This window comes from Aporhodopirellula rubra (genome assembly GCF_014192335.1).
GTDB classification, from domain to species: domain Bacteria; phylum Planctomycetota; class Planctomycetia; order Pirellulales; family Pirellulaceae; genus Rhodopirellula; species Rhodopirellula rubra.
Genome location: NZ_JACHXU010000008.1, coordinates 115,343 through 230,685, shown reverse-complemented (window position 1 = coordinate 230,685; position 115,343 = coordinate 115,343). Strand labels below are relative to the sequence as shown.

Here is a 115,343-nt window from a genome sequence, read left to right as displayed (position 1 = left end):
CTGCGGTCTCCGGGAGTGTTCCGTCGGCACGAGTCAAAATCGGTGTGACGGTTGTTCCATCGTCCACTGATACCGTCACGAAATCGCGGGTCAATTCCGGGCGAGCGTCGAGCAAATAACTAAAACTGAGAATCGACGTCCCTTCTGCGGGAAGTGCGACCTCCGGCGACGAAATCACCCCACGGTGATAACGATCCAGAATCGTGCTTCCTCCGCCGTCCGGTCCCTCGAACAAACCATAGTAGAACGATCCGCTAAGCGAATGATTGAGCAGTCCGTCTTCTCGCCGACCAAAGGAACGGTGCCAAAGCCCGCCAATCTCTCCGCCAGAATTGTCGATCGTGAATCCATCCGATCCCTGATTGAAACCCGCGTACAACAATTGACGAACGTCGCCGGAATCACGACGAGTGGTGAAAGCAACGTCACCCGAGACACCACGCAACGGCGACTGCGTCGACAGGAACGCTCGCGAATGAGTTACCGGATCGATCGTAAAGAATCGTCCCAAATGCGATTCGCTGCCATAGAGCAACCCCGAATCCGGATGGACGGCCAATCCTGTAGTGAATCCATACGGTGTGTGATCGCTGATCGAGTTTGACTCGATCACACTCGCGTCGGTTACGTCGAGTCGATGTAGCGTCAGAGGTGAGAAACCACCATCCTGCGATGTTGCATAAAGCGTCCCGTCAGGATGCATCGCAATTGAAACTTGCCCAGGCAAACCGGTGTCACCGATCAAGATCGCGTCACCCGTCAAGGGATCGATCTCGATCAGCTTCGCCGATTCAGTTGGCCCACTCAGCGATGCCGTCACACCGAACACTCGCCCAGTTGAATCGTTAGTCAGGTCGGCGACGGAAACGGGACTCCCGTCCAATTCAACGGCAACTCGTCGCATGACGACGCCGCCGAGCGAATTGCGGACAACCAATTCACTCGCCAATACCCCATCGCGTCCAGACTCGGTGCTTGCGGCAGCGATGACCGTTCCATCAGGCAAGATAGCCAAACCGGAAACGCCTTCATCGGAATCATCAACACTGGACTGCAACTGACTCGCCGGAACGACCGGGGAGACTTCACCGTCACGCAAGTCAATCAATGACATCGTGGAGTGATTCGCGTCACCGTTGGAAGGTGCATCGATCGCCGAAACAAGAACGTCGGACGCGAGCAACTTGCGAGACTCAAGCGACTCAACCCGCAGTCGACGCGGGTATCCTAAGTGTCGTTTGGTGTGCGTCGATTTTCTCGGCATCGCAGGAATGGTCTCGCTGGAAACTCAAAACTACCAACCATCCCTGCGTCCACTGAAGAAAACGATTCATTCAGAATCCACGTGCCATCATAAGCAAAACCATTGCAAAGATAGCAGTCTTCTAGACAAGTCAACACAGATTCTTAAGAACCGCGGGATCCGCAAATCAGGTCAGCCAAGATACGGTGAGTTGAGCGGCTCACGGCAATCAAGCCTCAATGTTTCGTTTCAATTGCGCATTAAGAATTACATGGTTTTCTTTTAAGCATTCGAGACACTCCTCTCGGAAAACTGCACGTAATTCGAGTCCGGCCAGCAATCTAGGGGGATTAGTGAGGCCGGGTCAAACAAACCAAATACACGGTCCGTTTACAGCTAATTTACCGATTATCCGGCCATTTCAAAAACTCTTGACTTGCTTCTCGAGTGGCCCGGAAATAGAAAAGAGGGTATCCCAATCGTGGGGTTGCGCGTCGAGGGCTTGGCGTTGCGGTTTGTGTTATGGACGGTCACGCTCATCTTGAACCGAAGGTCAACACTTCCATGAAACTTTTCAAAAGACAACGTCGCGAGCCCACACCAAAACGTTTGAAGGCGAGTCGTCGACGACGCATGAGGGTCGAATCACTTGAAAACCGTCGCGTCCTCGCTGCCAACTTTGTCACCGTCGAAATTGTCGGCGATACGATTGAACTCACCGGCGATAGCAACGCCAACGAAATTGAAATCTGGCAAGATTCTCGTCGAGCGTTTTCGCCATCCGAGAGCTTCACTATCAAAGCCAAAGAAGGATCCGAGACTCTCTTTAGTTTCTCAGGTGGGATCGTCGGAGACACCTACCAAACTCCCATCAGCGGTGCGATCCACAATATTAGGGTCAACTTTGGTGACAGCGTCACGCTCTCCCTAATGGGGAATCCTGCAATTCCTCAAGGCGGCGCCGACATTGTCGAGTTCGTCGGCCTTGATCAATCCGAGACCGAAGAATCGTTCTTGGATGGTCAACTTCAAATCCTGACTAATGGCGAAGCCGTTGTCTCACTGACGGATCTTGAAGTCGATTCCTTAATTGTCAGCCACCAAGACGATGATGACATCGGCACCACTGCTCTTGATAATGTCGTCGTTCAAGACGATACGGTCACCGTTGACGGAATGCGTAGTTTCTTCTCGGCACACATCGAGTCTGGTGGCGGCGGCAGCGACATTACGATTGTCGACAGCAACCTGAAAGGCGGCCTGTCGATTAGCAATGACGGTCTATTTGATTTCGGCGCGATGGTTCACACCCCAAACCCAACCGGGGCTGCAGATATCATTAAGATTAGCAACACCGATATCGGCGAACATCTAGTCACTACGCCACAAAGCGTGCTGGAAATCTACAACGGCGCCGGCGGCAGTCGCACGACACTCGAACGCGACAATGCAACCGATCCTAGCCGTATTCGTGGTAACGTTGCGATCAACAACGGCGACGGATTCGACGAAGTCAACTTCTCGGCCATTAACATTTATGGCGGATCGTCGATCGAAAATGGTGCGGGCGACTTCCTGCACGGTTCATCGATCATGATTCACAACGACAGCATCATCGGTTCGGACATCCTCGGCGGCGGCCGCTTGGATGTCACCAACGCCGCGGGTGATGACCGTTTGACAATCGAAGAATCCCGACTGCCTAGCGGTATCGTGGTCAACAACGGCATGGATCATGACACCAACACGATCGTGATCGGGAAAGCCGGAGTCGGCGGCGAAACGGCCGCACGAACCGTGATCGGCGGCAACACACTCACCGGCAGCGCGATCCAGTTTAGCAACGGAGCGGGCAACGAACGAATGAGCTTCATCAACGCGGACTTAAAAGGCCTCGTGGATATTGGGCTCGGTGACGGTGACGATATCGTCAACATGACCGACGTGCTGGTCGACGGGGTCCTCAATATCGGCAATACCGTTGGAATCCGACCCGCGATGGTTGATGCCCTCTTCGGTGGCCTCGGCTTGGCAAGCCTGGCCGACGACGCAAATGCGGGCGGTGGTGACGACCGCGTCACCCTCGAAGACGTGATGGTGACCGCGGGCACATTCATTGGGCTCGGCGACGACCAAGATCGCGTAGACCTGATCGATGACATTGACTTCGGCCCTCGTGCCTCGATCGACGGCGGTAACGATGCCGGCGACACGCTCGACCGCAGCCAGTTGTCCTCGGTAATGACCAACGTCGACTTCAACGGCTTCCTCAACCACATCAACTGATGTTGGGGGAAACCATTCAATGTCTCAGTAACTTCGAGCGGAAATCTGGCCTCTCGAGGAATTGGGACTAAAATCGTGAGAGCACAGACGGCGGCGGATTTCTCCGCCGCCGTTTCTTTTCTGCCCCTCATGAGTTGCAATCCTGATGGACCTTCCACGTCGGCAATCACGACGACGGCACGGCCTACGTCGCTCGGCAACTTCCAACCGGTCGTCAGAACGCACGCGAAAAAAGCGAGCCGCGCTTCAATTTCAATCGCTCGAGCCACGGCATCTGCTCGATGGTTTCGGCGTCCGCTTCGCTTTCTTTCCCGCCGGCGGAACCGGTGCGGAGGTGTCTTCGCTCAACGCGGGCGAATCGTATGTGATGCGAACTTACGTGCAAGATCAGCGGCCCGCCTCCTCCTCAACCATCCCGTCGGGAATCCTGCAAGCAGCATTCGACGTCCCCTACGATCCTTCCCTGCTGCAATTCTCTGGACCGATCACGCTGGGCAGCGAATTCCAAACGGTCCCTGGTCGCGCCAACAACGGCGAGATCCTCACTAGCCGTTTGGACAATCTCAACGGACGCGACAGCACCGAACCGGTCGGCGACGCCAAAGACGACGAGTTGCTGTTCTTTGAAATTAATGTTACCGCACTCGCGGTCGGCAACATCGACCTCGACGCCGTGCAAGCAAACGAACCGAATCTGCGTGCCGAGTTCTATCGCCCGTTTGCCGAAGTCACCACCTTCGACGTAACGGGTGACCAGATATCGATCGTTGGCGGGGGCGTCGTGTTTACCAATGCGACGAACCTACAAGTAACCGAGGGTGGAGCAACGGCAAGCTTCCAAGTCGCACTCAACCGTGCGCCGACGTCCAACGTCAGCTTCACCATCACGCCGCAAACGCCCAACCAAGTCTCACTCTCATCGAACACACTGACGTTCACACCATCAAATTGGAACTCGCCACAAACGGTACAGATTACCGCGACAAACGACTCGATTGCGGAATCGAGCCTGAACGTTTCGCTGCAGACGAGCGTTTTACAGAGCAACGATTCGTCGTTCAGCGGCGTGTCCGTTGATGACCTCACCGTGAGCGTAGCGGACAACGACACCGCCGGCGTGACGATCGCAACGACATCAGGACTCGTCACCAGTGAGAACGGACAAACGGCCACAACTCAGGTCCGGCTGAATTCGCAACCTACCGCGCCGGTGACTATTAATTTCACGTCGTCCGACACCGGCGAGGGGACTGTTTCTCCAGGGCAACTGACCTTCACGCAATCGAACTGGAACCAGACGCAGACGCTCACGTTGACGGGCGTTGACGACGAAATCGTCGACCCGACGCAGAACTACCAAATCACTGGCGTCATTTCGAGCAGTGATTCGCTCTACCAAAATATCACCGTGCCTACGGTCTCGGCGAGCAATCTGAACACGACCGTTGCCGGATTGCTAATTCAACCGAGTTCGGGGCTCGTCACTGACGAAGACGGCCAAAGCGATGTCTTCAACGTGCGATTGTCTTCAAGACCTAATACAAACGTCATCCTGAACTTAACGTCCTCCGATCCCACCGAGGGAACTACTAACCTTTCTCAGTTAACGTTCACGCCTGCCAATTGGGATGCAACTCAGATCGTGATGGTCACCGGTGTGGATGATGATCTGATCGACGGTTCGGTCAATTACCAAATCAATCTTGCCGTTGATCCGACCAGCGATGCGGATTACCGAGGCCTGCCCACTCGATCGGTCAGTGTTACCAATCAAGACGATGACGTTGCCAATTTCAGCGTGTCGCCAACCTCAACCACATTCACGACCGAAGGCGGCACAACGGCTTCCCTCACAGTTGCCTTGCAAACCCAGCCCGTCGGCACCGTAACAATCAATGTTGCCTCAAACGACACGTCCGAAGGCACCGTTTCGCCGACATCAACCACCTTCAACTCGGGAAACTGGGATCAGCCTCAAACGATCACGATCACCGGTGTGGATGATGCAATCACCGATGGTGATGTCGGGTACACGATCACGGTAACGAGCAGCTCCACAACGGACCCGGATTACAATTCGCTGCCTGCCGTCACGCGTACGTTGACCAACCAGGACGACGATCCACCTGGTTTAATTCTGGCAGATACAGAAAGCCTGCAAGTCGACGAAGACGGCGGCACGGACACGTTCTCACTCCGACTGCAAACGCAGCCGTTAGGTAACGTGACGATCGGTTTGGCCAGCAGCAACACCGACGAAGTCACCGTCGCTCCCACATCAGTGACCTTCACTCCGCAGAATTGGAATCAATCACAAACCGTTACCCTTACTGGCGTTAACGACAGCGTGATTGATGGCGAAAAAACCGCCAACATCTCGTTTGACTTTTCCAACAGCGCCGACACCGCCTACCGCAGTCTAAATGTCGCGCCGATTACGGTCACCAATGTTGGCGACAGTGCCCGATTGATCGTCTCCCCTCTTTCCGGACTCGTCACGAAAGAATCGGGCGGCATCGGCGGTTCCGATATGTTCGGCGTCCGATTGTCGCAACAGCCCTCCACCGAGGTGACGTTGCAAATCGTTTCATCGGACACCAGCGAAGGAGTTCCAACGCAAACGCAGATCACATTCACACCTAGCAATTTCGACCAGATTCAACAGGTCACGATCGAAAGTGTCGATGACGATGTCACCGATGGCGACCAAACCTATACCGTCTCGGTTCAACCGACATCAACCAGCGATGAAGCCTACCGCAACCTCTCCGCAACGGTTGTGACGCTCACCAACGAAGACGATGACATCCCGCGATTGATCGTTTCACAGCCTTCCCTCGCGTTCACAACCGAAGGTGGAGATTCCAGCACGATAACGACTCGGCTGCAAACGCAACCGGCGGGTACCGTACGTGTCAACATTGCAGTGAGTGACGCGTCGGAAGCCTCCTTATCCACCACCTTTCTGACGTTTAACGCGACCGATTGGGATCAACCGCAATCCGTCACCATCAGCGGCGTTGACGACCCAACGACCGATGGCGATGTCGGATATAACGTGACCTTCACCAGCACATCGACAACCGATCCTGGATACAACTCCCTCAGTTCGACGTCACGAACATTAACCAACCGCGACGACGATCCGGCCGGTATCCTACTCGTCGGCACAGAGGGACTGCAGGTTACCGAAAATGGAGGCACCGACAACTTTACGGTTCGATTGCAATCACAACCGGTATCGAATGTCACGATCAATCTCACGAGCAACGATACCGGCGAAGTCACCGTCTCGCCAACCTCGCTCACATTCACACCCGCGAATTGGAACACGCCCCAAACCGTCACCACCTCAGGCGTGGATGACATCGCCGTTGATGGCCTCCAATCCGCGAATATCTCGTTTGACTTATCAACGAGCACCGACACCGCATACCGCAGTGTCAACGTATCACCGATTTCAGTCGACAACGCGGACGACGACGTGCCGGGCGTCAGCGTGATCACTGCGGGCGATCTAGAAATTAGCGAAACAGGGACAACCGCAACATTCACGGTCGCTCTCAATACGCCGCCGACACAGAACGTTACCATTTCCGCGGTTTCAAGCGACACCTCCGAAGGCACCGTTTCCCCGGCGTCGCACACATTCAATTCGACCAACTACAACCAACCTCAGACGTTCACGATCACGGGTGTCGATGATCTCTTGGTCGACGGAGATGTTTCGTTCAACATTGCAATTACGGCGTCGAGCAGTGACACGGCATACAACGCCATCGACATCGCACCGATCGGCGTAACCAATATCAACGATGACGAGGGCGGCGTCGAAGTGATTGCCAGCAACGACTTAACCGTCAGCGAATCGGGAACCTCTACTTCCTTCAGCGTCACCCTCAAACGACAGCCGATTCAAAACGTCACCATTCCGCTCTCGCCCGTCGATTCATCAGAACTTTCGATCGACAAGAACGAACTGCTTTTCACAAACGCAAACTGGGACACTCCTCAGATCGTTACGATCACCGGTCTGGCTGATAACGTGGTCGACGGGGATATCGTTTCGGGCGTGCAGATCGGTCCAACTGTCAGCGGCGATTCCGAGTTCAACGGTTTGGTACTCACACCGGTATCGGTGACCAACACTAATATTGACACGGCCTCGATTGACGTGACGACCAACGACGTGGTCGAGACCGATCCTGGTACAAACGCCTCCATCGTCTACACCATCCGATTAAGTGGCGCCGTGCAGTCAGGGTTCTCTCTTAACTACGCCACGTTTGAGCCGAACGGTGGCATTGCCGCTGAATCCGGAACCGACTTCACCGCGAGATCAGGGACGCTCTCGATGTCAGGCACGGACGGTGAAACGATGCAAATCAGCGTGCCGATTCTAGGTGACGAGATCGTCGAAGCGAATGAGCGAGTTGGCCTGCGATTGAGCGGTTTACGACTCGGGACCACGGGAGCGGATAGTGCAGACGTTACGATGCTGACGCCCGACACCATCGCGAGGATCCTGAATGACGACACTGCCACTTTGACGTTGGGATCGACAACGACTCAGACATTTGAAGGTGGCCCCGGGGAATCCACCACATTGGCCGCCCAAGCCACTCTCTCTGCAGCGGTCCAAGGTGGTATTTCCGTTCAATACGCCACCGTAGACGGTACCGCCACGGTAGCCAATAACGATTACGCCGCCGCATCGGGGACGCTCTCGTTCGCTGGCAACGCATCGGAGATGCAATCCATATCCGTTAACGTTATCGGTGACGACACGCCCGAAACCGATGAAACGTTCTCTCTCGTTCTGAGTGAACTTTCGGCCGCTGATCTGGTGATTCAAAATGCGATCACCATCGTTAATTCGCCGGCCAGTCTTACGATTCAGAATGACGATGCCCCACGACTGGTCATCCGCAACATCACCTCCGATTCGACCGAGGGCGACACGGGTGACAACCGCGTGTTCCGTTTTGAAATCGAACTGACCGACGACGTCAGTGATCCTGACGGATTCACCGTTCCGATCTCGACCTCCGATGGATCAGCCACCGTTGCCAACGGCGACTACACCGCAGTTGACTCGATCTTGTCATTCGCGGGGAATGCAGGCGAAACAAAAACAATCGATGTCACCATTGCCGGCGACACGATCGTCGAAACCAATGAAACATTTATCGTGCAATTGGGCAACGTGATCGGCCTGGCCGATGGCGCGGAATTGGTGATCCCAAATCCGCAATTCACCGCGACCATTGAAAACGATGATTCCGCCTCACTCGCACTGACCACCACGAGCACGACCGTTACCGAAGGTGCCAGCGGTCAGGTCGCATCACTCACGTTCACGGCAACCCTGACGGGGAACGTTCAAGACGATTTCAGCGTTGACTATCAAACCATGGACGGGACCGCTACATCCGCCGACGGCGACTACGACTCCGCGACCGGCACGCTCACGTTCACCGCCTCGGCGAGCCAATCTCAATCATTTACCGTTGACATTCGAGGTGACAACCGCGTCGAACTTGCCGAAACATTTTCAGTCGCACTTAGTTCGCTGGCCGGTTTGCCCGATGGGATCGCGTCATCCATTTCTCTGCCAAACGCAGCAACTGAAATAGCCATCACCGCCGATGATCGTGCTTCGCTCACGCTTTCTGACGCGACGTCCGCGAACGAAGGCGACAACGATGCCGAGCGGGGCGAACTGTCATTCGCGGTCACATTGTCAAATCCGATCAGCGGTGGTTTACAACTCGCCTACGCCACCGTCGATGAAAGTACGACCGCGGACGAAGACTACACCGCTTCGTCGGGCACATTGAGCTTCACCGGGACCGCGGGAGAAACGCAAATGGTCACCGTGAATGCGATCGCCGATTCAATGGTCGAATCAAATGAAACATTTCGATTCGAATTGGGTCAAATTTCAGGATTGCCGAGCGGGTTCGTCGACCTAATCGACATCGTCACACCGAGCGTGCAGGGAACAATCACCAACGATGACTCAGCCATTGTGATGATCAGTGGTCCGGACGCCATTAGTGAACCCGGCGGCCCAGGCGGATCGGCCTCGGCGACCTACACCGTTACGTTGTCCGCGCCCGTTCAAGATGGCCTGAGTATCGGGTACGCAACGGCGGACGGCACCGCCACGGCGGGTTCCGACTACGACTCGAAAAGTGGGGTTGTTTCGTTCGCAAACGCGTCCAACCAATCCCAGACCATCACGGTGAACGTGCGTGGCGATTCGAATCTCGAAGGTGACGAAGCGTTCCAACTCGTCTTGTCAGAATTGATGAATGTCGACGCGGCAATCGCATCTTCGATCACGATTGGCAATCAATCGGTCACCACCAAGATCATTGATGATGATAGCGTCACGGTTCGTTTTGCCGAAAATAACAGCAGCGTTGCCGAAACTAACGGATCCCATTCGGTCACACTTGTGCTGACGACCACCGGTGGTGCCGTGTTAACCGAACCATTGGAAGTCGACGTGATCGTTCAGCAATCGAGCACCGCGAACTTATCCGACTTCACACTCACCACAACACGTATCGCCTTTCCGATCGGCAGCGGCAATGGATCGACGCAAACGGTCAACCTGTCACTCGTCGATGACGGACAACTCGAGCCAACCGAGTCGATCGTGCTCGGGCTCCAATCCGTCGGGTCCGGTCCCGGCGAAGTGGTCACCGACGCATCGCACATGATCTCGATCACCGACGACCCATCGGACGCGATTCTCTCGGGATACGTTTGGGCCGACACAAACGGGAACACTCAACGCGAGTCTCACGAAATGGGAATCGGCGGAGTCACCATGCGTTTGACCGGAGTTGACAACCAAGGTCAAAACGTCCAGCGGACAACCGTCACTGATTCGCTCGGACATTATGCATTCCGCGACCTTGCCGGTGGCACGTATCAAATCACCCAAGACCAGCCTGGCCAGTTCATCGACGCGGTCACAACACGAGGAACGATCGCATCGCCGTCGGGTGCGAACACAACGAGTGGAACCACCAGCAGTAACACAATCTCACAAATCGTCTTACCCGCCTCTGGACAAGGCACCGACTTTGGATTCACCGAACGAGGCTACCATGCTTCGGCGATCCCATCGTCTTCATTCCAAGCTCGACGCTCGACCGTCACCACGACAACGGCTCATCGCCCCGCAGCGATTGAGATTCCGAACACCGGCGGTGGGCCATCAAGCAGTGTTCTCGATGAATTGTTCGCCAACTGGTAGACCAGAATCGAAACACCGCCTTTCCCATCGTGAATGCGGTGAAAGTGTCGACGGCGGAACTACTCGCCCGGTTGCTCGTTGCCCTGTTTTTGAGTCTCAGCGAGAGCCTCTTGGAACTCCCGCAATTGTCGCTCCAACGGCGGCGAGTGTGGCATTTCCTCACACGCATTCGCCTGCATTTCGATCGCTGACTTGATATCACCAACCGCGAAATAGCAGCGAGCACACGTGTCCATCAACGCCGGCTGCTGCGGCGTCAATCGTAAGGACTCTTTGCTGTACCGGAGCGCACGCTCGGTGTCTCCTTCGGTGTTGCTCACCAACCAAGCGTACGCGTTGAGCCGTTTGGCTAACTCAACGTCGTTTGGTCGAAACGGCCCCGGTCTCTGCATCGAATTTCGCGTGTCTTCGACTTCGCTGTATGCTTCCCGGATTTGTTCATCGAGTGTCACGGCGACCTCTTTTCTCCATTGCTCGCCGCCATCGAGTCGGTACATCGCGATCAAGATATCGATGTTCTCTTGGTTCATTTCGAACGCTTTGCGTAGTACCGGTTTTGCACCTTCGAGGTTCCCCTGTTCGATCATCAGCAGACCACGGTGATAGTCCATGTTGCTCTGAACGACGGTGTAGGTGAAGCGTCGAGCGATCAAACGATCTCGGAATTCGTCGTCTTGATCAATCCGCTGAGTCAGCGGTTCGAGAGTTTTGATGACGTCGGCGTGACGCAGTAACTCGCCTAACATGTCCGCGAGTTGCAAACGGGCAAATGAGGAGACCGCCGTATCGACCGGCAAGCGATCAATGACGATTTCGTATTCCTTCTGTGCCCATTGAAACAGGCCTCGATCGACGAGTTGCGTGGCGATCTCGATATGGGCTTGAGCGTGACTCTCGATCATTTGCGGATGCATGGGAGCCGGCTGGTTGGGCTGAAATGGGGCACCGTCATCAGGCGGAACTTCGCTCTCATCATCGGACGACCGTTCGGGCAACGGGTTGATGGCGAGTGCGATTTTTGCGAGGGACGCGGCACCTTCCTCAATGCCCGCACGGCTGTACGCTTCGGCTGCCGAATAGAGCAAAATCGGACTCTTGCGATACAACTCGGTGTGTGCCGCATGCATTGCAATGACGGCACGGTAGAGCGAATTTTCTAGCGCCCAGCTCGCGGTCTCAATGAGGTCGCGGGTGCGTGATGGAATCAAATCAACATTGGCCTCGACGATCTCTAACGCTTCCGTCGGCAATCCGTGAGCGATTGCACGTTCCGCGGTCGTCCAAACCAACTTCAACAACTCACTGGTCGAGACTTGGGTTTCACTTGTCGAACTGGCCTCGTCCGGACTAAGTTGATCACGATTGCTTCGAATCAATTCGGACCACGCGCCCACCTCCAATTGCCCGTTGCGAAGATCGGCGGCGTAATGAAGCAACCATTGACTGCTGATTCGTTCTTGCTGCCGCAGTGCCGATTCGATCTGTGACGCTTCAAATTCGTTTCGGTTGTCTTCGATCACTCGAAGCGCGGTCTTGGAAGCACGACCGACCAAATCGGCGACGCCGGCGTCCTTGCGAGTATCGAGTCCGATCAGCGCCAGCGCAGCCGCCCGGGCCAGTACTGGTTCAGTCTCGAACCGCGCCAAACGCAACAGCGGCAAAAATGCGTCACCTCGCGGCAACCTAGCGAGTGCCTCGATCCGATTGCGCCGCTGCGAGACGCTGTGCGATCCGTACTCAGATAACAACTCACGCGCATCTGCGGAATCCGATTGCGTCGACCACTGCACCCGCAGTCCGCTGGTCAGCCGCCGGGCAACAATTGCCACTTCGTTATCGGGGTGGTTGCGGGCCTCGCGCAGTTGATCGAACGCCGCCAAACCGATTCGCATCAACCGGTCGCGGCAACGCATTCGGGTCGCGTAGCTGCTCGACGCCAACCCTTCGATCAGTTGAGCAATCTCTTCTTCACCGGGCTCCTCTTCACGGGGCTCCTCCTCATCCGGCATCGACGATTCCGCCGAACTGCTTTTCGCTGGGTCATCCTTCGCCGATGCGTCTGGTGTGCCTGAATTTGCCGCTCCCGACACCGGGCGTCCAGACGATTGGGTGCCTTGGTCCACTGCGAAACAGCGAGCGTCGCCATACGCGAATGTCAGACACATTGCCAACAACACGCACGACACGGTCCGCGTTACATTGGGAATCGTCAAATCGGTAGGAAGAGCGGGGAACATTGGCAGGATCGTCCGCGAGGAATAGTTTGGATCCACTCAGCGAGCTGGCTGGTGCGACGTCTTTACTTTACCAAATGGGCACCACATCGAGCGCCCATGCTGTGGGCAATACGTTCGAATCCCCCAGAAAGTCGGGATTTTCAGGCTAAAAACGCTCACCTTGATCCTCAAACTGTTTGCTATAATCCGGATTCACAATTAAGCTGCGATTACAAGAGCTGGCATCGGTTTACGAATCCTCTCAGCCGCCTTTTCTATTCGCGATGCTCTCGCTCGATACGACCCAATCCTCGATTGTCGACTCGTGTTTCTGCCCCTCCAAGGATCTTGTCTGCGATGAAACTTCGCTTCAACCTCATTTTGAATCTCGTCTTCGCCCTGGTCGCTGTCGCAGCGACAACTTCCGCGAAGACTTGTCAGGCCCAATCCGCAGTCTTGTCGGAGATCTACGGCCGGGGAGTTCACGCCTACCACGCAGGTCAATACAACAAAGCGTCCGAATGGTTGAGCATGGCGATCAACAACGGATTCCAAGACCCTCGGGCGTACTACTTCCGTGGGCTCGCCGCCGCCGCGAGCGGTCGTGGATTTGAATCAAAATCAGACTTCCAACAAGGTGCTGACATCGAGGCCCGGGGGGCGTTCGGCGACATCGTTGGCCGTTCACTCGCCCGCGTGCAAGGCTCGACGCGGATGGAACTCGAACTCATCCGTGAAAATGCCCGCTTGAACGCTCTGGCCTTGGGCGTCGCCCGCTCGCAAACCCGCTACGGCGAACTCGGGGTGCCCGCAGGTGGAGCCCCCGCCACACCAGCACCTGCAGTAGGCCGCCGCACCGTGACCCCACCGGCCGCACCACCTGTCGACGATCCGTTCGCCGATGACATGGGGCAGGATCCGGTCATCGAATCCAACGACGTCCTTGAAGGTGCGATGGATAATTCCATCACCGGAGAAGACACCGGATCGGCCGCTCCGGAGCCAACCGAAGGCTCGAACCCGTTCGACGCGCCTGCCGACGACCCATTCGGTGGTGCTGGCGACATGGGAGACGATCCTTTCAGCGGCTTCTAATGAATCGCGTTTGCCATAGTGCATTGACACTGAAGGCGTCGCAAATTTTTACGGCGATGCCGATTCGTCTCACGAACGGGCAAAACTGACCCAACCACATCACTCGCTGGCGTTTTTCGCTGGCGAGTTTTTTTTATGCGTGTTCGGACCGTACGCCGCAGGTGCGCCGTACAATGCAAAAGCCCGGTACAATGCAAAAGCCCGGTACGATGCAGAAGCCCCGTACGCTGTAGAAGCTTGGAACACCACCAAGGCACCGATCCGTCGAAGCCTTGAACGCTAACCCAGTGCGACTCGGTAGGTAGGCTCGGGACGCCCCGGTCGGAACGCTTCGATTTGCTCGATCTGCAATTCCGCCGATACTCCCTCGGCGATCTTTTCGAGCACTGCGGCAACGATCGGCTGGAGCGACTCCGGCGCCATACACACACGAGCGTTCACAATCATCTTCGTCTGCGTCACCGATACGCCGCTGGCCACCGACAACATGGTGTCCGTATCGCTGCTGACGAGGTTTGCGACAGACACACCGTTGGTTGATGAACACAAAATCTTCAAGTGAGCCGGCTCAGCGTCGACGTCCGCCAACTGCTGGCGAATCGCGTTAACCGTCTGAACGGTCAAATCGTCGAGCGAAAACTCTTGACCGGCGGCAAATTCGACCGTCGCATTGAGCCACCCCAACTCGGCTTCGCCTTCGGCGTAAACGTCGTAATCGACTTCCATCATGCTCTCTCGCGGCGAGGCAGTGGTCAGCAACGCTTCGTGAAGCTCCTCAACATTCTCACCCGTCCGAGCAGATACGCAGATCACGCGACGTCCCGGATACTGCTCGTCGAGGTACGTTTTAAGCGATGCGATTTGTTCCTCGGTGAGTTCGTCGATCCGGTTGACCACGATCATTTCCGACTCTTCGAGCTGTTTGCGAAAGATGTATTCGGCCTGCGGAGAAAACCCCGCCTTGCCGCCCGAGAGAATCCGCAACGTGTGGCTCGGTTTTAAAACAACCGCATAGGGACTGTGCACGAACCGCTCGCCCATCCGCTCCATCATCGGCATCGCGATCGTCGCGATCAGGTCGGTGCAACTGCCGACCGGTTCGGCGAGAATCACGTCGGGACGCTGCCGGGTGTCGAATTCCGCCATCGCATCCGCCAATCCCGTGAAATTGCAGCAAAAGCACGACCCCGCGACCTCGTTGACGTCCAAACCTTCGCTCTTGAGCAACTCCGTATCGACTAATCCCGCGGCCTGATCGTTGGTGACGACACAGACGTGTTTGCCATCCGTTTGAAACCGGCGAGCCAATTTCGAGATCAGAGTCGTCTTTCCCGCACCGAGAAACCCGCCGAGCATGATAAACCGAGTCATAGACAAACACCTGAAATGGGAGTGGGGATTCGCGGAGGCAGAAACGGAAAGTCCATCGAGGTAATTTATCGGCCTGGCATCCCCTCGGGGAGGCGAACGCGTTGCCGAACATGGGATTCCCCGGTTCTTCAACTCGAGTAGACGGTTCGGATCTCGGTGAAAACGCTCTTTTTGATGAAAAAGATGCCAAACTCTGGCATTTCGGCTTTTCCGACCGGATCGAACAGGCGAAATTTCATCGTGACAGACCCGTTTGCCGATCTATCCTATTAGGGCGACTGCAATCATAACTTGAAGTGGTGGCCACTCCACCCACTCCTCACTGCCTGACGACGAATCACCTCGATGCTTCAGACCGCCGAAAAACACAACGCCGCTCAAACCGACCTCGCGTTTCAACGCTGCATTAACCCGCAATGCGGGGCAACGTACGAGACGATGAGCATTCGCACGGCATGCGACCGTTGCGGCGATTTGCTCGATATCGCGTACGACTGGGACCGCGCCGGCGTGCCGAGCAAACTCAGCGATTTCGAGGCTATGTGGAGCCAACGCAATAATCCGATTCGTTTTTCGGGCGTGTGGCGTTTCCACGAACTGCTCCCCTTCGCACCGCACGAAAAGATCGTGACAGTCGGCGAAGGTCAAACGCTTTTGCAAAAGGCCGATGAGGTCGCCAAATACGTTGGCATGAACCCCGGCCAATTACACCTGCAATACGAAGGGATGAACCCGTCGGGCAGCTTCAAAGACAACGGCATGTGCGCCGCCGTCACTCACGCTGGCATGATGGAAGCCAAACGAGCGGCCTGCGCCAGTACCGGCAACACGAGTGCCTCGCTGGCTCTCTACTGCAGTGCCACCCGCGCGATGAAGGCCGTGATTTTTATCGGCAGTGGAAAGATCAGCTATGGGAAACTCAGCCAAGCACTCGATTATGGTGCTCTGACGATTCAAATCGCGGGCGATTTCGATGATGCGATGATTCGCGTTAAAGAAGTTTCGAAGAAACTCGGTATCTATCTCGTTAACAGCGTTAACCCGTTCCGACTCGAAGGACAGAAGACGGTCATGTACCGCGTCCTCGAGGCCCTTCGATGGGAAGTTCCCGATTGGATCGTCGTACCCGGTGGCAACCTCGGGAACAGCAGCGCGTTCGGAAAGGCCTTCAGTGAACTGCATCAGCACGGCCTCATCGACCGCATCCCACGCCTCGCCGTAATCAACGCGAAGGGTGCAGACACCCTCTACGAACTCGTCCACGACCATGGAGTCTCGTGGAACGGCGGCAACGTCAAAATGGATCCGATCACGTCGTACAACGAGGCGATGGATCGCGACGGCAAACGAGCCGACACCATCGCCAGTGCGATCGAAATCAACCGCCCCGTCAATCTAAAGAAATGCCTGCGGGCCCTGGAGGTCATGGACGGCGTCGTTCGCGAAGTCGATGACCAACAAATCCTCGACGCCAAATCTCAAGTCGGTGCCGGCGGATTCGGTTGCGAACCCGCATCAGCGGCTAGTGTCGCGGGCGCGAAATTGCTGCGAAGCGAAGGCGTCATCGCTCCGAGCGATCGCGTGGTTTGCATTCTCACCGGACACGAACTGAAAGACCCAACGGCGACAGTTGCCTATCACACGGCGGACAAAGAGCTGTTTGAAAAAACGCTCGGCAGCCGCGGTGTGACCGAAGCACACTTCGCCAACCGTGCCGTCCCTGTTGCCAATGATCTCGACGCGATCGTCGCCGCAATTGAGAACGCTCACCGGTAGACGTCTACGACTTCTTTACCGGCTTCACTTCCGCGTGCTGGGTTGATTTAATGAGGCGTTCGGCCGTCTCGTCTCGGTACAACTGCGTGCTTACAGGGTGAGGCTCTCCTGAGTCCTCACCATAGAGACTGTTGGAACTGTCAGTAACGACGGGATAAGAAACGCCGTGCACGGTTTCGATTTGATTGGTCATCGATCTACTTCTTTTAATTAATGGAGTGAGTTGATTTACTCAGCAACTTCGTCCGCGGGTACGGCCAGTTGCCATTGCCAACATCCGTCATTGGCTTCGATGCAGCATGTCGCAAAGTTCATACCACTTTGCAATTCTAAAAATTTGCACAAACCATCTCTGACATTCGCTGGTCGATAACTCCGCTTTCGATTAATCAAAATCGAGTGCAAACCGATCACGGTGGGCCTTCATCGCTCAATTCTGCCGTGGTTCTCCCACCGCGTGATCGGTAAAACGCTTCGAGTGCAATCATTTCCACCGCGATAATGTTCCAAGCGATCGCCATGAATCGAGCGATTAAACCTCTGGCACGCCATTCGCGTCCGTTGTCGCAGACACGTTTCTTTTACGAAACCAAACGCACAACCTCTCGAGGAAATAATCATGTTAATGCCACTGATCAGTTGGATGCTCTTTGGATTGTTCATCGGAGCAATCGCTCGCCTGCTCTATCCCGGACGACAAGACATCGGCCTATTCCGCACCATGCTTTTGGGCGTGGCCGGTTCGTTTGTCGGTGGTTTTGTGGTCTATCTGTTCAGCGGAGGAGCGTCCATCCAGGCCGCTGGATGGATCGGATCGATGTTGGGTGCCATCGCAGTTCTCGCCGTCGCGATGCGTCGTCAAAGCAGCCACTCATAACCCATGAGTTGCATTAGCATCCCAACCAAACATTCCGATTTCTGCCGCCCTCGAATTCAACGCTCGCTGCTTCCACACGCACTCAAGATCGTATGCGTGATCCTCATGGCGGTCTTTGGGAGCGGCATCGCAACCGCACAAGATTCGAGCGACGCGTCCGACGATAATGTCGCCGCTCCCGGACCTATCGTGGAAGTCGACAACGTTGCGCCAGACCAAGCGATTGCCCGACGTTTGACCGAAATATTTGAGTCGTCAGGCTGCTTCACCGACCTTCAAGTCGGTGCCGAAAATGGCATCGTCACACTGTCGGGAATCGCCGACAACGAACAGCACCAAAAATGGGCTGCGGATGTCGCCGGGCGAACTCAGGATGTCATTTCGGTGATCAATAAACTCACCATTGACCCCACCGTCGATCTTCAGTCGAGCCAAGAGATTGTTCAGAACAGTCTCGGAACGTTACTACACAACTTCTTGGCTCGTTCCCCGCTACTCATCGCATCGCTATTCGTGCTACTCATCACGGCGATTCTTGCGAAGGTCGTTGGATGGTCGTTAGTTAAACTACTCGGCAAACGAGACCTTCGTCCCAGCCTGCAAGATCTGATCTACCAACTCAGTTCGATTGCGTTGTGGATTGTTGGGCTTCTGACAGCGATGGTGGTTGCCTTTCCCGGCATGACACCATCCAAAGCCTTGACCGTACTCGGACTCGGGTCGGTCGCCATCGGTTTCGCGTTCAAAGATATCTTTGAGAACTTCTTCGCAGGGATGCTAATCCTGTGGAAGTATCCGTTTGATCGTGGTGACTTCATTACCTGCGACGAGATCACGGGAAAAGTGGAACGAATTACTATTCGAAACACAATGATCCGCGGGCTCGATGGTGAACTGTCCGTCGTGCCGAACGCGACGTTACTTAAGAACAACGTCGACGTTCTCACGAGTCAGCCGCAGCGTCGGGTTCGCATTATTTGCGGAGTCGCTTACGACGTCGATATCGACGCCGCTCGAGAAGTGATTCGCGAAGCCGTCGCGTCATGCAAGAGCGTGCAGGCCGTCCGCACCACCGAAGTCTTTGCTAAGGAGTTCGCCAGTTCGAGCGTGAACTATGAAGTCGCTTGGTGGACCGGATCGAAACCCACCGACATTCGCCGAAGTCGCGACGAGGTCGTCTCGGCGATTAAACGTGCTCTCGACGATGCCGGCATCGAGATCCCGTTCCCATATCGAACGCTGACCTTCAAAGACGCATCGATTAAATCGGCTATCAAAGAATCGCTGGGTGCGGCAGCCGAAACGACTTAATGGTGGCGACTGACAAGCCAATCTCGGCATGGAAGTTGCGACTATTGATTCGCAGGAGTTTTTCGCTCGCAGAGGCGAAGAAACGCCATCCCGGCCACTGCAAAACCGACGACTAAATCAATCACTTCAATAAAGGAACACAACGATGTCTACTGCAATGACAAATGAGAACACACTCTTGAAAGTAATCCTCTCCATCCTGCTACCGCCCTTGGCGGTTTACATGGACCGCGGATTGGGAACTCAGTTCTTCCTGAACCTCGTTCTCACGCTCGTCGGATTCTGGGTTGTAGGAATCATCCATGCGATGATCATCGTTCTATGATTCCGTATCTTTGCCACCGCGTTCGTAATTCACGCGGTGGCAAATCCGGGTCCGGGCCCGAGGACTCGGAATACTTTCGCTCGATACCAAACGGGATCGAGCCGTGAACGCTACTCAGACTTCGACTGCCATCAAATCAGTTCGCCGCCCCTTCTTCCACGAGATCGGCGGCCTCTCCGTCGACCGATTCCTCAACCGCTTCGACGACGTCGCTTTCATCGGAATCCATTTCTTTCTCACCGTCTTCGTCGGCTTCTGCCGGCTGGGTCGCATCCTGCTCCTCAGTCATCTCGTCCGATTCTGCAACGGGCTCTTCCGGTTCAGGTGAAGCTTCCATTTCCGCAGGATCGTCCGCCTCAGCGGCTGCTTCAACCGAGGCTGGCTCATCCTGCTTCATTTCAGCCTCTTCTTCGGCTTCCTTCTCAGCAGCTTCCTGTTTGAGAAACTCCTCTTCCCGTTTGCGTTCTTCCTCTGCAAGTTCGGCCTTTCGTGCAGCCAATTTCTCTTGCTGAGTCTTGCGAACTTCCTCATACATTTGAGGGTTAACGTCTCCGTATTCGCCCATCAGTTCCACAAACGTTCGCAGCGGGAAGTCTTCAGGAATTTCGTCCGAGTCGGTCGCCTTCATGTAATCACGAATGGACTCGAACAGGTCCTCGGCGCTGTCATCGATCACGAGGATCGGATAATCGTCGAAGATCTCGGCCCATTGTTCAAAGGATTCTTCGTACAAACGAATCGCTTCCTCGAGTTCCCCTTCCTTGCTGAGTGCCTCTTGGGCTTCGTAAATCAACCGGCGTGCGTTGACCGTTCGCTCTTCTTGCTCAGCCAACGCAAGCGTTTCCCAATAGGGATAGTTGATTTGCTTACGGTGACCATCCGTCTTGATGATCCGTTCTTCGAGATCCTTCACCACATCGACTAATTGCATCACCCGCAATCGAACACTCGAATCGGCATCGCGAGCAACAACACTCAGGTCCGGCGTCATGGATCCCGAATAATTGTCCGCGATCGACTGTTGCGACTTCGTTCGTTCTTCGACTGGGGTTGCCAAAGCGTCCTGAATCACGGGATCCAAGGTTGAGATAACCGCTTGCTGAGCCTTCTCAAAGGCAGGAGTCGCCAACTGACGAATTTCGGCGATGGTTTCCGCTTTGCGGCGGTGCAACTCGTCGATTTGGCCCATTTTGATCGTGAAAGAAGCAGTCGTTGGGATGGAACGTTCGCCCAAGCCCTTCCAATCTTCCGATGCTCGTTGCCATGCCTCTTGAGCTTGATCGTTCAACACGCCTTCGCGTTCGATCGCTTCGGCGTGTTTGATTCGCCACTTCGGACCGGTCTCGTAGAAGTTAATTGGCGTTTGACGACGGATCGGAATCCCTGCTTCGACCAAGTCATAACCCGAGTTGAGCCACAACCGACCGATCAACCAGTTGTCCGGTTTTCGGAACGGACCGAGAGCTTCCGGACCTTCGACATCGATTCCCTGTTCACGCAAGTTTTCGTGGAGAACCTCGTCATCCGCAAACAGTCGACGAAACTGTTTCTTTTCGTCAGAGAGACCGAGTTTGGATCCATAGAACCATCCTGTGTACCAAATCAGACGCGGGGCTTTGCGGTTTTGCTTGACGCCCTTGGTTAAGAACTCGGTACCCTCACGAACCATCTCGTAACGTTGCCGATAATCATCGAATTCCGTCGAAACGTTATAGGCAAGGTTGTGTGCTTGGAATTCCCAAACCTTGTCAAAGTGAGGCTGCAGCAACGCGATGTTGTTGAGCGACGCTTTGAGGCGGTCCCATTCATGCATCACGCGATACTCGTGAGACTTCTTCCACAGCAACGACGCGGCAACACCGCGCATTCCCAATGAGGCGAGTTTCATCGTTTCGCTGGCCGGGCTGATTTCACCGAGATCACTCTCAGAGATATCAAACTCGTCACGCATCTGCGCGAGTCGTCCGCCACCGTCCCCGCCCCCACCGGCCGGTTGACCGAGCAGGTAAAGAGGAATCAGCATCACGACCAAAATGGTCAGGTAAGTCAGTTTCCGACGAAATTGAGTCGTGCGATTCATGCCGCGATCTCACGTGCTTTCAGAGTAAAATAGCTGATTAAAAAAGCGAGCAGGACGTAGCCCAGTGTCGCCACCGCATGACGTGCGAGGATCGCACCAAAAATATCAAATCCGGACGCCGCAAATTCTGCCGTGTTCACCATCTTGGGCAGGTTCGGCAGTGCCGTTGCGATCGCGTCAAGCGTGTAGACGATTCCGGCATCGGCCGTCTTGATCACCTTCGCGGCGACCGTATCCACGTCGAGCTGTGTCGTCATGGCGTCCTGCTTGAGCAACCGAACCATCGATTCGATCGGCCCACCACCTCGCTCAATCCCAGCGTCGATATAGTGCCGCGTGTCGTAAACCTGTTCGGCCGAAAAGCCCAACAAGACACAGACAGCCGTCGCCACCATTGCAACAGGACCGGTCAAAAACGTACTGAACATGACACCGAACGCCGTCACCATCGTCATCTGTAACCAGATCGACATGTAAGCCTTGGCGAGGTTCCACGCGAACGAGTGATCGGTCGGTCGCAGATAAACGCTGGCGGGGGTCATCCCGAGATATTGCGAATCATCCAAACACCGAACGACGATTGTCATCCGACCTTTCTCATCGACGAGATCCTCAAATACGTTGAGCACCTCGGTTTTGTTGCCGTTGGTTCCTTCGATTTCGAGCGGCAGGAACTTCTGATCGACTTCATATTCGTTCACGGTAAAACCGATCGGATTGCTTTCAATCGGTTTACTCGGATGCTTCATCGTGATCGAACCACGAATCCCCTTTTCGATATTCCCTTTGTACGAACGATACGCCCGCAGCGAGAGGTCGACGGGGATGCTGTCGCCGTAGCGGTCTGCTGTAACACCGGAGAACGTGTACTCGGCGGTACCGAGGCCACCGCCTTCGACGTAACCGTGTTCGATCTTCCGCGTTCCCCGCGAGACACCAATCAATCGAGAGATACCAGCACTTCCGTACCCACCCGCCAATCGTTCGTTACCGACGTCGATCCCTTCCTCTTGAAGGTTCCCCGACCGGTCACGGAATACCAAACTGCCATAGGACGGCACGCGAGCACGAAGGGCACCCTCTGCAGGCCCGACGCGAAAACTACCGTCTTCCTTGCGGATCACCACGTGACGGTGACCACGGACCATGTCCGTCACGCCTTCGCCGGCTTCGTTGAGTTCAAAATGATGCGAATGGAAACGTGTGTAATCCGTTTCGCCTTCGAAACCGCCGGACGCGAGTTCTCGCACGTCAGCGACTTCGGCATGTGTATGGTCCAAACCTCGAGTCACAAACACGTAACTCAACAGCCCCATCGGGATCAGAATGACTGTCCCCATGGCGACAAAGCCGAGCATCCGGCCGAGCACGATTTCGGTCGCCCGAACCGGCTTGGTGACGATCGTGTAGAGCGTCTTGTTCTTAATGTCTTCAGGTAGCGAAAACGCACTGATAAACAGAGCCAACGCCAACACGAGGTAGTTCGTCGCGGTTAACACGAAACTAATGTAAAGCCGCGCCGGGTCGTCACTCTGTGGGTTCAAATACCAACCCGCGAGCAACAAGAGCACGACAAACAAACCGACAACGTAGAGCACCTTCCGGCGGACCGCTTCTTTAAACGCGAGTCGTGCCAAGGCAAAGATTCGGCGAATTCGGGTGCCGGGCAAATCGAAGCGGAACAGGTCACGCACCGCGCGGGCAACGGCGAAGAAACCTTCACCCGATCCGTAACGCGATGATGAAATCACGTAACCGACAACCAAACCCAACACGACACCGAGAACCGCCAACACGATCCCCTTCAGAGCGGCACTTTCTAAGAACGCTCCCGGTCGGAAGAACCATTCGTAAAATGACCAAAAGTCATCTAGCTGCAAATTCATGCTTGGTCTCCGTCACTCGTCGAACCGTTCGAAGCATCCTTCGTTTCGGCGGCTTGCGACACGCGACGGGCACCCGGGCGGGCTTCACTTTCGCGGACGATGTTAAGGAAGAGGTCTTCCATCGTCGCGGTCGGGTTGTCGATCGATTGCACACTACCGCCATGACGGGCGATGACTTCGGCGATTTCAGCCTTCGCTGCATCGTCCAATCCGGTCGCGTGCACTTCGGTGACGTCCTGGACTTTCAACAGATCCGAAACGCGTCCGAGTTCCTTCAACTCACCTTGGTGAAGAATCGCAACGCGATCACAAACGTCCTGAACATCGGCGAGCTGGTGCGAACACAGCAAAACCGTCTTGCCACGATCACGCAGCCCAAGGATCAAGTCCTTCATCTCACGAGTACCGATCGGGTCGAGGCCCGTCGTCGGCTCGTCGAGTAGCACGAGGTCGGGATCGTTGATCAATGCCTGAGCCAGACCGACTCGGCGAGTCATCCCCTTGGAATATTCTTTGAGCTGGCGGTGTTTTGCGCCCTGCAAACCGACCATTTCGATCAACTGCTTCACGCGATCGCGGCGATCGGCGGCCGACAGGTCGAACAATCGTCCGTAGAAGTCGAGCGTCTCTTCGGCGGTCAAGAATTTGTAGAGGTACGATTCCTCGGGCAGGTAACCGATCCGCTCGTTCTTTTGCGTTTCGCTGGCGTCTTGATCAAACACCAAGACGCGGCCACTGGTGGGGAAGAGCAATCCGAGGATCAATTTGATCGTCGTGGACTTACCGCTACCGTTCGGACCGAGCAGACCGAAGATTTCTCCGGGGCGGACTTCGATATCCAAGGATTTCAGAGCGTGGACTTTCTTCCGCCCCCAGAAATCGCGATAAATTTTGCTTAGGTTGCGGGTCTCGATGACCACACTATCTGACGATTTCGCGGTCGTCGGCGAGGTGTCTTCGGACGTTTCGGCGACGGCGGTACTGTTATCGGTATCCACGTAATATTGATCCCGACGAGGTTGGGAGACAAAAACTTGACAAAGAGAGTCCGATCGCTACGGGGGTGACCCAAAAACGGTTCGCAATTTTGTTGCTCATCGGTCCGGCCGGCAGTGGCATTCTATGTAGTGACGCTACAATGTCGGGGTTGCCGGGGGTGCGACCGCCTCCGCGTCCTTCGCCACGCGACTGCCATCCCGCTCACTTTTGCGACGTTTTGCTGCCATGCCACATTCGAAATCGGCCGCCTATCAATTGGCGACTCGGTGGCTCTACGACCGGATTGATTACGAGAGGATGGCCCGACCGGGGACGCGATATCGATTCACACTCGATCGCATGCGGGAATTGATCCGCCGCCTCGGCCATGGCGATTATCTCGCGAATCCTGCGTCAAAACCAGAATCGGACCCCCGAACTCGCGTCTCAATCGTCCATATCGCGGGCACGAAAGGGAAAGGCTCCGTCGCGACCATGACCGCGGCAATGCTGACCGCGGCAGGTCACCGTGTCGGACTCTACACGTCGCCCCACTTGGTCAATCTCGAGGAACGCTTTCGGGTAAATGGGTGCCCCGCCTCCCCCTCACAAATGACCGATCTGATCGACTCCATGCGACCGATCGTTCAGCAAATGTCGATCGAAGAAATCGGTGGCCCGACCTTCTTTGAACTGACCACGGCCATCGCGATCGAGCATTTTCATCGATGCGACTGCGATTTCTGGGTGCTCGAAACGGGGCTCGGGGGGCGACTGGACAGCACCAACGTTTTTCAAAGCAACGTGTCCCTCATCTCCAGCATTGGTCTCGATCACCAACACGTTCTCGGCAACACCGTCGAAAAGATCGCCAAAGAGAAAGCCGGCATTTTCAAACCGGGTGTTCCCGCAGTCAGCGGAGTCACCCGCCCGCCCGCCCGCGATGTCATCCGTGATGTCGCCCAGGAAGTCGGCGCCCCTCTGGTCGAACTCGGACGAGACTTCCAAATCGAATCGATCACCGATCACGTCTCCGGTGCCGATCCCCTCGACGCCGCTTGGGGCAGTTCCTTCGAGCTAGCCCATCGTCGCTGGACGCGAGACAACACACCCGCCGAGTCATCACTCCCCTCCCCCATCGACCCCGCCGACGCCCCCGTTACCTCAACAGGAAACTCGGCCGCGGACGCGACCACCACGTTCCCGGCGCGCACCCAAGTCTCACTTTCACTCGAAGGCCAACACCAAATCGGTAACGCCGCGATTGCGATCGTCGCGCTGAACCAAATCGGCATCTCCGTCGGCCCCGAGTCGCTCGACGCACTGTCACGACTTCAAATCGAGGCTCGACTCGAACGCTTCCGATTGCCGACCGGTCCGACGATTGTCCTCGACGCCGCGCACAACCCCGACTCGATCGCGGCTCTCGTCGCAACGATCCGGTCCCGATTTGCCGGTCGAAAAACAGTAGGTGTCTTCGGCACGAGCGTTGACAAAGACGCCAACGCCATGCTCGATGAACTGCACGTCTGCCTCGACCAAATCATCCTGACGCGATACCACGGTAATCCTCGTTTCGTCCCGATCGAAACCCTCGCGACGGCCGCCCAAGAAACGGCCGCCCGAGAAACGGCATCCAACAACGCCTCTGGTTCATCGACTAATACCAACACCGACGAAACGTGGTTCTCGACCGAAGACGATCCACTCACCGCTTGTCAGACCGCAATCGAATCCGCCGGTGAAGACGGAGTAGTGGTCATCTGCGGTTCGTTCTTTCTCGCCGCCGAACTGCGGCCCTGGCTCAGCGGTCTTGTGATGCAGGAATGCTAAACGCACTGCGACCCATCCTGCGTCGCAATCCATCTCTCAAAATCAGTGAGCTTGACGAGCGAATCACTCACATCGGTCTCAACCGTTTCCCCAACCGCGACGGCGGCGACGAAGCCTTCACGCGGGACAAAACTCTCGAACCGCCACTGCCTACCGCGAGCGAGCTTCGGATCGTTCAACACCAACCGCGGCTGTTCTCCGGCTGCGTCTTCGAACGCGAACTGATCTAGCGGCGTGTATAACCCCGTGCCGATGGCTTTGATGAACGCCTCTTTTAACGTCCAGAGTTTCAGAAACAGCTCGCGATGTTCGTCCTCGCTTTTGGTCGCATCGAGTTGCCGAATTTCTGCGGCCGCGAAATACCGTCGTGCGAGATCCGGATCGGTACGTCGATCCATCCATTCAACGTCTACACCTAACCACTGCTCGCGGCCACCTAACCCACACACGACCAATCCGTAAGTGTGCGCGACATTAAAAGCGCGACAGGCGACGTCGGGCGACTCAACAATGGGCTTGCCATGGTCGAGCAACCGAAAACCAATCTCTTGGCTATGACAGAGCCCCGCCGAAAGCAGTGCCCGCGCCATTCCCCGCCCAACAACGTGCTGGTGTCGCGCCGAGGCCACGCGAAACCGATCGGCGCGGACCTTCTCTTCAGCCAACAACAAACGCTCACAAAAGGCTTCCGTCGGTCCAGGCTGGTCTGCGGCCGCCGGGGCGTGCCAGACTTCCACCGCGGGCACTCGGTTAGATGATCGAGATATCATGGTTGGCATGATCGTCAAAAACAAACTCGGCCGTCAATGAGTCTCTCAGAAACCCCCGATCGAACTCAGCAACAATCGAATATCGTGACGATGACAACGAATGACGAATTATCGTCGTTTTTGCCACCGAACCGGCCTCCTCCGCACCGGATCCTATGTTCGATTTCCCTTTCATCGACTCTCCCATCGCGATGGCGATCGTCAACCGCGACGGGTTGTGGATGCTAGCGGGTTTCCTGCTGCTCGGGTGGGTGATGGCGCGGATGACGGTCAAACGTCGTCGCCGTAAAATCCGCCAAAAAGGCGAAGACCGCGAGATGCAGAGACGTCTCGATGCCAAGGTTTCCACCGCACTGCCCCTCAGCGACGCGCCCATTGAACTCCAACGCTGGCAAGTCGCCATGTTCGATCTGCAGAGGGAACTCAAAGGCGAACTCGACTCGCGAATCGCGATCACTCAATCGTTGATGCGGCAACTCGACCAACGCATTGCTGTCCTACAAGAGTTAGAGAACGAACGTTAGGCTACCGGACCCGCGAACTTAATCTCCGCAGCCTTTAATCGAAGAAACCGGTCGCATGTTAATTGCAATCGTCGCCTCCACCCCTGATGGAGTCATCGGCCTCGACCAAACCATGCCCTGGCGATTGTCGTCGGACCTTCGCCGGTTCAAAAAACTCACCATGGGTGGAACGTTGCTCATGGGTCGCAAGACCTTTGACTCGATCGGTCGCCCGTTGCCCGGAAGAAAAACCTGGGTCCTGACGCGGAACCACGACTGGCACGTCGAAGGAGTCAAGACGGTCCAGAACGAAGACGAGATCTTCGCCGCTGCCGAACTGGAAGACATCTTTGTGGTCGGCGGCGGAGAAATCTACCGCCAATGGATGCCCCATTGCGAACAACTTTGGTGGACTCGCGTGTGGGCAAAAGTCCCCGGCGACACCAAAGTCGATTTGCCGCTCCGCGAGTTTGAAACGGTTTCTCAAACCAGTGTTCCGATGACTGCCAAAGACGACTATCCGACAGACTGGCTGCGGATGCGCCGGAAACACTGATGCAATGAGGTGCCGGTGTCACCATCACGGAACCGTTCATTTTGCGGGCACGTCGCCATCCATCGCATGGCAACAAACATTCATGCCGGCTCATCGTGAATTGAGCGGGTCTACGATGTCGTTAAGTCGCCCGGGTTAGGATCACCCAGCCGGTCTTCGACATACAGCATTTGAACCAGCACCATGATCACGACGACCAGTGGGGCCGCCATCATGATCCCCACGACACCCACAACGAGTCCCATCAACAACTGAGCGGCAATGGTCAAAATGGGCGGCAACGTGACCTCGTGTCGCTGAATCATCGGCGTGATCAAGTAGCTCTCGATTCCTTGAAGTGCCAAGTTGAATACCACGACGTAAATCACTGTGTCGGATCCCACGTTCAACGCCAACATCATTTGCGGCAACGCGGCCAGGAGCGGGCCAAAGTTGGGAATGAACGTCAACAACGCCGCAAGCACGCCTAGTGTTACTGGCAAAGGAACACCCAACACACCAAGCCCGATCGATGTCAACACTCCCACGAGCGTCATCGACATCAAACGACCGACAATCCAGCCGGACAAAGCATCGTTGAGCTGAGCTAACACTTCCGCAGCACGATCCCGTTTTGGCATCGGCACGAGTTTCAAGATTCCTGTTCGATAAAGACTCGGTTCATAGGCGGCGTACAACCCAACGAACAAGATCACAAACGCGGCCGTGATGGCGCCACCGATGGATCGCATTCCACTGAGCAGTCCCATCAAGGCAGACTTACCTTGATCGGAGATCATCTTTTGAGGCTCGAACGAATCCTTGAGCGACTTCTCGGTGATCCCGATCTCTTTCAATTGATCCGTCGCTTTCTCGACTGCCGATTGCAACTCGGATCCCAACTGCCCAGCACGCTGAACCGTTTGCGATCCCAGGTAATAGACCCCGAGCCCACCGACAATCAGCATCGTAAACACGACGATCAGATAACTAGCCGTGTAGGGCAATGGAGAATGCTTCTCGAGCCAACCCGAAACCCCATTCACAAAAACGCCAAACAACAAACCAGCCAAAATCAACAGCATCACGTTTACCGTTTGCATCAAAACGCCCGCGGCAGCGAGAATTAACGCAAACAATAACGTGGCAAAAACAAGCGATCGGACGTTCGTCGTCTTCTCGAACATGGCGGGTTCCGGTAAATGGCAGAGCGAAGCAACATGATTGACGTGGCGGACGTGGCGCCACGATCGGTTCGTTCATGCTTGCACTGAGCAACTGACATACCAAAACACACTTGTCACAAAAGCCGAACTCTCACGACTGGTGATACCGACACGCTCCTTTGACGAAACGGTGCATTTTGCGTGCAACCGATCCGTCATCGGCGCGATCAATAACTCTTCCGCAACATTGCGATTAACTCGTCGTTGTTGAGTTTCGCGGCCGCCGCGGTGCCTTCCATGACGCCGGCGACCAAATCGCGTTTGGTTTCATGCAGGGCCAAGATTTCTTCCTCGATCGTGCCGCGTGCAATGATCCGATACACCATCACCGGTTTGTCTTGGCCGATCCGGTGAGCACGATCGGTCGCCTGATCCTCCACCGCCGGATTCCACCACGGGTCCATGTGAATGACGTAGTCAGCCGCCGTGAGATTCAACCCGGTTCCGCCCGCTTTGAGTGAAATCAGAAACGCATCGGCGCTCCCATTTTGAAACGCGTCGACACGATCTTGACGTGCCTTCGCCGGTGTAGAACCGTCGAGATACTCATACGTGAAACCTGACTCGTCGAGTTCATTGCGGATCAACGCGAGGTGTTCAGTGAACTGACTAAAGATCAACGCACGATGACCTTCTTCCTTCAAATTCGATAACGTTTCTCGCAACTGAACTAGTTTCGCTGCCTCTCCCTCGTACGATGCATTGACTAACTTCGCGTGACAACTGATTTGTCGCAGACGCGTCAACAAAGCCAAGATCCGAAATCGTTGATCCTGAGTCTTGGTGAGCGATTCGATTTGGTCGACTTCCCCGATCGCTTCGAGCCGCACGCGTTCGTACTCCTCCCGCTGGCCTTTTGATAAATCCACATACAGATTCATATCCGTACGTGGCGGCAAATCCTTGAGGACTTCCGATTTCTTGCGTCGCAACACGAACGGCTTAAGCCGCTCGGCGAGCCCTGCTCGCGCCGCTTCGTTGTTTTCTTTTTCGATCGGCATCGCGAACCGTTTGCGGAATTGCTCCCATCCCCCGAACACTCCCGGCGAGACAACGTGAAAGAGGCTCCATAATTCACCGAGGTGATTCTCCACCGGCGTGCCCGTCAGTGCGATCGTCCATTTCGCGGGAATCGTCCCAATCGCTTTGGATGTTTTGCTGCGGCTATTCTTAATCGCTTGAGCTTCATCTAGGACCAGCGACCCCCACTCGACGCCCGCGAGCGCCTCGCTATCTCGAAGTGCCAAACCATAGCTGCACACGACGAGGTCACCGGCACCGACCGTTTTTAGGAATTCGGTTCGATCGGTTTCTCGATACAGATGCACCGACAATCCGGGCGTGAACCGCTCGGCTTCTCTTACCCAGTTGAACGCGACGCTCGTGGGTGCGATCACCAGTGTCGGGCCCTCGTCTTTTCGGTCCAACAAAACGGCGAGCGTTTGCAGAGTTTTCCCGAGCCCCATGTCGTCCGCCAAAACGCCGCCGACACCCCATTCAGCCAACCTCCTGAGCCACCGATAACCTTCGACCTGGTAGTCACGCAGGTTCGCATCGAGTCCCTTGGGCAATTCCGGATCGAGCGACTCGGATCGAGCGAGCCGTTCGAGACATTGATTCCAAGCCTTGACCGCCTTGAATTCGATTTCACCTTCACCAAGGAAATCACGTATCGCTGGGGCCGCAGTCGCATCGAGTTTCATCGTCTTGCGATCAGCATGAGTTGCATCCCGCAATCGGCTCAATCGCCGGCGGAGCTTTTCGCCAATGCGTGCCCACTGACCGTCTTTGAGTTTGATGAAGTCGCCGTGCAGATTACCAGGATCTTCACTGGAGAGATTCTGCAATAGGTCGTTGAGATCAAGTTGCTTTCCCCCGACGTCGCATTGACCGCTGATCCCAAACCAATCCCGCTTGCGATTGATTTCCACCTTTACGTTGCCGGTCGAAATGCTACCCAACACGGATACCGGCTTTTCGCTGTTACGATCCCACAACACCTCGGGGGCCGGCAAACCATCGAAAGTGTGATCGAAACCGGACCGCGATCCTTCGGACGTCGTCCACGATTGCAACCGGTCGATCAGGCTTAATATCTCACCAAAATCCGTGATATGTGCCGCGTATCGTTCCATCGCGAGGGCGTCATCGGGTTCCGTTGCATCGAAACGCAGCGCCGTCGCCAATCGTTCCGCTTGGTCGATTTCCTGCGAGATGTTGCGACGAAACTGAACCGGTTGGCCGTCCTGCTCACCGGTTGCAATCGCCGGCGAAGCTCCGGGAATAAGAATCCGTCCCGCCGCGTCGCGGACCCGCAACACCATGTCGAGCGATCCGTCGGAATTGCTCCGCATTAACACCACCGGCTTTGACGACACATCGACAATGGGCCCTAACGATGATTCAGGCAACCGGATCGTCAATCGTGTCTGAATCCGCTTAAGCCGTTTAAAAAGTTCGCCGCCTTGCTCGACGGGAACACCTGGGAACTTCAACAACATCATGATCAATCGTTCATCCGACGGATCAAAATCGAAGATTGAGACGAGACGCTGAGTCAAACTAACTCGGATGAGCGTGTCTTCACCGTTGGTGAGAAGGGCGACGGTGCGGTCGATCTCGCCGTCTTCCTCACGCCTTCGCAACGCCTCAATTGATTGCTCACGCAAATATTGTCTACTCAATTCATCGTCCGATGTGAGCAGAACGATGACGTGATAATGATCGTTGATTTGCACAACTTCGAACTCGAAGTCATCCCGTCTAACGACCACCTGATCTTTATCGATATAGACGTTCGGTGCTCCTATTAACGCCCGTATGGCAGGGAACACGTTGAGCACCATCTCGTCGCGATAGCTGTAGTAGCTCTCTTGATATTCGATGCATCCGATCACACGCCGGTCTTGCGACGTCCGCGTCAGGTCTTGATCACGCAGAGCCGTTGCCAGTTTGATGCGTCGCCCTTTCGTATATCCGCTGCCGCGTTTCTTCGGTTGCTGACCAACCGGATAAACCTCGATACCGTATTGGCCGAACTCCACACGCCATGCCAATCGGCTCTGAGATTTTGCCAATCGGCGAGTGACAGTATCGTGATCGACTAGCGAAACGACATCCGATTCCGCTGTCTGTTCCAACTCCGCATCAAGATCATGGAACATCTGCTGAACAGGATCGATTTCAATCGTCTCCATTTTTGGCGTGCCCGACACAAAGTCTTCCGTATTGACGCGGCGTCGTAACGGCGAATCGATTTCGCTCAACTCTTGCGTCAGATACTCGACGAACTTTACCGCATGGACGCAGGCCGCCTCCCCCTGCGAAACAGGGCATCCACACGCTGCTGGCGGAGAAAAAGGAAACGCTCGGGCGAGGACCGGATAGACATGGCCGCCGTCGCGACACGTCGCATGGAACTCACCGTTTTGATAAATCAAGACGTTTTCAAAACGAAACCGCCGTACATCATCCACCAACTCATCAGGGGCACCGTAGAGAAGGTCATCAAAGTATTCCAGGCAACATCCCGCCGGCGACAAGTCATCTTCAACATCGTCATCGTCACCGAAGTCCAAATCTAACATCGGCTTGAGCTTCGAAAACATCGCTTCCATTTGCCGGCCGTACTCGTTTTTCCTGCGACGATTCATTGGAAACATCCCTGCGAATGAACAACGGTGAACAAAAGCTCAAATCCAACCGATCAAACGAATCGCGGCGATCGCAGTAAATCCGAGCAAGATCAAATTAAACCACTTTTGCGGAACTCGACCAACCAGCCAACGACCGGCCAGCATCCCGAGCGGTATCGCCGGCGCCATAACAGCCCCCACCAATAACGTGGGTGCGGTGATCAACCCCAACTGGAAACTTAATGGCAGCTTCAGCACATTGAGCACCAAGAATAACCACGCGCTCGTTCCGATTAATTCCCACTTCGGGAGTGCCACCGCCAACAAATACAACGCAACCACGGGGCCGGCCGCGTTTGCGAGCATCGTCGTCACCCCCGCGAGCAAACCCAACACCACCGCAAACCAAGTTTGGTGAGGCACCGCATCAAACCAATTCGGGCGATAGGTACGGACCAGTTGCACACACGTCAGCGTGAGAATAATGCCACCGACGATCACCTTGAACTGCCCCGCGTCGAGTTGGTCCATCATCACCCAACCGATCAAAATCCCAACGATCGTCGGTGGCAACAACCGACGCACGTGCGGCCAATCCGCCTCGCGTCCGAAGAAATGGATCGCACAAATGTCCCCCACGACCAGCATCGGCAACAACACGCCCGTCGACTCGAGTGCCCCGAAAACGAACGCATACAACACGACGTGCAACATGCTGATTCCGGGGAATCCCGATTTCGAGACCCCGATCCCCATCGCACCGATAATCAAACACGCCCACTCATTTGGCGTGATAGCTGTCAACATGCAAACATCCGTTGCGAAACCGAAGCGGAACCATTGAGAACTCCGCCGAGCTGACGTCGGTTTCGTTTCAACGACTCTGCGGACGTGCGGCTCTCACCCGACCGACACGAGACAAGGCAAGACGCGGCACGCGCCCCCGTTATGATCGCAAAACCGCGAGGACACAACCGACTGATCAAGACGCCCACCACACAACCTCCCACGACCCAACCGGTGCGACAGCCCAAAGGGGAGTTTGCGAGTCGGTGAAACAAAACGAGACTCCGGACATCCGCATCAGGAACCAAGCAGCATCCGCCACGCCAACGCACCAAGTACCGAGAGTTTCACTCGCAGCTATGGAGAGACCGCCCAGTCGATCGCTGCCCGCAGCAGTTTCTGACACACCGGATTCGCAAACTCCGCTGGATGCCCGAGCGATGTGTAGAACGAGCGTCCGCCATCAGATCGCTCGAACGTCCATGCCACCGGTTCGACGGAACCCGACTTGCCGTCATTCCCGCGAAGCTCACCGTTCAACAACACGTTCGCAGCCTCGGCCACTGGAGCGGTTTTATAGAGCGACCCGATTTGGACTAATTCCTCATCCGAAACTCCGGCGACGATCGGATGCGTTTTCGCAGATTCGGCCACGCGAACAGTTGATGGAAGGTCTCGGGCATGATGCCCGGTGTAGTTGCCACCAAAGACTTCGGCATCGAACTCAGGCCATTGATCACATCCTTGGGGTGCATCCTGATTGCGTAAACAAAATGCGTGGTTCGCCGTGCGGATTCCGATAACCGGTTTGCCGGCCTCAACGTACTGCCGCACCACATCGAGTTGCTCTTTCGGCAACGTCTTGCGACGCACGCTGATCACCAACACGTCGGCATCCGTGATTTGGTCAATGCCAGGAAAGCGATTTTCCGCCATCGAGTCCTCCATCACGAACACAACACGGTAATCATCTCGCAAAAATTGATCCGCGAATCGCGGCAACGTCTCACTTGTTTTGTATTCCGGTTCGCCAATCATTATCGCAACCGTCGGTCGTCGGTCATCCTGCGGGCTCGCCGCCACATCGGACTGCAATGAAATCGCAAGGAGAAACAGCATCAATGCCATCAGCGGACCGAACGCAGCAACACCAAACGCAATTAGCGTTCGAACACGCGTTTGATGACCAAACTGACAATTAAGAAAAAACATGAATCGCTACGAGGGAGTGAGGAACGCGTTGTCGAAAAATGTGTCCGGTATTGTAACGACTCCATTTCCTCACCGAGCAAACCCACCCGTCTGTCAAATGGACGCCCTGGATACCGATCCAATCGAAGGTCACGCCAGCATCCTTTAGGCTCTCTCGCTGATGAATGAAATCCTGTTTAATCTTGCAATGGGTGTTGATGGCTCACGTTTAATTTGTGGTTTGTGCACACCTTTTTTACCGAGAACAACCGTGTTCATAAAGCTGGTCGGTCGACCTCCGTCGAGTGAAGAATCGCAAGCCGTCGCAAACATTCCCCCGGCGCGCCTATTGCTGACATGCTTTCTGATCCTGTTTAGGCATTACTCAACAGGACTGAATACGCAACCAATTATTGATCCGGCGAAGCCCCTGCCTCCCATGAATCATCGAATCATTCTAATGGCTACGATAACGTCAAACACAACAGCGGTTTTGAACGGTCGAGGGAGTGAACTCCCAATGTATCGAAGCATTAACAAACGTGTGAGGGACGAAGCAGTCGGCTAACATAGCCGCCGGCTGTGGCGAAGTGGCCGCACCGCACCTTGTTGGCAACATTCCTCGATCACGTTGAGACGTTTCGGGTATCAACGTCCATCACGCCGGAGCACCTGATGAGTCATTCCCTCCAACCACTTGATCAACTCATCGAAGACGTCATCAATGCATCCAACATGCAATGCGGATACGAGTGCAGCGATGACTTACGTGACGCGTTCAACGCGATTGCCGAACATCCTCGAGCAGCCGACTCTCAACCAATCATTGCTGAACGACTCTGCGAAGTCGAATCCGCATCCGGTGCCGGTCTGCTCGCGGTTTGGCTCGGGGCGGGAGTCGAGGGTGGGGCCAATCCTGACACGACCGGTCGCCCCGTGCTCGACACTCTCATGAAATGGGCAGCGACCGTTGAAACAATCGACGCCGACGAAGAGGCAAACGAAAATGAAGACGAGGAGTGCGACGGCCCGGCGGTCGATCCCGATACGGTTGCGGGCATGGAATTGCTCGGCCAAGGCTTGGTCGCTCACGTTTCGCGTTCAGGAGCATTGCACGATCAGATCGCCAACGATCCACGAATCATCAGCGAGCTAGAACGAGTCGAACACATCTCGGCTGGACCGATGTGGGTATTGGAGTTGATCCGCAAACGCAGTGGGACTTTGTTGGTCATCCATGTCGAACAGCGTCGCGGATTCCGAATGAAATACGAAAACCTCTCGAACTGCTTTCACTTGTTCACGCTACTGCAGGATGCGATTGCAGGCGTGAAGTTGCCCGGGTCTCAACGCCCATCGGAAGAATTGATCGCCGTCGCGAAGGGCCAGAGAGCGGCAGAATGCTACGACGATGCATGGTTTCACTATGGAATCGGCACTCATCCCTCGGCTGACCTGGGGACTTCCGTGTGGGGAGAGGCAAGTCCCGACTCCATTCCCACCGTCGACGGTCAGCAGGTTCTGTTGCTGTGGCCGCCAATAATGGCGTCTCGCGGATGGGGAGCCGGTTTTTTCGGTCCGTTTCTAATGGCGAGACCGCCCGCGGTCGTTTTGGAAGAGGAACTACCCGCAGCAGAAGTTCAGCATTGGTGCGAGCGGCTGAAATTGCCGGATCCCGTCGCCTCGCCGTGGTGGAAGTTCTGGTAAGAACCGAGTGGGCAGTGGACGCGTAGAGCCTAAACTCTGAAATTCTGTACGCATTTCACCCTCCTGCTTCCCACTTCCTGTCGTTCGCTGAAGCCATGTCTGACGAAGTCCAACCGTTTTCGACCCCCGAAACCGTCGATTTTCCTTATCGGGCAATCAGTCGCGGTGCGATTTGGTCGCTCGTCTTTTTCCTGGTCGCTCTGGTCGGGATTGTACCAACGTTCGCCCCGATGCTGATTCTGGCCGTACCGGGCATGGTTTTCGCCGCATTCGGACTGCGTGGGATCAAACGCTATCCGGAGGAGTTCAGTGGCAAGGGGTTGGCCATGTTCGGCCTGATCGCGTGTTCGATCCTGTTCATCGGAGGCGTGGGCCAGCATACGTACATCTATCTGACGGAGGTTCCCGAGGGATACGAACGCGTGCAATTCTATAAATTGCAAGCCGATACCCAGGGCCAAGACCAACCGACCGAAACGGCGCTTGCGATTGACGGCAAACCCGTCTTTTTGAAAGGGTACATCCATCCCAGCAGTGGCAGCGGGATGCTTCGTCAGTTCATCCTTGTCCCTGACTTGGGAACGTGCTGTTTCGGCGGTCAACCGCGGAGCAGTGATATGATTGAGGTTAACTTGCCACCGGGAAATACTGTCCGTGCGAATGTGATGAAACGGAAATTGGCCGGAACGTTCAAGGTCAACCGAATGCCGCAGAAGAAATCTGACTTCGACAACGTATTGTTTTATAAAATGCGGGTCGACCAGTTCAAATAGTCCACTCAGGAAGATGTGATGGCAAAGAAGCCCCCGTGTGCCGTGTCGAGCATGATCCCCTCGCGATTGACGCTTCTCGTGTGCAATTTGGCGGTCCTCGTGGTGTTCGCGTCCGCTGGCATCTCGACCTGCGATGCCGATGATCCCAAACCGACAGCCCAGTCGATCATCGAACAACGGCGAGCCATCATGCGTGGCGAGGCCGCTGGCCGAACCAAGGTCGAAGTGCGAAAGAGCAGCCAGGCGGATCTGGAGAAAGGCGAGATTTCGTTCGACGATCTCAAATTTGACATCGAAAAGGATGAAGCGTTCGATCCCGAAAAACTGACCGAGACGCTGCGGTTCCTCAACGGCCGAAAAGTGAAACTCAGCGGCTATATCCTGCCGGCCACTCTGTTCAAAGAAACCGACATCGACCAATTCGTGCTCGTTCGTGACAACTTGGAGTGCTGCTTTGGGCCTGGCGCCGCGTTGTTCGATTGCGTTATGGTCGAAATGGTCCCGGGCAAAACCACCGACTTTGTGACCCGACCGGTGACCGTCGAAGGAAAATTTGTCTTCGATCCGAATAAATATAAGTATCCACCAGGCGTTGGGCCCAACGGCGCCAGCCACTTCGCGATCTTCCGAATCGAAGGTGTTCAGGTGCGATAGACGAGAACTCGCGCCGCCCGATCCTCGCCCCAGCACGCACCGCATGAGCCCACCCCTCCGCATGAGGGGCAACACCGCCGACTTCGGCTAGGCCGCTCGGCGAACCGCTTCCGAGTCGGACTCGGTAGGCTGCGATTGGTCGTGATCGGTCGCCCGCGTTGGCATTGGCAGGGTACTTGGCCCCGTTTCCTCAGCCCGCAGAGCTAATTCCGCTTCGTCCCAACTCGCCAAACAGGCTCCGTCGAGTGAGTGAATTTTGAGCTGATCTTCTTCTGCGAACCAGATCGCCGATATTTTGTCGCTGCGAAACCGTCGACCTCGATAAAAGCCGTCATTGATGAAGATGCTATCACGTAGCTGAGTCTCCTCATCAGGAAACTGGTCACGGCAGAAGTCATAAACACAGTTTCGGGCCCGAGCGAGTTTTTGCGACGGTGTCATGCGTCTGTTCGACCTCGATAGAATGCGGCAAAATATTGCCGCCGGCGAAAAACCGGCTGCCGGAATTCATCGGCAACCGAAACCTCTGCCCATCGGCCTTATCGGGATTCGCCGCAACGCCACCTCAGTCATCAATCTCGACCTAATCTAGCCAAACTCACTCGACACCGAGCCCGTATCACGTGCGAACTCTGATTACCGAATCCCAGCTGGACGAAGGCGTCTCGCAATTAGCCGGCGAAATCGACCGCCATTATCAAGGCCGCCCCATCACTGTGGTGGCCGTGTTGACCGGATCGGTGGTTCTCTTCGCCGACCTTATTCGACGGCTTTCGATGCCCCAACGGGTCGGTGTGATCCAGGCGTCGAGCTATCGCGGTGGAACCCGTCCGGGCGAGCTGGTGATCGACGCAAAAATGTTGATCGACGTAAAGAACCGTGACGTGCTACTCGTCGACGATATTTTTGACACCGGGGCAACGATCGCTAAATTGCGTGACGAGCTTCAAACGTTCGGAGCCGCGAGTGTTGCCACGGCGGTACTGCTTCGCAAAACCCGAGACGATCAACACAGCGTTCGGCCCGATTTCGTTGCTTTTGAAATCCCAGATGAGTTCGTTGTCGGTTATGGTTTGGACTATCTCGACATGTACCGCAACCTTCCCTACATCGCGGTGCTCGAACCCGATGAAATCGCGGCGACGGCGACCGAATTCGGATGAGCTCCTCACTCACAGCAACATCACCGACGCGAACTTCGAACTCCGCTCCGTCCGTTTTGTGGGTGACTCGACGGTACTGGCCTCACGGTGCCGGCCAACACGCCCGGGCCGCGGCATCGCTAGAACTATCCAACGCATGGTCAGCCATGGGAACACACGTCGAAGTGGTCACGCCACGCTACGGTGCCCATTGGTCACATGAACTCTTATACGACACGATCCATGTCCACCGCATTGCCGCGGCCCCTAAAGGCGAGTGGTCGATGCAGCGGTACGTACGCCATCTCGGTAACTGGCTGACCGAGCAAGCGAAACGTTTTGATTGGATCCTATGCGACGGAATCAATGATGACGTTCGCAGTGTCGCCACGGCTATTGCGCAATCACGGGGTGACAATCGTCCCGATCAAAAACAGCCAACACGCGGCGGTCTGATTTGCGACGGATGGGGCGGCGATAGTGATGAGGTATGGTGCCGGCAAGCTCGTGGCGGAAAACGTTGCCTCCAAGCGATCACAGAATTGGATCAGATTTTCACACGGCACCCGAACGCGGATCGTTTCTTAGTCTCAAACGGTGTCGTCCCTGATCGGATCCAGCGTATCGCGAAAGGCTTTGCACGCCCAACACGTGTCACGCTCAACCAGCGTATTGAATCCCGTCGATCACTCGAACTGATCAATACGGACCTGAAAACCGAAAAAGAGGATCAGGTACTGTTATGGTGCGGTCACATGACCGGTCGTGCCAACACGGCGGAGGGCGTCAAGTTGCTCGTCGCCAGCGCGAGAATCATCTGCGCTAGGTATCCCAACCTCAAGATCTGGATGCTCGGCGACGGAGAACTCCACGACTGGGTCCATACCGAACTCAGAGCGGAAGGTGTCCGGAGCGTCGTGGCTATTCCAGGCACCTTTCCCGACATGACGGATATCTGGAATTCGGTCGATGGCGTGGTGGTCACCGACGAAGACCAGTTGCGATACACTCTACCGATGGCAATCAGCCACGCTCTGCCAACAGTCATTGCGGATCACGCCTGCATACGCGCGTGGATCGACGATAAGTTCTCAAGCGACGTTGCGGACTCTTTTGCCTGGTTTACGTCGAACAAACCATCTGCGTTTCGGAAAACTTTTCGGACCGTTTGGGACGATCTTCCCACCGCCGTTGACCTCGCATGGGAAGTCGCAATGGATGCATCGCGTCGACTGAGCATCACCGAGGAACTCAACCGATGGGCCGCCGCTTTCTCATCCGAAAAACCGACTCTTCCTACCTCATAACGGCGTATCCGTTTTGCCCGACTCTGTGTCTCCCAACGACCCTACAATTGTCTCCGACCGACCGATGAAAATTGCGTTGGTGATCCCGACATTGGACCGCGGCGGCGCTGAAAAGCAGGTCGTCCTACTAGCCATCGGACTGCAGCGAGCAGGACACAATGTCCGTGTCGTTTTATTGACCCGCGACGGGCCACGCAGCGAAACGCTCCGCCGAGAAGGAGTTGAAGTCGTCCTCATCGGAAAGAGATTCAAACTCGACCCGACCGCGTTGTGGCGTCTGACGAAGTGGATAAAAAGCTGGCAACCCGATGTGGTTCATACATGGCTATTCGCTGCCAATAGTTTCGGTCGCGTTGCTGCTAAATGGGCTAACGTCCCCGCGATCGTCGCCAGCGAACGATGTGTGGACCCATGGAAACGAGGCTGGCATTTCTTGATCGATCGTCGTCTCGAAAAAATTAGCGATGCGATTACGACGAACAGTGATGGGGTTCGCGAATTCTACGCCTCACACGGAATTGGCGAACATAAATTCAAAATCATTCCCAATGGAGTTGAACCCCTCACGCATGAACAACCGGAAATCGACAGAGAGACAGCGTTGAAACGGTTGGAGGTCGCATCCGATCGCAAACTGATTTTGGCTGTTGGACGTCTGTGGCCGCAAAAACGCATTCGTGATTTGATCTGGGCTGGCGAGTTGATCGGCACGCTTCGCCAAGACACCACACTGGTGATCATTGGTGACGGTCCTCAACGCGACGAAATGCTACGACATCGCGATGCGGTATCGCGAACCGCTCACGTTCGGTTTGCGGGCGCTCGAAACGACGTCCAACAATTACTCCCACACGCCGACGCATTTTGGATCGCAAGTGAATACGAAGGCCAGAGCAATGCGGTTATCGAAGCAATGCTCGCATGCGTTCCGGTCGTCGCGTCAAATATCCCTGGCAACCGTGACTTAGTCATCGATGGTGAAACAGGATTTCTATTTGAGTTGGGAGATGAAGCGAAACTCGTTGAAACAACCAACACGTTGCTAAACGATCCCGTCTTGGCATCTCGCATTGGGGCCACTGCAAAATCGAACATCCAAACCAATTTCACCGTGAGGGCGATGGTAGACCAACACATTGCCCTGTACCGACAATTGCTCATCAATAAATAGCGTCGCCGAATGAAGGTCGCTGTAGGCAACGTTCGTTTTCTCGTCGCGAAAATCCAGCCACGTCCGTAACCTATCGTCGCGTTATCGAGAACGCCGCTGATAGCGGATAAGCGGACGGCGAATTGTTTTCTGAGGCGTGCTCGACGATTCGCTATCGAACGCTCACCTTCATTCAACAGACTTCTTTGTTTGCTCTATGATGCCTGCTCGAAGAGCCTTCAAATTCCTAGGATTCTGGCCGAGATCACCCTTGCCTACCCGAGACCGGCTTTCCGCATCAATTCGGGTCCGAGGCGAATCCGGCGAGTCGCTTGTGATCGGAGTCAGCTCCAAATGAATATCGTCGACGAATCGAAAAACGGGGGTGGTGCGGGTCAGATGCATCCGTCGCATACTGGGCTCCGAATCCGCTCGTTCGTCCTGCTTGGATTCGTGCTGCTCGTTTTCAGTTTGGGACATCACCGCCCAACCTGACTGATGATCGACCCATTTGCGAATCATGTCTTCAACGGCGGCGGAGGAGGCATCGACCTCAATCGGTTGCAACGCCGGATCGCTATTCGTCATCGACAACCGTGCATGATTGGTGGTCCAATCACGCCCCCAATCGTCGACCATCCAAAACAGACGCCCGGCCATCGCCGCCCCAACGCCAATCGCAACATAACCCAACATTTTTTTCCTTTGCTGACTCGTTAACACCGGTGAACTCAATGGATTTGTTCGCAGAACAAGAAGCCGATCACTTATTTACCGCCCAACCGCTGGCCGCTCGCATGAGGCCGCGAACTCTCGAAGAGTTCGTCGGCCAACATCATATCCTAGGCGCCGGTAAACTACTGCGGCGACTGATTACCAGCGGTCGGATCGGATCGATCATCCTGCACGGCCCACCCGGCAGCGGCAAGACAACGCTGGCGCAGCTAATCGCGTCTGAAACCGGCTCGAAAATCATGTCGCTCAATGCGATCAACAGCGGCGTCAAAGACGTGCGTGAGGTCTTGCGAACCGCCACCGATGCGGTTGCTGCGGGCGAGCGACGGCCGATCTTGTTTATCGACGAAATCCATCGCTTCAATAAGTCTCAACAGGATGCGTTGTTAGCCGATGTCGAGGCAGGCGTGATTTCACTCATCGGTGCCACGACCAGCAATCCACACTTCGCCGTCAACGGCGCACTCATTAGCCGCAGCCAACTATTCACACTCGAACCGCTGCCCGCCGATTCGATGACTGCGTTACTGCGCCGAGCGATCGAGGACTCCGAACACGGACTCGGCAGTCGTCAGGTTGAAGTCACGGACGATGCGATCGAATTCCTATCCATTGCGACCGATGGTGATGCGAGGCGTGCTCTCGCGGCGATCGAAGTTGCAGTCGAGAGTGTGAGCGGCAACACGAAACGAGTCGACCGCGACGTCGCCATGGAGTCGCTGACCAACCGCGTCGGCGGGTACGACGCTACCGGCGATGACCATTACGATTTATCGAGTGCCTTGATTAAAAGCATTCGCGGCAGTGATGCTGACGCGGCAATCTACTGGCTCGCAAGAATGCTCGAGGGCGGCGAAGACATTCGTTTTCTTTGTCGTCGCCTCGTCATTTTGGCGAGTGAGGATGTCGGCAATGCCGATCCACATGCCCTGTCGCTCGCGGTAGCGGCGATGCAGGCGTGCGAAATGATCGGACTCCCCGAAGCACAACTGACGCTCAGCCAAACGGTCGCGTATTTGGCATTAGCACCCAAAAGCAACGCAGCGACGACCGCAATCGGCTCGGCTCGACGCGACGTCCGCGACAAACAAATTGTCCCTGTCCCCAAAATGCTTCGCGACTCTCACTACCCGGGCGCGGAAAAACTCGGTCACGGTGAGGGTTACGTCTACGCCCACAACGAGCCAGACGGAATCGCGGACGTGGATTACCTGGGAGTCGACCGCGAGTACTACCATCCGGTGGATCGTGGACACGAAGCGATCATGCGTGACCGCCTCAATTCAATCCGCAAACGCCTTAGACCTTCGCAATCAAAAGACGCTCCAGAGGAAACGCAATAACTGGCTCGTCAATGCGTTTCAATGCTCTCGCCCCCGGCACCACTGTGGCTAAGCGATACAGGGGCTATGAACATATTCAGAGGACGAATTCCGCTACTATCAAACTGTCGATGCCGCGGTCGGCATGGGAGCGATTTGATAGGCTCGATTGCGGAACAGGAAGTCGATGATATTGCCTTCGTGCGGTTGCAACCAATTCAATCGGTTGGTCGGAAGCGGGCCGATGTTCAGGCGATCGATATCCACGCTGCGACTCGCACCGGTAATGAAGGGCTCATCCGCGGTGATCACGGTGCCCACGAGCGTCGGCCCGATACGACGTAGCATTTGGTCCTGCGGACATTCAACGACGCTCACGAATGGGAACATGTATTCTTTTGCTGTGACTGCTCGATCGGGCGAATCGGCATGCACAACCATCGGACGCAAGTAGGCACAATGATCTCGCTCGATCAGTTTCTCACCGTACTCAGCCGTCATGTCCGTCACACCATTTTCGGCGAGGTCTTGTTCGACCATCGACCAGGTTCCCGTTGCCATAGCGGGAACTGTAAACGCCGCCAATTGGGCGTTGGGGTCTGCCGGCGGCAATACGTTGACCGGACCGATCTTCTCAGCGATCGCTGCTGCGATTTCTCGCGTGTGCCGACTCGCCCAAATCCCGGAACAATTGATGCAACTACGTCCCGAATTGCTCAACACACTCTCGACCATGACGTCGAGGTACATTTCCCAATCATCTACGATATCGTCGCCCAGAAGGATTTTAGAAAACCCTGGTCCGTGTGCTTGGACCCGTGGGTTCCCTGAATGCTGAGCGACAGTTTGAGCACTACCGAAGATCATGCTCCGAGGAGCCTTCGTCATGATCGCTCCGCCGGCATCGTGGCCTCCGGGATAAAGACCAAACGCCGCCGCAGGAACCCCGGCTTCCATGAACGCCGAGACCATTCGGTAAGGAGTCCAAGGTTCTTGCGAACCAGGTTTCAACGCCAATCCGATTTGCAACGCAACGGCGGGCAACCACAGTGTATGCACGCCCGGAGAATTGTTCGGCAGAATCGCTCCCAAGATCGGTGTCTGAGCTTGGTAACTGACCGTCACACCGCGCCCCTCGTCGCCATAGCCTTTCGATAAAATTGACAGGTCGAGACCACGGGTTAGACACTGCAAAATCTCATCCATTCGGCTGAGCACGAAGCTGTTCTTCGCCATGTTGGAACGACACATGTGCTCGGGCAATCCGGTGCTAGCGGATTGTTGATGAACAAAATCATCCACACTCTGTTGCGAGTCACCGACACTCAATGTGCCGTGCTCAAACAATTCTGCGGCCTTCTTTCCCATCGCAATCAGTTCGTCAGTCGGAACCTTCAGCAGCGCCTCTCGGGCAAGGTGTGCCTTCTGAAGGTCACGCGTGACGATTCCACCGCCGACGGTCCCAACACGCGCGATCGGCGCACCGGTGTCAAAATGGACGACATCATTGAATTCGAGTGATTCGTACTGTTTGCCCCAGCGAAGCGGGTGGAGGGTAATCATGGGCAGAGTGTTGGCGGGTAGCAGGTGGGGTGGGAGAGGTGAATAACGGTCAAGAAACAACAGGCGACAGACTCCTTCAGCGGGCATCTCCAGATCCGCAAAAAGGCGTGCTGTCACCTTTTTCTTTAGTACACGCCAACGGTAGTTGCGCTAGCGAGTTCATGGAATGGACGTACGCCACTGACGCCGTCCCACGGATAGGTTTGGAACGGACGCTCGCGTTCGCCCTCATCACGTTCCATAAATCCTGGTACGAAGAATTCGTCCGTCAACGTGTATAGCTTCACGCGACCGGTCTCTCCGTATCCGACGACTTGATCGTAGTCATCGAACGTCACAACTTCTGTAACGGCCCGAGGCTGTGGAGCGTAATAAGCGATCTTGTATCCGTCGGTTGATGTGATCGGTTTGCTGCAAGCCAAACCCATCAAGGTATTGCCATAGGTTGGCGTCATGTAGATGCCGCTTTCCTCCGGCAATCCGCCCAACATTTCTTCCACACAAAAACGCGTCCATTGAGACGTGAACTCGGTTCCTCCGGAGAAGATACCGGTAATCCCAACTTCCGCCAAACTCGTTCCTTTTTCCTCAAGTGCCTCGCTCAATGACTCAAGCAATTTCGGAGTCGCAAACATGCACTTAACATCATGCCCTGCTGTCAAAATGGTAACGGCCTGATCGATACAGTGTTTTTTGTATTCCTCGAGATGCTCCATCCAGCCTTTTTTAATCAGCTTAACGACCCAACGAGGATCCAGGTCGATACAGAAGCAGATCCCGTCTCGATGCTGAGCAAGGTGTTCAACGGCAAGTCGCAATCGACGCGGACCGCTCGGCCCCAGCATCAACCAGTTAGCTCCTCGCGGAAAATACTTATCAGGCAACGTGTCGCTGAACAGTTCGTAATCCTTCCAATGATCCTCGATCACCATGCGGCTCTTTGGAATCCCCGTGGTGCCGCCCGTTTCAAACACGTAAACAGGTTTCCCGGCGTGACCCTTGGGAACCCAACGACGAATCGGCCCGCCTCTCAGCCACTCATCTTCAAAGTGAGGAAACTTCTTGAGATCATCGAATGACTTGACGTCTTTCAATGGATCAAAGTTCAATTCGGACTTCTTCTCAAGCCAGAACGGGCAACCGGTTTCGTCACTGAAATGCCAATGAACGGTTTTGAGCGTGTGCTCATTGAGACGGTCTCGGGCTGCCGTCGCAGCGGCCTGAATTTCAGCTTCGGATACTTCGCCAACAACGCTCATGTCTTCCTCGGTTGATTGATCAATGAATTCGGAATACCGAACCGGTATTCTGAGCAGGTTGCGTCGCCACCACAACCATCGGAAGCATTGTCCACCCTAGAAAAGGGCTGTGGCGTGTTCGAATGAACATCGCACCCCATTCAGTTGCATTCGCAGCGATTAAGGGATGGAAATGCGCAGCATCGTGAAAACCGCCGATTCAATGCGGGATCGTTCCCGCATCGCCGAAACTGAAGCGTTTCTGCAAGCGACCAGTTTCACACTCACCGACGTTCGCCAGAACCTAGTACTTCGTTTGGTGGCGGTGGCAATTCCCAACGAGCAAACGCTCGAGCCACTTCCAAGCCACAAAAAAAGCCTTGGGAAGTTAGTCCCAAGGCTCTTAGTATCTTCAATTATCCGCGTTCAAATTACGGAATGATTGGGCTCGCAGGAGGTGCGGGAGTAACCAACTGGTCATTGTTATTATCGTTTCCGATAATAGCGGCGATCGCAGCCAAACCAGCGAGGCCACCAAGTCCTCCACCGAAGCCGCCGCCTCCACCACCGCCGGCGAAGCCGCCACCACCAGCTCCACTGCCCGTGAGTGCTCCGTTTCCGCCGAGGGCTGGATCTCCGAAACCTTCACCACCGATAGGATTACCAAATTCATCAACAGCACCTTCCATCGCAGGATCGCTCACGATGCTTTCTTCCGTCACGATAGGTTCTTCGTAGATGATCTCTTCGAATGACTCGATCGCTTGAGGCAGCGGTGCGATTTGCATCGAGAATTCTGTGCAGCAACAGCAGCAAGGATCGTTGTAGGTCGCTACCAGCGTACGTGAATCGGAGCCAACCAACGCACTGCCATCGGCCTTCTGCAAAACTTGGCTAGCCAACGACTCGTCGACTAACTCAAAACCAGCCATTCCCAGTCCAGCTTGACCGATCGCAAGAATTGAGTATTCCCCTGGAGCCAAATCAGCAAACTCAAACGTTCCGTTTCGTTTGGAAAGAACTCGGTCGACAACCTCACCCTTGTGAACCAAGAAGACGTTAAGCAGACCAGCGTCGCCAAGAGTTTTACCCTGTGCACCGGCAACGTGGATGCGTCCTTTGAGTCCGCCATCGGTTTGGCTGACGCGGAATAAGTTTTCGCCAACGACGCGACCCGAGATTCCCTGCAGATCAGCATTCGCGATCGTGTAAGGATTGTCGGCGCTGAAAGGAGGCAAGTATCGCAAGATCGCGGTCTTGATGATGGTGTAGTCGATTGCAGCGGCGGCAACCTCAACCTGTTTTGGCAACACATCTGCGGAAGCCATGTCTTGACTGACAACGTGCATCGCACAACATGCAAAAACGCCGTCGGCCCGTGCGGTCAACGCGTACACGCCAGGCTCGACACCGTTCAGCAGAAAATTGCCTGCGTCATCCGTGCGACTGCGGACAGTCTTGCCGTCGCGATCAGTCATTACAACAACCGCATTTGCGATCGACCGGGACGAGCCATCGGCAGCAGGCAGAATCAACCGCCCTTTGAGTTCACCCGGTGTTTCAGGGTTGACCCACTGGGGTACAGTGAGATGGTCGGTTACATCAAGCGAAGTGGACTGAGCGGTCGCAGTCGAAACAGCAAGACCACAGACAGCCCAGCTGCAAACAGCAACCAAGGCAAGTAATCGTTTCATGGTGAATTTCATCGTAGTAGGTACTCAGCCCGGACAACTGGCAATTTAGGCAAACTATTCACTTGGATATTAAGCAAACGGTACGCGAATTTCAACACTGCTCCTGAGAAGAATGTGGGAAAAACCGGCTCCAATCCTTTCGCCGTCAGCGTCTCGGCTCCCCTGGAGAAAGGGATCTTTGCCGACCATGCGGTTTTAAAGCGCCATGGGTTCCTATTTCGCGTTGTCGAATTCGACCACCCGCTCGACGGGACACTTACGTACAGTGGTTGGTGGTTCCGCCAAACGGTGGAAATTAACGGGCAATCGTGCTGGTTTCAAATCAGTTGGCTGAAGATCCACTCACGATTCGAGTTCGTGCTTCCCGACACGATTGAAATCGATCCCGGATGGGGGGATTCGAGCGATCGTTCGATGGCGGTGGAGATCGATTTTTCCCGCGGATTGCTGATTCGCCGCTTTCGAATTTGGCTGGCAGGCCAAATTCTGTACGACGAAATCAGATAATCCTTAGCAGCCCAACGAATCCGCTAGGCCTTAAACGTCCAAGTTGCGAACGTCGAGCGCGTGAGTTTCGATGAATTCACGCCGAGGTTCGACCTTATCACCCATCAACAACCGAAACATTTCGTCCGCAGCCCCCGCGTCAGAAAGATTGACACGAATCAATGTTCGGTTGGCTGGATCAAGGGTCGTCTCTCTAAGTTCCTCAGCGTTCATTTCGCCGAGACCTTTAAAGCGGGTGACTGAAAGCCCTTTTTCACCGGCGGCACGAATTTCAGGCAACAGGGCACGCAAGTCTTCCATCGGACGGCGGATGTCTTCTCCGCGAATCAATTCGAAACGCGGGGTCGTCGACCCGGTGCGATCGGCAGGGATCAGGTCGTCCAAGCCAAAACCGAGCGGTTGCAGGTCTTTCAGACCGCTGTTAATCGTTCGGACTTCGTGCAATTCGGTCAGGTGAGCGACAATTCGCTCTTCAGGCTCCTCTTCTTTTTGCTCAACAGCCGCCGTCACCGAATCAGGAACTTTCTCCGCATCGACGGCCACTTCGCCCGGTTGTTCCTCATCCTCGATATCGAGGTGGGCCCCACGCTCGGTCAAGAATTGTTCGACTTCTTCAAGAGTGTGGAACCAGTTCTCTTCCCCTAGGAATGTCACCAACAAGGTCGGCAATTTGCCGGCAACCGGATCGAGTCTCATCGCGTGCACGCGGAGACTCACGCCGCGTCTCTCGAGAGCGAGAACAGCGTCTTCCATACTCGCGAGTGCTTCAGCGAGTGCCCGCATTTTGTCCGTTTCAACTCGCCGGCCGTCTTCGGCCTCGAAGATGGTGTCGTTGATACCACGATCGAGCAATTGAGACTTCATCTCTTCTTCGCTCTGAACGTAGTAACGAGTTTTGCCGTGCGAAACGCGGAACAACGGCGGCTGGGCAACATAAACGTGGCCGGCCGCCACGAGCTGGTACATTTGCCGGTAGAAAAAGCACAACAGGAGCGTGCGAATGTGACTGCCGTCAACGTCCGCGTCAGTCATGATGATGATTTTGTTGTACCGACGACGCGTCAGATCCTGATCGACACCGATGCCGGTACCGATCGCCTGAATCATCGACTGAACTTCCTCATTGGCGAGAACTTTGTCCTCACGGCTCTTGTAAGCGTTGATGATTTTACCGCGAAGTGGCAGGATCGCCTGAAATTCACGCATCCGCCCACCCTCGGCAGACCCGCCTGCCGAATCACCTTCGACCAGATAGACTTCGCATTCTTCCATCTTTTTGGAGATGCAGTCTCGGAGTTTTCCTGGCAATCCGCCTCCACCGAGCGCGTCTTTTCGCTTGCGGAGCTGGTCCTTTGCCTTCCGAGCGGCCTCGCGAGCCTCCGCGGCCAACAAGCCCTTGCGAACGATCGTCTTGGCAACCTTCGGGTTTTCCTCGAGGTATTTTGACAGCGCCTCGCCCACGCCGCTGGTCACGATTCCGTCGACTTCGCCGTTTCCGAGCTTCGTTTTCGTTTGCCCTTCGAACTGCGGGTGCGGTACACGCACGCTGATTACGGCCGTCAAACCTTCGCGGAAATCGTCGCCGGTCGGAGTGGTTGCCTTAAACATCCCCTCCTTCTTGCCGTAGTTATTGAGCGTCCGGGTCAGTGCGGATCGATATCCCGAAACGTGCGTCCCGCCCTCGGTTGTGTGAATGTTGTTCACATACGATTGCACCGTATCGGTAAATTCAGCGGTGTACTGCATCGCAATATCGTATTCGACGCCGTCTCGCTGGCCGACGATATGAATCACGTCCGCGTGCAACGCATCGCTGGCACGGTTGAGGTGCTGAACGAACTCGACGATACCTTCGTTGTACTGGAAATCACCGCCCTCGCCGTTGCGTTCGTCGAGGAATTTGATTCGCACACCGCTGTTCAGGAATGCGAGTTCTTGAAGACGCTTGAGCAACGTATCGAAGACATATTTTGTCGTCGTGAAAATCTGGGCATCGGCTTTAAACGTCGTTTTGGTGCCGGTTTTCTTTGTCGCGCGACCTTTTTTCACTGGCCCGGTCGGAACACCTCGTTCGTATTCCTGGGTCCACGTGAACCCGTCTCGGCTGACTTCCACCTCCGCCCATTGGCTTAGGAAGTTGACCACCGTGACGCCGACCCCGTGCAAACCACCGGAGGTTTGATAGGCACCCTTCTCGAATTTGCCACCGAATTTCAAGACGGTCATCACACCTTCAAGCGTGCTGACCTCGCGATCGAGTTCTTCGGAGAGTTGGTCGTGACGGGTTACCGGAACACCTCGCCCGTCATCCTCGACGGTAACACTCCCGTCGGTGTGAACGACCACCGATACGGATTTGGCAAATCCAGCCATCGCCTCGTCGATTGAATTATCAACGACTTCGTAGACCAGGTGATGCAGACCGCGCGAGAACGTGTCGCCGATGTACATACTCGGGCGTTCGCGGACGTGTTCCAGGTCCGAGAGGTGCTGGAGGTCTTTGTCGGTGTATTCCGAGTTTGCCGAAATTGGAACATACGCTTCCTCAACTCCGGCCTCATTGTCGGCGTCCGTCGGAGGCGAAACGGCAACGCCGGACTCTTCCGTCTCAGGAACGGCTGCGGAGGAGTCAGGATTCGAAGGATCTGGGGAAGAGGAGTCGCTCATAAAACGGCGGCTGCGAGGCCGACCAACACGGACGAAAATCACACAAACTAGGGGCCGGATTGTAGCAAAAATTCGACCCGAGCGTGAGGTGTCTCCACTGGCGTTTCACCAATCGCTCCGCCAATATCGCCGCCCCTGCTCCCCAGGGCGGCGTCCCCTATCATCGACTCAGAACCCGCCGAACGGATCGGCGCCGGCGTCTCCCGAAGGCGCGAACGGGTCAACCGCTCCGCCACCACCAAATGGATCGGCGCCACCGCCTCCGAATGGGTCGGCACCACCTCCGCCAAACGGGTCAGCACCGCCGCCACCGAATGGATCAGCTCCACCGCCAAACGGATCACCACCCGGAGCAGGCTTTCCACTGGGCTTCTTGGCCTTGTCAGAGTCTTCGCCGTCTTCCTCGCTCTCCGCGGTGGCCTCGACCGAAGCCCGCAGGGTCGGCATGTCGGCACCAGGGCGATGCAAACACTGGATCGCTCCCAAATGATCCACCAGATACAAACGGTCGCTGACGATATTGGTCATCAGCACATCCGGACTGCTGCCGGGAAGCTGATGCACGAGACGTCCATCGGCGGTATCCAAAACAACCAATGAGCCACTCAGTGTTTTTGCATAGATCTGATCTCCAATGACGCCCAAGACCTGCGAAACACCGCTCGCCAATCGATCCCAAACGTCTTTGCCGGTCGCCGCATCCACACACATCAAGTTGCCATACGTCGAACGGAACAGCACCTTTTCGTCGAAAACAATCGGCGAATCAAAGATCGGGTCACCTGTCGGCCGGCTCCACAACACCACGCCCGACCGCGTCGCACGCAATCCGTAGATTTGCCCGGAAGCAGCACCAAAGAAGAATCGATTACCTGCTGCCGCGGCAGGGGCTCCACCGACGATCCCATCTGTATTCAAACGGAACTGAGTTTCAGGCTCGCCGGTCGCTTCCATCACGTAGACGAAACCTTCCGACGTCCCCCAAGCAATTTTTTCATCCCCGATCGCCAACGCGGGCGGAGCGAGCGAGGCCCCGGTCACGATTTCAGCGAAAACATCCCGGTGTTCGTTGTCCAAGGGATAGGCGACCATTCGGTTACCCACTGAAGGAATCACCGCCCACGCCCCACAGTGCCGAGGCCCGCGCATCGGCACGTACCGCAATTGATCGACACCATAAATCTCACCGTTGGTGACATCCATTTTGATCAGTTCACTGCCGTTCAACACCGTCAAATACTTGTCGCCCACCCCGAAGCCGCTGTAACCCCGAACCCGATCTCCGACGCGTCGCAGCCACACCACCTCGCCCGATTCTGCATCACGCGATTCGATCGTCCCGTCATTGGAAAGCGTGTACATGCGGATGGTGGGCACTTCCCGAAAGCCGATCTCAGCATCGATTCCGCGAAGTTTGAGCCGGCGGATATCGTTGCGAGCCCGACGTTCGGCTTCCTTACGGTCAAGCAAACCGCTGGTGCCAAAGCTCGCTCGGCCGCCAAACGTCATCCGGTCCAACATCGTCCCCGTCGGTGTTTTGACTGTCACGGAGGTCAATTCCTCCCCTTCAGCAACATCAGGCACCTCGAGTAGATAACGAGCGTAGACGGATCTTTCTGCCGGTTTCTCCGCTTCGTCTTTCTCTTTCGATTCCGACTTCGCATCAGCATCTGCACTCGGCTTCTCCGCCTTGTCGACCACTTCAACAAACTGTTTCGACATCCCGGAGTGGACAACGATCGTGTGATCGACAATCGACTGCGCCCCTGCGGGAACGCTCAGAAGGCGTCGCCAGGCCTGAACGAGCCCAATTCGATCTAAATCGTTCGGCAGGAGCACGTCACCTCCGGCCGCCGAGACCGATTTTTGAGCAGTGAAGCCAGTCAACAAGAGTGCTAAAACGACAGGCACCACCGCAACGGGGTATCCGCGACGTGAGAAATGTGAATTGACCGAATGCGACGAAGGGACGCGATTCATGGAGGAGATCCAACGATCGGTGTGAAGAGAAGAAAAGGCAGGAGTTCGTCTAGTGCGAATCACCAACGATAATAATCGATCCCTATCAGAAACGCCAAAATATTAACGAGGACTTGGTCAACTCCGACGAGGAATCCGGTAAGCTGAACTGGTTAAACCACCGGACGAGCAACCTTATGTACACTAAACACCGCCGTCCTTGCTTCACTCCCAAAATTCACCGCGATAGGTCCCAAAACTAAGATGGCAGGCACTGGCAAGAAAATTTTGATGCTCGTCGGCGACTTCGTTGAAGATTACGAGGCGATGGTGCCTTATCAAATGTTGTTGATGCTCGGGCACGACGTCGCGACCGTATGCCCAGGCAAACGCCCCGGGGACACCGTGGCCACCGCGATCCATGATTTCGAAGGTCATCAAACCTATTCTGAAAAACCGGGGCACCGATTCGCCATCAATGCCGATTTCGCATCCGTCGATCCAGCCGACTTTGACGCCCTGATCATTCCCGGCGGGCGAGCCCCTGAATATCTGAGGCTCGATCAAGCAGTCTTAAATATCGTTCGTCACTTTGCCGGCGCGTCCAAACCGCTCGCCGCGATCTGCCATGGCCCTCAGATTCTCGTCGCAGCGGGAATCCTCAATGGCCGCGAGTGCAGTTGTTATCCCGCCGTTGCTCCGGAAATCACTGCTGCCGGTGGGCAATACATGACGCCGGGCGACGGGCTCGACACGGCCCACGTTGAAGGCAATCTCGTTACCGCGCCCGCATGGCCGGCACATCCCGCATGGATCCGCGAATTTCAAAAATTGCTCGAGTCAACTTAGACGAGGGACAACGATGGGCGAAGTCACATGAACGCTCCCGAACCGTATCGCCCGTCCGATTCCGAGGTCACGGCCTCCAATCTGGCGAACACCTCCGCTGACCAACAGCGAGCGATCGTTCTTCATGAACTCCTTCGCGTCCGTCGACAAGCCGAAGCCGCACGCCTCGAAGCGAAAGCCTCCCGGCTCGATGCCTCGGCCGAACAACTTCAGTCGCTCCTGAATCGGATCGATGCGGGCGAATCGATACCGGCCGGAAAACTGGTCGAGTTTGGCATCGACGATGACGCGATACTCGGCAACGCGTCGACAGGCGGGCAACACAATGACAGCTCTCCACTTTCTCCACCCGCGATCCCTGCCCCCGAATCCACCGATAATTCGCCGACTCGGTTCAACAGTTGGGATGCGGTGCGAGATGCCCAACAAAAGACGGCAAGCACGCTTCGATTCGACACCACTCATCGAACGGTAAAGCGACCTCGAATGTTCGCGCAAACGGACATCGAAGAAAACGACACGACGCCGGATGCGATCGCAGCCGATGAACACCACGACCCTGCAATCACGGCAGAAACGGGGCAACCAGTCACTGCACCGGACCGAACGAGCAAACAGTCTGCGGCCCCAACCGACAACACTGATCCAACCGACATCGATAGCGACGACCCTGTTGCCGAAGAACTCGACACTGAACCGTCCCAACGAGACTTCCCCTTTTCCGAAACGATCGGTCAGCCACTTCCGCTAACCGAAGTGTTGCTCGATGACCAGGAAGACGCACCACCTCGTCGTCGCCAATCGGTTGCGTTCATCGTGAGCGCAGCGGTGCATGCGATCATCCTGATTTGCTTGGCGGGCTTCACGCTCACCAGCGTCATGCCCAAGGACCAGGTCGCCTTGTCCGCATCGGTTAGCGAAGTCAGCGAGCAGGCGATGGAAACGTTTCAAATCGAAACGGTTCAGCCCGCCGAAGATCCTTCGGAAACGACACCCGACGAAACTCAATACGATCTCGATCCGATGGGTGAAATGGCCGTCGTCGAAGTCACGCCCGGTGTGACCAGCGTTTCAACGTCCCCACCGCTCTCAACGCGGGCTTTTCGGCAACCCACCTCCGCCTCCACCGCGTCACTGAAATCCCTCAAATCCGACTCGAAAAGCAAGATGCAATTTTGTGGCGTCGAAGGCGGGGGCAATCACTTCGCTTATCTCGTCGATAGCTCTGGCAGCATGGGCGACGCATTCATTTCTGCACGGCGGGCATTGATCGAATCCATCGGCATGCTCAACCAAGAACAACGTTTCTACGTGATTTTCTTCGACGCGAAGTGCGATTACATGCGAATCACGAGAGCAGACCAAAACGAGGCTCGAAGCGTTTACGCTACCGCTGAAAACAAGCAACGCCTTAAGAGTTGGGCGATGCGGGTCGAAATGGACCGCGGAAAAGCACCTTACGAACCTCTAACCTATGCTCTGCAAAAGCTCAAACCCGATGTCATCTTTTTGCTTTCGGATGGCGAATTCCCACAAGGCATTGAAGACCTTCTGCAGGAAGAAAATCGGGTCACGAACCTTTTCGGCGAGACCAACCCGGTCAGCATCATTCACACGATCAGCTATTACAGCCGCGAGGGTGAAAGCCGCATGAGACGCATCGCCGAAAACAACTTCGGCCAGTATCGACACGTCCCAAAACCCTGATCGACGAGACCGGCGTGGCCGTGATCGGACGCCCTCTCTCGCGTGTGACAAGCTCGACCGCTATTGCGAGATTGGCAGGTCAAAATCGCCTGTCAGGTCGCGGTAAAAACAATGAATGTGGTTCGCGGGATTACCGGCAGGATCCGATTGTGTGTTCGCAAACTCGATCAAGAAACTTTTGCCGGTGATGCGGTAGTAGTGTCCAATGCCAGGCTCCATCGCACCTGCCCAAGCAAACCGGACCTGCTCCCATCCATCGTTAAGAATTTGCAACCGCCGCTTGGCAGCAACGGGTTCCGCTGCGACATCGGTATAGGTTGAAACAAGATCTTTCAAAATTTCTTTTTGCACTGTGTCCAGCTCCGCGTAGGGGATGCCTTTGGGAGCGGTTCGTTCCGGTTGAGGCTCTCCGGCGAAACGGACTTCGGAGGGAGCTTCCGCCGAGATCACGGCGAGGTCTTGCTGTTCGTCAGACAACGCATTGATCAACTTGAAACCGAGCTGCTCTTCTCGGCTTAATACGGCTGTCCCTTTTCCGAGCGTGACGGTGGTTTCTTGCATCACGGTTGCGGGATTGGATGCTAAGAATTGCGGCGTGCTATCGAGGACTTCGTTACCACGGCAAACAAAGTTAAGTGAAAGGTGGTGCCCCTCAAAACTCAATCCCCATCGACCATCCGCGTCTTCGCCATCCGCACCGCTCTTCCCGCTCGGGTCACCAAACAACGTCACGAAATAACGTTGCGGGTTGCGTTCCCAACGTCCTTCGCCTTTCTCCATTTCATTGAGAACTTCTTCGAGCAACATGATCCGATTGACTTTGCCATAACCCGCTTCGCTGAGTGCCGACCGCAACAACCGCAACGCGGCGGTGCGCTGTGCGTCGTTCATATCACCGATCATCAATCCCTTGCGTTCATCTTTGGGAATGAAGTGCCATCCAACTCGTTCGGGCGAGCCAAAGTCTTTCATCGTGAGTCCGCGTTGAGAATCGTCGAGCGTCTCAAGGTAGGCCTCCGCGAACGTCTGCATTTGCTCGGCGGGCGTTTGACTGACCTTCAAACCAACGACAGCGAGTCCGAGCAAACAAACAATGGCCGCAGGGACAGCGCGATAGAAATGCGACGCGGGTTTCTTGACTGCGGATTTTTTGACAGTGGAAGACGTCATCGGCGGGGGCTCACGGAAGGAGGGAGAGGCGGGGGAAATGCGATGCGAGCAGATTCTAGTTCAATCCGTGGCGGGAAACACGCGGTAAGGCGCCCACCGGCCAAGTTTCATTCGCAGCACCGCAACCAATCTACCGTCGACGTCGATACCGATACACTCCTCCGGCGGTGCCTCGGTTTGGCCATGCTCACCAAAGGGTTTGGCGGGCGATTTGGCTCGGTGGCCTGTATGCGCGAGTTCGGCCGCCGATGGCTGTTCCGACTCGCCCGTAACGGGCAATCCGGTCCGGGCACGCTGAGTCTGCTCCACGGATAGCCTAAGCCGAGGCATGTGCCCGAGTCCCCACATTGGATCACGGATGCAGCTTTGCAACGATTCGCAATCCTTCATTGGCGACAAACCTTCATACAGGCGATCAAAATTCTCGGGCGGAGGATCGTTCGGTGGCACTTCCGAAACAGCCGACGCGATGTCAAAAGGCCCGACCTCCGTGCGAGTCAAACCGGTCATCACCGCCACGCTTCCGCACCGCTGCGCGATATCCATTCCGAGGGACCGCAAATACGTTCCTGATCCACAACGGACATCGATCTCAAGGTTCGGGTACTCGTAGCGGACGACGCTGATTTCATCGATCCAAACTCGGCGAGTCGGCATCTCGACGTCTTCACCGCGACGTGCCCGCTCGTGCGCTCGTTTGCCGTCGACCCAAATCGCCGAATGCGTCGGCGGGATTTGATCAATCCAACCGTGCAATGCCTCAGTAGCAGACTGAATTTCATCCGCCGATGGTTGCGGCGCACCAACGAGCGGCGTCGTCGGCTCTTCCAAGTCTCCCGAGATACTCGAAACCCCTAACTCGAACCGTGCCACATATCGCTTGGCATGCTGCAACAACCACGGCGTCAAACGGGCCCCCGGACCGACCGCGACCACGACGAGCCCATCGGCGAGCGGATCAAGCGTTCCTGTATGTCCGACCTTGAGTTTCCGCTCGTTCATCTCACGACGCAGACGTCGCTGCACACGATTGACGAGATCACGCGAGGTCATCCCGACCGGTTTAACGTAAGGGAGAAAGCCAAAGGGATTCGGCGTCGAAGATGGATTCATCCTTGCGGGAACGGTTCGAGCGAGTGGAGATAAAGGGTCGAGAATCCGGCGAGCAACGTTTCAACAACAATAAACATCAACCGTGCTGCAATGACGGCGAGCAATGCATGCGTATCACCGATCACCGGAACGAGGACCAACAGCGTGACATATTCACGTACACCCGCACCACCGGGTAACAACGACGCGAATCCGATGACCATCCCCAAAGAGATCGCCGCGGTGGCCATCGGCGCCAACTCCGACATCGAAGGAAGCGGATCAAACGATGGGATTGCGGTCACCAAGACCGCGAATGACAACCCGATCAGCGTCCAGGAAATCAACGAAATCAAATAGCAACCACCGAGCAACTTCCACGTAATCGCCGACGCACCGGCGGCTTCGGAGGTATCGCCGTCGCGCTGCGATTCCGCAACGTCTCTCGGTGAATCGGCTGGAGCTTTCGATGCTGCTTTCAGGCGCCGGCGGGCGGCCATGAATTCAATCACACGCCGCATGACGGGCGGGCAAACCGGGATCGCAGAACCGATCGCCACCAACACCGCACCCCCACGGACCCATGCGGGCAGGTCGGAATTCCACAGCAAAATACCCGCGAGGGCACCACCCACCCCCATCATCAAAAGCGTTTCAAAGAAAACGCACGTCACCACACGGCCGATCGGACGAGGTTTCATCGAGCGGGGCGGATGCGGAGCCACTACCTCTGCTTCACTTTCGCCAAAGTCATTCGGCGAGACATCGGTCGCGGTCTTTCGCGACCGAACGGGATTCGGTAACACCGCATCAACCCGCAGGAAAACGACCATCGCTTTGCCAGGAATGTACTTCCCGACATGGCCGAGCAATTGAGCAGCAAGAGCCCGCCGGCGCGAGCAATTGACCGCGAAGCTATCCAGACATCGGTGCAAGATGATGCCGGGTGGCAGCAAGCCGAATGCGTAGAGCAGGCCCGCACAGCCCACCCGATCCCAACGAACGTTGGCCAGCGAAGGAACCGAGGCCGCCCGCAGGTCGGCCTCGCGTTTTAAGTCCGCCGCAACCGCCGGATCAGGATCCGACGCTGCTTTTTCTCGGAGTCGCAAAACGCTCGCGTTAAGCGCAGAGGTCTCACTCCGCCATCGGTCCGTCGCCTTGTTCGCCGCGCTGACCAAACCAATCAACACGACAACGAAAACAACCCTCTTGATCCAGACGAGCCAAGGCACCGAGGACTAGTTGTCCGCCAACGGTTCTTGTTTCTCGGTAATCACTTCGGACTTTTCCGATTCAACCGCGTTGATTTCGATATAGTTCTTCCACTCTTCGGGAAGGTTATCTTCGTGAAAAATCGCTTCGACGGGACATTCGGGAACGCACGCTTCGCAGTCGATGCACTCCTCGGGATGGATATACAACATCTTCTCGCCCTCGTAGAAACACTCCACAGGACAAACAACAACGCAATCCGTGTACTTGCATCCCACGCAGGGTTCGGCGACGACGTGCATAACTTTTACCTTATTGAATCTTTGAAAAAAACGTCCTCTGGTTTTGCAACCATTGACGAGCGTCTCGTCGAGTATCGGCCTACTAGCTCTGGAACTTTCGTACAAAAATGGTTCCAAGGGCTGCCGATCACAGACTCGCACCAACCGCCAACGTCCTATTTTGCCTATTTGACAAGTTTCGGCAAACCGCCCAACGGCTAAAATTCAGTTTTACCGCTATAGTTTTCCATCCCTCGAAATTCCCATCTACGAAAATAGCACCACGTGACCTCGTCCTCCGATCAACCATCGCAATCCGAAGTTAACAGCGGGACTGCCGCCGCGCCCCAGGTCTTACGCACCAAACCGAACCGGCATTTCCCATTTCTATCTCGCCACCCTTGGGTGTTGGCGACCGCTCTCGCCGAAACAAAGTCCCCGGCCGCAGAGTCCCCGGCCGCAGACAAAAACACTTCGAACGAATCGACGGATGATTCCAACGCGGCCGATGGCGACTCATCCAGCGATGTCCTGCACTTGCCCGCCCGAGAAGTCGATTTGCTCGATCATGATGGCAATTGGATCGCCCGCGGGTTGTCTAATCCGGCCAGCCGGTTGCGTCTGCGACTGTACAGTTTCTCCCGCGACCAACCGGTCGACGACGCCCTCTTCGCGAAACGCATCGACGAAGCCGTCGCCCGCCGCCGACTCGCCCAACCTGCTTCATCAGCGACTAGCGACTCGCAGCCTACCTCGGCGGAGAAAGGGGAACGGTTGATTTTCAGCGAATCGGATCGGATCAGCGGACTGATCGTCGACCGGTACGCAGACTGCCTGAGCGTGCAATTCACTGCTGCGGCGTTGCTCTCACGCGGAAAATTTTTAATCGACCAGGTTCTGATCGCCGCTGAAAAGTACGGCACCCCCTGCCGTCGCGTCATCGCTCGGATGGACGCAGCGACCGCAAAACACGAAGCCGTCTCGGAGCAACAAATCGCTGAAATCGAGTCATGGAGTCGTGGCATTTCCGCCGAAACCTCGGAATCGGAATCCGATGCGGACACATCGGTGAACACGGTTTGGTATCGACACAATGACCTGAAAATGTCGATCGACCTGCGTGACGGCCAGAAAACCGGTGGCTATCTCGACCAGCAAGATAACCATGCCGAAGCGGCTCGCTACATGGCCGGCAAACGGGTTCTGGACATTTGCACCTATACCGGTGGATTCGCATTGGCGGCCGCGCACGCCGGAGCGAGCGAGGTGATTGGAGTCGACAGCAGCGAAAAAGCGCTTGAGATGGCCCGTCGCAACGCGGAAGCCAACTCGTTGTCCCAGGTCAAATTTGAACGCGCCGATTGTTTCGACGACTTGAAAAACCGGGGCGAACGAGGTGAATTTTTCGACGCGGTGATTTTAGATCCCCCGCGTTTTGCGGGCTCTCGACGCCAAGTCGACGCGGCACTTCGGGCGTACGCTCGTTTGAACATGTCCGCGGTAAACCTACTGCAACCAGGTGGACTTTTGGTCACATGCAGTTGTTCGGGACATGTTTCGCGGTCCGATTTCTTGAATATGTTGGTCGACGTTGGACGAAAACGCCGTCGAGACATTATCATCTTACAGTCGCGTGGCCCGGCTCCCGATCATCCGTGTGCAGTCTCCTGCCCCGAGAGTGATTACCTGAAATGCGTGATCGCACAAGTTCAATGAGTCGCTGCGCAGTGAATTAAGCTATCCTATTAATTTCGAATCGCTTGCCTGCGGTCGCGGCACTCATTTTTCGCACTACTAGATTATGCAGGCAGGATGCGCGAACTCAAAGACTCCTGTCGGTTTTGCCCGCTACTCTTCTTTTAATCACGATCGAGGCTATCGGTGACGAATGTAACGATCAAAGTTCTGCACGGGTCCGATCGGGGCAAAGTATTTGAGGACATCAATACTCCGTTGACGATCGGTCGCGAGGAAGGCAACGACATCCAGCTCAATGACGAGCGAGTCAGCCGTTGCCATCTAAAAATCCAGCGGGATAACGACCGACTCGTGCTAACTGACCTCGACAGCACCAACGGGACCAAGGTTAACGGTGCGGAGTGCCAGTTGAAAATCCTCCGGCACGGCGACTTGATCGCCGTCGGCCGCAGTTTGCTACTGCTCGGTTCAGAGGAACAGATTGCCGAACGCCTAAGGTTAATGGGCGGCGGCAGCGGATCGCAAAGTCGGGACATTAAATCGTCCGATGAGTCCATCGCCGTCGAATTGCACCAGGAACCCGAAAGCCCGTTACCGGTCGAAGCCCTACAAGTCGACGAATTGCCAGCGATTCCGGATAGTTTGACCCCCGGGCAGAAAGCACAGCTTTGCGAGATCCTAGACTATCTGCAAAATCGTCTTGAACGATTGATCGAGACGGCGGAAACGGACGAATCGACGGAACAGGTTTTGCTTAAGCAGTCCGCGTGGCAACGTCTGCTCGACGTCCAATCGCGATTAGCAACGCTCAATCGATCGATCACCGATCCTCAATGGCCTTGAATGTTCCGCTTTGACTGACACGATCACCCCCAATCCTTCTCCGACGCCTCCCGACTGCGCTATGGGCCTGGACCAAACCGAACCGCGTGGTCCTGAATCGAGGGATTCTCACCCAAACGACGGCGGTTACCGGGAATATCGGGCGTGCGGCGATAACAAAACCGCCCTCATCGTCCCGCCGCTCAGCGATGCCGAGTTGTTGCTCAAGAGCAACCTTTCCCAGCACGGGCCCCTCGCCCCATCGACCTCAGACGCCGCGGCGGACGCGAATTTCTGGGATGAATTGCGTTATCACGCGCGGACGCAGCTCCTCGCGGATTCTCGCCAGTACACCGCCGCGTACCGCGATGTGCCCTCGCTTCGGCTAACCTCCCGTGGCACCTCGTCCGAGGCAGGCGTCGATTCCGATCGCGCCTCGGTTCCTGTCGTCATGGCCGGTCATCAACCAACCCTGTTCCATCCAGGGGTTTGGTTTAAGAACTTTGCACTTGACCGGGTTGCTCGGGACACGGGCGCTCATGCGATCAACCTAGTCATCGACAATGATGTCGCCGCGAGCCGATCGATTCGCATCCCGGTTCGCGATTCGGCCGGACGCGTTCGCTACGAAACGGTCAGCTATGACGTCGGCGGCGCAGGAATCCCCTTCGAACAAGCGAGAATCCGGGACCTCCGGCAATTCGACCAGTTCGATTCCGCGGTGCGTCAAGCGATCGCGCCGCTCGTGCCTGATCCCTGCATTACCCAACTGTGGCCCCACGCCCGCGCGGCGATCCGACGCTGCGAAATTGCCGGATGTGCCTTGGCTCAGGCCCGTCATTCCCTTGAGGGTGAGCTCGGTTGGCAAACGCTGGAGATCCCGCTCGGCGTAGCAGTTCGGGGGCTTCCGTTCGCCCGATTCGTCATGGAAATCATCGACGACGCAGCGCGTTTTCATCAAGTCTACAACGACGCCGCCGACCACTATCGCGCCTGGCACGGCATCCGCAGCTCTGCCCACCCGGTCCCTAATCTCGGTCGCGACGACGAGTGGCTGGAATTGCCGTTGTGGGTTTACGGAAACGATCGGCCAGTCCGCCGAGCGGTTTGGGTGCGGAAAGTCGGCAACCAACTCGAACTCAGCGACCGTCAATCCACACCTGACGGATCAGGCTCCATCCTCCTGCCGGCCGACAATCGTGACTCCGCAGCATCGGCGTTGATCGATGCCGCATCCCCTGAATTTAAGCTTCGGCCCAGGGCTTTGATGACAACCATGTTCGCCCGATTGCTGTTGAGCGATCTGTTTTTACATGGAATCGGCGGCGGGAAATATGACCAGCTCGCCGATCGTATCATCTGCCAATTTTTTCATCTGACTCCACCCGCCTTTGAGGTGGTTTCGGCGACGGTTCGATTGCCGGGTCAGGATCGCGACCCGGCCCGAGCAGTCAAAATGGAGAGTCTGCATCGTCAAATTCGCGACACCCAATTTCACGGCGAAAAGTGGTTGGACGGTCGAGATTCTCAGGCTCAACCACTGATTAATCGAAAACGCGAGTTGCTCGACGATATTCCGGCCAAAGGCAACCGCGGGCAATGGCATCGCGAGTTAGAGCGCATCAATGACGCCCTCGCTGCCGAATTACAAACCGATCGCCAGCGAATGCAGGCGTCACTCCAACGTCTGCGACTCCAGGAGACGGAAGAGCAGATTTTGGCCAGCCGAGAGCTCTCATTTTGCCTATTTCCGGTCGATGAATTGACCTCGGCGTTCGAGCAAATGCTGCGTTAGCCCGCGATTGGCGTTGCCGAGCGTAGAAATTTCGCTATTCTGCGGGGCCAAAAACAAAATCCTTTACAATCGCCCATCTTCCGAGAAACCATCCATGAAGGTCGTTAGCAGTATCGGCGCGTTGAAATACCGCCACCCTGATTGCCAAGTCGTGAAGCGTCGCGGCAGAATTTACGTGATTTGCAAAAGCAATCCGAAATTCAAAGTCCGCCAAGGCGGAGCAAAGATTAAAAAACGTCGTCGATAAACCTGTTATCTATTGGCTAACGGGGTTCCTCGGCTAATCTTAGATTCACGCGTACCTCAGTTCGTACCGAGATTCTCTGCCGAGTATTGCGACTGCCACGGTGTTGCCCGACGTTTTCCCCGAACCCCTGCCCGATGCGGGCAAAATCCCCGCTTCCCCCGGCGATCAAGCCGGTGGCGGGCATCCCCTGCGCGGTGACAAAAGGTTGATCGACAACCCAAACGGGCAGGCACCTTTTCAAGTTGACGACGTCAACGAACCGACAATCTCGGTTCTCCGTTTCGACCAGCTCTCACCTGAACTCCTCGCGAAATGGGAGTCTCTCCGGGGACAGAACTGTCAGTGGAACCAGCCTTTTTTCGCATCTCGATTCTCCGCTGCCGTCCACCGGGCGCGCGGTGACGTCCTCGTCGCGGTCATCAAGAGATCAACTCCCGACGGTTTGGACGAGGCGATCGGGTTCTTACCGTTCCACCGGATTGGACGAGTGGGCGTGCCGGCTGGCCGGTTTCTTAATGACGCTCAAAACGTCATCGGACTTCCCGCCGAACACGTGAAATGGCCGGCACTGTTGAAGGCCTGTGATGTCCTCGCGTTTGACCTTCACGCCATTATCCATCCCGCCGAACGCTGGACGACAGAGTATCGCCTCAACAGCGTTGGCGCGTATCAAGCAGATTTTGCTGGCGACTCAGAAGGCTACCTGCGTCAACTCGTGAAAGACCACCGAACAATCAGCAAACAGGGCCAGAAGACTCGCAAGCTCAGCCGGGAGGTCGGTGACATCCGGCTGGAGGTGGATTGTCGGTCGCCCGAGGTGCTCGCCCAGACGATCGCCTGGAAGAGGGCTCAGTACCAACGCACGCATATCCTCGATCTTTTTCTGCCTGACTGGACCCGGCGGATGATCGAAGTGCTGCACGGCAGCTCAAACTCTGCTTCATCAGAACGTCTTGACCATGATCCGTTGCGAGGGCTGCTGTCGGTGCTTTGGGCCGGTGACCGAGTCGTCGCAGCTCACTACGGAATGATCGAACAGGGCCGGCTCCACTATTGGTTCCCGACCTATGACCCAACCTATTCCCGCTATTCCCCAGGAACAGCACTGTTCACGGAATTGGTGCGTGAATCGACGAGGTATGGAATCGATTGCATCGACATGGGCTACGGCGAACAACCCTACAAACAGAAACAAACGGCAACGACAACCCAGGTTGCCTACGGGACGATTACTCACTCCACGTGGCATCGCCTGACCCACTCCGCCAACAATGCGTTCTCGCGTTACGTCAAGCAAATGCCGATGAAGGGCACGATCAAAAAAGCTTGGCGGGCCATCCACCCGACCGCGGGAATCAAGAAGCTCGGCTAAAAAGCCCCCGAAACGCGTGCTCGCGAAACTTTTCTACAACGAAAGGGTTTTATCCGAGTTAGACCATCTCACGAGGGTATGCCAAGGCACTCTTCTATTGGCTCTCTGTCATCCCCCTCTGCACACTGTGTGCGTGAGACGTCTGCTACAACCGACCCCCCACATCCGTATCAAGGACTCTAGTCATGAAAAAACATTTCGCCTTCGTCGCAACGGCAATACTGGCTTTCAGTGTTGTTGCAGAACTCCCAATCTCTTCCATCGCATCGGCTCAACCGCCGAGAGACGGTGAACGCGAAGGCGGTCGCGGCGACCGTGGTAACCGAGGTGGCGGTAACCGGGGCGGCGGATTCGGTGGTGGACCAGGCGGTGGCATGACGCGTGGCGGAGATCCAGCAATGGCGTTGCTGCGTTCACCGGAAGTCCGCGAACACCTCAAACTCGAATCGGTCCAAGAAGAAGGCCTGAAAAAAATTGAAGAACGGATCCGCGAAGAGCCTCGCAACAGCGGTGCGCGTGACTTCGATTTCCGAAACGCCACCCAAGAAGAGCGTGCTGAATTCTTCGGCAAGATGCAAGAAGAACAAAAGAAACAAGCCGAAAAGCATCGCGAACTGCTCGAAGAGGTACTCGGCTTTGATCAACTCGAGCGTCTTGACCAACTCATTCTACAACGTCGTGGATTGATCGCCCTTGGTGACACCGAAATCCAAGACGCGATCGAATTGAGCAAGAAACAACGCGAAACGCTCCAACAAGTTCGCTCCGAACAAGAAGAAAAAATGCGTGAGCGGATGCGATCCCTCATGCAGTCGGGTGACCGAAACGGCATGCGTGAAAAGATGGAAGAGATCCGCGAAGAGATCGAAAAAGACGTGATGGCTGTCCTCACACCCGAACAGAAAAAGAAGTTCGAAGACATGAAAGGCGAACCCTTTGACTTCGGCGACATGGGCCGAGGAGGTCGCGGCGGTGAAGGCGGGCGTGGCGGTGACGCACGCGGCGGTCGTGGCGGAGAAGGCGGACGCGGCGGTGATGCTCGCGGAGGCCGTGGCGGTGAAGGCGGACGCGGACGCCGTGGTGGAGGAGAAGAAAGCGACCAATAGGTAGAGAAGTTCTCTCTACAGGTCACAATCAATCGTTCGACAACAGTCGATCGACCAACGAGTGAACATTGTCGCGAAACCCGGATAAGGTTGAATCGGCTAACACTTCGGAACGATCGCTGTTCATGATGGCTGCAGCCAACGGTTTGTGCTGCTTCCAATCCTCGAGCGTGAACCCTCGAATGTCAACGTAGATGTCACCCAGATCACTGGTGACTTTCGGCACCATGAAAATACCATCTTGTCCACGGACGAGATGGTAGTGCATCGCCCCATACATCAGCGCGGCACCCAAGATGACGCCGAAAAAAAAGCGGGACATCGATGTCGTTCCTTCTATCCAGACCAAAAGACTCGTAAACCAATCCTGTCAAACGCCGGACTCGCATTCGCGGGCCGGCACGACAGACTATCCTTGGCTTCGTGGGCGTGAAAGGCAAGCGGTCTCGGCGTCAGAGTTTTGGATAATCGTAGAACCCGAGCGAACTGCGAACATGTCTTGGGTCGATCAGGAAGTCGACCGTTGGTCCGCGGTCTCTCGAGAACCGCGGCAGGAATCGAACGCCTGACCAACCTCCCACGATGGCAAAGCCGGTCATCCACCAACTTGCGAAGACGGGTGACTGAACCAAATCAAAGCCCCCCAACATGCTCATCGCCAAGAGCGCCGGTCCCCCCACCAGCTCGATCCCCAGAACCATCCCAACAATCATCTTGAGCGACACTTCCGCTCGACTCTTTGCTTTCCGCCGCTGAATTGGGGATTGCCGTGAGGAACGGAATATTCGGGATCGGACAGTTTGAGTACGCATGCTTCGCTTCCATAGAGACATCAAATGACGTCGGACGGGGCGACTATCGTGCCGAAAAACTACAATTTTTCTGCTGCCGCTTCATCAACATAGAAAACGACGTCACCCTCGGTAATGTAGGACGCCGGATAGGTCTCAAACGCTCCCTTGTGATGAATCACATCGGCTAGCACCTCTTTTTTCCCGGCACCGGTTACCAGGAACACGATCTTTGCCGATGCATTGATGACGGGCCCCGTGAGCGTGATTCGCGTTTGACCTGACACAGGATGCTGTGCCACCTCACAAATGCGAGGTGACTGTAGCAATTCACGCTGATACGGAAAAATCGATGCGGTATGTCCGTCGTCACCCATGCCGAGCAGCATCAGATCAAAACGAGGGATACCATTCTCATCGCTCGAAACGATCGAACGAATTTCTTCTTCATAACGCACACGCTCCTGCTCCGGATCCGCTTCGCCGTGCACACGATGAATGTTCTCATCTGGTAGACGCACCTTGTCGAAGAACAACTCCTTCGCGACGCCATAATTGCTTTCAGAGTCGTCGGGAGGCACACACCGTTCGTCACCCCAAAAGAAATGCAGGCGCGACCAATCAACGGCATCCGCATACTCACTCGCCCACAATTCGAACAAAATCTTGGGTGTGCTACCCCCGGAAAGGGCCACACTGATTTTGTCATGATTCTGTTTTTCTACCCACGCGGCGAAGTCTTTGGCAAATTCACGTGCCAGGGTTGGTGGGTCGGTAATTCTTCGTGTCTCAACGGTCATGATGCGGTTCTTTCGTAGGATGTAGAAGTGTGTGAACGATCCCTCACCGTCATTGCTACCAACGCCGCAAATGCTCCGACACAAGCGATTCCGATTCGAGTCGTTGTTCGAATATTTAGAAACGGACTGGCTAGAAACGGACAACGCCAAGAAATAGGACATCGTCCGTCAGTCAAAATTTCCGCCGGCGTCTTAAACGAGAGAGACCTTCAAATGAAAATTAGTGCAACAAGAATGCGTTGAGCGACCAACCGGTATCGGTCGTTTCCACATAGCTAGATGCGTTTTTGAAGAACTTCTTCACGTCGGCGTACGGAGGCCATTTTGATGCGTTAGGACGCTCAATGTCTTCCTGTTCTTCGTCCTGAAACAATCGGCGAATGATCGTCGCGAGAACCGAATCGCTATCTTTGAGTTCACCGCGACGTTGCAATTCGTACTTCGCCTGCAGTGACTCCCGGAGCCTCACAATTCTCTGAATCGATGGTTTCTCGCCGCCGAAATCTTTGGTCGTTTCCAAAAGGTCTTTAATCTCTTGTTGGTCATTTAGACCATCACCTGCTCCCGATGCGATTCGCTCAGCGACTTCGACTAGAAAATCGACGTGGCTGGAAAACATCAAATAGGGTTTGTCCGATCCCGCACCTTTACCGACCATCGCGATCGCCCAGGTGTCAAGAAGTGGTGGCTGTTCCTCTTGCATGTCATCGTCGCCACCGAAATCATCAAAGAACGCTTCCTCTTCGATTTCACCTTCACCCCGTTGGACTTTCCAAATATCCACGCCGTCGACAGATTCGACCAGCAGAACGTCGGGTTCAACTTCCATCGCTTTCTCAATCGCACTGGCGATTACGTCTTGGTCGATTACCTCAATCGCAACGAGCAGGCGTTCCGAATCGACTGTGATCGGTTCGGTGTTGTCGGTCAGCAACAACAGATGGCGACCGAGATTAGGCATCACGTTCTTTTCGATATCGATCTGTGGTCCTTCTTCATCATCCCGAATCCCTGCAATCGTGGGTCGGAAGATCTTGTCGTTGAAAGCTTCATTCACCAACGACTCGAGTGCCCAGAACGCCTTCTCCATTTCCCAATTCATCTGAGTAACCGATGCGGTCGACTTTGGAATCCATCCTGGCAACTGTTGTAGATTTCCGTTTGGGAACTGAAGAACCCGAGCTGCCAAACGATAGCGATCCGGTTGATCGGTTACCGGTGGAGCGTGAATGTAGCCACGATGCAACAGGTCGAACTCATCTTGGCGAACGACCACTGTCCCACCCATCGCTTGGATAGCATCAAAGCCTTGGTTTTCAAGCAAATTCAGGATCTTCACTTTGTTGCCGCGATCGACTTTCGCCACATCCCGCAAGATGCGTCCCATCGAAAGCGGTCTGACATACCACTGCAAAGTCGAACCGGCCTTCTTCACTTCAATCCGATCACTCACCTGGTCTGCGACGGCTTTGAACAGCGGGGCCTCTTCCACCGATTCCGCCAGTCCACCTTGAGGAATCGCTTCGAGCATTTCCACCACGACCGAATCGCGGTTGGATGCGATGATCCGGTCTTCGGTCACCGCAATGACGACTTGTTCAATCTTCAGTTGACCGGGACGTGTCTTGGGTTGGTAAACACGAATCGTCTCGCCGAATTTCTCGACATCCGTTCGCGTAGCGCCATCCGCTTTGAGATCCTGATCGATTCGGTCGGCCACGGTGAGGGCTTGTTGATGATTGCTGCGGATATCGGCAATGACGCACAAACACGACGGCCGACGTCGATCGTTCTCGAACGGCAACCAAGCAACCACGACTTCTCCCGACGCAATCTCATAGAGGTCTTTCGGACGGACACCGATCTTGTCACCGACATTGCTCCACAACGCACCATCGGCACCAAGGTTAGCTTCGACGAGCGGTTTCATCAGGTCATCTTGGCCGAGTTCATGCAACGTCGTCTCCTTCCACGACTCTGCCAACACAGGCATGTCCGCGACCCAAGCCACACCCGCTGCGTCCGCAGGCAATAGCCGCAGACCACTCACGTAGTCGTCAGCCTTCGCGGTGCGATCGGCGCCTGCGAGTACTGCGACGAAAATGAGCAGCGGGAACAGAGGGAGATATCGAAGGTTCAATGAAAAACGATGGATCACGTTGGATTCCGCGAAAGATTGTTTTGGGGAGTTCGTGGACAATGCATGTTATCCCACGCATATTACCAGCGAAATGGTGCCAGCCAACCGGCACACAGCACAAGGCGAAAACACCCCCTCAATTAGGGGACTGATTCATGCTGTTACCACGCAAAAAGACGAGTACGGCAACAATCGTTACCGCCTCGTCTCAAATGTCGCACAGCGAATGATTAGCCAGCGGCAAGCCGCTGCGTTCGGCTAGAACAAGAAAATCGTGTCGATTCCGAACGTTGTTTGCTGATCGTCGTCGTTTTCCAAGATGTTTGCAGCGTTGCCATCGACCCAGTCCCAGCGGACTTCTGGACGAACCAGCACGTTGGCGTGAGGCTTGAAGTTGGCACCCAAGGTCAACGCGTAGATGTCGACTTCATTGTCAAACACGCCCGACGAATCGTACCACTCGAATCGTGAACCGACCGCCAAGCAATCGCTCATGGTGTAGATCAGGTAGTTGTTCATCCCGATCGTGTCACGAAGAACATTGCCATCGGCATCTTTCGTCCGGAGATAATCCGATTGACCGATGTACTGAATCTTGTCAGTGATGGTCACGTCCGAAACGATCGAGTGCATGTAGCCTCGTTCGCTTTCGTTACCGTTAGGAAATGCTTTCCCAAAGCGGCCACCGGTCGCGGCGTAGGTGAGCGTGTAATTGTCCGATAACGCCACCGACGTTCCGCCCAAGAACGAATCACCATTGTCCTCAAACCCGCTGTCCCAACCCATGGTGTAACCACCATATGCTGTTACATCGTCGCCAACATTGTACGTGAACAACGCACCGGTGTGCGTGAACGGTTCACTGTTATACATCGTGTACGCATGGCTGTAGAAGAAGTTGTCTGGGGCGGCGACGACTTCATAACCGATGATCGTGAAGAAGTGCCCAAACTTCACCGAAAGGTCACCGTAGCCGGCTTCGCCATATACCTGTGGCAACGCATGGCCGTAGGCCCCGTTATCCCAGTCATTGTCCCAGTGATCGTTGTCGATCCCGAACGCCTGAGTGTCTTGAGCGTCGACACCGTAGACGTAATCGATTCGTCCACCGATATCGAACCCTGAACTCGTGTCGATTGCCTTCTCGGCGTACAACCAGGCTTGATGCAGTTGGTACTCGTCAGGACGGCTGTTGAACAACGGAACTGCCGCAGTGTGGTAACCGAACTGAGCCCATCCGCCGACCGAAATGCCGTGAGCTTCGCCGAAGAGCGAGAACGGCTCGCCGAGGTCGCACTCGCAACCGTTGAGCAAGAAACCACCGGCTTCATCGCAGCCGCAGGCCTCGTCGCTGCAGCAACCACCCATGTCACAATCACATGGTGTCTCGCAACCACAATCGGTTTCATAGACGGGAGCCGCATCGCATTCTGAGCCGCCGCCACAGAAGCCGACTTGCTGAATCAGATCAGCGTCCTGTGCCGGCTGATGGTAGGCAGCTTCGGAGACCAAGGCATCCTGGGCCGTCGCCGTCAGGCCAGCCGAACCCCAAGTCGCAGCGGCGATCCCGCCAATAACTAACAATAATTTAGATCGTTTCGACTTCATCTTAAGTGGATCCTTCCCCCGATGGTTTCCCTGATCCAAATGGTCTACCTCCATCCCGCCCACTCTGTCTCGCTGTCGTCCGTAAACAGCGTTTGGAGGGTCGTACACCCTTCAACTAAGGATGACCGAGTGATGAAAGTCCCGAAATCAGGGATTTAAGTTCACAACAGTCGTATCGGCCCGCATAATCGTCAAAATTAAGACCATCGATAGGAAAAGACCGGTCGAAACAGTATCTGACACTCAAAATGTCAATCTATTCCGGTTGCGCAGGCTAATCGCCTGCAACTGAGGGAAAACCCGTGTTCTCGCACGTTAGGCTAACCCCCCAGCAGACAAGATAAATCAGCCCTCGAGGCCCAATTCGTCCAAGATCTCTCGAACCAGATCGGTCCCGATCTGGCGGTGACCCTCACCATCGGGGTTCAACAGAATGCCGAGTTCATCGTCGAGGTAGTCGAGCATCGTGCGGCCATCGACCCAGAATCCGCTGACTTCGGACTCCTCCTCGAACAGATCCGTCCGTGATTCAACGAACTGACTCGCCTGCGCCTGGCTCGAAAAGACAACGAGATAGTCCCGTCCTTCGCTGCACGCGGTCAATGCGCCGAGCACTTCGTCGGCCTCTGACTCTTCGGCCAAGTGAATCAACACGAAATGGCTCTCGACCAATTGACGGGTGATCGACGCCACATCATGGCGCAAAATCGCTTCACGAAAACTCTGACCGTTCAGCTCCGACTCGGCACCCATGAATGAACGTGACCCAAAAAAAGTTCGGCGAGAGGCACTGCATCATCCATCGGGCAGCTTCTGTTGAGGGGAGAGGTCCGTTCCCACCGACCAAAAGTACTCACTTTCTCGAGTCGGCCCTGACAATATAACCAGTTTGGAGGAAATGCAGAAGCAATGCGTGCCAATCCGATGCCATAGATTAGTCAGGAAGGAGCCCGTTCTCCTCCAACCGGACCAGCAATCTCACAATTTGCACTTTGCGTGAGAACCCAAAGTGCTCCAAGATTTTTCCCCGGCGGACTTCGATGCTGCGACGAGTCAGACCAACCGCGGCAGCAATCTCGGCAGTGGAATCCCCCACCGCGATCCCCTCGCAGATTCGGCGGTCGGTTTCATCGAGTTGGCGATACATCACCAATTGCTCATTCAGCATCCGACTCGGCAACGCCTTCACCTCAGGCAACAACTGGACCGGTCTCGACAGATTTAACAGACAAAAAGATCTGGATTGGTTCTCGAGGACCCGCATTTTCAATGTCGACCACCGAAACCAATGACCATTCGCTGCCGGTGCTTCATGTTCGTACCACAACACTCTAGCGCCGCCCAACAACGCCTTGTCGGTCGTCTCATCGAGATATCGGCTCGATCCTGAAGGATGGTTCGGCGTCCGTCGCCCCAACATCGACAACTCGAACGCGTTGTACTGGCCCGCGATACGGTTGTATCCGAGCAGGATGCGGTCATTCGTGCTGACAAAAACGGACGCGGACAAATTGAGTGCGTCCAAATGCTCATTCAATGCCCCGTCGGCCGCGTTGTTCTCAACGCAATTCCGGAACACCGTGAGGTCTCCGCTCTCTCTCAGAATCTGCAAATCGCGTTCGATTTCCTTATCGCAGAGCGCAACGTTCTCCTGCAGCTCAAACGGATCACCCGTTTGTTGCGGTGCGATGACGGTCGTGTGTTTCCACACTGACAAAGCAAAAACCATGACGCAACGAGAATGAAGCCGAGAGAATGGGCGTTGTTCGGTAAAACACCCAATCCCCGTGCATCGCGAATACGAGAGCCCTGACAAACAGAACGTTCAAGTTGAGCATCCCGTATCTCCCCCCTCTCGGAAAGGGTTTCAAACCGATTATTCGACAATAATCGGGAATTTTGTCCGCCCCCCGTTCAAGCACGGCGAAATGTCTTCATCGGACAGTAGCCCGCAATCGGGGCATCGAAAATCCGCTCGCCTCAGACCAAACTGCCTGAACAACTGCTACCCGCTCCCGCAGTACAGCCATAACAGTGATCTGCCAATGCGATCGGTCGATTAACGAAATCGCTTAACGACTCGACCGTCCACACCGTGGGTGACTCAATCGAGAGATCCACCATTTGGTTGAAGTCACAATCGAAGATCCGCCCGTCCCAACCGATCGAAACCAGTGACCTGCACATCACACCGTCGATCGCGGCGGGATTGAAGGCGTCGGCGAGCATCGTCAGGTAATCATCGTAGACACCGCGTTTTCGCAGATACTGAGCGTATCGGCGGATAGGAATATTGGTGATCGCCAACAAAGAATCGAACTCGATCTCATACCGACTGCGAAGCTCGCGCCGGTAATCGACCTCGAGCTTTTTCTGGTCCGGTGGCAGGTGCGGGCCCGTCGGGTTGTAAACCAGATCCAACCGAAGAGGGTCGCCCGACTGATTCGGCACGGCGTATCCGAGTTCGTTGAGTCGTCGCAGTCCCGCGATACTCCGATCGAAAACGCCATTGCCCCGCTGCGAGTCGACATTGTCTTCGAGATAACACGGCAGTGACGCGATCACATCAACACCGTGTTCCGCTAAAAACGGTGCCACCCATTCGAATCCAGGTTCGGACAAAATCGTCAGGTTACATCGGTCGATGACTCGCAACCCCGCCGCACGGAACGTCCTCGCCATCTCTCGAAAATGAGGATTCATTTCCGGTGCCCCCCCCGTCAAATCAACCGCCTTCAAACTCGGCGTCTCGGCCGCGAGGGACATGATCCGCTCGGCCACCTCGCCGGTCATGTTCTCGCGTCGCTTGGTCGGCCCCGCATCGACATGACAATGCGTGCATGTCTGGTTGCAGAGCTTCCCCAGATTGATTTGAAGTTCTGTTAGCTCTCGTCGCAAAAACCGATCACCATTCGCCCGAACACGCTGCGAGAACGGCGTCACGACGCCCTCGGACGATCCACTCTCGACGATCGGCAGCACAACAATGACTCGGGGTGAAAGACTAAGCGGACAGGTTTGAACCGACGTCGGTTCGATACGCGGCCATCGCAGGAACGATCCCCGCGAGCAGGCTCAACACGATTACAAAAGGCAGCAGCAACCACTCGAACTCACTCACCGAAAACAATCCGACCTGGACTCCGGTCTGCTGTTCGATAAATGTGCCTGCCGAATAGATCGCGACGTGCGCGAGCAACCATCCGGCCGCACCACCAATGATCGCGATGATCAAACTTTCAAAAAGTATCACCCACGTGACGCTGCCTCTTCGGGCACCGAGTGCCCTCATGACGGCGATGTCTCTGCGGCGGTCATTCATCGAATTGTAGATCGCAACCAAAACACCAAACGCGGCGACCACACACGTGATCAACGTGATGACCAACAACGCCGAGAGCAACGGCCCAACGATCATCGACATCAATTTATTGATCTCACCAATCGGTGCGGCGGCCTGCGCTCGCCCACTCTCATTGATTCGGTTTTGCATCCCCGGTGCATGCATCACGTTGCCGTTGCGGACCAAGATGGATGTCACCTCACGTTCGGGAATCATCAACAACGGCGGACGCGTGTCATCGGGATCACGATCCGGAAGCACGATCACCGCATCTTCCTCAAGCGGTTTGGCATGACCTTCGAGCAAGTAAAACCCCTCGAGATTCACAAACACTGCACGGTCGTTGGGTGTCCCCGTGGGAGCCAACACGCCGACAACGGCGAAACCTTGCCCATGCCCTTTCCCCTCTGGATCGCCGTGCGTCGGGTTCATCGTGTCGCCAACGGCGAGACCCATTTGCGCGGCTACTCGCGAGCCTAACACGCATTCAAAATACTGGTTTTCAGGCGTGAATGTCTCGAGAGCACGCCCTTCTTGGAAATCAAACCGTTGATCAAGATCTGGCCCATGTCGCAATTTTTCAAAGAACTCCGGCGTCGTCCCCACAACGCGAAACTCTCCGAAATAATCGCCCAACGCGAGCGGAATCGCATAACCTTCGCCAACGAATCCCGCATAAACACCGTCACGTTCACCGAGTGTCGGGTCGCCGCCATACTCGCTGACCATCCGCGCCCGTTCGTCGGCCGGAAAAAATTCCATGTACTCGGTGTACGGCAAATTCTCGATCGGTTGGCTGAGATAGTAGACACTGTTGAGCGTCAACTGTAACGCGCTCCCGCGAGGCCCGACCACGAGGTTGTATCCCACCGCCGCATTGCGCACGAACGCCTCGCTGATGATGCCGTAGATGGACATCACGATCACGACGAGCCCAACACCGAGCATCAGTGACAAGGTGGTTAGGAAGCTAGATAACGCGCGATAACGAAAATTTCGCCACGCGATGAACAGGAGATTCATTCGCTCAGACCTGTTTCAGTGCGGGAATTCGGTTGATGTCTTCGAGCCGTTCGATTCGACTAAACCGACCGGCGACTTCCATGCTGTGAGTGACCATCAACAACGCAATCGATTCGTTACGACAGGAGTCAATGATCAGATCGAGAACCGAGTCAGCACTCGCCGGATCGACGTTGGCAGTCGGTTCGTCGGCGAGCAACAGTTTCGGCCGCCCCGCGAGTGCTCTCGCGATCGCGACTCTTTGCTGTTGCCCGACGGACAATTGTTTTGGTCGGTAGTGAGCCCGATCGGCGAGCCCAACTCGATCGAGCAGGTCCATGGCTCGAGCGGGATCGACGCGTCCGCTCCCAAACGTCATCCCGAGCTTGACGTTCTCAATCGCCGAAAACGCGGGCAACAAGTTGAAGGTTTGAAAAACGTAACCGATCGCCGAAGCACGAAACCGGTCGCGTCCCTGTTCGCTGAGCCGAGTCAACTCGATGTTGTCGACGCGAATCGATCCCGAGGTCGCCGACAACATGCCGGCAATCAAATGCAGCAACGTCGTCTTGCCGCCACCACTCTCGCCGATCAAAGCGACCTGTTCGGCATTCGCGATTTCAAACTGAGGGACGTCGAGCACCGTCAGCTCACCGCCCCCAGGTTGTTGAAATTTCTTAATAAGGTTCGCGATCGTCAACATAGACGGAAATCCTTGCTATTTAGCATCTTGATAGGCGACGGCGGAAAGACAACATGCCGGCGAAAACGGAGCCGGATCGCCGCACAACCTGACCGATAAACCACTCCCAAAATCTCATCCGCGCCGCATCGCTCGCTGAAGTCCGCGATCAGTATCGCGTTTCTTGATCGTTTCGCGTTTGTCGTGCAGTTTCTTCCCTTTGACCAGCCCCATCACGCACTTCGCAATGCCTCGATCATTGAAATAAACACGCAGCGGAATCAGGGTGAGTCCCCGTTCGAACGCACGCCCGGCGAATTTGTTGAACTCTTTTTGGTGAACCAACAGTTTCCGCGCACGTCGCGGATCATGGTTCCATAACCCCGCGTTGGAATACTGAGCGAGATCGGCTCCGACCAACCATAACTCGCCGTTAGTGATCCGAATATGCGCTTCATCGAGCGACAACTTGCCTTCCCGCATCGATTTCACTTCGCTGCCGGTGAGCATCATGCCACATTCGATCGAGTCCAAAATCTCGTAACGAAATTTGGCTTTGCGGTTTTCCGCGACCGGCGTTGTTGAGGAAACAGGCGTTTTTGCGGATTTCGATCCCTTGCCACCTTTTTTCTTGGCCTTCGTATCGGCCTCTTTGCGGCCAGCAGCCGTGAGGCTGGTTTTGTGCGATTTGGTTTTTGACTTCGACATGGCGGGCATTGTATCGCGAAGACGGAAATGGGAAGCGGTGGGGGCGGCAATGGTGAGATTTTGGTCTCGTGGCTACAATGGCACCGCGGACGATCCCGACGAACCGGGTTTCCACGCCGCACCTAGCGTTCTCCGCGAATTTACTCTCGTTTGAATTGATTGAACTGATGGCTTTTCGATTGCCTGTTGTTTCCGAACCTGAAATGCCTGCGGGCACCTCTGTCAGTGCCACCGGCCGGTTACCGAGGTGGTTGAAACGGCCGATCCCAAAATCGAATTCGAACCACCTGACCGATCACTTGATGGACGAACTCGGGCTGGAAACGGTTTGCGAAAACGCCAAATGCCCCAACCGCATGGAATGTTACAGCCAACAAACGGCAACATTCATGATTTTAGGAAACGTCTGTACGCGTCCCTGCGGATTTTGTGCGGTCCATCGTGGCCGTCCGCCGGAGGCACCCGCCGCCGATGAACCGGATCGAATCGCCCAAGCGGCCGAAAAGTTGGGCCTCAAACACGTGGTTATCACGTCCGTCACCCGAGACGACCTGCCTGACGGGGGTGCCGACCACTTCTACCGCTGCGTCGTCGCGGTACGAGAACGCACCGGCGCGACGACCGAGGTCCTGACACCAGACTTCGTTCACTGCAAAGACGCTCTGGCACGCGTGATCGAAGCCCGTCCCGACGTTTTCAACCACAATATGGAAACGGTGCCTCGCCTGTACCGCCGCGTCCGGGGTCCCAAGAGCGATTACGCCTGGACGTTGCAAATGATGCGAGAGGTGAAAAAATATGACGCGAGCGTTAAGACCAAGAGCGGCCTGATGCTCGGCCTCGGCGAAGAACGTGGCGAATTGCTTGACGCGCTCTCGGACCTGCGAGATCACGGGGTGGACTTCCTGACGCTCGGCCAATACCTGCAACCCGGCGAGAAATACCTTCCCGTCGTGCGTTACGTTCCGCCAGAAGAGTTCGACGAACTCGCCGATCTGGCACGCGAGATCGGATTCACCAAAGTCGCATCCGGCCCGTTCGTCCGCAGTAGCTATCACGCACGCGATATGGCCGAAACTGAGGTCTAATTTACTCAAGCCTCGTCGCATTTTCGTGGCCGCCGGTCGCGTCAAAGACGGATTACCTCTGCCGCAGAACGTCGAATCGATGACTTCGACAGGCACCGTCCATTCTTTCGTTTCGGCGGTATCTTTCGTCTGACCGCGAGAGCATATCGATGATCGGCGAAAACGCGGTGCGATGACGCTTCAAAGCATCCCTCGAGTTACAATCGATGGCGTTCAGTACAGCTTTTTGCTGCATCATCCACGTCCGCGCCCTCCATCTCGATTTCGCCCTGACATGTCGTCATCCGATGAACAACCGCGAGCGGCAATGCCGTGGATCATCGGATTGGTTCTGATCGGAGCCGCTGCACTCAATCCGCTCGATTTCATCACCGGAGCATCGGAGTACGACCGAGCGACAAGCTCAAAGGGTATCCAAACGCTGTTGAAACTCGGGTTGGCGGGGGCGGCAACATTGATCGGCGTGATGGGCCTTCTGCTGAGTCCGCGGACCCGTCGACTGCTCAACAGTGTTCCCGGCGCCGCCTTGATGGCACTCGGTTTTGTCTTCTGCTGCACGAGTGTTTTCTCAGCCCCAGAAGTGCGAATCATCAGCGTTGCATCGGCACTGATCTATGTCGGCTACTTGCTGTTCATCACGACGGCACTGGCTACGGTCGGCGCAAAACGCGTTACGATTTACCTGGTGATCGGATCCACTTTCTACCTGCTATTCACCTGGAGCCTATTCATCCTGGTCCCCGAGAAAGGAACGTTCACGGAATACACCAGTGCCACCGAAACCGTGACCCGCATGGGAGGCACCGGTCACCCTAATATCATCGCAAAAGTCGCGGTAGCGACAGGCTTGATGGGACTCGCCCTCTTGACGGGGCGGTCGAGCGAACCGTCCCCACGTGGCTCAAAAATCGAACAACTCGAATCGAAACCAGATGACGATCTCTTAGCGATTACGACCTGCGGTCCATGGTGGCGATTGATTTGGATTGGCGTGATCACTATTTCCGCCGCGACAACTTTTGCCACGCTTAGCCGAACTGCAATCCTCGCAGGTGTCGCAGCCGCTGGCGTGATGTTGATCAATCGCTTTTACGGTCGTGGTGGACTCGCGGTCGCAATCACGTCGGTAGCATCGGTGTCAGTCATCGTTTTAGTCATCTCACTTTGGTCCGGCGAGGGTCCCTTCTCGCAATCCGCTGTTGGCGTGGTTACCAAGAGTGGAGATGTCGAGGAGCTGACTTCGTTAACCGGACGAACCGTTATCTGGGAAGAAGCAATTGAACTGATTGCCGAGCGTCCCTTCACAGGATGGGGACTCGATAGTGCCGCGACAGTAATGAGCATCGAAGCCACCGGCACACATAACCTGTTACTGCATGTATGGTTCTCCGCTGGCTTGATCGCGTGCTGCCTGATGGTCGGATTGCTGGGATGGTCATTACTCTTTGGCGTCACCTCATCCCACGAGTGGATACGTGGCGTGATGGTCTTTGTTTTGATCTCTGGGTTAGTCGAAGACACGATCTTAGAATCGTTTCCGACGATGTTAACGCTCCTGTGGATTGTTGGACTACTCGCCCCGAATTTGGTCTACAGACAGGCACCAAAATCGATCACTCAAACAGTAGCTGAGTCATCACAACCGTCTAATTGACAGAGCGATTTTAGCGCCCGAGGCAAAGCACCTGACGAATTAGCCCCGCGAAACCGAAAAGCCTATTTTGCGGCGTCCATCTGCCTCGACCCTCGAACTTCGCTACCGCTGCGTTTCCGCAACTTATCACCGAGCGTCTCGCGATAGCGTTCCGCCTCTGCAGCGAGACGCGACACAACCTCCGGATGGCTATCGATGACATTGGTCGTTTCGCCCGGGTCGTTATCAAGATCATAGAGTTCGAGCCCCGCGTCCGCCATTTGATATCGGCTCGGCATTCCGTCGGTGCCGCCGCTTTCTCCCGCGAGAGTCCGGTATCGATGAGGAAAGACGAGTTTGAACTTCTCGTTTCGAACCGTTTGCAGCTGCCCACCGCCGTAATACCCGACGAACGATCGATGGGGCGAAACCGCGTCAGGAACCCCCGTCATAAGATCAACGATTGACTCACCATCAATTTTCTTCTCCGGCAATGGCGTTCCGACTAATTGCGCGATCGTGGGCAGAATATCAATCGTCGAACACAACTGATCGCAACTCGATCCTGGTGGGATCCGGCCGGGCCAATGCATGACGGTCGGTTCACGACAACCACCTTCCCACATCGTTCCCTTCCCCTCACGCAGATCACCAACACTCCCAGCGTGGTCCCCATAGGAAAGCCATGGGCCGTTGTCGCTCGTGAAGATAACGAGCGTATTGTCGGCATGAGCACTGTCTTTGATCGCATTGAAGATCTCGCCGACCGACCAGTCGACCTCCATCATCACATCACCAAACAACCCCGCACCGCTCTTCCCGGCAAAACGATCCGACACATACAGTGGCACGTGCACCATCGGGTGTGGCAAGTAAAGAAAGAAGGGCTCCTCGCTCTCCGCGTCTCGAATGAACTCGACGCTCCTTCTCGTTAACTCCACCGTCATCTGTTGTTGGTCCGACGGTTGAACATCTGGATTCACAATCTCAACTTCGGATCCCGCCCGAGATTGCATGATCGGCAGCGGCGGCCAATTCCCAGGATCGCTTGGATCCTTCTGCCGCCGGCGCACCGTGTCGGGATGCAGCGGCCACATGTCGTTGCTATAGGGAATCCCATAGAACTGATCAAACCCTTGGTGATGAGGCAGGAAGGGTTCCAGGTGACCCAAATGCCATTTACCAATACACGCTGTTCGGTAACCGGCCGACTTGCAGATTTCCGCAATCGTAGTTTCCTCTGGATCGAGCCCGATTCGTGCAGATGGCCCCAGCGCACCAGAAATGCCGACGCGTCGGTGGTAGCTGCCTGTTAACAACGCCGCCCGCGAAGCGGAACAGACCGCCGAAGAGACCGCAAAATCCGTGAAGCAACGACCTTCCGCAGCCATCCGGTCCAAATGCGGCGTCGGATAGTCCGAAGCTCCAAACGGACCAATGTCCGCATAACCCATATCGTCCATGAATATCAGAACGATACTCGGCCGCGTTGCGGTGACATCAGGTACCGTCGTGTCTTCTGCGGCGCATCCAGGACGTGCAAACGGCCCCACAAAAAGGGCACACAAAACTATTCTGATGAAGCTTCGATTGATCTGCAGCATGCTCGAATCTCATGTGAAACGGACGATCCGAGTCGATCGCAAAACCGCTCGGTGATGCTGCCACCATAATCAATCGATCAGCATTCGTGTTGCTCCGGTGGCCCATGCGTTTGCGCCCTGTACAAACGCGCGCACCACAACAGGACCACTCCAATGATCCGGCAAAGGAATGATTGCGATACCGATTTCGCTGACTTCAACCTGCAGTGAGACCTGACCGATTGTGCAGCCATGCGGATCGTCGACATCGTTCGACTCTGTATCAGACTCGATCGCAGTCGCGGTCAGCGGACGATCCACGCACACGGTGAGGGTACCGGCGATCGGACTCGTTACGCGAACACACACCCTTTTCGGCAACGACGGTTCCTCCACTTCTGGCCGATCGGAATTTCCACCGGAGTCGTCCACCGTAATTTTCAATTCCTCGGGTCGCTGCAAACGCAGAGTCGGATCACCAAAGAGTTGATACAAACCTGCATGCTCACCACGTTCGTCGGCGAGATTACTCCCCGCCGGCGATATCAGCCCGGCCAATCCATCAACCATCAATTGCGTCGTCGACACGGAGCTCCCTGTTCCAGGCTGGCCTTCAACCGCCGCCAGATTCTTCTGCAGTCGTCGGACCGCTTCGAGCATCGCGTCCCCAAGACGTTCTGGTGACGCCTCGTCGCCGACCGGTCGGTACGCCGATTCGAGTAACCCGAGACCGAACCTTGCGTTCCCATATGGCATCGTCAAACGACTAGCCGCGATCACCGCAATCGGACCGCCCGGGGCGAGCAACATACGTTCCGACAAACAATCACCCGGTGCGTCGTAAGCACCCGCATAGCAAGCGAGCAAAACGGCGATCGGCGAACGATTCGGATTGCCTCCCAGTTGGGAAGCCGTTTCGTTGTTGAGCAAAGATTCGACCTGCCAACGCCGCTGACCACCATCCGCTCCAGCAGGTTGAGACAAGGCACTGGCATCATCAGCGGATCGCGTCAGAAAATCGAGACGGTCAACGCTGCCGTGACCGGCGTAAACCCAAAACCGTGCGCCACTTCGATAACGCTGCATCACCGCATCGTAAAACGAATCCCCGACCGGACAAAACGCATGCCCAGGACTCGCGTAGGCAATCTGCGGTTTCGCGTCCGCAGGCAAAACACTCGTTAGCACGGTACGAGTCACCGACTCGATCGCGCCATCGACGAGCGCACCGAAGCCACCTACCCCCGCGGTCAACTGCAAACAACGACGCCACGAACCGAAATCCTGAGACGACTCGTACGAAACGATTCTCGCAACCAAGTCACGAAGCTGCTCCGGTGCAACGACTGGCAAACGACCCACCACCACATCGGAAACTCCGTCGCCATCGAGATCCGCGTACGGCAGATCGGACGGATAAGTCGGCGTCGATCCATAGGCCGAAGTAACTCGCGATGGCAAATAATGAGTCGGGATTCGATTCGATTGGGTCGCGTCATTCCCGTTTGCATCACCCGCCGTTCGAGATGCAAACGGTGGCGCATCCCCGACGAGAACCACATAACGCGTTTCACCGTCCGCCGTTTTCCGGATTGCCGCTGACATCGCATTTGGAGTCGCTTCCGGAGGGCAGAACGCGAGCGTTAACCCTTCTTCTTGTCGAAGTTCACACCACGGCAATAGTGCATCACGATAATCGTCGGCACACACCACGACCACATCCGCCGCTCGCACTGAGGGTGTCATTAGCAACAACGTCACCAATGACACTACCGTAGCGATCCACTTGCACGCGCGCCTTACAACATCGCAAACAATCGCACCAAGGTTTACCCGGTCTTGTATCAATGCCATCCATGTCTCCTCGTTAATGCCACATATGAGCTGGACTATATGCCGCCATCGATGCCGACGTTCACACATCAATCAACCAACGACTCACCCTCTGAATTCACATCACTCAAAGCATGTCCAGCGATTTCGCCACGGTACCGACAGGCCTCGAGAAACGACTCAAGGAGCACCTGCGCGGCGATCGCATCGATTCGCTTTTTCGTCTTCTTCCGTGTTGTCTTACCCTGCCGAATCTTTTGGTTCGCCGCCACGGTCGTGAATCGTTCGTCGAACAGTCTCGTTGGCAATTGGGTGACCTGATGCAACCAAGTTGCAAATTTTCTCGCCTCCACACTCTTGTCGCTCTCTCCGCCATCGCAGTGGATGGGCAGACCAACGACCCACGCCGAGACGCGTTCCTCGGCGGCAAGTTTGCAGAAGTAATGTTCATCCGACTCATACCCCCCCGCGTCAGGTTGTGTCACCGCATGCACCTCCAACGGGCTGGCCAAAATTCGATCCGGATCGCAAATCGCGATGCCAATTCGTACGGTGCCGTAGTCCACGGAGGCGATTCGACCTTCGGTCGGGAAATCAGTCGTCGGGAGAGTTGAGTCGTTGTTCATACGCACTAGTCAACGCAAGGTTCAGAGCCGCGTCAACGGCGAAAACGGAATTCTCGACCCAGGATTTCCTGTCAACGGCATCTCACGGCGACAGCGACCCGCCCGAGCTGCCATTTTCCTGGCCGAATGCCATCTCAAGTGCCCGATCGAGTCGCCCTCGCAACAATGTCATTTGGTCAGCACTCAGGCTTTGCCCGACCATGCTCGCCAGGTGCAAACAGGCAATCAACAACACCCCAATCGGGACCGCACTGAGCGACCAAGGTGTGTAGCCGAGCGTCCACTGCACGTATCCAACAATCATCGCGAGCCCCATCAAAATGGTGACCACAAAATAAATCGCGATGAACATCGTCCAAACTTCCGGTCGCGGTGAAAATCGAGCAAAAAGTTGAGCCCCCGTTTCGGTCTCACTGAATTGCGCTGACAAATGAGGCGACCAAAACCGTCGATCGGGGCGGTCAATCTTGAAGTCAAAAACCGTACCAGCCGATTCCGCTAAACCGCGCATCTCGTCACTCTCGATTGCCGATTTCAACCGCTCAATCGCCTTTCCCTGCTCCAATGGAATGTCGATCGTGAAGGCGGGTTGAAGCTGAAAGATCTTCATCGCGACGAAACTCGAGCTTGATCGTGGTTCATGGGCAACTCTTCGTTATGGGCAAACAACCGGTGACGAGTCGATCGTTTGCTACGACGTAATGTGATGATGATTCTGAAGCTCTTTCAGTGGTTCGATGAGCGTTTGGGGTTCGAGCAATCTCCGCAACTCGAACAACCGTTGGTCCGCTTTGCGTAGACGGCGACTTACCTCCCGTCCCAAATTCATCATGATCATCGTGTACTGTTGCAGATCTTCTTGACACAAAGACGCGATCGATTTTCGGGACACCTCGATCGCACGGCAATCTGTCTTCGCAACGACAGAGGCGGATCGTTTTTGAAAGTCGATCAACGACATCTCACCAAAACAATCGCCGGGACCGAGCGTGCTTAACGGGATCTGATTGCCTTCCCATTCTCGCAACACACTCACGCTGCCCGATTCGAGAATGAACAACGATTCGCCCGTATCTCCCTGACTGAAAAACATATCGCCTACTGATTTTTCAATGTCATCGGATTCGTGCAAAATCCTCTCGAGCGCGTCCTCTCGCATACCACCAAAAGCTGCCATGCGACGGAGCAATTCAATTCGTGTGGCAGTCACTCGCATTCCCTTCATTAAGATCAGCGAAGACGATGGCCGATTCGTACGACAACGGGTGTCGTGAGTTATACCACCCGAGTTCGGACCACTCGCTCAATCCAGTCATTTTACCGTCTGCTCCGAGAGAACGCGACAATTTTGACGCTTTTAGTCCGCCGTCACCGCGCGGCGAGCCTGCTCCAAAAGAATCGACTCAATCTCGGTATTCGATCAACGTCGTCGAGCGATCACACCGTTAGGTGTTCGTCCCCGACGACTCAAATTTGAGTATCGAGTCCGCTCTCACCGCTGATGTCGGTGCCTACCGTCGGCAGAACCATACGGAATCTCGCACCGCCACCATCCGCATTTTGCACTTCGATACTTCCACCGTGTTCCTGCATAATCTTCGCCGTCACCGGAAGACCGAGCCCAGTTCCACGGGCACCTTTTTTCGATTCGAAAAGCGAAAAGATCTGTTCGCGTTCATCTTCATCGACCCCTTCGCCATCGTCCTCGACGTCAACGATCCATCCGACCGCAGCATCAAAACGACTGCTGAGCCGGACACTTGATTCCGCCGCATCGATCGCGTTGGTGATCAAATTCAGCAGGGCGCGATGAATCGCATCAGGATCAAAACTCGCAATCGGCAAATCGTCATCCAAATCACAAACGAGACGAATGTTCGATTCATCCGCGCGGTTCTGCATCAACTCAATAACATCATGAATGGTTGCATTCAGATCCGCATCGATACGCTGCGGTTCACGCTCTTTTGAAAAGGTGAGCATGTCGAGTACAAGGTTACTGATCCGTTCTTGATTCCGATCAACGATCGCCCATCCACGACGGATCGCCTCCGTGTCATCTTTCGCGAGACCCGATTCAATCAAATAGCTGCCACCACGCACGCCCTGCAAAATATTCTTGATGTGATGAGACAGCGTGGCGATCGTTTGTCCCATCGCCGCGAGACGTTCACCTTGCAACAACGCGGAATAATAAAACGTGTCTTCAATCGCCAGTGCGGCTTGGTGCCCGATCGCGGTAATCAGCTTGAGATGCTCATCATGAAAACGGGTGGCCCCTTTTTTCTGAAGCCATTCTCCCGGAGGTGTGTACGTGTCAACGTACAGCGCGCCGACCACGTCGTAACGGCCCTGCAGCGGAACACACAAGGCTTCTCGAACGCCGCCTTGCACAATCGATGCCGCACTATCAAAACGCTCATCGTCGACCGCATCACTCGTCCGGACACCCTCTTTATGGTGGAGAACGTAGTCGAGAATGGTGTGACTGATCGTAATCCGTCCCGGTGGCTTGCTCGGCTTATCCGATTTGGACTTCGACATTCGACTTTGCTCGCGATCGCACCGTGCCGCTGGCGTCAGTCGTTTCGTTTCGGGATCACGCAACATCACGCATCCACGATCCGCTTCCACCCAGTCGAAGATCAACTTCAAGACTCGATCGAGGACCTCGTTCAAGTCATCGGTACGTCCCACGGCAAGAGCCGTCAAATACATGACTTCGAGTGATTGATCTGTATCGAGAAAGTTCTTCGATGAATCTGGCAGCGATTGGATGACCGAAGACGCCGACTCGTCGGGAACCTCGATCGCGCTCTGCGAATCGGCGATCGGTGCCGCCCCGGTCGTGTTTCGCTTCTCGGCGACGGCCGGACTTTTGGCCGAAGCGACAGAGGATGAATCGGAAGTCTTAGGTCGGTCCGATTTTGAACGTACCTGTTTGCCCGAAAGTTTGCTGAGGGCAGCGATCTCGGAAACGTCAGCGTTTCGCCCTCGCGATACGCCCCCTCGAGAAAACGACGAGACGATCCGGCTGGCGTCGCCGGCCCGCACTTGGCGAACAATGTCGACGCCGTGGGCCGCGTCCATCGCGGCAACATTTCCACCACCAGTAAAGATGAGCAGCGTTCCGCCGATTTCGATTCGATCGCCACTGACTAATTCTCGGCGTTCGACACGGTCGCTATTGACGTAGGTTCCGTTACTACTGCCCAAATCAATCAACTCGAAACGTCCCACCGTGGGATCGCACCGAATTTCAGCGTGCCCTCGAGAGGCCTCGTTGTCGAGCAGTTGAATGTCGTTGGTCGAATCGCGGCCCAACCGGGTGACCGGCGCGGCAACCTGAAAGTGTTTGCCTTGGTCACGCCCTCGAATGACAAACAACGAGGCCATGATGGGATGGTTCCTAAGAGTTTCACGCACAAAAAAATGGCCGGCACCACGAATTATCGCCGTTCGGCACCCAAGATAGCTTGTCATCGAAGCATATGTTTGACTACCGTCGGACTTTTCTGTATCGACCTTGCCAGCGTCATCGCTCGAAATCATCAATCCTGCCCATGTGTTGCCGCGGATTCCATCGACTCGGCCGTCAAAACGCCCGAATTAGTCGAATTGCGAGCCCTCTCTTGGCGACGTTCTTGGCCAGCCTCTTGCTAGGCTGCCAAACCACTGCCCCGATTAGCCTCTGGCAACCGCCTCAACTCGCGTCCGTTTCCGGCGAGTCGATTGTTCTGATGGAAATCGCCGGACCGCAGAAAACGGCCGAGGGACTTCGTCAAGAATTGCTCCAAATCACCCGTCCAAATGAGGGACAAAGCAGCTCCGCCACAGGGAGCAGCACATCAGTCACGTTTCTATTGCCAGACCAACTGCCCGATGAATCGACCATCCGGTTAGTCTCCGCTGTCGAAAACGAACCGAGCGACCTGGCGATCGCCGCCGCAGCCCGTCGGTCCGGCCTACGCTATCTGATGCGTGGCGAAATCATGCATGCAACCGGCAATCCACGCTCCGAAGAAAGACTCAGTGTGGTGTGGAAATTGGTGGGACTCGATGCCGATTGCCCGACCGAGGGAATGCCAATTTCCGTCAACCAACAACAAATCTCGCTCGCGTATCCCGACCTGATGGCAATCAGTGAACCACACGTCCGATTGCAAAAAGCGATGGTCCGCAAAACACTCGGCTTGCTTAACCAATCGGTGATCCGAAAAACCGTGACTCTCGCCGAACCTCGTTACGCACTCGGAAGTAAAGCCGTCAGAGAAGGAAACGTGTTCGCCCAACATGGCAACTGGCCCGCCGCAGAAGAAATTTGGGTCCAGGCATTAGAAAGTCATCCCGGCCAAGTCGGTGCATGGATCAATGCGTCCATTGCCGCGGCCGCTCGCCAAGATTTTCCGGAAGCGAAACAACGCATCACGAGAGCAATCCAGTTGTCGGCTTTCTCTCCCGTGAATCGAACGCTCGCAAAAGAAACGCTCGTTTGGCTCGAACTCCAACAACGCGACTACCACGAAGCGTTTGGCCTCCCCGATCCTCCGGGCGGATGGCGAGTGACGCATCGCGATGAAACGATGGCCACGCAAAACGATTAGTCCAACGCTTCAAACTAATCAGGCTTTCGCGCTGCCACCCGAAGTTTGGCGCTGCGGCTTCGTGGGTTTGATTGGACTTCCTCATCAGTGGGACGCAGCGGCTTTTTCGTGAGGATCTCCCAACGGTCGTCGTCACGGAAGGCATTCTTAACGATTCGGTCCTCGAGTGAGTGAAAACTGATCGCGGCAATCCGACCGCCCGGCGCGATCCAATCCGCCGCCGACGCCAACGTTCGCTGCAGAATCCCTAACTCATCATTTACGGCGATCCGCAATGCCTGAAACGTGCGAGTCGCGGGGTGGATGTCGTGGTTCTTCGATCGTGGCACACACCGACGACAAATATCGACGAGGTCGCCGACCGTTTTGACCGGCGATCGCTCCTTCGCTCGCAAACAAATTTGTCGTGCGATTCGGCGACTGAATCTCTCTTCGCCGAACTGATAGATGGCATCGGCGATGTCTTTTTCGCCATGAAAGGCGAGCCACTGATGCGCGGGCAAATCCGACTCTGGATCAAACCGCAGGTCGAGTTCCGCGTCCGGCAACGTGAAGCTGAATCCACGTTCGCGGTCGGCAAGCTGATCACTCGACAACCCGAGATCGAGCACCAACGCGTCGGCATGAGTCCGTTCGCAGTGAGCTAACGCCGCCGGTGCCTTTTCGTAACTGCCCAGGAACAACTCAATCCGCGGATCGCTGCCCGGCCCCTCTGGCACATCATCCCGACGAATCACCGCTGGATCTCGGTCCATTCCGATAATCAACGGATTCAATCCGTTCGAATCGGTCTCCGCGGGAAGAATGTCTCGTAACAATCGAGTGTGACCGCCGCCACCGTACGTGCCATCGACAATCGTTCGCGGGCTTGCCTCGCCTATCCAACGAACGATTTCATCGGGCATCACAGAAACATGTTCAGTAGCCACGATTAAACGGTTCCGATCGCAAAAAGAATCACACGATCGTTTGTGGTCGAAACGGAATCAAACGTCAGCGGAGGCGACATCAGTCGCGTCGGTATAGTCATAAACGAGGCTTCGAGAGTGAGTACGTCAGGAATTGCGGACCGATCATTGTATCAATGATTCTGGAACACGCTGCAGGCGTCCGTCACTATCAATCACCGCGAGAGTCACGGTCGCTTCCACCAAAAGTTGACCGTCACGACGGATTTCGTATTCGTGAATGATTTTCGCTGCGGTCACCTTGGCGACCCGCGTTGTCACCTGAATTTCATCATCATATTTCGCCGATGCCCGATACCGACAGTCGATATGAATGACGACGACAAACAAGCCCGCCGCCTCAACATCTCGGTATCGGCCACCTGATGAGCGAAGAAACTCAGTCCGACCGATCTCGAAATAACGTAGGTAGTTCGAATGATGAACAAACCCCATCGGGTCACATTCGTCATAACGCACCCGCAGGGCGATGGTCTGCTCATTGCTGTCGGACATTTTGTCTCGCGTCCTCATCTACCGATCGAATTTCTATTTCGCGGCAGAATAACAGCACGCCGGTTTTACTTCCACGGACGCAAATTGCGAGTGAGCGAAACCGGCAGAAAGATTCTCGTGGGCGCGACTCACTCGCCGTACCACTGACCACCTTGTTGCCGAACGAGATTCGCAAGAGCGTCCAATTCGGTTTCACGTTGGTGGATCAGCAACCAACTTACCTTCCCGTCGTGATGATTTTCGAACGCAGACTGCTTGATCGATTGCACCAAATCGAACGCAGGTGAACGGGCGAACGCGTCGTCGGTCGGAATCGCCAACACCAAATTGTGATTCTCTCGATGAGCCTCGTCATCGAAGAAATGATCCGTGATTTGTTTGATTTGATCTATAGAAACCGCACCACAATCGATCGCGATCATACAGCGATCTGGATGCTCGAGGGTGCGAAATAAACGACGTCGCATGTGAGCCATTTCCTCGCACTGCGTGCTGGGCATGGGCGACGAAGTTGCCAATGTGACGACTGCCGATTCAGGCGGGTTCACAGCGACAGAAGATGGTGAGAAACCAAAGACTGCACCCGACTGATGCGGGTTAATCACAGATGTTTTCATCTTTTAGATCCACGGAGGACGAAACGGGATGCTACGTCACACCCCTCCAGCGGACCGTCGATTATAGCAACATTCGTACCGAGATGGCAGCATCCTGCTGCCTGTTTGCCAGTCCACCACTAACCGGCTCCAATGGTGTCATGAATCAAACTCCCCAACACGACGACGCAACACAGGCAATCGCACTGGCGAAAGATCTACTGATCGCGGCTCAAAAACTACAAACACCACAAGAGCGCCGACAGCAAGCGGAACTCAATCGGATGATCGCCCATGATGCAGATAAGGCGACTCTGGTTGAAATGACTGACCAAGCATTCCGCACCAACACGCCGGCGCGAGTGGCCGATCAACTTTCCTTCCTGCTCGACGTGCAGGGCATCCCACGCTTTTTCAGTCCCGTCGAACAGGCCATGCTTCGCGGTTTTCAATCGTTCGGCGAATACCTTCCCGGCGTCGCTGTCCCGTTGGTCAAAGACAAAATGCGGCAGGAAACTGCCAACGTCATTCTGCCCGCCGAACCAGAACTGTTGGTCAAACACCTTCGCCAACGACAAGAAACCGGCGTCTCAATGAACGTCAACCTGCTGGGCGAAGCGTTGCTCGGTGAAGACGATGCCCGAAGTCGTTTGCAGTCCTACATTCACCTGCTGCGTCTACCAGAGATCCGCTGTCTTTCGGTCAAACTCACGACACTCTACAGCCAGGTCTCGTCGCTCGCATACGAACACACGATTAGTATCGTTTCCGATCGCCTCGAGTCGCTCTATCGAAACGCGAATCATCATTCGCCGGCGAAGTTCATTTATCTCGATATGGAGGAGTACAAAGATCTCCACCTCACCGCGGATGTCATGAAAAGAACACTCGATCGCAAAGGGCTCGAACAAACCGCCGCGGGAATCGCTCTTCAAGCATACGTTCCAGATTCTTTCGGAGTGATGCAGGACCTCATCGCCTGGTCGAGAAAACGCGTCGAAAATGGAGGCCGGGCGATCACGATGCGCCTCGTTAAAGGTGCCAACTGGGAAATGGAACGCGTGCACGCGAGCGTTTCTGGATGGCCGATGGCGCCTTACGTCTCCAAAATGGAAACCGACGCCAACTACAAGAAAATGCTGCGTGCCCTGATCGACGCGGCTACCGAAGGAATTGTGCGTGTGGGGGTCGCTTCCCACAATCTTTTCGATGTTGCTTTGGCAATGAATTGGTGCACCGAGGCAGGCTGCTCGGAAAACGTCCAATTCGAAATGCTCGAAGGAATGGCGAACCACCAACGCCGGGCGATCACCAACCGCGATGTGCCCATGCTGCTGTACGCACCCGCGTGCAAGCGTGTCGATTTTCTCAACGCGATCGGATATCTCATCCGGCGGCTCGACGAAAACACCGGCCCAGAGAACTTCCTGCGACACTCGTATTCGCTCCAAGCCGACTCGGAAACCTTTGATGAACTCGCCGAAGGCTTCGCCGCGTCCCTGGAAATGATGGAATCGGTATCGAATGAACCGAGAAACACCCAAGATCGAACAAAGCCGCCCGCCCAACCGCCCGCCGCAGAACATTGGAGCGACTTTAAGTGCGAGCCCGACACCGATTGGTCGCTCCCTCACAACGCAAAATGGGCTTCCGGAATCCTTGAAAAGTGGAAAACTCGCTGCGATGAGAACGCATTCGAGATTCAACCCGTTCTCGCAATCGACTCGGCTTCGGATAATCCGGAATCAAATCCATGGCTACCGTCTTACGACATCTCGCGACCTGAAAAACTCGTCTGCCGCGTACAGCAAGCCTCGTCGACACAGCTAAATCAGGCGATTCATTCGGTCTACGATTGGTGCGAATGGCAAGACAAATCACCAAAATCCCGTCACGAAATTCTGCGAAACGTCGCTCAACTGCTTCGCGAGCGGCGAGGTGATCTGATCGGAGCGATGGTCGCCGATGCCGGAAAAACCGTCGCCCAAGCTGATCCGGAAGTCAGCGAAGCGATCGATTTCTGCGAATTCTATCCCCTCTCGATGCTGGATTGGGTCGATCGCCCCCAAATCGATGTGCAGCCACGAGGCATCGTCGCCGTCATCACCCCATGGAACTTCCCGCTGGCAATCGCGTGCGGAGGAATCGCAGCCGCACTCGCCGCCGGCAATAGCGTCGTCCTAAAACCCTCTGCCGAAACGGTTCTGCCGGCATACTTGCTTTGCCAAGCATTCTGGGAAGCAGGCGTGCCGGTCAAAGCATTGCAATTCGCTCCCTGCCCGGACCATGTCGCCGAAGAATCACTCGTGGTCAATCACGAAATTGACACCGTCATCCTCACCGGTGGCACCGAAACCGCAAAAAGAATGCTGAAGGTTCGTCCCGACCTGCATCTTCTCGCCGAAACAGGTGGAAAAAACGCGACGATCGTCACTGCGATGGCCGATCGTGACTTGGCAATCAAGCACGTTCTCTATTCTGCATTCGGACACAGCGGCCAAAAATGCAGTGCAACATCGTTGTTGCTATTGGAAGACGAAGTATTCAACGACGAATCGTTCCGAAAAAACCTTGCCGATGCGGTTCGAAGTCTCCACGTCGGATCCGCTTGGGATCTACACACCATGGTGACCCCACTCGTTTCTCCCCCAAATGATGAACTCACGCGAGGGCTACGAGAACTAGACGACGATGAATCGTGGCTCGTCATGCCCGAACATGTCGACGGCAACCCGACGTTATACCGCCCCGGCGTGAAATGGAACGTAAAACCAGGCAGCTTTTCGCATACGACGGAACTGTTCGGCCCTGTTCTTAGCGTCATGAAATACGGCCGACTCGAAGAAGCGATCAATATTGTTCAATCCACCGGCTACGGATTAACCAGCGGACTCGAATCACTGGACAATCGCGAAGTGGAACTGTGGCGCGAAACCATTCCGGCAGGCAACCTTTACATCAATCGCCCGACTACGGGCGCGATCGTTCTTCGCCAACCTTTCGGTGGCGTTGGAATGAGCGCCTACGGACCTGGACTCAAGGCGGGAGGACCACACTATGTCCTTGCTCTCTGCAAAATCACCGACAAAGAATCGTCGGATCAAGAAACTCAGCCGCCCACAATGCAATCGAATGACAGCGAACATCCGCCACTGGACCGGCTTACCGACTGGCTCACACGTAGCCCGCATACGCAGACTCTCCCAGAATCACAAAAATCCCTGATCCGCGCGGCAATCGACAGCGGACGCGATGCGATGAACCAAACATTCGCGGGCGAACACGATACGTTTCGCCTAGTCGGCCAAGATAATCTACGCCGATACCGCATCGCCCCCGATTTGACTCTGCGAATCGAATCGACCTCAGACACAAATTTAAGCAGCTTGCGAGAACGCAGCATTATCGCGATTGCTGCCGCCACTGCTGTTTCCGCGCAGATGACACTCTCAATCGATCCGACGCTACCCAAAACTGATCGCGACCTCCTCGAGTCCATTGCGGATTGGTTGCCGGGACTCATCGAACCTCTCGAAGAAACTGAAACGGAACTATCGACCCGCATCGAAGAATCGAGAGTGTCACGACTCAGAAGTGTCACCCCGCTAGAAAATCAAGCAATCCGGGACGCCTGTGCTCGCCACTTCGTCTCGATCATTGATGAACCCGTACTAGCCGATGCTCGAATCGAATGCCTTCGATACCTCAACGAGCAATCCATCAGCCATGATTACCACCGATACGGCAATCTCGGCCGCCGACAAAGTGTTTAAGCAAGCTGCAATACCAATCCAATCGAGTTCCCAATTTGCATCTCTAAACGTCTGAGCTCCTCCTCGCCGAACATAGTTTGGGGGAAGGAGCTACCTCGAGCTATTCCGTAAACAGCGTAGGCTTTCAAAAGTAGCTACGTTCGGCAAAAAATGTTCCACCGTCCAACGACAGTGGCCACAACAGAAGTGAAAATGCTCTAGCTCAAAAACACCTTGAGTCTTAACGCGTTCCGTCATATCGACGAGTCTGCAGCGGTTACGAAACCAACCTATTCGTACTTCCAAAGTGCCCCGAAGTCGCAATGCTCAGAAAAGGACGCCTGACGACGTCCGCAGCATCTCCTAACAAACGTGTGTCCACCTTGGTCGACGATAAGAGAAGCACTGCGCGAAATGCTTTTGCTCGAGATGAAACGCCTTTGTCTTGCCAATAAAAAAATGCGTTGGCAACTCCGGCCATCCTATCAGTCACCGATGCAATGTACTTTTGCAAGATCAACGCCCGCCCGGACGAATCTCAAGCAAGCCAACATTCCAAACTGCAACGCGGGAATGGGTGTCAGCCCCTCGGAATCATCGGAATCCTAACAGCTCCAAGCGTGTTATAAGGAATTGCGATAAACACCGAACCTGACAACTTGATTTGGTAGAGCGAAGACACTTACCGCAAAGCGCCAACACAAGAATGTCGTTCCTACGCATCGAGCGTCACGCGAAACCTTCGATTTCCCAGTTCAAAATTGGAACGACGAGATCAGATCCAACGAGCGGTTACGGTGCGCGCATAAAAAAACCCTCCGATCGAAACCGGAGGGTCTTTTTAAAAATCTGGCAATACCTACTTTCACGCTGGTGGGCACTATCATCGGCTCACAAAGCTTGACTTCTGTGTTCGGGATGGGAACAGGTATAACCTTTGCGATATAGTCGCCAGAAAGACCAAGCGACGAATATTTCGCCGCCGCTTGGCCGAGTTGTTTGGTAGCTGCATATGATGTTCTTGCGGTCGCCATCGATTGGCACTTTTCTTGAGTGCGGGATATCGGTGGCCAAACCTTCGCCCGTTAGTATTGGTTTGCTGAACACGTTACCGTGCTTACACGTCCAACCTATCAACCTGGTCGTCTTCCAGGGGGCTTTCGACTAATGTCTACGAATCTTAATCTCGAGGCGGGCTTCACGCTTAGATGCTTTCAGCGTTTATCCTTTCCGAAGTTAGCTATCCAGCCGTGCCGCTAGCGCGACAACTGGTACACCAGAGCTTCGTCCAACTAAATCCTCTCGTACTAAAGTTGAATCCTCTCAAGATTCGAACGCCCACGGCAGATAGGGACCGACCTGTCTCACGACGGTCTGAACCCAGCTCACGTACCACTTTCATTGGCGAACAGCCAAACCCTTGGGAGCTTCTACACCCCCAGGATGTGATGAGCCGACATCGAGGTGCCAAACCGCATCGCCGCTGTGGACGCTCGGATGCGATAAGCCTGTTATCCCCGGAGTACCTTTTATCTGATGAGCGATAACCCTTCCATTCGGGATTACCGGATCACTAAGACCAACTTTCGTTCCTGCTCGACTTATGGGTCTCGCAGTCAAGCACACTTATACCTTTACGCTCTACGCCTGATTACCGACCAGGCTGAGTGTACCTTTGCACTCCTCCGTTACTCTTTGGGAGGAGACCGCCCCAGTCAAACTGCCCGACTGACACTGTCCTTTGCCCCGATTCAGGGGATCAAAGTTAGAATTAAAATATAACCAGGCTGGTATTTCAACAACGGCTCCCGATGCACTGGCGTGCAAAGTTCAAAGCCTCCCAGCTATCCTACACAAATTATATCTCAACCCAATAGCAGCCTACAGTAAAGGTTCACGGGGTCTTTCCGTCTAACCGCGGGTATGTGGCATCTTCACCACAACTACAATTTCACCGGGTCTGTGGTTGAGACAGTGCTCCAATCGTTACGCCTTTCATGCAGGTCGGAACTTACCCGACAAGGAACTTCGCTACCTTAGGACCCTCATAGTTAGGGCCGCCGTTTATTGGGGCTTCGGTTGCGAGCTTCGCCGTGAGGCTAACCCTCTTCCTTAACCTACCAACACCGGGCAGGCGTCAGTCTCTATACATCCACTTGCGTGTTAGCAGAGACCTGTGTTTTTGATAAACAGTCGTTAGAGCCGATTTTCTGTGGCCTCTTTCAGCGTGAACCAAAAGAGGCGCCCCTTATCGCGAACTTACGGGGCCATTTTGCAGAGTTCCTTAACCACAGTTCTCCCGAGCGCCTTAGAATTCTCATCTCGCCTACCTGTGTCAGTTTTAGTACGGTCAGTTGCTTAATCATCGCAGCTTTTCTTGGACGTCCTTCCAATGACTTCGAGAACTTGGATGCTCTCGAGCTATACCTTGGCTATAACCGGACATTTAACTCCGGTCACCTCAGTGGTCGCTACGGACATTTCTATTCGTACCGCTCACTTTCTGGACGCCGTCCTTGCTTTGAATACACAACCGGCGAAGGAATATTGACCTTCTATCCATCCCCTACGCTTTTCAGCCTCGGGTAAGGTACCGGCTAACCCTGGGCGGAATTACCTTCCCCAGGAAACCTTAGGCTTTCGGCGAACAGGATTCTCACCTGTTTTATCGTTACTCATTCCGGCATAATCACCCGATGACCCCAACACCGCTCGTTACCGTACGGCTTGTATCTGATCATCGGCGCTCTCCTACCACTCTAGATAAATCTAGAATCCGCTGCTTCGGTGAATTACTTACTCCCGTTCATTATCGGCGCAGAAATGCTCGACTGGTAAGCTGTTACGCACTTTTTAAATGGTGGCTGCTTCTAAGCCAACATCCCAGCTGTCATAGCACTTCAACTTCCTTAGTGACTAAGTAATTCTTCGGGACCTTAGCAGGCGATCTGGGTTGTTTCCCTCTCGACCCTGGAGCTTATCCCCCAGGGACTGACTGCCGAGGTACGGCAACCGGTATTCGGAGTTTGGTTCAGTGGGGTACCCCGGGAAGGGCCCCCATCCGATTCAGTATCTCTACCCCCGGTTACTAATTTACTCGACGCTATCCCTCAAGATATTTCGGAGAGAACGAGCTATCTCCTGGTTTGATTACACTTTCAGTCCTCCCCACAAGTCATCCCCTCAGTTTTCAACCTAAGTGGGTTCGGTCCTCCACGCAGTTTAACCCGCGCTTCAACCTGCTCATGGGTAGATCACACAGGTTTCGCGTCTGCAGCAAACGACAATCGCCCTATTCAGACTCGGTTTCCCTTGGGCTTCGTTCCGTCAGAACTTAACCAAGCCGTTTACCACAACTCGCCGGATCATTATGCAAAAGGCACGCCGTCACACATTAAAATAGTGCTCCGACCGCTTGTAGGCACATGGTTTCAGGTTCACATTCCTCCCCTAGCAGGGGTTCTTCTCACCGTTCACTCACGCTACTGGTTCGCTATCGGTCGTTAGAGAGTATTTAGCCTTACGGGATGGTCCCCGTGGATTCAGTCTAGGTTTCACGTGACTAGACCTACTCAGGTGCTTCTAAGGTGTGATGAAGTTTTCACTTACGGGGCTGTCACCCTCTGTGGCCGACCGTTCCAAGTCGTTCTGTTAACCAATCACAATCCCATATCGAAGTCCTACAACCCCGAGAGGGAAACCCCCTCGGTTTGGGCTATACCGATTTCGCTCGCCGCTACTGACGGTATCGATTTTTCTTTCTATTCCTCTAGTTACTTAGATGTTTCAGTTCACTAGGTTGTTACAGACATGCCTATGTATTCAGCATGCTGCGGTCGGGAATCCCGGGATCATCACTTGTGTGTCAACTTCCCCAGGCTTTTCGCAGACTTCCACGCCCTTCTCCTTCTAACGCCAAGACATCCCCCATGTGCCCTTGATAGATTGGCCACCGAAATCCCGAACTCAAGCGAATCAATCTTGACCGCGGCGAACCGCGAACTAAATCGACCTTGCTTCAGCTCATAGACTTCAATAGAATCTATTAACGATATCACATAGTGGCCAAGCTCTTCTAAGTGAGCCTGGCCTCTCAAGAATCCAATCGAAATTAATCACCAATGCTGAATAACCCGTGCAAAACACAGGAAACAAAGATTGGCGACGCTTCCGAAGAACTTAATAAACTACCTTGCGTGAATGCTTTACTGAGCCCCGGAAAAAGGCTAGCTCAACACCCACATATGGTGCTCTTTTCAGATGCCAACTACCAAACAACCAAATTGTCAAAAATCATTTTCCTGACCGGATCGCCGAAGCAATCGTGCCAAGAGACGCTACCGAAAGCAGCCGGCCAAGATCAATCTGCCTCATGAAGGAGGTGATCTTGGCCGGTCGTTTTCGAGTGAGCGGAGAAGTTAGCGATGAGCCAGCTTCGCGTCAACCGGAACAGTGAAGAATTCTTTAAAAAGTTTTCATCAGTGTTTCGCTTCGAAAACCACAACTGGGAAGCTGCCGGAGCGGTGAAGCTCGCGGCCGTTTCTTTGCTGCGGGTTGAGAAGAATAGCGATCCGTCGCCGGAGGTCAAGTTCAATTCGAAACAAAGTTTGAATTGTTTTTCTCAACCGTTTCGACCCCTTATCCCGGTCTGTTTCATGGACGTGGCAACTGTCATTGAGACCGTTGACTCTGCTCATGAGAACTGACCGAGTGAGACGAAACTCACTCACTCTTCTCGCTTCCTTCAATCTCTTCTAGTGGAGGTAGACGGACTTGAACCGACGACCCTCTGCTTGCAAAGCAGATGCTCTCCCAACTGAGCTATACCCCCGGGAACCTCTAATCGTTGTTAGCGATTAGCAACCAGCTTTGGATCTTACAAAAGCTCGTTGCTAATAGCTAGTGACTAAAAGCTGTCTCAAAAATGGGCGTGCCAGAACTCGAATCTGGGACCTCGTCGTTATCAGCGACGCGCTCTAACCAACTGAGCTACACGCCCGTGCGTTCTGGTCTCGCGACCAGAGGGGACGAAGTTTAGGAACTTTTTGACGCTTGTCAAAGGCTCTTTTGCCTTCATTCGGTCCGAAATTTGCCAAAACTTTCGCCACCCCACACGTACGCGTCGACACTTCAGTCTCGCACGAGCAAGTTTTTTCGGGTTCCTAGGGGGGAATACTTGAATCGACATTCCCTTCTGAGCCTCAATTCAGGCAAAATAGCTCGATCTGGCGCGGAAATACCGTCTCGATCATCACCCACTCCTCCCGCTCTGGGCATCCATGCCGCTGGGATGGTTTCGTTCGGGGTGCGATTCGGCTGAGATTCCGCCCTAGAGACAAGAATATGACAAGCCTCATCGTTAAATCGGTACCCTCAGAAGGATTTGAAGCGTCACCATGAACCATTCGCTGTCCCCGCAGTCTCGATGTCTGCACCCGATCACCCTCTCACTCGGGGTGCTCGCGACTCTCATGTGCGGAGCCGTCTCGCACGCCGCTCCACCCTCGGCCGCCGCGGCGTTGGGGCTGAAACCGGTTCAATCCGGTGTGGAGTTCGATGAGGTCGCCGATGACCAGATCGCTCGATGTGAAGTTCGAGATATTGAACGTAAAGACTGGTCGGGATGGGAAGTTCTCGCCGCCGACGGCACGATGTTACGTCGATTCGCGGATACCAATGGCGACAAAAGGGTCGACTTATGGAGCTATTTCCAATACGGCGTTGAGGTCTACCGCGACGTCGATGCCAACTTCAACGGAAAAGCCGATCAGTATCGCTGGATGGCCACCGGCGGCACTCGCTGGGGCTTGGATTCCGACGAAGACGGCACGATCGATGAGTGGAAAACCATCTCTGCTGAAGAAGTCACGATGGAACTGATCGCAGCTTTGGCAACCGAAGACGCAACCCGATTTGCAACGCTCTTGGCGACGCCTTCGGAGATCAAAAGTGTCGGAATCACCGGCGATATGCAGGCAAGTTTGGCCAGAAAAGCGACTCGCGCGGCCTCCAAATTCAAGGAATTTGCGAAGTCACAACGTGTTGTCGACCGGAACGCGAAATGGCTGCAATTCGCAGCAACCTCTCCCGGTGTGATGCCGGCAGGCGAACCGGGATTCGACAAAGACGTCACGGCCTATGAAAACGCTGTCGCGATGTTCGAATCCGGTGACCGATCCGGGCAACTGCTCGTTGGCACGATTCTTCGCACCGGCGAAACGTGGAAATTGCTGGACCTGCCCGTGCTCGCGGAAAACGGGGAACCGATCGCTCAATCGGGAGGGAATTTCTTCACGCCCGGTGGTTCGACGGCACCGACGGCCAACGGATCCAGTGCCGGTGACGCAAAAACCCAACAACTCGTCAGCCAACTCGAGGCGATCGACACTCGGTTGGTCCGTGCGACTGAATCCAAGGAACTCGCTCTTCTCAACGCGAAACGCGCAGATATCGTCGCGAGCCTTGTTGACGCGGCGACCTCACCCGAAGATCGAGATACCTGGACCCGACAACTCGTCGATACCGTAAGCGTCGCCGTACAAAGCGGTGCCTACCCGGAAGGTCTGAAACGGCTGCAATCACTCGCTCGGACGCTGTCGAATTCAAACTCGCCCGAGAGCCAGGCCCTTCGTGCGTATACCGAATATCAACTGATCGGTACGGAATACATCGCCCGCCAAAGCCCTGACGCGGACTTTGCGAAAATCCAGGAATGGTGGTTGGGCGAACTGACCGAATTCACCGAACGCTATCCTCGGGCACCCGAAACCGCCTCTGCGAAGTTGCAATTGGCACTCAGCAAAGAGTTCGAAGGCGACGACAAAGCGGCATTGAAGTTCTATCAGGAAGTTTCCACCGATTTCCGCGGCACCGATGCCGCCGAACGTGCCACCGGTGCTGCGGTTCGTCTGCAGTCGGTCGGCCGAGAAGTCGAATTGGAAGGACGCACGATTCAAGGCAAACCCTTCCGCCTGAGCCAAATGCGAGGACGTCCTATCGTTTTGCACTACTGGGCAACATGGTGCGAGCCTTGCAAACAAGACATGAAACGACTCCGCAGCCTGCAGGCACGCTATCAACGCGCCGGTCTGCAACTCATCGGTGTGAACATCGACAATTCGCGTGAACAAGCAGTCGCATTCCTTAAGGAAAACTCCGTTCCTTGGGTCCAGCTGTACGAAGACGGCGGCCTCGAAGGCAGTCCGCTGGCCAAACAGTTCGGCGTTCAAACGCTTCCAACGATGATGTTGATCGACAGTAAAGGACGGGTCGTTCGCCACAATGTGGGTGAAGCGGAACTCGACAGCGAATTAGCTGAGATGCTCAAATAGCCCCAGTTGACCCTCAAACAACCTGCATCGATATCTATAGGCCCATTCCGATTCCGGAATGGGCCTTTTTTGTTTGGCGATCGCACTGAATCCCACCGCCCTGGCACCCAAGAGAATTAACAATGCGAATTGGCGTACCTACTGAAGTTAAATCAGACGAATACCGTGTCGCAATGTTGCCCGTCGGTGTGGAAGAACTGACCACCCGAGGCCACACGGTCTGCTTTCAATCAGGTGCCGGTGCCGGATCGGGGATGCCCGATGACGCCTACCGCGAGGCGGGCGCGATCATCGTTGATACCGCCGAAGAAGTCTTCGCCGATGCCGACATGATCGTGAAAGTGAAGGAACCACAAGCGAGCGAATATGGTCTGATTCGACCTGGTCAAATCGTTTTCACCTACTTCCACTTCGCCGCCAGCGACTCTCTCACCGAGGCCATGATCGCCTCAGGAGCGTCGTGCTACGCCTACGAAACACTTCGTGACGAGGGTGGACGCCTGCCGCTGCTCACACCGATGAGTGAAGTTGCAGGCCGCATGAGCATCCAACAGGGTGCAAAGTATCTGGAACGACCACAGATGGGCCGCGGGATTTTGTTAGGCGGAGTCCCAGGCGTTGCGCCAGCCCACATTACCATTCTCGGTGGAGGCATCGTTGGTGCCAACGCCGCCCGTATCGCGGCGGGGTTCCAGGCCAACGTGTCGATTTTGGATGTGAACCTCGATCGCCTGCGATATCTCGACGATATCATGCCCGCCAACGTGAACGTCTTATTCAGCGATCGGCATACCATTCTGGAAGAGATCCAGCGTGCCGATTTGGTTGTCGGAGCGGTATTGATTCCGGGTGCCAAAGCTCCCCAACTGGTCCGCGCCGAAGACCTGAAAATCATGAAGCCCGGCAGCGTGATTATCGACGTGGCGGTTGATCAAGGCGGATGCATCGAAACGAGCCGACCGACTACCCATAGCGACCCGACTTACATCATCGACGAGGTCGTTCACTACTGCGTCGCAAACATGCCTGGGGCCGTCGGACGCACGAGTACGTTTGCGTTGTGCAACGCGACGCTGCCCTACATGATCCGGTTGGCCGCACAGGGAAATGACTCTCCGTCGGGCACACTCGCCTCTGCCTTGAACATTCATCGCGGTGAGATTGTTCATCAAGCCGTCGCCGACGCATTCCAAACGGCGTAGCCGCGTTCCAATTCCCTCGTCTTTTGTGCGGTCAAACCGACCTGCGATTCGCACCGCACCTCCGACCGTCGCGGCCGGAGGACCTACCCCGGAGGGTTAGTACTTCAGCGTCGCACCGACACTGAAACCGACGAAGAGCACGTCGTCACCGGTCTCGATTGCACGTCCACCGGCACGGGCTCCGACGAGCGAAGGAATCTGATCTTCGGCCGTTGCGACTTCGGCGAGATACCACAACTCGGTACCGCCGTGGAGCGACAACATTTCGCCGACCTGATAGTGAACCCCGTTGCTCAGCTCGAACATGAAGGCGAAGTTTCCGTCGTCATCACGGACGCCATAGAGTCGCTCATCTTGGTCGTCAACAATTGCGGTCGCTTCGGAAAGGTTCCAGAAGCCACCCGCTCGTGCTCGAAGATAAGTCGAACCGAACCGGCAGACCGGTGAGTACATGTCCAAACCAACCTGCAATCCGATCAAATCATTGGTCGTGTCGGAGTAGATGTAACCGTTGTCAGCAGGTGCCGCACCGTTCGATGCGGTGTAGCGATATTCTTCATCAAAGCTGATGTATCGGGCACCGAACAACAGTTTGGCGATATCCCATGCGACCGAAGTTTGACTCGCTTCGACACTCCAGTAGGTCGACTCGTAGCGTTGACGTTGGAAAGCAACGGGGTCATCAGCGAAATCGTTGACGACTACGGGCGGGCCGGGATCAAAATCTTCGGGATCATAGAGAAATGCAAATCCAATCTGTTGATCTGCCAACGAGCTTCCCAGAAGCTGGGCAGGCACCTGCTCAGCGAGGAATGTCTGTCCGGACAGTCCTGTCGCCGAATTGCTCATTTCCCAATTAATCGGGCCCGTGAAACTGACTTCCGTCCCACTGACGCAATCAGGCACGGTTCCGATCGTGATCCGTGGGGCGAGTTCGAAGTCGTATTCGTCCATCGCGAACTCTCTCGAACGAGTGAACCGCGACAGCCCCTCACGACGCATCATGAGAGCGTCGACACGGCCGTAGCAATACGGGTCACAGGTCGGGCAACTGAGTCCGCAGGAGCTCCCACAGACGGTGCCGCCGCAGTTTCCGCCACACTGGCCACTACATTGACCGGTGTTGCAACTGCCGCTGGCACATTGCGAACCGCCACTCATGCATGCCACCTGAGCGATGTCGCTGTCGAAATTCGACATCGGAGCCGATAAGAGGCTCGACATCTCCGACGCCGGCACAACTTGGAATGACTTCCCTTCGTGCTGAAGACTGGTGAGTTGTTGAGCTTCCACAACCGTCCCGGTGAGTGAACACGCGAGCGTTGCCAGAGCGACACCCAAGCCGACTCGAAAGCGAGAAACGACCTCGCTGGGGCACTGATTGGTGCGAGGAATCCAAGTAATGTTCATGATCGAACCTCGAGACATTGTTTGGCGGTCACCAGACCGACACGTTGCGAATGACAGAATTTTGTTGTTGCGACTAACGGATAACCAGTTGGTCATCCACAGGAATCAAGTACTGACTGCGGATCAAGCGAACGATCTCGGTCGCCTGTTCTCGGGTGCGACAAACGCCCCGAACGATTACCTGGTTCTTCATCTCCGCCATGCTGACGCGTGCCGTCGGATGAGTTTCACGAATTTCTCGCATCAACGCCGATTCCGGAGCTTTCGCTACGGGAGCGACGACCTTCTGCGATTCCGTGGGTTCTTTCACCTCTGCCGGTTTGGGCAGTGCGAAACCAGCGAGTTTTGCCGGAACAATCGGGGCGGCTGAAACCGTCCCGGTTTGTTCCCGTCTGGCCGTTGAGATCATCGGTGGTGCAGCCACTTCGACGTGCTGCCGATGACGTTGGGTGTATTTTGATGCGTTCGATGATGAACCCGACGCAACCCACTGCCGACTCGGTGCAGGCAGGAGCGGCAACGGCTCGGAATCCATCGACGATTCCGCCTCCTCGGCGGCCTTCGGTGCCTGTGCGACCGTGGCGAAATCGCCCGCGGGCGGTGGCGGAATGATGAACGTTTCGGGTTCCGTGTTTCGCCGAACCGCTTTGACGACCTTTGCCGGTTTCGCCGCAACCTCATGGGTTTTCGACGCATTTTCAGCAGTTACGGCGTTCGCCACCTCAGCAAAATCGCTGAATGAAAACGACACCGGCTCACGGTCAGCTTCATCGACAACCGCGACAGGAACGCTCGCAGTAGGCCGCTCGGACGCAGCCACATTCGCTGACGACATCGAAGGCTGCGGAATCACGACGGGGTCAGGATTCTGATATGCGATTGCCGGAGGGGTCGTGTTGACCGCTTGAGTCTTCGGCACGTTCGCTTCGGCTACCGCGGGGACGCCCCATTGTGGTCCGTCAGACTCGACAGGCATTTCGACAGCGATTTTGTCAGCCGCCGGGGCGTTTCCACTGCGACGAATCGATAAGATTCGAGGGTGATTGGACGTTTGGCTCTCGCCTTGGTCCAACGCAACCACAGGTTGTTCAATCAAGTCGGACGAGGTGCTCGCCATCGGATTCACGCGAATCTTTGACGCACTCGGCTGAGTAATCTCGATCGCCGGCGAAACCGAACGCGGATTACCGATCGGTACCAAACCGACGGCGGTTCCAATGCTCTTGAGCCGAAGCTCCGAGTATTGCAAATCCGAGGTTTGGGCGACTCTCGCGGAAGATTCAGCCGACGGAAACAAGCTTTCAGGCGACGAAGTTGGTGTCACGTAAGGATTGCTCCGAACGACGCCACCAGACGCTTGAACGTCTGCGGCAGACACCGTCGCTCCGATAAGACCGCACGAGGCAAATCCCACCGACACACCGGCTCCCAGCTTGAGCAAGTTTGAATCAATCAAATTTGCTAGCCAAATTCGCTTCTTAGAAATCCGTCGACACTGACGGTTTTCACGAGGCATCTCTCTGTCCATAGCGGAATCCTTACGCTCACGATCTGTGGGATCATGTACCCCCCCGGCACATTTTCCGCTCCGACATCCATAAGTATTCACCAACGGATTGTCGAACAACCTCTGTATCGTCGACCGATCGCGTTGACATTAACGATTCTCCGAGATGCAGCAGTGGTTCCGGCAGAAACGGTCGCACCAATGGTCCGTGTCGTCCTAATTACTCCGCTGTCGAACCGCCTCGAACAAGACCAATGCGGCCGAAACCGACACGTTCAGACTGTCGACGCGGCCCGCCATGGGCAGATGGATTCCACGAATCGAAACCTCGGAAGATGAACTTCCCGCTGAATCGTTGGGTTTTTGCCACGTTTGCCATCGTTGCCCCAATCCATCGGCCTCACTGCCCATGATCACGGCATTGCGCCCCCGTGGCCCGTCGGCACGCAGGTTGACCGTGTACAACGACGTCGAACCCTCGACACGCATTGCGAACACCTCATCAACCTGTTTCGAGAGAAAATCTGCGATTTCCGACGCGGTGCCCGACGCCGAGGGAACGGTGAATACCGCACCGAGTGAACCGCGGATGGCGTTGGCATTGAATCGATCGCTCGGGCAATCGCATAAAAGCACCGCCGAAATTCCCGCCCCGTCTGCGGTCCGAAAGATCGCTCCCACGTTGCCCGGTTTCTCGACTCGATCGAGCACGAGGACCAAACCGGGCTTCAACGGTGGCAAATCGGAGAGCGAATCGCCTGGATGGGCAAACTCCGCGAGACAACGATCATCCGCCTCGCCGTAGCAGACCTTGGAAAAAAGTTCGCGGGTCACACCTCGGTAAACGCCCGCCTCGATCGCATGTGATCGAACTTCCCTCAATTCCGGTCCGCCTTCAACGGGAAGGGCCTCACCATCGACCTGCTCGTAGAATCCCAACAAACGCATCCCCGATTCGATCGCTCGCAGCGTTTCGCGAGCCCCGTCGACCAACACCACTCCCGCCGCGCGTCGACGACGGTTGTTTCGCAAGCCGACCAAACGGCGGATCGTCGCGTTTTGGCTGCTACGGAGAATTTCCAATGGGGTCGGCCTTTTCCTGGGTCCGTGCGTCGATGGGCTGATCGGGTGAGGTTTGTTATTCTTGGCGGGTCTTATCGTTCACGATACCGATGGCCTGTTCAACACCCAATCCGTCGCAATCGTAGTCGCCCTGTTTCATCCTGCCTCAGCGAAGTCAAACCAACCATGTCGGAGGTCACTTGCCACGCCGTCGAGAATCGCCGCGACCAAAAAGCGTTTCTCGAACTCGAGCGACGTTTGTACCGCGATGACCCGAATTGGGTCCCCCCGCTGTGGGACGAGCGAAAAAAACTCGTCGGCTTCAAGCCGCACCCATTCTATCTCGATGCCGAAGGGCAAACGTTCCTGGCCCGCCGTGGCGATGTTGTCGTCGGACGCGTGCTCGCCGTCGTCAATCATGCACACAACCGAACCCACAAAGACAAAATCGGGTTCTTCGGGTTTTTCGAATGTGAAAACGACCAGGACGCCGCTACCGCTCTGCTTAACACCGCTTGCGATTGGCTCCGCGAACGAGGCATGACCGTCGCCCGTGGCCCGGTCCATCCCAGTTTGAACTACGAGGTCGGACTCCTCGTCGACGGTTTCGACTCACCGCCGACGTTTTTAATTACTTACAACAAACCGTACTACGAAGAGCTGATCAAATCTTTCGGTTTCGAAAAGTCGCAAGATATCTTCAGCTACGAGGCCTCGATCGACATCCTCAGCGAACTCGACCCCAAAATGATGTTCATCATGGAGGAATCGATGAAGCGATTTCACGCAACGACGCGCCCCATCCGACGTTCCCATTTTCGCGAAGACGTGCGAATCTTCCTGAGCATCTACAACCAATCGCTCAAACAAACATGGGGATACGTCCCGATGAGCGAAGCCGAAGTGGACGAACAAAGCACCGGCCTAAAACATTTGCTCATTCCCGAACTAACGAGTATCGCGGAGATCGACGGCAAACCCGTCGGTGCCGGATTCGGTTTGCTCGATTACAACCCGATCATCCGCCGCATCGGTGGCAAACTGTTTCCGTTCGGATGGTTACATCTGCTCCTTGGCAGGAAAAAACTCAAACGGTTGCGGCTCGTCAGCGCCAACGTCCTGCCCGAATATCAAAAATGGGGCCTCGGTCTCGTCACGCTCTATCCGATCGTGCCCGCCTCGATCGATTTCGGCATCACCGTGGGCGAATTCTCATGGGTTCTCGAGAGCAACCAACTCTCACGCGGAACCATCCAACGCGGAGGCGCGACCTGCACGAAGACGCATCGCATCTACGACCGTCCTCTTACCGATCCCGACACGAACAATCGGGATGACGCATCTCAGACGGATTCGACTTCGTGAATCAAGACCCGAATACACCGCCGAACAAAGCGGTGCTCGACGTCGACTCCATTCTCGGGCCCGGCGGTAGCATCAGCCGCAGGCTCGCCAATTATGAACCTCGCGAACAGCAACTCGCGATGGCACGCGAGGTTGCCGCCGCAATCGCGGCAAAAGAACATCTGGTCGCCGAAGCCGGAACGGGAACAGGCAAGAGTTTTGCCTATTTGGTTCCCGCGATCCTACACGCCACCAGCAATCAAGCCGAAGGCAAGACGCAACAACCGGTTTCTGATCGAGACGAAGATCTCGATGACGTCGTCACCAAAGGGAAACAACCGCCGGAGGACGAAAACCGACGACGCCGTGTGCTGATTTCCACGCACACGATCAGTTTGCAAGAACAGCTCATCGGTAAAGACGTGCCTTTGCTCAACAGCGTCATGCCGCGTGAGTTTTCTGCTGTGCTCGTCAAAGGACGCGGTAACTATCTCTCGCTTCGCCGAATGCAACGCGCCGTTGCCAAGTCAACGTCGTTGATGGCAAACGACTTTCAAATGCAGCAACTCCGAGGCGTCCAACAGTGGTCTAAGGACACCGGCGACGGATCGCTCGCAACCCTGCCCATCAAACCCGACGCCGCCGTTTGGGACGAAGTCCGCAGCGACACGGGGAACTGCCTACGGAGCAAATGCCCTCACTTCAAAGACTGTTTCTACTTCCGCGCCCGTCGTCGTGCCCAAAACGCCCAAGTTCTGATCGTCAATCACGCGATGTTGTTCACCGACATGGCGATGCGGCGGCAGGGTTTTTCGCTGCTACCTGATTACGACGTCGTCATCCTCGACGAATGCCACACCATCGAAGCCGTCGCCGGTGATCACCTCGGTATCCGTTTGACCAGCGGACAATTCGATTATCTGTTCGATCGCCTGTACAATGACCGACAACAAAAGGGTTTGCTCGTCGCGCACGAACTGCAGGGTCTCCAAAATGAAGTTGACCGGTGCCGCTACGCCGCCAGTGCTCTATTCGCCGACGTTCTCGATTGGTTCGAGCAGACCAAATCGCGAAACGGCCGAGTCCATCATGCCGATCTCGTGAGCAATCCGCTCAGCGAGCCAATGGAACAACTCGCACGGAAGTTGCGAGCCCACGCGGATGCTCAAGAAAACGATTCGGATCGACAAGACTTCCAATCCGCCCACGACCGATTGCTCGCCCTCGCCGGCGGCCTTCGTGAATGGCTCGCTCAAAAAAGTGAACATGAATGTGTTTACTGGGTCGAGACTACCGGCAACCGACGCGGAATGGATCGCGTCTCCCTGTCTGCTTCGCCCGTCGACATCGGACAAACCCTCCGCACCGAATTGTTCCAAAACGAAAACATCGACTCGGTCGTGATGACCAGCGCGACGCTCGCCAGTGGCGACGAACAAAAGTTTTCGTTCTTCCGCAGTCGCGTTGGACTGACCGGAGGACGCAACCTGCAAGTCGGCAGTCCGTTTGATTATCAAAAGCAGGCAAAACTCGTTATCGTCAATGGATTGCCCGATCCGTCCTCACAACGGGATGACTTCGAACGGTCGATCCCGCAGCAAATTAAGCGTTTTGCCGGATACTGCGACGGGCATACGTTTGTGCTCTTTACCAGCTACGCTCTTCTGAGACGTTGTGCCGAAGCGATCACGCCTTGGTTAATTGAACACGACTTGGAATTGTACAGCCAAGCCGGTGAGCGTAATCGAACCCAACTGCTCGACGCGTTCCGGGAAAACCCTCGCGGTGTACTGCTCGGCACCGATAGCTTCTGGCAGGGAGTTGATGTTCCCGGTGACGCGCTCACGAATGTCATCATCACTAAATTGCCGTTCTCGGTTCCCGATCACCCGTTGCTCGAAGCCCGACTCGAAGCAATCAGGGCATCCGGTGGGAATCCGTTTTCAGACTACCAACTCCCCGAAGCCGTTATCAAATTTCGGCAAGGTTTCGGACGGCTGATTCGTACCCGGAGCGACGAGGGCATGGTCGTGGTCCTCGATGGTCGCATCAAAACCAAACCTTATGGCCGGCGTTTCCTAAGCTCCCTTCCCGAAATGCCAATCCTCAACGTCCAACCGACCAAGAAAAAGTCCAAATAGTACCTGACGGGAAAAGGACACATCGGTCGCGAACGTTCCACCGCACCGCCCCATTTCGACGCGTTATACTTCGATCGACACACGTTTTGAGAATCTCGTTTTACCGGTCGCAGTCAGCTCATGTCCAATTCTCCGATCATCGTCCGTTGCAGTAAATGTCAACAACGAATGAAAGTCGTCCCGTTGGCGACGGACTCTCAAGTCAAATGTGTCGGATGTGGCGCCGTTCTCAAGATCGCTGGCACCAACCGTTCCACCGCCCCGCGGGCACCATCACCTGCACGTCCGATGTCGCCTCCGGCACGCACTGCACCCACTAACCAACCCGCTCGTCCTGCTGCGCCGGCGTTCCCACCCGCCCCCGCGACCTTCCCAGGCCAGCCCCAACCTCGTCCCGCCACTCCGGCAAATCGCAACTTCGGATCACCCAATCCGTCGCCACCTAAGAAAGGAATTCCGAAATGGATTTTCTTTGTCGTCGGTGGTGTGATCTTGCTCCCGATCATTTGCTGCGGAGTACTCGGGCTCGCGTTTTCGGCTCGCGTCAACAGCGGCAAACCGGTACCGATCGCCGTCTCCCTCAAAGCCGCTCTTCCACCGGCACAGTTTCCTCGATTGGGCGTTCCTGAAAAGACCTACCCTTCAGGCGTCAAACGCTACTTCGTCCGCATCGGAGCCAACCCAGACATTCCGGGCCAAACAATGCAAATGTGTGTCTTCATTCCGGCGGGTGAACACGCCGATCGATCGTTGCCGTGTGTGCTCACTGCGCCTGCCGGGACGCCGATGTTGCACGGCGTCACACTGGAAGAAAACGATTCGTACGACGACGAAACATTGCCCTATGCCGAAGCGGGTTTCGTTGTCATTCAGTACTCGCTCGACGGCGGGCTACCGTCTGGATCCGAGAACGTGGATGAGGACGCCATGACGGGTCTCATCGGCGAAGCGTATCCGGCGTTCAAAGCCGCCGGTGCGGGCGTCGTCAATGGACGCAACGCCATCGAGTTCGCACTCAATTCGTTAAACATGGTTGACCCCAATCGCATCAGTTGCGCCGGGCACAGTTCCGCGGGTAGTCTGTCGTTGCTCCTAGCGGCCAACGATCATCGCATTCATCGCTGCGTCGCCTACGCCGCCGCATACGATCTGGAATCGCGAATGGGTGAGATGACATCGAACATTCTCGTTCGAACGATTTTCCCAGGCATCAACGAATTCATTGTCGAAACCTCACCGACAAACCATATCGATAAGCTCGATTGTCCCGTGATGGTTTTTCACGCCCGCGACGACAGCAACGTTCCTTTCTCCGACGCCGAAACCTTCGTCGGTCGGATGAAATCAGCGGGAAAAAACGTCACGTTTGAGACCACACCCAACGGCGACCACTACGAATCCATGATCGATCCCGGTATCCCCACGGCAATCGAGTGGTTGAAAAAGGATTAAAGAACCTTTTCCGGGCGTTTCGTAGGCGACCCTCGATGGACCTTGGATAAGACGGACCTTGGATTAACCGAGCACGCAATGGACATTCTCACTCACGCTTTAATGGGAACCGCGATTGCGACTCCCTGCATGGTGACGATGCCCGAAGCCAGTGCCGCGTTGATTCTTGGAAGCGTTGCCCCCGACCTCGATGCATTCAGCCGCATTTTCGGAAAACGGGCCTTCATGCAATGGCACCAGACCTTCACACATAGCATCGGCGTGATCGGGCCTATCGCGATGATCGGATTGGTTACCCTGCTCGTGGATCGTATCGCTGGTTTCTGCGTACTCGCATTTGCCGTCGGAATGGCATTTCACGTTGCACTCGACTACACCAACACGCTCGGGGTCAAATGTTGGTATCCAATCTCTCGCAAACGATATTGCAGCGAGTGGTGTTTCTTTATCGACCTGCCGCTCATCTCAATAACGCTGCTGTTTCTGTGTTGGTTGGCATGGCTAATCTCTCGAGGAGTCCTGCCACACCCGTTGCATGCGTGCATCTACCTCGCAATCGTCGTCGGATATTTTGGATTCAAAGCGTGGACACGTCACAGCCTAATGCAAAAGATCCATCCACCCTTGCTATCACTCATTCCGAGTGCGTGGTGCCCTTGGCTGTTTTACAGTTTCCGCCACAACCCATGCGGTTCGACTGAGCTGCTGAACGCCAACGCGATACGAGGCACTACCGAACTTGCGGATCAAATCCCTGGTGCTGACGAACATTGGATTCGCATTGCCGAGCAATCCGAGGAGTTCCAAATCATGAAAGAACTCTCCGCCGGATATAAAATCATCTCTGTCCAAACCATCGACGACCCGCCGTCTCAAACCGCAGCAATTTTGACTTGCCGAGACCTGAGGACTCGCAATTTTTCCACGTCCTTTGGATCGATGGAAATCACCGTCGACAGTAACGCCACCGTCTCCAAAGTCGATTGGAACGTCTGAAATTCATCGCGCGAGACAATACACCAAACGCCCGATGATTGACGATGAAACTAATTCCAGTCGCCGGCAAGCTGCAACACAAAATCGATTGCCTCGATCGTTGCAGTGTCCTCGGCATCGTCGACGTCCGAGATCGCTTGAACAACGGGAACATCGACAATACCAATGCTTTGATCACCGGCGAGTGTCACGAGCACGGCAGGACCAGCGGCCGTCAGGACGTCTGATCCCGGCGAGTCGCGAATGATCGCGACGTCATCACCGCCACCACCTTGGACACGAATATCATCGACGTCAAAAACGCCAACCGATTGATTCGGTGTCGTTACCGAGAACTGATTCGGGCGAGTAAAAATTTGTTCCGCTTGATCACTGCCCCGATATTCAACCCGGTCTTGTCCACCCCGGCCATCAATGATCACCACCGAGGCTTGATCGGAGGTAACAATCACACCCGGTTCATCATTGACGAAGATCTGAAAGCCCTGGATCTGCGAACCTTCGTCCGCCAGATTTTCGATCACGATCTGATCGTCACCGCGAGTACCATAAATCGTTAATGGAGTCGCCCCTACGTTCGATACCAACTCTCCACGCACGTCCGCGGTGGCAACAAACATCCGTTTGGTAACAGCGGTTAAGACTTCACCAAAGTTGTAATCAATGGCGGTCTGATTCTCGCCGAGATCGATACCGCTAAACGCACTCAAACCGTCCGTAGCTCCACTGACATTACCGCCGGGCAACACCTTGCCGAGTGAAATCGATGCGTCGCCAAACCCGCTCGGCTGCTCCTCGACGATTTGATAGTTCCCCGCCGGTACGTTGAAAAAGACGTAACTGCCATCCGCCGCGGTCGTCGTTGTCTGGGCAACGGAATTGTCGACCGAAATCAAACGCACGGTTACATCGGGAAGCCCTATTTCAGCGGGATCAAAAATGCCATCGAAGTCATTATCCGTATAAACAAAACCTTGAATGCTGCCTTCCACGGGAGCCTGCCGACGATTCGCAAAATCCAAATCGTCTCGATCGACACCACTTTGGTTGGCAACTGAGTATTCCGCGGGCGTTGGTGGACTGATAAATCCGGTCGGCACCATTTCGGTAACACGATGAGTTCCTGGTTCGACACCATTAAACTGGTATCGCCCGTCGGCATTAGTTTGTGCCGTCGCGTCGATGCTGCCATCGCTGTCGAGGTCCAACTGCACGGTCGTCTCGATGCCCGGTTCGTCCGCATCTTGAACATCGTTTTCGTTCAAGTCTTCAAAGACGACACCGCCGAGACTCGTCAAGGTAAAGTTGCCAAACAACAAACCATCGACCACCTCCGGCGGGTTCACATCGATGCTGATGATGCCCGTTCCGCCGGGTGTCGTTTGCACGGCATTGACCGGTAACATCTCCGCCACGCTGTGCATGCCGGCAGGGACATCTTCAAAGACAAACGACCCATCCGCCGCCGTCACAACGCTACGCACATCACCGCCGTCCTTATCGACGTTGAGCTGGATGACGATTCCGCCGACGCCCTCTTCGCCATTTTGCCGAATTCCATCACCGTTGGTGTCGTCAAACTTAAATCCCGACACGGTCGTGGTGATTTCCATATTGCCGAAATCGAGTGCGTTAATATCAACACCGCTGGTAACGGTCTGCACATAACCGTTGTTATTCA

84 protein-coding genes, 2 tRNA genes and 2 rRNA genes (2 of these 88 running past the window's edge) are annotated in these 115,343 nt (G+C 55.3%); 37 read left to right on the top strand and 51 right to left on the bottom strand.

All coding sequences use genetic code 11. The features are described 5' to 3' along the window. On the bottom strand, nt 1-1,264 hold the beginning of the coding sequence (locus FHS27_RS13235; protein WP_184305392.1) for an SdrD B-like domain-containing protein. The gene continues 3,272 nt to the left of window position 1, outside the view; the window shows 1,264 of its 4,536 coding nt (coding positions 1-1,264); it begins with the start codon at nt 1,262-1,264; the stop codon falls past the left edge of the window. Between the two features lie 543 nt (nt 1,265-1,807). Between FHS27_RS13235 and FHS27_RS13230 the strand changes: the two genes are divergently transcribed. Continuing rightward, complete coding sequence (locus tag FHS27_RS13230) at nt 1,808-3,529, top strand: Planctomycete extracellular domain protein (RefSeq protein ID WP_246419724.1); 1,722 nt, start codon at nt 1,808-1,810, stop codon at nt 3,527-3,529. A 145-nt stretch (nt 3,530-3,674) separates the two neighbouring features. Beyond that, nucleotides 3,675-10,802 carry a beta strand repeat-containing protein gene (locus tag FHS27_RS13225; protein ID WP_184305390.1) on the top strand — a complete coding sequence of 2,376 codons (7,128 nt, stop codon included), beginning with the start codon at nt 3,675-3,677 and terminating at the stop codon, nt 10,800-10,802. 59 nt (nt 10,803-10,861) lie between these two features. On the opposite strand, the gene FHS27_RS13220 is transcribed toward FHS27_RS13225, so the two are convergent. Then, nucleotides 10,862-13,039 (bottom strand): hypothetical protein, encoded by a 2,178-nt coding sequence (locus tag FHS27_RS13220; RefSeq protein ID WP_221225069.1) that lies wholly within the window; start codon nt 13,037-13,039, stop codon nt 10,862-10,864. A 336-nt stretch (nt 13,040-13,375) separates the two neighbouring features. Here FHS27_RS13220 and FHS27_RS13215 point away from each other — a divergent pair, with 336 nt between their 5' ends. Then, the gene (locus tag FHS27_RS13215; RefSeq protein ID WP_184305388.1) at nt 13,376-14,113 is read left to right on the top strand and encodes a hypothetical protein; all 738 of its coding nucleotides are present in this window, start codon (nt 13,376-13,378) and stop codon (nt 14,111-14,113) included. Between the two features lie 279 nt (nt 14,114-14,392). Here the strand turns inward: FHS27_RS13215 and FHS27_RS13210 are convergent, their stop codons facing one another. Then, nucleotides 14,393-15,484 carry a GTP-binding protein gene (locus FHS27_RS13210; RefSeq protein WP_246419723.1) on the bottom strand — a complete coding sequence of 364 codons (1,092 nt, stop codon included), beginning with the start codon at nt 15,482-15,484 and terminating at the stop codon, nt 14,393-14,395. A 345-nt stretch (nt 15,485-15,829) separates the two neighbouring features. Between FHS27_RS13210 and thrC the strand changes: the two genes are divergently transcribed. Next, the gene (gene thrC, locus FHS27_RS13205; protein ID WP_184305387.1) at nt 15,830-17,260 is read left to right on the top strand and encodes a threonine synthase; all 1,431 of its coding nucleotides are present in this window, start codon (nt 15,830-15,832) and stop codon (nt 17,258-17,260) included. A 4-nt stretch (nt 17,261-17,264) separates the two neighbouring features. Here thrC and FHS27_RS13200 read toward each other — a convergent pair whose 3' ends face one another. Then, nucleotides 17,265-17,453 (bottom strand): hypothetical protein, encoded by a 189-nt coding sequence (locus tag FHS27_RS13200; RefSeq protein WP_184305386.1) that lies wholly within the window; start codon nt 17,451-17,453, stop codon nt 17,265-17,267. Nucleotides 17,454-17,879: 426 nt separating this feature from the next. Here FHS27_RS13200 and FHS27_RS13195 point away from each other — a divergent pair, with 426 nt between their 5' ends. The 3 genes from FHS27_RS13195 (at nt 17,880) to FHS27_RS13185 (ending at nt 19,773) form a co-directional block, all read left to right on the top strand. Beyond that, entirely contained in the window at nt 17,880-18,137 is a 258-nt protein-coding gene (locus FHS27_RS13195) for a GlsB/YeaQ/YmgE family stress response membrane protein (protein ID WP_184305385.1), read from the top strand. A 3-nt stretch (nt 18,138-18,140) separates the two neighbouring features. After that, on the top strand, nt 18,141-19,448 hold the full coding sequence (locus tag FHS27_RS13190; RefSeq protein ID WP_184305384.1) for a mechanosensitive ion channel family protein: 1,308 nt from the start codon (nt 18,141-18,143) through the stop codon (nt 19,446-19,448). Nucleotides 19,449-19,593: 145 nt separating this feature from the next. Continuing rightward, nucleotides 19,594-19,773, top strand: a complete 180-nt coding sequence (locus FHS27_RS13185; protein WP_044257347.1) for a YqaE/Pmp3 family membrane protein — start codon at nt 19,594-19,596, stop codon at nt 19,771-19,773. Between the two features lie 136 nt (nt 19,774-19,909). Here the strand turns inward: FHS27_RS13185 and FHS27_RS13180 are convergent, their stop codons facing one another. The 3 genes from FHS27_RS13180 to FHS27_RS13170 are packed head-to-tail and all read right to left on the bottom strand — an operon-like array spanning nt 19,910 to nt 24,737. Then, nucleotides 19,910-21,853, bottom strand: a complete 1,944-nt coding sequence (locus tag FHS27_RS13180; protein ID WP_184305383.1) for an IRE (iron responsive element) — start codon at nt 21,851-21,853, stop codon at nt 19,910-19,912. After that, entirely contained in the window at nt 21,850-23,739 is a 1,890-nt protein-coding gene (locus tag FHS27_RS13175; protein ID WP_184305382.1) for an ABC transporter permease, read from the bottom strand. Before FHS27_RS13175 ends, FHS27_RS13180 begins: the two co-directional genes overlap by 4 nt. Further along, nucleotides 23,736-24,737, bottom strand: a complete 1,002-nt coding sequence (locus FHS27_RS13170; protein WP_009105112.1) for an ABC transporter ATP-binding protein — start codon at nt 24,735-24,737, stop codon at nt 23,736-23,738. The genes FHS27_RS13175 and FHS27_RS13170 overlap by 4 nt, the downstream gene beginning before the upstream one ends. A 226-nt stretch (nt 24,738-24,963) precedes the next feature. Here FHS27_RS13170 and FHS27_RS13165 point away from each other — a divergent pair, with 226 nt between their 5' ends. Then, complete coding sequence (locus FHS27_RS13165; protein WP_184305381.1) at nt 24,964-26,550, top strand: bifunctional folylpolyglutamate synthase/dihydrofolate synthase; 1,587 nt, start codon at nt 24,964-24,966, stop codon at nt 26,548-26,550. Here the strand turns inward: FHS27_RS13165 and FHS27_RS13160 are convergent. Continuing rightward, the gene (locus FHS27_RS13160) at nt 26,547-27,320 is read right to left on the bottom strand and encodes a 4'-phosphopantetheinyl transferase family protein (protein ID WP_221225068.1); all 774 of its coding nucleotides are present in this window, start codon (nt 27,318-27,320) and stop codon (nt 26,547-26,549) included. The two genes, FHS27_RS13165 and FHS27_RS13160, sit on opposite strands and share 4 nt — an antisense overlap. 155 nt (nt 27,321-27,475) lie before the next feature. Here FHS27_RS13160 and FHS27_RS13155 point away from each other — a divergent pair, with 155 nt between their 5' ends. Both FHS27_RS13155 and FHS27_RS13150 read left to right on the top strand, forming a co-directional pair. Continuing rightward, a complete protein-coding gene (locus tag FHS27_RS13155; protein ID WP_009105119.1) occupies nt 27,476-27,844 on the top strand; it encodes a hypothetical protein in 369 nt (122 codons plus the stop codon). A 55-nt stretch (nt 27,845-27,899) separates the two neighbouring features. Next, nucleotides 27,900-28,379, top strand: a complete 480-nt coding sequence (locus FHS27_RS13150) for a dihydrofolate reductase (protein ID WP_009105121.1) — start codon at nt 27,900-27,902, stop codon at nt 28,377-28,379. 110 nt (nt 28,380-28,489) lie between these two features. On the opposite strand, the gene FHS27_RS13145 is transcribed toward FHS27_RS13150, so the two are convergent. The 4 genes from FHS27_RS13145 to FHS27_RS13130 all read right to left on the bottom strand — a co-directional run bounded on the left by FHS27_RS13145 (nt 28,490) and on the right by FHS27_RS13130 (nt 35,217). Next, nucleotides 28,490-29,545, bottom strand: coding sequence for an AI-2E family transporter (locus FHS27_RS13145; RefSeq protein WP_184305380.1), 1,056 nt, complete (start codon nt 29,543-29,545; stop codon nt 28,490-28,492). A 206-nt stretch (nt 29,546-29,751) separates the two neighbouring features. Further along, the gene (locus tag FHS27_RS13140; RefSeq protein ID WP_246419721.1) at nt 29,752-33,237 is read right to left on the bottom strand and encodes a DEAD/DEAH box helicase; all 3,486 of its coding nucleotides are present in this window, start codon (nt 33,235-33,237) and stop codon (nt 29,752-29,754) included. A gap of 39 nt (nt 33,238-33,276) precedes the next feature. Continuing rightward, on the bottom strand, nt 33,277-34,026 hold the full coding sequence (locus FHS27_RS13135) for a sulfite exporter TauE/SafE family protein (RefSeq protein WP_184305378.1): 750 nt from the start codon (nt 34,024-34,026) through the stop codon (nt 33,277-33,279). 336 nt (nt 34,027-34,362) lie between these two features. Next, nucleotides 34,363-35,217 carry a ThuA domain-containing protein gene (locus tag FHS27_RS13130; RefSeq protein WP_184305377.1) on the bottom strand — a complete coding sequence of 285 codons (855 nt, stop codon included), beginning with the start codon at nt 35,215-35,217 and terminating at the stop codon, nt 34,363-34,365. A gap of 654 nt (nt 35,218-35,871) precedes the next feature. Here FHS27_RS13130 and FHS27_RS13125 point away from each other — a divergent pair. The 3 genes from FHS27_RS13125 to FHS27_RS13115 all read left to right on the top strand — a co-directional run bounded on the left by FHS27_RS13125 (nt 35,872) and on the right by FHS27_RS13115 (nt 38,330). After that, on the top strand, nt 35,872-36,903 hold the full coding sequence (locus FHS27_RS13125) for a hypothetical protein (protein WP_184305376.1): 1,032 nt from the start codon (nt 35,872-35,874) through the stop codon (nt 36,901-36,903). Nucleotides 36,904-36,998: 95 nt separating this feature from the next. Beyond that, entirely contained in the window at nt 36,999-37,676 is a 678-nt protein-coding gene (locus tag FHS27_RS13120) for a DUF4190 domain-containing protein (protein ID WP_184305375.1), read from the top strand. Between the two features lie 18 nt (nt 37,677-37,694). Continuing rightward, nucleotides 37,695-38,330: a DUF3299 domain-containing protein gene (locus FHS27_RS13115; protein WP_246419719.1), complete on the top strand. Its 636-nt coding sequence runs from the start codon at nt 37,695-37,697 to the stop codon at nt 38,328-38,330. 87 nt (nt 38,331-38,417) lie between these two features. Here FHS27_RS13115 and FHS27_RS13110 read toward each other — a convergent pair whose 3' ends face one another. Then, on the bottom strand, nt 38,418-38,771 hold the full coding sequence (locus FHS27_RS13110; RefSeq protein ID WP_184305374.1) for a hypothetical protein: 354 nt from the start codon (nt 38,769-38,771) through the stop codon (nt 38,418-38,420). A gap of 182 nt (nt 38,772-38,953) precedes the next feature. Here FHS27_RS13110 and hpt point away from each other — a divergent pair, with 182 nt between their 5' ends. From hpt to FHS27_RS13095, 3 genes are all read left to right on the top strand, one after another. Further along, a complete protein-coding gene (gene hpt / locus FHS27_RS13105) occupies nt 38,954-39,493 on the top strand; it encodes a hypoxanthine phosphoribosyltransferase (protein WP_184305373.1) in 540 nt (179 codons plus the stop codon). Continuing rightward, nucleotides 39,490-40,779, top strand: coding sequence for a glycosyltransferase (locus FHS27_RS13100; RefSeq protein WP_246419717.1), 1,290 nt, complete (start codon nt 39,490-39,492; stop codon nt 40,777-40,779). Before hpt ends, FHS27_RS13100 begins: the two co-directional genes overlap by 4 nt. Nucleotides 40,780-40,843: 64 nt before the next feature. Continuing rightward, complete coding sequence (locus FHS27_RS13095; protein WP_184305372.1) at nt 40,844-41,950, top strand: glycosyltransferase family 4 protein; 1,107 nt, start codon at nt 40,844-40,846, stop codon at nt 41,948-41,950. A 168-nt stretch (nt 41,951-42,118) separates the two neighbouring features. Here the strand turns inward: FHS27_RS13095 and FHS27_RS13090 are convergent, their stop codons facing one another. Further along, nucleotides 42,119-42,625, bottom strand: a complete 507-nt coding sequence (locus FHS27_RS13090) for a DUF1499 domain-containing protein (protein ID WP_221225067.1) — start codon at nt 42,623-42,625, stop codon at nt 42,119-42,121. A gap of 38 nt (nt 42,626-42,663) precedes the next feature. Between FHS27_RS13090 and FHS27_RS13085 the strand changes: the two genes are divergently transcribed. After that, nucleotides 42,664-44,007 (top strand): replication-associated recombination protein A, encoded by a 1,344-nt coding sequence (locus tag FHS27_RS13085; protein ID WP_184305370.1) that lies wholly within the window; start codon nt 42,664-42,666, stop codon nt 44,005-44,007. Nucleotides 44,008-44,106: 99 nt separating this feature from the next. Here the strand turns inward: FHS27_RS13085 and FHS27_RS13080 are convergent, their stop codons facing one another. Continuing rightward, nucleotides 44,107-45,549, bottom strand: coding sequence for an aldehyde dehydrogenase family protein (locus tag FHS27_RS13080; RefSeq protein WP_184305369.1), 1,443 nt, complete (start codon nt 45,547-45,549; stop codon nt 44,107-44,109). Between the two features lie 125 nt (nt 45,550-45,674). Continuing rightward, nucleotides 45,675-46,808 (bottom strand): hypothetical protein, encoded by a 1,134-nt coding sequence (locus FHS27_RS13075; RefSeq protein WP_184305368.1) that lies wholly within the window; start codon nt 46,806-46,808, stop codon nt 45,675-45,677. 166 nt (nt 46,809-46,974) lie between these two features. Here FHS27_RS13075 and FHS27_RS30800 point away from each other — a divergent pair, with 166 nt between their 5' ends. Then, complete coding sequence (locus FHS27_RS30800; RefSeq protein WP_221225066.1) at nt 46,975-47,229, top strand: hypothetical protein; 255 nt, start codon at nt 46,975-46,977, stop codon at nt 47,227-47,229. Here FHS27_RS30800 and FHS27_RS13070 read toward each other — a convergent pair. After that, nucleotides 47,219-48,481, bottom strand: coding sequence for a carboxypeptidase-like regulatory domain-containing protein (locus FHS27_RS13070; protein ID WP_184305367.1), 1,263 nt, complete (start codon nt 48,479-48,481; stop codon nt 47,219-47,221). The genes FHS27_RS30800 and FHS27_RS13070 overlap by 11 nt on opposite strands. Nucleotides 48,482-48,595: 114 nt before the next feature. Between FHS27_RS13070 and FHS27_RS13065 the strand changes: the two genes are divergently transcribed. Next, nucleotides 48,596-48,988, top strand: coding sequence for a hypothetical protein (locus FHS27_RS13065; protein ID WP_184305366.1), 393 nt, complete (start codon nt 48,596-48,598; stop codon nt 48,986-48,988). Nucleotides 48,989-49,018: 30 nt separating this feature from the next. Here FHS27_RS13065 and FHS27_RS13060 read toward each other — a convergent pair whose 3' ends face one another. Next, on the bottom strand, nt 49,019-51,655 hold the full coding sequence (locus tag FHS27_RS13060) for a DNA gyrase subunit B (protein ID WP_184305365.1): 2,637 nt from the start codon (nt 51,653-51,655) through the stop codon (nt 49,019-49,021). A gap of 168 nt (nt 51,656-51,823) precedes the next feature. Further along, complete coding sequence (locus FHS27_RS13055; RefSeq protein WP_184305364.1) at nt 51,824-53,635, bottom strand: outer membrane protein assembly factor BamB family protein; 1,812 nt, start codon at nt 53,633-53,635, stop codon at nt 51,824-51,826. A gap of 243 nt (nt 53,636-53,878) precedes the next feature. Between FHS27_RS13055 and FHS27_RS13050 the strand changes: the two genes are divergently transcribed. Both FHS27_RS13050 and FHS27_RS13045 read left to right on the top strand, forming a co-directional pair. Then, nucleotides 53,879-54,463 carry a DJ-1/PfpI family protein gene (locus FHS27_RS13050; protein ID WP_184305363.1) on the top strand — a complete coding sequence of 195 codons (585 nt, stop codon included), beginning with the start codon at nt 53,879-53,881 and terminating at the stop codon, nt 54,461-54,463. Nucleotides 54,464-54,490: 27 nt separating this feature from the next. After that, a complete protein-coding gene (locus FHS27_RS13045) occupies nt 54,491-56,170 on the top strand; it encodes a vWA domain-containing protein (protein WP_184305362.1) in 1,680 nt (559 codons plus the stop codon). Between the two features lie 60 nt (nt 56,171-56,230). On the opposite strand, the gene FHS27_RS13040 is transcribed toward FHS27_RS13045, so the two are convergent. Genes FHS27_RS13040 through FHS27_RS13025 form a run of 4 tightly spaced genes read right to left on the bottom strand, consistent with a single transcriptional unit; the run spans nt 56,231 to nt 59,946 of the window. Continuing rightward, nucleotides 56,231-57,340 carry a DUF3500 domain-containing protein gene (locus tag FHS27_RS13040; protein ID WP_246419715.1) on the bottom strand — a complete coding sequence of 370 codons (1,110 nt, stop codon included), beginning with the start codon at nt 57,338-57,340 and terminating at the stop codon, nt 56,231-56,233. Nucleotides 57,341-57,400: 60 nt separating this feature from the next. After that, complete coding sequence (gene truB / locus FHS27_RS13035) at nt 57,401-58,453, bottom strand: tRNA pseudouridine(55) synthase TruB (protein ID WP_184305361.1); 1,053 nt, start codon at nt 58,451-58,453, stop codon at nt 57,401-57,403. Continuing rightward, nucleotides 58,450-59,664 carry a lysylphosphatidylglycerol synthase domain-containing protein gene (locus FHS27_RS13030; protein WP_315854550.1) on the bottom strand — a complete coding sequence of 405 codons (1,215 nt, stop codon included), beginning with the start codon at nt 59,662-59,664 and terminating at the stop codon, nt 58,450-58,452. The genes truB and FHS27_RS13030 overlap by 4 nt, the downstream gene beginning before the upstream one ends. A gap of 6 nt (nt 59,665-59,670) precedes the next feature. Further along, nucleotides 59,671-59,946: an indolepyruvate ferredoxin oxidoreductase subunit alpha gene (locus tag FHS27_RS13025; protein ID WP_009105194.1), complete on the bottom strand. Its 276-nt coding sequence runs from the start codon at nt 59,944-59,946 to the stop codon at nt 59,671-59,673. A gap of 264 nt (nt 59,947-60,210) precedes the next feature. Between FHS27_RS13025 and FHS27_RS13020 the strand changes: the two genes are divergently transcribed. From FHS27_RS13020 to FHS27_RS12995, 6 genes are all read left to right on the top strand, one after another. Next, entirely contained in the window at nt 60,211-61,641 is a 1,431-nt protein-coding gene (locus FHS27_RS13020; protein WP_184305360.1) for a class I SAM-dependent rRNA methyltransferase, read from the top strand. Between the two features lie 165 nt (nt 61,642-61,806). After that, nucleotides 61,807-62,466, top strand: coding sequence for an FHA domain-containing protein (locus FHS27_RS13015; RefSeq protein WP_009105196.1), 660 nt, complete (start codon nt 61,807-61,809; stop codon nt 62,464-62,466). A 10-nt stretch (nt 62,467-62,476) separates the two neighbouring features. Then, complete coding sequence (locus FHS27_RS13010) at nt 62,477-64,240, top strand: hypothetical protein (protein WP_246419713.1); 1,764 nt, start codon at nt 62,477-62,479, stop codon at nt 64,238-64,240. A 94-nt stretch (nt 64,241-64,334) separates the two neighbouring features. Further along, nucleotides 64,335-64,487: a type B 50S ribosomal protein L36 gene (gene ykgO / locus FHS27_RS13005; RefSeq protein WP_044257420.1), complete on the top strand. Its 153-nt coding sequence runs from the start codon at nt 64,335-64,337 to the stop codon at nt 64,485-64,487. Nucleotides 64,488-64,587: 100 nt separating this feature from the next. Continuing rightward, nucleotides 64,588-65,859: a GNAT family N-acetyltransferase gene (locus FHS27_RS13000; protein WP_184305359.1), complete on the top strand. Its 1,272-nt coding sequence runs from the start codon at nt 64,588-64,590 to the stop codon at nt 65,857-65,859. A 185-nt stretch (nt 65,860-66,044) separates the two neighbouring features. Continuing rightward, the gene (locus FHS27_RS12995; RefSeq protein ID WP_184305358.1) at nt 66,045-66,965 is read left to right on the top strand and encodes a hypothetical protein; all 921 of its coding nucleotides are present in this window, start codon (nt 66,045-66,047) and stop codon (nt 66,963-66,965) included. A gap of 28 nt (nt 66,966-66,993) precedes the next feature. Here the strand turns inward: FHS27_RS12995 and FHS27_RS12990 are convergent, their stop codons facing one another. The 11 genes from FHS27_RS12990 to smpB all read right to left on the bottom strand — a co-directional run bounded on the left by FHS27_RS12990 (nt 66,994) and on the right by smpB (nt 78,048). After that, on the bottom strand, nt 66,994-67,287 hold the full coding sequence (locus tag FHS27_RS12990; protein ID WP_044257365.1) for a hypothetical protein: 294 nt from the start codon (nt 67,285-67,287) through the stop codon (nt 66,994-66,996). A gap of 130 nt (nt 67,288-67,417) precedes the next feature. Further along, the gene (locus FHS27_RS12985; protein WP_246419711.1) at nt 67,418-67,777 is read right to left on the bottom strand and encodes a hypothetical protein; all 360 of its coding nucleotides are present in this window, start codon (nt 67,775-67,777) and stop codon (nt 67,418-67,420) included. 59 nt (nt 67,778-67,836) lie between these two features. Further along, entirely contained in the window at nt 67,837-68,556 is a 720-nt protein-coding gene (gene pgl, locus FHS27_RS12980; protein ID WP_184305357.1) for a 6-phosphogluconolactonase, read from the bottom strand. A gap of 220 nt (nt 68,557-68,776) precedes the next feature. Beyond that, entirely contained in the window at nt 68,777-70,714 is a 1,938-nt protein-coding gene (locus FHS27_RS12975) for a membrane or secreted protein (protein ID WP_315854548.1), read from the bottom strand. 240 nt (nt 70,715-70,954) lie between these two features. Then, nucleotides 70,955-72,304, bottom strand: a complete 1,350-nt coding sequence (locus FHS27_RS12970; RefSeq protein WP_184305355.1) for a porin — start codon at nt 72,302-72,304, stop codon at nt 70,955-70,957. A gap of 345 nt (nt 72,305-72,649) precedes the next feature. Next, nucleotides 72,650-72,997, bottom strand: a complete 348-nt coding sequence (locus FHS27_RS12965; RefSeq protein WP_315854547.1) for an SseB family protein — start codon at nt 72,995-72,997, stop codon at nt 72,650-72,652. 241 nt (nt 72,998-73,238) lie between these two features. Beyond that, nucleotides 73,239-74,015, bottom strand: a complete 777-nt coding sequence (locus tag FHS27_RS12960) for a helix-turn-helix transcriptional regulator (RefSeq protein WP_184305435.1) — start codon at nt 74,013-74,015, stop codon at nt 73,239-73,241. 269 nt (nt 74,016-74,284) lie between these two features. Then, nucleotides 74,285-75,286 (bottom strand): arsenosugar biosynthesis radical SAM (seleno)protein ArsS, encoded by a 1,002-nt coding sequence (gene arsS / locus FHS27_RS12955; protein WP_184305353.1) that lies wholly within the window; start codon nt 75,284-75,286, stop codon nt 74,285-74,287. A 22-nt stretch (nt 75,287-75,308) separates the two neighbouring features. Further along, a complete protein-coding gene (locus FHS27_RS12950; RefSeq protein WP_184305352.1) occupies nt 75,309-76,670 on the bottom strand; it encodes an ABC transporter permease in 1,362 nt (453 codons plus the stop codon). A gap of 4 nt (nt 76,671-76,674) precedes the next feature. Continuing rightward, nucleotides 76,675-77,352 (bottom strand): ABC transporter ATP-binding protein, encoded by a 678-nt coding sequence (locus tag FHS27_RS12945; RefSeq protein WP_184305351.1) that lies wholly within the window; start codon nt 77,350-77,352, stop codon nt 76,675-76,677. 114 nt (nt 77,353-77,466) lie between these two features. Continuing rightward, entirely contained in the window at nt 77,467-78,048 is a 582-nt protein-coding gene (gene smpB, locus FHS27_RS12940) for an SsrA-binding protein SmpB (RefSeq protein WP_009105221.1), read from the bottom strand. Nucleotides 78,049-78,206: 158 nt separating this feature from the next. Between smpB and lipA the strand changes: the two genes are divergently transcribed. Continuing rightward, nucleotides 78,207-79,127 (top strand): lipoyl synthase, encoded by a 921-nt coding sequence (gene lipA, locus FHS27_RS12935; protein ID WP_044257422.1) that lies wholly within the window; start codon nt 78,207-78,209, stop codon nt 79,125-79,127. Nucleotides 79,128-79,401: 274 nt separating this feature from the next. After that, nucleotides 79,402-80,781 carry an O-antigen ligase family protein gene (locus tag FHS27_RS12930; protein WP_184305350.1) on the top strand — a complete coding sequence of 460 codons (1,380 nt, stop codon included), beginning with the start codon at nt 79,402-79,404 and terminating at the stop codon, nt 80,779-80,781. Nucleotides 80,782-80,843: 62 nt separating this feature from the next. On the opposite strand, the gene FHS27_RS12925 is transcribed toward FHS27_RS12930, so the two are convergent. The 6 genes from FHS27_RS12925 to FHS27_RS12900 all read right to left on the bottom strand — a co-directional run bounded on the left by FHS27_RS12925 (nt 80,844) and on the right by FHS27_RS12900 (nt 88,198). Then, nucleotides 80,844-82,364 (bottom strand): sulfatase family protein, encoded by a 1,521-nt coding sequence (locus FHS27_RS12925; RefSeq protein ID WP_184305349.1) that lies wholly within the window; start codon nt 82,362-82,364, stop codon nt 80,844-80,846. 69 nt (nt 82,365-82,433) lie between these two features. Then, nucleotides 82,434-84,104 (bottom strand): C25 family cysteine peptidase, encoded by a 1,671-nt coding sequence (locus tag FHS27_RS12920; RefSeq protein WP_315854545.1) that lies wholly within the window; start codon nt 84,102-84,104, stop codon nt 82,434-82,436. A 161-nt stretch (nt 84,105-84,265) separates the two neighbouring features. Continuing rightward, the gene (gene ruvX / locus FHS27_RS12915; RefSeq protein WP_184305348.1) at nt 84,266-84,802 is read right to left on the bottom strand and encodes a Holliday junction resolvase RuvX; all 537 of its coding nucleotides are present in this window, start codon (nt 84,800-84,802) and stop codon (nt 84,266-84,268) included. Between the two features lie 82 nt (nt 84,803-84,884). Then, nucleotides 84,885-85,412, bottom strand: coding sequence for a hypothetical protein (locus FHS27_RS12910; RefSeq protein WP_184305347.1), 528 nt, complete (start codon nt 85,410-85,412; stop codon nt 84,885-84,887). A gap of 81 nt (nt 85,413-85,493) precedes the next feature. After that, nucleotides 85,494-86,018: a Crp/Fnr family transcriptional regulator gene (locus FHS27_RS12905; RefSeq protein WP_246419708.1), complete on the bottom strand. Its 525-nt coding sequence runs from the start codon at nt 86,016-86,018 to the stop codon at nt 85,494-85,496. Nucleotides 86,019-86,269: 251 nt separating this feature from the next. Further along, a complete protein-coding gene (locus FHS27_RS12900) occupies nt 86,270-88,198 on the bottom strand; it encodes an ATP-binding protein (RefSeq protein WP_184305345.1) in 1,929 nt (642 codons plus the stop codon). A gap of 236 nt (nt 88,199-88,434) precedes the next feature. Between FHS27_RS12900 and FHS27_RS12895 the strand changes: the two genes are divergently transcribed. Further along, complete coding sequence (locus tag FHS27_RS12895; protein WP_246419706.1) at nt 88,435-89,406, top strand: tetratricopeptide repeat protein; 972 nt, start codon at nt 88,435-88,437, stop codon at nt 89,404-89,406. Nucleotides 89,407-89,420: 14 nt separating this feature from the next. Here the strand turns inward: FHS27_RS12895 and rsmH are convergent, their stop codons facing one another. The 3 genes from rsmH to FHS27_RS12880 form a co-directional block, all read right to left on the bottom strand. Then, nucleotides 89,421-90,338, bottom strand: coding sequence for a 16S rRNA (cytosine(1402)-N(4))-methyltransferase RsmH (gene rsmH, locus FHS27_RS12890; protein WP_315854558.1), 918 nt, complete (start codon nt 90,336-90,338; stop codon nt 89,421-89,423). Nucleotides 90,339-90,479: 141 nt separating this feature from the next. Next, on the bottom strand, nt 90,480-90,869 hold the full coding sequence (locus FHS27_RS12885; protein WP_184305343.1) for an acyl-CoA thioesterase: 390 nt from the start codon (nt 90,867-90,869) through the stop codon (nt 90,480-90,482). A 128-nt stretch (nt 90,870-90,997) separates the two neighbouring features. Next, nucleotides 90,998-91,486, bottom strand: coding sequence for a hypothetical protein (locus tag FHS27_RS12880; protein WP_184305342.1), 489 nt, complete (start codon nt 91,484-91,486; stop codon nt 90,998-91,000). A 140-nt stretch (nt 91,487-91,626) separates the two neighbouring features. Between FHS27_RS12880 and FHS27_RS12875 the strand changes: the two genes are divergently transcribed. Next, nucleotides 91,627-95,238, top strand: a complete 3,612-nt coding sequence (locus tag FHS27_RS12875; RefSeq protein ID WP_184305341.1) for a proline dehydrogenase family protein — start codon at nt 91,627-91,629, stop codon at nt 95,236-95,238. Between the two features lie 826 nt (nt 95,239-96,064). Here FHS27_RS12875 and rrf read toward each other — a convergent pair. From rrf to FHS27_RS12855, 4 genes are all read right to left on the bottom strand, one after another. Beyond that, nucleotides 96,065-96,173: ribosomal RNA gene (gene rrf / locus FHS27_RS12870) — 5S ribosomal RNA — on the bottom strand. Between the two features lie 110 nt (nt 96,174-96,283). Continuing rightward, nucleotides 96,284-99,168 (bottom strand): 23S ribosomal RNA (locus tag FHS27_RS12865). A gap of 807 nt (nt 99,169-99,975) precedes the next feature. Then, a tRNA-Ala gene (locus tag FHS27_RS12860) sits at nt 99,976-100,048 on the bottom strand. 94 nt (nt 100,049-100,142) lie between these two features. Further along, nucleotides 100,143-100,216, bottom strand: a tRNA-Ile gene (locus tag FHS27_RS12855). Nucleotides 100,217-100,613: 397 nt separating this feature from the next. Between FHS27_RS12855 and FHS27_RS12850 the strand changes: the two genes are divergently transcribed. Together FHS27_RS12850 and ald are read left to right on the top strand one after the other, a co-directional pair. Next, nucleotides 100,614-102,548, top strand: coding sequence for a redoxin domain-containing protein (locus FHS27_RS12850; RefSeq protein WP_184305340.1), 1,935 nt, complete (start codon nt 100,614-100,616; stop codon nt 102,546-102,548). 122 nt (nt 102,549-102,670) lie between these two features. Then, nucleotides 102,671-103,750, top strand: coding sequence for an alanine dehydrogenase (gene ald, locus FHS27_RS12845; protein WP_184305339.1), 1,080 nt, complete (start codon nt 102,671-102,673; stop codon nt 103,748-103,750). 96 nt (nt 103,751-103,846) lie between these two features. On the opposite strand, the gene FHS27_RS12840 is transcribed toward ald, so the two are convergent. The 3 genes from FHS27_RS12840 to FHS27_RS12830 form a co-directional block, all read right to left on the bottom strand. Beyond that, on the bottom strand, nt 103,847-105,160 hold the full coding sequence (locus tag FHS27_RS12840; protein ID WP_246419705.1) for a hypothetical protein: 1,314 nt from the start codon (nt 105,158-105,160) through the stop codon (nt 103,847-103,849). Nucleotides 105,161-105,233: 73 nt separating this feature from the next. Continuing rightward, the gene (locus FHS27_RS12835) at nt 105,234-106,676 is read right to left on the bottom strand and encodes a hypothetical protein (RefSeq protein WP_184305337.1); all 1,443 of its coding nucleotides are present in this window, start codon (nt 106,674-106,676) and stop codon (nt 105,234-105,236) included. Nucleotides 106,677-106,883: 207 nt separating this feature from the next. Further along, entirely contained in the window at nt 106,884-107,750 is an 867-nt protein-coding gene (locus FHS27_RS12830; protein WP_184305336.1) for a TrmH family RNA methyltransferase, read from the bottom strand. 165 nt (nt 107,751-107,915) lie between these two features. On the opposite strand from FHS27_RS12830, the gene FHS27_RS12825 reads away from it, so the two are divergent. From FHS27_RS12825 to FHS27_RS12810, 4 genes are all read left to right on the top strand, one after another. Then, the gene (locus tag FHS27_RS12825) at nt 107,916-109,094 is read left to right on the top strand and encodes an N-acetyltransferase (protein ID WP_184305335.1); all 1,179 of its coding nucleotides are present in this window, start codon (nt 107,916-107,918) and stop codon (nt 109,092-109,094) included. Continuing rightward, nucleotides 109,091-111,214 carry an ATP-dependent DNA helicase gene (locus FHS27_RS12820; RefSeq protein WP_184305334.1) on the top strand — a complete coding sequence of 708 codons (2,124 nt, stop codon included), beginning with the start codon at nt 109,091-109,093 and terminating at the stop codon, nt 111,212-111,214. Before FHS27_RS12825 ends, FHS27_RS12820 begins: the two co-directional genes overlap by 4 nt. A 120-nt stretch (nt 111,215-111,334) precedes the next feature. Beyond that, nucleotides 111,335-112,666: an alpha/beta hydrolase family protein gene (locus FHS27_RS12815; RefSeq protein WP_184305333.1), complete on the top strand. Its 1,332-nt coding sequence runs from the start codon at nt 111,335-111,337 to the stop codon at nt 112,664-112,666. A gap of 78 nt (nt 112,667-112,744) precedes the next feature. Then, on the top strand, nt 112,745-113,662 hold the full coding sequence (locus FHS27_RS12810) for a metal-dependent hydrolase (protein ID WP_184305332.1): 918 nt from the start codon (nt 112,745-112,747) through the stop codon (nt 113,660-113,662). A 50-nt stretch (nt 113,663-113,712) separates the two neighbouring features. On the opposite strand, the gene FHS27_RS12805 is transcribed toward FHS27_RS12810, so the two are convergent. Next, nucleotides 113,713-115,343, bottom strand: partial view of an MSCRAMM family protein gene (locus FHS27_RS12805; RefSeq protein ID WP_184305331.1) — the 3' portion only. 1,216 nt of this gene lie beyond the right edge of the window; the window shows 1,631 of its 2,847 coding nt (coding positions 1,217-2,847); its start codon lies beyond the right edge, outside the window; it ends in the stop codon at nt 113,713-113,715.

Bases quoted from the DNA above. Each gene is read 5' to 3' on its own strand.
- FHS27_RS13230 (WP_246419724.1), top strand. From the start codon at position 1,808: ATGAAACTTTTCAAAAGACAACGTCGCGAGCCCACACCAAAACGTTTG.
- FHS27_RS13225 (WP_184305390.1), top strand. From the start codon at position 3,675: ATGGACCTTCCACGTCGGCAATCACGACGACGGCACGGCCTACGTCGC.
- FHS27_RS13220 (WP_221225069.1), bottom strand. From the start codon at position 13,039: ATGTTCCCCGCTCTTCCTACCGATTTGACGATTCCCAATGTAACGCGG.
- FHS27_RS13215 (WP_184305388.1), top strand. From the start codon at position 13,376: ATGAAACTTCGCTTCAACCTCATTTTGAATCTCGTCTTCGCCCTGGTC.
- FHS27_RS13210 (WP_246419723.1), bottom strand. From the start codon at position 15,484: ATGACTCGGTTTATCATGCTCGGCGGGTTTCTCGGTGCGGGAAAGACG.
- thrC (WP_184305387.1), top strand. From the start codon at position 15,830: ATGCTTCAGACCGCCGAAAAACACAACGCCGCTCAAACCGACCTCGCG.
- FHS27_RS13200 (WP_184305386.1), bottom strand. From the start codon at position 17,453: ATGACCAATCAAATCGAAACCGTGCACGGCGTTTCTTATCCCGTCGTT.
- FHS27_RS13195 (WP_184305385.1), top strand. From the start codon at position 17,880: ATGTTAATGCCACTGATCAGTTGGATGCTCTTTGGATTGTTCATCGGA.
- FHS27_RS13190 (WP_184305384.1), top strand. From the start codon at position 18,141: ATGAGTTGCATTAGCATCCCAACCAAACATTCCGATTTCTGCCGCCCT.
- FHS27_RS13185 (WP_044257347.1), top strand. From the start codon at position 19,594: ATGTCTACTGCAATGACAAATGAGAACACACTCTTGAAAGTAATCCTC.
- FHS27_RS13180 (WP_184305383.1), bottom strand. From the start codon at position 21,853: ATGAATCGCACGACTCAATTTCGTCGGAAACTGACTTACCTGACCATT.
- FHS27_RS13175 (WP_184305382.1), bottom strand. From the start codon at position 23,739: ATGAATTTGCAGCTAGATGACTTTTGGTCATTTTACGAATGGTTCTTC.
- FHS27_RS13165 (WP_184305381.1), top strand. From the start codon at position 24,964: ATGCCACATTCGAAATCGGCCGCCTATCAATTGGCGACTCGGTGGCTC.
- FHS27_RS13160 (WP_221225068.1), bottom strand. From the start codon at position 27,320: ATGATATCTCGATCATCTAACCGAGTGCCCGCGGTGGAAGTCTGGCAC.
- FHS27_RS13155 (WP_009105119.1), top strand. From the start codon at position 27,476: ATGTTCGATTTCCCTTTCATCGACTCTCCCATCGCGATGGCGATCGTC.
- FHS27_RS13150 (WP_009105121.1), top strand. From the start codon at position 27,900: ATGTTAATTGCAATCGTCGCCTCCACCCCTGATGGAGTCATCGGCCTC.
- FHS27_RS13145 (WP_184305380.1), bottom strand. From the start codon at position 29,545: ATGTTCGAGAAGACGACGAACGTCCGATCGCTTGTTTTTGCCACGTTA.
- FHS27_RS13140 (WP_246419721.1), bottom strand. From the start codon at position 33,237: ATGAATCGTCGCAGGAAAAACGAGTACGGCCGGCAAATGGAAGCGATG.
- FHS27_RS13135 (WP_184305378.1), bottom strand. From the start codon at position 34,026: ATGTTGACAGCTATCACGCCAAATGAGTGGGCGTGTTTGATTATCGGT.
- FHS27_RS13130 (WP_184305377.1), bottom strand. From the start codon at position 35,217: ATGTTTTTTCTTAATTGTCAGTTTGGTCATCAAACGCGTGTTCGAACG.
- FHS27_RS13125 (WP_184305376.1), top strand. From the start codon at position 35,872: ATGAGTCATTCCCTCCAACCACTTGATCAACTCATCGAAGACGTCATC.
- FHS27_RS13120 (WP_184305375.1), top strand. From the start codon at position 36,999: ATGTCTGACGAAGTCCAACCGTTTTCGACCCCCGAAACCGTCGATTTT.
- FHS27_RS13115 (WP_246419719.1), top strand. From the start codon at position 37,695: ATGGCAAAGAAGCCCCCGTGTGCCGTGTCGAGCATGATCCCCTCGCGA.
- FHS27_RS13110 (WP_184305374.1), bottom strand. From the start codon at position 38,771: ATGACACCGTCGCAAAAACTCGCTCGGGCCCGAAACTGTGTTTATGAC.
- FHS27_RS13100 (WP_246419717.1), top strand. From the start codon at position 39,490: ATGAGCTCCTCACTCACAGCAACATCACCGACGCGAACTTCGAACTCC.
- FHS27_RS13095 (WP_184305372.1), top strand. From the start codon at position 40,844: ATGAAAATTGCGTTGGTGATCCCGACATTGGACCGCGGCGGCGCTGAA.
- FHS27_RS13090 (WP_221225067.1), bottom strand. From the start codon at position 42,625: ATGTTGGGTTATGTTGCGATTGGCGTTGGGGCGGCGATGGCCGGGCGT.
- FHS27_RS13085 (WP_184305370.1), top strand. From the start codon at position 42,664: ATGGATTTGTTCGCAGAACAAGAAGCCGATCACTTATTTACCGCCCAA.
- FHS27_RS13080 (WP_184305369.1), bottom strand. From the start codon at position 45,549: ATGATTACCCTCCACCCGCTTCGCTGGGGCAAACAGTACGAATCACTC.
- FHS27_RS13075 (WP_184305368.1), bottom strand. From the start codon at position 46,808: ATGAGCGTTGTTGGCGAAGTATCCGAAGCTGAAATTCAGGCCGCTGCG.
- FHS27_RS30800 (WP_221225066.1), top strand. From the start codon at position 46,975: ATGGAAATGCGCAGCATCGTGAAAACCGCCGATTCAATGCGGGATCGT.
- FHS27_RS13070 (WP_184305367.1), bottom strand. From the start codon at position 48,481: ATGAAACGATTACTTGCCTTGGTTGCTGTTTGCAGCTGGGCTGTCTGT.
- FHS27_RS13060 (WP_184305365.1), bottom strand. From the start codon at position 51,655: ATGAGCGACTCCTCTTCCCCAGATCCTTCGAATCCTGACTCCTCCGCA.
- FHS27_RS13055 (WP_184305364.1), bottom strand. From the start codon at position 53,635: ATGAATCGCGTCCCTTCGTCGCATTCGGTCAATTCACATTTCTCACGT.
- FHS27_RS13050 (WP_184305363.1), top strand. From the start codon at position 53,879: ATGGCAGGCACTGGCAAGAAAATTTTGATGCTCGTCGGCGACTTCGTT.
- FHS27_RS13045 (WP_184305362.1), top strand. From the start codon at position 54,491: ATGAACGCTCCCGAACCGTATCGCCCGTCCGATTCCGAGGTCACGGCC.
- FHS27_RS13040 (WP_246419715.1), bottom strand. From the start codon at position 57,340: ATGACGTCTTCCACTGTCAAAAAATCCGCAGTCAAGAAACCCGCGTCG.
- truB (WP_184305361.1), bottom strand. From the start codon at position 58,453: ATGAATCCATCTTCGACGCCGAATCCCTTTGGCTTTCTCCCTTACGTT.
- FHS27_RS13025 (WP_009105194.1), bottom strand. From the start codon at position 59,946: ATGCACGTCGTCGCCGAACCCTGCGTGGGATGCAAGTACACGGATTGC.
- ykgO (WP_044257420.1), top strand. From the start codon at position 64,335: ATGAAGGTCGTTAGCAGTATCGGCGCGTTGAAATACCGCCACCCTGAT.
- FHS27_RS12995 (WP_184305358.1), top strand. From the start codon at position 66,045: ATGAAAAAACATTTCGCCTTCGTCGCAACGGCAATACTGGCTTTCAGT.
- FHS27_RS12990 (WP_044257365.1), bottom strand. From the start codon at position 67,287: ATGTCCCGCTTTTTTTTCGGCGTCATCTTGGGTGCCGCGCTGATGTAT.
- FHS27_RS12985 (WP_246419711.1), bottom strand. From the start codon at position 67,777: ATGCGTACTCAAACTGTCCGATCCCGAATATTCCGTTCCTCACGGCAA.
- pgl (WP_184305357.1), bottom strand. From the start codon at position 68,556: ATGACCGTTGAGACACGAAGAATTACCGACCCACCAACCCTGGCACGT.
- FHS27_RS12970 (WP_184305355.1), bottom strand. From the start codon at position 72,304: ATGAAGTCGAAACGATCTAAATTATTGTTAGTTATTGGCGGGATCGCC.
- FHS27_RS12950 (WP_184305352.1), bottom strand. From the start codon at position 76,670: ATGAATCTCCTGTTCATCGCGTGGCGAAATTTTCGTTATCGCGCGTTA.
- FHS27_RS12945 (WP_184305351.1), bottom strand. From the start codon at position 77,352: ATGTTGACGATCGCGAACCTTATTAAGAAATTTCAACAACCTGGGGGC.
- smpB (WP_009105221.1), bottom strand. From the start codon at position 78,048: ATGCCCGCCATGTCGAAGTCAAAAACCAAATCGCACAAAACCAGCCTC.
- lipA (WP_044257422.1), top strand. From the start codon at position 78,207: ATGGCTTTTCGATTGCCTGTTGTTTCCGAACCTGAAATGCCTGCGGGC.
- FHS27_RS12930 (WP_184305350.1), top strand. From the start codon at position 79,402: ATGTCGTCATCCGATGAACAACCGCGAGCGGCAATGCCGTGGATCATC.
- FHS27_RS12925 (WP_184305349.1), bottom strand. From the start codon at position 82,364: ATGCTGCAGATCAATCGAAGCTTCATCAGAATAGTTTTGTGTGCCCTT.
- ruvX (WP_184305348.1), bottom strand. From the start codon at position 84,802: ATGAACAACGACTCAACTCTCCCGACGACTGATTTCCCGACCGAAGGT.
- FHS27_RS12910 (WP_184305347.1), bottom strand. From the start codon at position 85,412: ATGAAGATCTTTCAGCTTCAACCCGCCTTCACGATCGACATTCCATTG.
- FHS27_RS12905 (WP_246419708.1), bottom strand. From the start codon at position 86,018: ATGCGAGTGACTGCCACACGAATTGAATTGCTCCGTCGCATGGCAGCT.
- FHS27_RS12900 (WP_184305345.1), bottom strand. From the start codon at position 88,198: ATGGCCTCGTTGTTTGTCATTCGAGGGCGTGACCAAGGCAAACACTTT.
- FHS27_RS12885 (WP_184305343.1), bottom strand. From the start codon at position 90,869: ATGTCCGACAGCAATGAGCAGACCATCGCCCTGCGGGTGCGTTATGAC.
- FHS27_RS12880 (WP_184305342.1), bottom strand. From the start codon at position 91,486: ATGAAAACATCTGTGATTAACCCGCATCAGTCGGGTGCAGTCTTTGGT.
- FHS27_RS12875 (WP_184305341.1), top strand. From the start codon at position 91,627: ATGAATCAAACTCCCCAACACGACGACGCAACACAGGCAATCGCACTG.
- FHS27_RS12850 (WP_184305340.1), top strand. From the start codon at position 100,614: ATGAACCATTCGCTGTCCCCGCAGTCTCGATGTCTGCACCCGATCACC.
- ald (WP_184305339.1), top strand. From the start codon at position 102,671: ATGCGAATTGGCGTACCTACTGAAGTTAAATCAGACGAATACCGTGTC.
- FHS27_RS12840 (WP_246419705.1), bottom strand. From the start codon at position 105,160: ATGAACATTACTTGGATTCCTCGCACCAATCAGTGCCCCAGCGAGGTC.
- FHS27_RS12835 (WP_184305337.1), bottom strand. From the start codon at position 106,676: ATGCCTCGTGAAAACCGTCAGTGTCGACGGATTTCTAAGAAGCGAATT.
- FHS27_RS12825 (WP_184305335.1), top strand. From the start codon at position 107,916: ATGTCGGAGGTCACTTGCCACGCCGTCGAGAATCGCCGCGACCAAAAA.
- FHS27_RS12815 (WP_184305333.1), top strand. From the start codon at position 111,335: ATGTCCAATTCTCCGATCATCGTCCGTTGCAGTAAATGTCAACAACGA.
- FHS27_RS12810 (WP_184305332.1), top strand. From the start codon at position 112,745: ATGGACATTCTCACTCACGCTTTAATGGGAACCGCGATTGCGACTCCC.